103 protein-coding genes and 3 tRNA genes (2 of these 106 cut by a window edge) are annotated in these 114481 nt (G+C 70.3%); 60 read left to right on the top strand and 46 right to left on the bottom strand.

The window, feature by feature from the left end; translation table 11 throughout:
- The 4 genes in view from NUH29_RS10415 to NUH29_RS10400 are tightly spaced (at most 16 nt apart) and all read left to right on the top strand, a layout consistent with a single transcriptional unit that may run on beyond the window.
- Positions 1-545 carry the 3' portion of a heme ABC transporter ATP-binding protein gene (locus NUH29_RS10415; RefSeq protein WP_373317450.1) on the top strand. Its footprint begins 223 nt before the window's first position, so the window shows 545 of its 768 coding nt (coding positions 224-768); its start codon lies off the left edge, out of view; its stop codon occupies positions 543-545.
- Positions 542-1300, top strand: a complete 759-nt coding sequence (locus NUH29_RS10410; protein WP_258799048.1) for an SGNH/GDSL hydrolase family protein — start codon at positions 542-544, stop codon at positions 1298-1300. Before NUH29_RS10415 ends, NUH29_RS10410 begins: the two co-directional genes overlap by 4 nt.
- A 15-nt stretch (positions 1301-1315) precedes the next feature.
- The gene (locus tag NUH29_RS10405; RefSeq protein WP_258799047.1) at positions 1316-1591 is read left to right on the top strand and encodes a hypothetical protein; all 276 of its coding nucleotides are present in this window, start codon (positions 1316-1318) and stop codon (positions 1589-1591) included.
- Between the two features lie 16 nt (positions 1592-1607).
- The gene (locus NUH29_RS10400) at positions 1608-2570 is read left to right on the top strand and encodes a hypothetical protein (protein WP_258799046.1); all 963 of its coding nucleotides are present in this window, start codon (positions 1608-1610) and stop codon (positions 2568-2570) included.
- Here NUH29_RS10400 and NUH29_RS10395 read toward each other — a convergent pair.
- The 6 genes from NUH29_RS10395 to NUH29_RS10370 all read right to left on the bottom strand — a co-directional run bounded on the left by NUH29_RS10395 (position 2560) and on the right by NUH29_RS10370 (position 8841).
- On the bottom strand, positions 2560-2844 hold the full coding sequence (locus tag NUH29_RS10395) for a GNAT family N-acetyltransferase (RefSeq protein ID WP_258799045.1): 285 nt from the start codon (positions 2842-2844) through the stop codon (positions 2560-2562). The genes NUH29_RS10400 and NUH29_RS10395 overlap by 11 nt on opposite strands.
- Before the next feature lie 202 nt (positions 2845-3046).
- Positions 3047-4063, bottom strand: a complete 1017-nt coding sequence (locus NUH29_RS10390; RefSeq protein ID WP_258799043.1) for a LacI family DNA-binding transcriptional regulator — start codon at positions 4061-4063, stop codon at positions 3047-3049.
- Between the two features lie 36 nt (positions 4064-4099).
- Positions 4100-5521 carry a GH1 family beta-glucosidase gene (locus NUH29_RS10385; RefSeq protein ID WP_258799042.1) on the bottom strand — a complete coding sequence of 474 codons (1422 nt, stop codon included), beginning with the start codon at positions 5519-5521 and terminating at the stop codon, positions 4100-4102.
- Entirely contained in the window at positions 5521-6393 is an 873-nt protein-coding gene (locus NUH29_RS10380) for a carbohydrate ABC transporter permease (RefSeq protein WP_258799041.1), read from the bottom strand. The genes NUH29_RS10385 and NUH29_RS10380 overlap by 1 nt, the downstream gene beginning before the upstream one ends.
- Before the next feature lie 3 nt (positions 6394-6396).
- On the bottom strand, positions 6397-7437 hold the full coding sequence (locus NUH29_RS10375) for a carbohydrate ABC transporter permease (protein ID WP_258799040.1): 1041 nt from the start codon (positions 7435-7437) through the stop codon (positions 6397-6399).
- A gap of 90 nt (positions 7438-7527) precedes the next feature.
- Positions 7528-8841 carry an ABC transporter substrate-binding protein gene (locus NUH29_RS10370; protein ID WP_258799039.1) on the bottom strand — a complete coding sequence of 438 codons (1314 nt, stop codon included), beginning with the start codon at positions 8839-8841 and terminating at the stop codon, positions 7528-7530.
- A 260-nt stretch (positions 8842-9101) separates the two neighbouring features.
- On the opposite strand from NUH29_RS10370, the gene NUH29_RS10365 reads away from it, so the two are divergent.
- Entirely contained in the window at positions 9102-9914 is an 813-nt protein-coding gene (locus tag NUH29_RS10365; RefSeq protein ID WP_258799038.1) for a M15 family metallopeptidase, read from the top strand.
- On the opposite strand, the gene pgm is transcribed toward NUH29_RS10365, so the two are convergent.
- A complete protein-coding gene (gene pgm, locus NUH29_RS10360; protein ID WP_258799037.1) occupies positions 9911-11530 on the bottom strand; it encodes a phosphoglucomutase (alpha-D-glucose-1,6-bisphosphate-dependent) in 1620 nt (539 codons plus the stop codon). The genes NUH29_RS10365 and pgm overlap by 4 nt on opposite strands.
- Positions 11531-11569: 39 nt before the next feature.
- Here pgm and pheA point away from each other — a divergent pair, with 39 nt between their 5' ends.
- On the top strand, positions 11570-12499 hold the full coding sequence (gene pheA / locus NUH29_RS10355) for a prephenate dehydratase (protein ID WP_258799036.1): 930 nt from the start codon (positions 11570-11572) through the stop codon (positions 12497-12499).
- A gap of 27 nt (positions 12500-12526) precedes the next feature.
- On the opposite strand, the gene NUH29_RS10350 is transcribed toward pheA, so the two are convergent.
- On the bottom strand, positions 12527-13528 hold the full coding sequence (locus tag NUH29_RS10350; protein ID WP_258799035.1) for a diacylglycerol/lipid kinase family protein: 1002 nt from the start codon (positions 13526-13528) through the stop codon (positions 12527-12529).
- A gap of 53 nt (positions 13529-13581) precedes the next feature.
- Between NUH29_RS10350 and serS the strand changes: the two genes are divergently transcribed.
- The 5 genes from serS (at position 13582) to NUH29_RS10325 (ending at position 17248) form a co-directional block, all read left to right on the top strand.
- Complete coding sequence (gene serS / locus NUH29_RS10345; RefSeq protein WP_258799034.1) at positions 13582-14844, top strand: serine--tRNA ligase; 1263 nt, start codon at positions 13582-13584, stop codon at positions 14842-14844.
- Positions 14841-15665 carry an HAD family hydrolase gene (locus NUH29_RS10340; RefSeq protein WP_258799032.1) on the top strand — a complete coding sequence of 275 codons (825 nt, stop codon included), beginning with the start codon at positions 14841-14843 and terminating at the stop codon, positions 15663-15665. The genes serS and NUH29_RS10340 overlap by 4 nt, the downstream gene beginning before the upstream one ends.
- Positions 15666-15703: 38 nt before the next feature.
- Positions 15704-15788 (top strand) — tRNA-Ser (locus NUH29_RS10335).
- A gap of 51 nt (positions 15789-15839) precedes the next feature.
- On the top strand, positions 15840-17111 hold the full coding sequence (locus NUH29_RS10330) for an LCP family protein (RefSeq protein WP_258799030.1): 1272 nt from the start codon (positions 15840-15842) through the stop codon (positions 17109-17111).
- 48 nt (positions 17112-17159) lie between these two features.
- Positions 17160-17248: transfer RNA gene (locus NUH29_RS10325), tRNA-Ser, on the top strand.
- A gap of 298 nt (positions 17249-17546) precedes the next feature.
- Here the strand turns inward: NUH29_RS10325 and NUH29_RS10320 are convergent.
- Positions 17547-18575, bottom strand: a complete 1029-nt coding sequence (locus tag NUH29_RS10320; protein WP_258799029.1) for a CPBP family intramembrane glutamic endopeptidase — start codon at positions 18573-18575, stop codon at positions 17547-17549.
- A 155-nt stretch (positions 18576-18730) separates the two neighbouring features.
- Between NUH29_RS10320 and NUH29_RS10315 the strand changes: the two genes are divergently transcribed.
- The 3 genes from NUH29_RS10315 to NUH29_RS10305 all read left to right on the top strand — a co-directional run bounded on the left by NUH29_RS10315 (position 18731) and on the right by NUH29_RS10305 (position 22661).
- Positions 18731-20713, top strand: coding sequence for a sensor histidine kinase (locus NUH29_RS10315; protein WP_258799028.1), 1983 nt, complete (start codon positions 18731-18733; stop codon positions 20711-20713).
- Positions 20710-21372 (top strand): response regulator transcription factor, encoded by a 663-nt coding sequence (locus tag NUH29_RS10310; RefSeq protein WP_258799027.1) that lies wholly within the window; start codon positions 20710-20712, stop codon positions 21370-21372. Before NUH29_RS10315 ends, NUH29_RS10310 begins: the two co-directional genes overlap by 4 nt.
- Before the next feature lie 128 nt (positions 21373-21500).
- Positions 21501-22661, top strand: coding sequence for an InlB B-repeat-containing protein (locus NUH29_RS10305; RefSeq protein WP_258799261.1), 1161 nt, complete (start codon positions 21501-21503; stop codon positions 22659-22661).
- 21 nt (positions 22662-22682) lie between these two features.
- On the opposite strand, the gene NUH29_RS10300 is transcribed toward NUH29_RS10305, so the two are convergent.
- Both NUH29_RS10300 and NUH29_RS10295 read right to left on the bottom strand, forming a co-directional pair.
- Positions 22683-24113 (bottom strand): class I adenylate-forming enzyme family protein, encoded by a 1431-nt coding sequence (locus NUH29_RS10300; protein WP_258799026.1) that lies wholly within the window; start codon positions 24111-24113, stop codon positions 22683-22685.
- A gap of 24 nt (positions 24114-24137) precedes the next feature.
- Positions 24138-25505 (bottom strand): pyridoxal phosphate-dependent decarboxylase family protein, encoded by a 1368-nt coding sequence (locus tag NUH29_RS10295; RefSeq protein ID WP_258799025.1) that lies wholly within the window; start codon positions 25503-25505, stop codon positions 24138-24140.
- An 84-nt stretch (positions 25506-25589) separates the two neighbouring features.
- On the opposite strand from NUH29_RS10295, the gene NUH29_RS10290 reads away from it, so the two are divergent.
- The 4 genes from NUH29_RS10290 to NUH29_RS10275 all read left to right on the top strand — a co-directional run bounded on the left by NUH29_RS10290 (position 25590) and on the right by NUH29_RS10275 (position 29645).
- Positions 25590-26603, top strand: a complete 1014-nt coding sequence (locus NUH29_RS10290; protein ID WP_258799024.1) for an alpha/beta fold hydrolase — start codon at positions 25590-25592, stop codon at positions 26601-26603.
- 53 nt (positions 26604-26656) lie between these two features.
- Positions 26657-27343 (top strand): class I SAM-dependent methyltransferase, encoded by a 687-nt coding sequence (locus NUH29_RS10285; RefSeq protein ID WP_258799023.1) that lies wholly within the window; start codon positions 26657-26659, stop codon positions 27341-27343.
- Positions 27344-27453: 110 nt separating this feature from the next.
- Positions 27454-29145, top strand: a complete 1692-nt coding sequence (locus tag NUH29_RS10280) for an MDR family MFS transporter (protein WP_258799022.1) — start codon at positions 27454-27456, stop codon at positions 29143-29145.
- Positions 29142-29645, top strand: a complete 504-nt coding sequence (locus tag NUH29_RS10275; protein ID WP_258799021.1) for a MarR family winged helix-turn-helix transcriptional regulator — start codon at positions 29142-29144, stop codon at positions 29643-29645. The genes NUH29_RS10280 and NUH29_RS10275 overlap by 4 nt, the downstream gene beginning before the upstream one ends.
- A 30-nt stretch (positions 29646-29675) precedes the next feature.
- Here the strand turns inward: NUH29_RS10275 and NUH29_RS14575 are convergent, their stop codons facing one another.
- From NUH29_RS14575 to NUH29_RS10255, 3 genes are read right to left on the bottom strand one after another with little or no spacing between them, the layout of a single operon-like run.
- Complete coding sequence (locus tag NUH29_RS14575; RefSeq protein ID WP_308445767.1) at positions 29676-31298, bottom strand: acyltransferase; 1623 nt, start codon at positions 31296-31298, stop codon at positions 29676-29678.
- A gap of 1 nt (position 31299) precedes the next feature.
- Positions 31300-32409, bottom strand: coding sequence for a substrate-binding domain-containing protein (locus tag NUH29_RS10260; RefSeq protein WP_258799020.1), 1110 nt, complete (start codon positions 32407-32409; stop codon positions 31300-31302).
- Positions 32406-34352: a heparinase II/III domain-containing protein gene (locus tag NUH29_RS10255; RefSeq protein WP_258799019.1), complete on the bottom strand. Its 1947-nt coding sequence runs from the start codon at positions 34350-34352 to the stop codon at positions 32406-32408. The genes NUH29_RS10260 and NUH29_RS10255 overlap by 4 nt, the downstream gene beginning before the upstream one ends.
- Positions 34353-34527: 175 nt before the next feature.
- Between NUH29_RS10255 and NUH29_RS10250 the strand changes: the two genes are divergently transcribed.
- From NUH29_RS10250 to NUH29_RS10195, 12 genes are all read left to right on the top strand, one after another.
- Positions 34528-36498 carry a DUF2264 domain-containing protein gene (locus tag NUH29_RS10250; RefSeq protein WP_258799018.1) on the top strand — a complete coding sequence of 657 codons (1971 nt, stop codon included), beginning with the start codon at positions 34528-34530 and terminating at the stop codon, positions 36496-36498.
- A gap of 53 nt (positions 36499-36551) precedes the next feature.
- Positions 36552-37829, top strand: coding sequence for an ABC transporter substrate-binding protein (locus NUH29_RS10245; protein ID WP_258799016.1), 1278 nt, complete (start codon positions 36552-36554; stop codon positions 37827-37829).
- Positions 37830-37899: 70 nt separating this feature from the next.
- A complete protein-coding gene (locus tag NUH29_RS10240; protein ID WP_258799014.1) occupies positions 37900-38835 on the top strand; it encodes a carbohydrate ABC transporter permease in 936 nt (311 codons plus the stop codon).
- Positions 38835-39746 (top strand): carbohydrate ABC transporter permease, encoded by a 912-nt coding sequence (locus NUH29_RS10235; RefSeq protein WP_258799013.1) that lies wholly within the window; start codon positions 38835-38837, stop codon positions 39744-39746. The genes NUH29_RS10240 and NUH29_RS10235 overlap by 1 nt, the downstream gene beginning before the upstream one ends.
- Positions 39747-39748: 2 nt before the next feature.
- Positions 39749-40423 carry a DUF624 domain-containing protein gene (locus tag NUH29_RS10230; RefSeq protein ID WP_258799012.1) on the top strand — a complete coding sequence of 225 codons (675 nt, stop codon included), beginning with the start codon at positions 39749-39751 and terminating at the stop codon, positions 40421-40423.
- A 34-nt stretch (positions 40424-40457) separates the two neighbouring features.
- Positions 40458-41636 (top strand): glycoside hydrolase family 88 protein, encoded by a 1179-nt coding sequence (locus tag NUH29_RS10225; protein WP_258799011.1) that lies wholly within the window; start codon positions 40458-40460, stop codon positions 41634-41636.
- A complete protein-coding gene (locus NUH29_RS10220) occupies positions 41633-42502 on the top strand; it encodes a fumarylacetoacetate hydrolase family protein (protein ID WP_258799010.1) in 870 nt (289 codons plus the stop codon). The genes NUH29_RS10225 and NUH29_RS10220 overlap by 4 nt, the downstream gene beginning before the upstream one ends.
- The gene (kduD, locus tag NUH29_RS10215) at positions 42499-43263 is read left to right on the top strand and encodes a 2-dehydro-3-deoxy-D-gluconate 5-dehydrogenase KduD (RefSeq protein ID WP_308445766.1); all 765 of its coding nucleotides are present in this window, start codon (positions 42499-42501) and stop codon (positions 43261-43263) included. The genes NUH29_RS10220 and kduD overlap by 4 nt, the downstream gene beginning before the upstream one ends.
- 23 nt (positions 43264-43286) lie before the next feature.
- The gene (gene kduI / locus NUH29_RS10210) at positions 43287-44111 is read left to right on the top strand and encodes a 5-dehydro-4-deoxy-D-glucuronate isomerase (RefSeq protein WP_258799009.1); all 825 of its coding nucleotides are present in this window, start codon (positions 43287-43289) and stop codon (positions 44109-44111) included.
- Positions 44108-44998, top strand: coding sequence for a sugar kinase (locus NUH29_RS10205; RefSeq protein WP_258799008.1), 891 nt, complete (start codon positions 44108-44110; stop codon positions 44996-44998). Before kduI ends, NUH29_RS10205 begins: the two co-directional genes overlap by 4 nt.
- Entirely contained in the window at positions 44995-45597 is a 603-nt protein-coding gene (locus NUH29_RS10200) for a bifunctional 4-hydroxy-2-oxoglutarate aldolase/2-dehydro-3-deoxy-phosphogluconate aldolase (protein WP_258799007.1), read from the top strand. Before NUH29_RS10205 ends, NUH29_RS10200 begins: the two co-directional genes overlap by 4 nt.
- Positions 45598-45773: 176 nt before the next feature.
- Positions 45774-46820 carry a mandelate racemase/muconate lactonizing enzyme family protein gene (locus NUH29_RS10195; protein ID WP_258799006.1) on the top strand — a complete coding sequence of 349 codons (1047 nt, stop codon included), beginning with the start codon at positions 45774-45776 and terminating at the stop codon, positions 46818-46820.
- On the opposite strand, the gene NUH29_RS10190 is transcribed toward NUH29_RS10195, so the two are convergent.
- From NUH29_RS10190 to NUH29_RS10150, 9 genes are all read right to left on the bottom strand, one after another.
- The gene (locus NUH29_RS10190) at positions 46810-48288 is read right to left on the bottom strand and encodes an MGH1-like glycoside hydrolase domain-containing protein (protein WP_258799005.1); all 1479 of its coding nucleotides are present in this window, start codon (positions 48286-48288) and stop codon (positions 46810-46812) included. The genes NUH29_RS10195 and NUH29_RS10190 overlap by 11 nt on opposite strands.
- Positions 48289-48352: 64 nt before the next feature.
- Complete coding sequence (locus NUH29_RS10185; protein WP_258799004.1) at positions 48353-49831, bottom strand: ABC transporter substrate-binding protein; 1479 nt, start codon at positions 49829-49831, stop codon at positions 48353-48355.
- 38 nt (positions 49832-49869) lie between these two features.
- Positions 49870-50820: a dihydrodipicolinate synthase family protein gene (locus NUH29_RS10180; protein ID WP_258799003.1), complete on the bottom strand. Its 951-nt coding sequence runs from the start codon at positions 50818-50820 to the stop codon at positions 49870-49872.
- Entirely contained in the window at positions 50820-52460 is a 1641-nt protein-coding gene (locus NUH29_RS10175) for an FAD-dependent oxidoreductase (RefSeq protein WP_258799002.1), read from the bottom strand. Before NUH29_RS10175 ends, NUH29_RS10180 begins: the two co-directional genes overlap by 1 nt.
- The gene (locus NUH29_RS10170; RefSeq protein ID WP_258799001.1) at positions 52457-53263 is read right to left on the bottom strand and encodes an ATP-binding cassette domain-containing protein; all 807 of its coding nucleotides are present in this window, start codon (positions 53261-53263) and stop codon (positions 52457-52459) included. The genes NUH29_RS10175 and NUH29_RS10170 overlap by 4 nt, the downstream gene beginning before the upstream one ends.
- Positions 53256-54230 carry an ABC transporter ATP-binding protein gene (locus NUH29_RS10165; RefSeq protein WP_258799000.1) on the bottom strand — a complete coding sequence of 325 codons (975 nt, stop codon included), beginning with the start codon at positions 54228-54230 and terminating at the stop codon, positions 53256-53258. Before NUH29_RS10165 ends, NUH29_RS10170 begins: the two co-directional genes overlap by 8 nt.
- On the bottom strand, positions 54227-55123 hold the full coding sequence (locus NUH29_RS10160) for an ABC transporter permease (RefSeq protein WP_258798998.1): 897 nt from the start codon (positions 55121-55123) through the stop codon (positions 54227-54229). The genes NUH29_RS10165 and NUH29_RS10160 overlap by 4 nt, the downstream gene beginning before the upstream one ends.
- Positions 55120-56040 carry an ABC transporter permease gene (locus tag NUH29_RS10155; protein WP_258798997.1) on the bottom strand — a complete coding sequence of 307 codons (921 nt, stop codon included), beginning with the start codon at positions 56038-56040 and terminating at the stop codon, positions 55120-55122. Before NUH29_RS10155 ends, NUH29_RS10160 begins: the two co-directional genes overlap by 4 nt.
- 5 nt (positions 56041-56045) lie before the next feature.
- A complete protein-coding gene (locus NUH29_RS10150) occupies positions 56046-57119 on the bottom strand; it encodes a LacI family DNA-binding transcriptional regulator (RefSeq protein WP_258798996.1) in 1074 nt (357 codons plus the stop codon).
- Here NUH29_RS10150 and NUH29_RS10145 point away from each other — a divergent pair.
- The gene (locus NUH29_RS10145; protein WP_308445765.1) at positions 57118-58119 is read left to right on the top strand and encodes an alpha/beta fold hydrolase; all 1002 of its coding nucleotides are present in this window, start codon (positions 57118-57120) and stop codon (positions 58117-58119) included. The two genes, NUH29_RS10150 and NUH29_RS10145, sit on opposite strands and share 2 nt — an antisense overlap.
- Here NUH29_RS10145 and NUH29_RS10140 read toward each other — a convergent pair.
- Both NUH29_RS10140 and NUH29_RS10135 read right to left on the bottom strand, forming a co-directional pair.
- A complete protein-coding gene (locus NUH29_RS10140) occupies positions 58109-59458 on the bottom strand; it encodes an MFS transporter (protein ID WP_258798995.1) in 1350 nt (449 codons plus the stop codon). The two genes, NUH29_RS10145 and NUH29_RS10140, sit on opposite strands and share 11 nt — an antisense overlap.
- Entirely contained in the window at positions 59451-62408 is a 2958-nt protein-coding gene (locus tag NUH29_RS10135) for an alpha-mannosidase (protein WP_258798994.1), read from the bottom strand. The genes NUH29_RS10140 and NUH29_RS10135 overlap by 8 nt, the downstream gene beginning before the upstream one ends.
- 91 nt (positions 62409-62499) lie before the next feature.
- Here NUH29_RS10135 and NUH29_RS10130 point away from each other — a divergent pair, with 91 nt between their 5' ends.
- The 10 genes from NUH29_RS10130 to NUH29_RS10085 all read left to right on the top strand — a co-directional run bounded on the left by NUH29_RS10130 (position 62500) and on the right by NUH29_RS10085 (position 75268).
- Positions 62500-63666, top strand: a complete 1167-nt coding sequence (locus NUH29_RS10130) for an FAD-binding domain (RefSeq protein ID WP_258798993.1) — start codon at positions 62500-62502, stop codon at positions 63664-63666.
- Between the two features lie 44 nt (positions 63667-63710).
- Complete coding sequence (locus NUH29_RS10125) at positions 63711-65780, top strand: MDR family MFS transporter (RefSeq protein WP_258798992.1); 2070 nt, start codon at positions 63711-63713, stop codon at positions 65778-65780.
- Positions 65781-65802: 22 nt separating this feature from the next.
- The gene (locus tag NUH29_RS10120; protein WP_258798991.1) at positions 65803-66837 is read left to right on the top strand and encodes a LacI family DNA-binding transcriptional regulator; all 1035 of its coding nucleotides are present in this window, start codon (positions 65803-65805) and stop codon (positions 66835-66837) included.
- A gap of 114 nt (positions 66838-66951) precedes the next feature.
- Positions 66952-68274 (top strand): ABC transporter substrate-binding protein, encoded by a 1323-nt coding sequence (locus NUH29_RS10115; protein WP_258798990.1) that lies wholly within the window; start codon positions 66952-66954, stop codon positions 68272-68274.
- The gene (locus NUH29_RS10110) at positions 68274-69221 is read left to right on the top strand and encodes a carbohydrate ABC transporter permease (RefSeq protein ID WP_258798989.1); all 948 of its coding nucleotides are present in this window, start codon (positions 68274-68276) and stop codon (positions 69219-69221) included. The genes NUH29_RS10115 and NUH29_RS10110 overlap by 1 nt, the downstream gene beginning before the upstream one ends.
- Positions 69218-70063, top strand: a complete 846-nt coding sequence (locus tag NUH29_RS10105) for a carbohydrate ABC transporter permease (protein WP_258798988.1) — start codon at positions 69218-69220, stop codon at positions 70061-70063. Before NUH29_RS10110 ends, NUH29_RS10105 begins: the two co-directional genes overlap by 4 nt.
- Entirely contained in the window at positions 70060-72531 is a 2472-nt protein-coding gene (locus NUH29_RS10100) for a glycoside hydrolase family 2 protein (RefSeq protein ID WP_258798987.1), read from the top strand. The genes NUH29_RS10105 and NUH29_RS10100 overlap by 4 nt, the downstream gene beginning before the upstream one ends.
- Positions 72528-73487, top strand: coding sequence for a glycoside hydrolase family 113 (locus NUH29_RS10095; RefSeq protein WP_258798985.1), 960 nt, complete (start codon positions 72528-72530; stop codon positions 73485-73487). The genes NUH29_RS10100 and NUH29_RS10095 overlap by 4 nt, the downstream gene beginning before the upstream one ends.
- Positions 73484-74398, top strand: coding sequence for an N-acetylglucosamine kinase (locus NUH29_RS10090; protein WP_258798984.1), 915 nt, complete (start codon positions 73484-73486; stop codon positions 74396-74398). The genes NUH29_RS10095 and NUH29_RS10090 overlap by 4 nt, the downstream gene beginning before the upstream one ends.
- A gap of 30 nt (positions 74399-74428) precedes the next feature.
- Entirely contained in the window at positions 74429-75268 is an 840-nt protein-coding gene (locus NUH29_RS10085; RefSeq protein ID WP_258798983.1) for an NAD-dependent epimerase/dehydratase family protein, read from the top strand.
- 7 nt (positions 75269-75275) lie between these two features.
- Here NUH29_RS10085 and NUH29_RS10080 read toward each other — a convergent pair whose 3' ends face one another.
- The gene (locus tag NUH29_RS10080) at positions 75276-76202 is read right to left on the bottom strand and encodes an alpha/beta hydrolase (protein ID WP_258798982.1); all 927 of its coding nucleotides are present in this window, start codon (positions 76200-76202) and stop codon (positions 75276-75278) included.
- A 147-nt stretch (positions 76203-76349) separates the two neighbouring features.
- Positions 76350-77714 (bottom strand): HNH endonuclease signature motif containing protein, encoded by a 1365-nt coding sequence (locus NUH29_RS10075; protein ID WP_258798981.1) that lies wholly within the window; start codon positions 77712-77714, stop codon positions 76350-76352.
- 349 nt (positions 77715-78063) lie between these two features.
- Between NUH29_RS10075 and NUH29_RS10070 the strand changes: the two genes are divergently transcribed.
- The gene (locus NUH29_RS10070; RefSeq protein WP_258798980.1) at positions 78064-79653 is read left to right on the top strand and encodes an AMP-binding protein; all 1590 of its coding nucleotides are present in this window, start codon (positions 78064-78066) and stop codon (positions 79651-79653) included.
- Here NUH29_RS10070 and NUH29_RS10065 read toward each other — a convergent pair whose 3' ends face one another.
- Both NUH29_RS10065 and NUH29_RS10060 read right to left on the bottom strand, forming a co-directional pair.
- Positions 79654-80178: a hypothetical protein gene (locus NUH29_RS10065; protein WP_258798979.1), complete on the bottom strand. Its 525-nt coding sequence runs from the start codon at positions 80176-80178 to the stop codon at positions 79654-79656.
- A complete protein-coding gene (locus NUH29_RS10060) occupies positions 80175-81206 on the bottom strand; it encodes a zinc-binding metallopeptidase family protein (RefSeq protein ID WP_258798978.1) in 1032 nt (343 codons plus the stop codon). Before NUH29_RS10060 ends, NUH29_RS10065 begins: the two co-directional genes overlap by 4 nt.
- 99 nt (positions 81207-81305) lie before the next feature.
- Between NUH29_RS10060 and NUH29_RS10055 the strand changes: the two genes are divergently transcribed.
- The 3 genes from NUH29_RS10055 to NUH29_RS10045 all read left to right on the top strand — a co-directional run bounded on the left by NUH29_RS10055 (position 81306) and on the right by NUH29_RS10045 (position 82567).
- A complete protein-coding gene (locus tag NUH29_RS10055; RefSeq protein WP_258798977.1) occupies positions 81306-81437 on the top strand; it encodes a hypothetical protein in 132 nt (43 codons plus the stop codon).
- An 80-nt stretch (positions 81438-81517) separates the two neighbouring features.
- Positions 81518-81590: transfer RNA gene (locus NUH29_RS10050), tRNA-Arg, on the top strand.
- 374 nt (positions 81591-81964) lie between these two features.
- A complete protein-coding gene (locus NUH29_RS10045) occupies positions 81965-82567 on the top strand; it encodes a hypothetical protein (protein ID WP_258798976.1) in 603 nt (200 codons plus the stop codon).
- Between the two features lie 175 nt (positions 82568-82742).
- Here NUH29_RS10045 and NUH29_RS10040 read toward each other — a convergent pair whose 3' ends face one another.
- The 6 genes from NUH29_RS10040 to NUH29_RS10015 all read right to left on the bottom strand — a co-directional run bounded on the left by NUH29_RS10040 (position 82743) and on the right by NUH29_RS10015 (position 88851).
- Positions 82743-83792 carry a LacI family DNA-binding transcriptional regulator gene (locus NUH29_RS10040; protein WP_258798975.1) on the bottom strand — a complete coding sequence of 350 codons (1050 nt, stop codon included), beginning with the start codon at positions 83790-83792 and terminating at the stop codon, positions 82743-82745.
- A 45-nt stretch (positions 83793-83837) separates the two neighbouring features.
- A complete protein-coding gene (locus tag NUH29_RS10035; RefSeq protein ID WP_258798973.1) occupies positions 83838-84833 on the bottom strand; it encodes an acetylxylan esterase in 996 nt (331 codons plus the stop codon).
- Between the two features lies 1 nt (position 84834).
- A complete protein-coding gene (locus NUH29_RS10030; protein ID WP_258798971.1) occupies positions 84835-85638 on the bottom strand; it encodes a carbohydrate ABC transporter permease in 804 nt (267 codons plus the stop codon).
- Between the two features lie 53 nt (positions 85639-85691).
- Entirely contained in the window at positions 85692-86564 is an 873-nt protein-coding gene (locus NUH29_RS10025; RefSeq protein WP_258798969.1) for a carbohydrate ABC transporter permease, read from the bottom strand.
- A 61-nt stretch (positions 86565-86625) separates the two neighbouring features.
- Positions 86626-87879: an ABC transporter substrate-binding protein gene (locus tag NUH29_RS10020; RefSeq protein ID WP_258798968.1), complete on the bottom strand. Its 1254-nt coding sequence runs from the start codon at positions 87877-87879 to the stop codon at positions 86626-86628.
- A 33-nt stretch (positions 87880-87912) separates the two neighbouring features.
- Entirely contained in the window at positions 87913-88851 is a 939-nt protein-coding gene (locus NUH29_RS10015) for a glycoside hydrolase family 43 protein (protein WP_258798967.1), read from the bottom strand.
- 173 nt (positions 88852-89024) lie between these two features.
- Between NUH29_RS10015 and NUH29_RS10010 the strand changes: the two genes are divergently transcribed.
- From NUH29_RS10010 to NUH29_RS10000, 3 genes are all read left to right on the top strand, one after another.
- Positions 89025-90854, top strand: a complete 1830-nt coding sequence (locus tag NUH29_RS10010) for a glycoside hydrolase family 2 protein (protein ID WP_258798966.1) — start codon at positions 89025-89027, stop codon at positions 90852-90854.
- Between the two features lie 31 nt (positions 90855-90885).
- A complete protein-coding gene (locus NUH29_RS10005; protein ID WP_258798964.1) occupies positions 90886-92088 on the top strand; it encodes a Gfo/Idh/MocA family protein in 1203 nt (400 codons plus the stop codon).
- A 98-nt stretch (positions 92089-92186) separates the two neighbouring features.
- On the top strand, positions 92187-94310 hold the full coding sequence (locus tag NUH29_RS10000; RefSeq protein ID WP_258798963.1) for a hypothetical protein: 2124 nt from the start codon (positions 92187-92189) through the stop codon (positions 94308-94310).
- A gap of 64 nt (positions 94311-94374) precedes the next feature.
- On the opposite strand, the gene NUH29_RS09995 is transcribed toward NUH29_RS10000, so the two are convergent.
- The gene (locus NUH29_RS09995) at positions 94375-95616 is read right to left on the bottom strand and encodes an aminotransferase class V-fold PLP-dependent enzyme (protein ID WP_258798962.1); all 1242 of its coding nucleotides are present in this window, start codon (positions 95614-95616) and stop codon (positions 94375-94377) included.
- Positions 95617-95765: 149 nt separating this feature from the next.
- Between NUH29_RS09995 and NUH29_RS09990 the strand changes: the two genes are divergently transcribed.
- From NUH29_RS09990 to NUH29_RS09970, 5 genes are all read left to right on the top strand, one after another.
- Positions 95766-97517, top strand: coding sequence for a KAP family P-loop NTPase fold protein (locus NUH29_RS09990; RefSeq protein ID WP_258798961.1), 1752 nt, complete (start codon positions 95766-95768; stop codon positions 97515-97517).
- A 116-nt stretch (positions 97518-97633) separates the two neighbouring features.
- Positions 97634-98263, top strand: a complete 630-nt coding sequence (locus tag NUH29_RS09985; protein ID WP_258798960.1) for a hypothetical protein — start codon at positions 97634-97636, stop codon at positions 98261-98263.
- Positions 98260-99531, top strand: coding sequence for an adenine nucleotide alpha hydrolase family protein (locus tag NUH29_RS09980; protein ID WP_258798959.1), 1272 nt, complete (start codon positions 98260-98262; stop codon positions 99529-99531). The genes NUH29_RS09985 and NUH29_RS09980 overlap by 4 nt, the downstream gene beginning before the upstream one ends.
- Positions 99506-100264, top strand: a complete 759-nt coding sequence (locus tag NUH29_RS09975) for a TatD family hydrolase (protein WP_258798958.1) — start codon at positions 99506-99508, stop codon at positions 100262-100264. The genes NUH29_RS09980 and NUH29_RS09975 overlap by 26 nt, the downstream gene beginning before the upstream one ends.
- A 66-nt stretch (positions 100265-100330) precedes the next feature.
- Positions 100331-101104 carry a hypothetical protein gene (locus NUH29_RS09970; protein WP_258798957.1) on the top strand — a complete coding sequence of 258 codons (774 nt, stop codon included), beginning with the start codon at positions 100331-100333 and terminating at the stop codon, positions 101102-101104.
- Between the two features lie 205 nt (positions 101105-101309).
- Here the strand turns inward: NUH29_RS09970 and NUH29_RS09965 are convergent, their stop codons facing one another.
- Entirely contained in the window at positions 101310-101528 is a 219-nt protein-coding gene (locus tag NUH29_RS09965; RefSeq protein ID WP_258798956.1) for a dienelactone hydrolase family protein, read from the bottom strand.
- A gap of 1 nt (position 101529) precedes the next feature.
- Positions 101530-102390, bottom strand: coding sequence for a helix-turn-helix transcriptional regulator (locus NUH29_RS09960; protein WP_258798955.1), 861 nt, complete (start codon positions 102388-102390; stop codon positions 101530-101532).
- A 100-nt stretch (positions 102391-102490) separates the two neighbouring features.
- On the opposite strand from NUH29_RS09960, the gene NUH29_RS09955 reads away from it, so the two are divergent.
- Positions 102491-103255: an SDR family oxidoreductase gene (locus NUH29_RS09955; protein ID WP_258798954.1), complete on the top strand. Its 765-nt coding sequence runs from the start codon at positions 102491-102493 to the stop codon at positions 103253-103255.
- 37 nt (positions 103256-103292) lie between these two features.
- On the opposite strand, the gene NUH29_RS09950 is transcribed toward NUH29_RS09955, so the two are convergent.
- Positions 103293-104060: an ABC transporter permease gene (locus NUH29_RS09950; protein ID WP_258798953.1), complete on the bottom strand. Its 768-nt coding sequence runs from the start codon at positions 104058-104060 to the stop codon at positions 103293-103295.
- A gap of 60 nt (positions 104061-104120) precedes the next feature.
- Entirely contained in the window at positions 104121-104582 is a 462-nt protein-coding gene (locus tag NUH29_RS09945; RefSeq protein WP_258798952.1) for a DUF8821 family protein, read from the bottom strand.
- Between the two features lie 140 nt (positions 104583-104722).
- Between NUH29_RS09945 and NUH29_RS09940 the strand changes: the two genes are divergently transcribed.
- From NUH29_RS09940 to NUH29_RS09930, 3 genes are read left to right on the top strand one after another with little or no spacing between them, the layout of a single operon-like run.
- Complete coding sequence (locus tag NUH29_RS09940; RefSeq protein WP_258798951.1) at positions 104723-105241, top strand: PadR family transcriptional regulator; 519 nt, start codon at positions 104723-104725, stop codon at positions 105239-105241.
- A 4-nt stretch (positions 105242-105245) separates the two neighbouring features.
- On the top strand, positions 105246-106925 hold the full coding sequence (locus NUH29_RS09935) for an ABC1 kinase family protein (RefSeq protein WP_258798950.1): 1680 nt from the start codon (positions 105246-105248) through the stop codon (positions 106923-106925).
- A gap of 49 nt (positions 106926-106974) precedes the next feature.
- A complete protein-coding gene (locus NUH29_RS09930; RefSeq protein ID WP_258798949.1) occupies positions 106975-108006 on the top strand; it encodes a hypothetical protein in 1032 nt (343 codons plus the stop codon).
- Here the strand turns inward: NUH29_RS09930 and NUH29_RS09925 are convergent.
- From NUH29_RS09925 to NUH29_RS09915, 3 genes are read right to left on the bottom strand one after another with little or no spacing between them, the layout of a single operon-like run.
- Complete coding sequence (locus tag NUH29_RS09925; protein WP_258798948.1) at positions 107961-109136, bottom strand: low temperature requirement protein A; 1176 nt, start codon at positions 109134-109136, stop codon at positions 107961-107963. The genes NUH29_RS09930 and NUH29_RS09925 overlap by 46 nt on opposite strands.
- A 25-nt stretch (positions 109137-109161) precedes the next feature.
- On the bottom strand, positions 109162-109554 hold the full coding sequence (locus NUH29_RS09920) for a (R)-mandelonitrile lyase (protein WP_258798947.1): 393 nt from the start codon (positions 109552-109554) through the stop codon (positions 109162-109164).
- Positions 109551-110429 carry a helix-turn-helix transcriptional regulator gene (locus NUH29_RS09915; RefSeq protein WP_258798946.1) on the bottom strand — a complete coding sequence of 293 codons (879 nt, stop codon included), beginning with the start codon at positions 110427-110429 and terminating at the stop codon, positions 109551-109553. The genes NUH29_RS09920 and NUH29_RS09915 overlap by 4 nt, the downstream gene beginning before the upstream one ends.
- Positions 110430-110549: 120 nt before the next feature.
- Here NUH29_RS09915 and NUH29_RS09910 point away from each other — a divergent pair, with 120 nt between their 5' ends.
- The 3 genes from NUH29_RS09910 to NUH29_RS09900 are packed head-to-tail and all read left to right on the top strand — an operon-like array spanning position 110550 to position 112869.
- Positions 110550-111599, top strand: coding sequence for a zinc-binding dehydrogenase (locus NUH29_RS09910; RefSeq protein ID WP_258798945.1), 1050 nt, complete (start codon positions 110550-110552; stop codon positions 111597-111599).
- Positions 111599-112486 carry an aldo/keto reductase gene (locus tag NUH29_RS09905; protein ID WP_258798944.1) on the top strand — a complete coding sequence of 296 codons (888 nt, stop codon included), beginning with the start codon at positions 111599-111601 and terminating at the stop codon, positions 112484-112486. Before NUH29_RS09910 ends, NUH29_RS09905 begins: the two co-directional genes overlap by 1 nt.
- Before the next feature lie 8 nt (positions 112487-112494).
- Positions 112495-112869, top strand: a complete 375-nt coding sequence (locus NUH29_RS09900) for a DUF2255 family protein (RefSeq protein ID WP_258798943.1) — start codon at positions 112495-112497, stop codon at positions 112867-112869.
- A gap of 7 nt (positions 112870-112876) precedes the next feature.
- On the opposite strand, the gene NUH29_RS09895 is transcribed toward NUH29_RS09900, so the two are convergent.
- The 3 genes in view from NUH29_RS09895 to NUH29_RS09885 are tightly spaced (at most 23 nt apart) and all read right to left on the bottom strand, a layout consistent with a single transcriptional unit that may run on beyond the window.
- Positions 112877-113212: a DUF4185 domain-containing protein gene (locus NUH29_RS09895; protein WP_258798942.1), complete on the bottom strand. Its 336-nt coding sequence runs from the start codon at positions 113210-113212 to the stop codon at positions 112877-112879.
- A gap of 14 nt (positions 113213-113226) precedes the next feature.
- Entirely contained in the window at positions 113227-114009 is a 783-nt protein-coding gene (locus NUH29_RS09890; RefSeq protein WP_258798941.1) for a sulfite exporter TauE/SafE family protein, read from the bottom strand.
- A 23-nt stretch (positions 114010-114032) separates the two neighbouring features.
- A protein-coding gene (locus NUH29_RS09885) for an IclR family transcriptional regulator (protein ID WP_258798940.1) crosses the window boundary here: on the bottom strand, positions 114033-114481 show its 3' portion. It continues 370 nt past the right edge of the window; only the last 449 of its 819 coding nucleotides appear in the window; the start codon falls outside the window, past its right edge; its stop codon occupies positions 114033-114035.

Below are 114481 nucleotides of genomic sequence, written 5' to 3'. Positions count from 1 at the left end.
TGGCGCGCATCCGCTCGGTGCTCACCCAGGACAACGCGGTGAGCTTCCCGTTCCGGGTGGCCGAGGTCGTCGAGATGGGGCGCAGCCCCTGGGCGCGCACACCCGGACGCGACCGCGACGAGCAGGCGATCCGCTCGGCTCTCGAGCGGGCCGACGTCGTGCACCTCGCCGACCGGCGGTTCACCGAGCTCTCGGGCGGCGAACGCGCCCGCGTGTCGCTCGCCCGGGTGCTCGCCCAGGACACCCCGATCGTGCTGCTCGACGAGCCGACGGCCGCCCTCGACCTGCGCCACCAGGAGGACGTGCTGCGCATCGCGCGCGAGCTGGTGGGCGAGGGGCGCACCGTGGTCGTCGTGCTGCACGACCTCTCCCTCGCCGGCGCCTACGCGGACCGCGTCGCGCTCCTCGACGACGGCGCGTTGCGCGCCCTCGGCACGCCGGTCGAGGTGCTCACCGAGCCCCTCGTCTCCGCGGTCTACCGCCTCCCCGTCGAGGTGCTCGTCCGCGACTCCCGACCCCTCGTCATCCCCCGGAGGCACCCGTGACCGTCCGCTACGTCGTGATCGGCGACTCGTTCTCGGAGGGCATGGGCGACGAGCTGCCCGACGGCACCGTGCGCGGCTGGGCCGACCTCACCGCGCAGGGCTGGGCGGACGCCACCGGGCAGCCCGTCGAGTACGCGAACCTCGCGATCCGGGGCAAGCTCATCGGCCCCATCGTCGAGCAGCAGCTGGAGCCCGCGCTCGCGCTGAAGCCCACCCACCTCTCCTTCAACGGCGGCGGCAACGACATCCTGCGGCCCTCGGCGGATGTGGGGCGCATCGTCGAGCTGTTCGCGCACGTGCTGCGGCGCTGCGACGAGGAGGGCGTGCAGCTGATCCTGCTGTCGGGGGCCAACCCCACGCGGCAGCTGCCGCTCGGCGCGGTCATGCGTCGCCGGGGAGACCTGCTCTCCCGCGCCGTCGAGGCGCGGATCGCCGACCGCCCCGACATCGTGCGCGCGATGAACTGGTTCGACCCCGAGCTCACCCTGCCGACGTACTGGTCGGAGGATCGCCTGCACATGAACACCCGCGGGCACCACCGCGTGGCGGCGCGGCTGCTGGAGGCGCTCGGGCTCGCCCAGCCGGAGGGGTGGTGGTCGCTGCCCGAGCTCCCGGAGTCCGCGCGCCTGCGCGGGGCGGCGTACTACCGTGAGCACGTCGGCCCGTGGGTGAGACGGCGGCTGACCGGCACCTCATCGGGCGACGGGCGCGAACCGAAGTTCGGCGGCGGCTGGGTGACCGTCCAGCCGAGCTGACGTACCCTGGTGCCCATGCCGTGGTGGGGCTGGGCCGTGCTGGGTGCCGTGTTCGTCGGCGCCATCGCCGTCGCGCAGTGGCGCGGCTGGATCGAGCTGCGCGGCACCAACCAGGGCCGCGGATCGGGCAACGGCGCATTCGGGTTCGCCGACGAGGTCTTCCACCCCACCAAGCACGAGGCGCAGAAGATCGCGGCGGTCGAGACCGAGCTGCCGGCGCCCGCACCGGCACCCGGCGACGGACCGCTCGACCTCGACGCGGGGCGCGTGCGGATCGACCTCGACCGCTGACGGATACCGTGGAACGGTGAGCAGCACCGATCCCGTCGCCGTGCCCCCGACGAACCCGTGGCCCGAGACCGAGCCGCCCGTGCGGCGCCCGGCGCGCTGGGGAGGCGCACTCGCGAGCCTGGGCATCGGGGTCGCCGCGGCGCTGCTCGGGCTGCTCCCCTGGATCCTGACCGGGATGCGTCTGCCGCTGCAGAACCTGTGGGCGTTCGACGCACTGCCCGAGCAGATGCCCGTCGCCTGGCTGCCGCTCAGCCAGTACAGCGTGACCTTCGTGCTCGGCATCCTCGTGGTGGGCGCCGCATCCGCGGGGGTCGCGGCCCGCGCACTGCGCGGGCGTCTGCCCGGCGCCGCCCCCTTCACGGTGGCCGCCGGGTTGCTGTTCGTGCAGATCGTCGCGACGGCGCAGGCCGTCGACGTGCTGCGCACCGGCCTGCAGGACGGCCGGGAGGCCGCGTTCTACCTCGCCGCGTGCGTCGCGGTCGCCGGGTTCGGGATCCTCGGCGGGGTGCTCGTGTTCGGGCTGATCGCGCGCGGTCCCGTGCCGGGCGCGGTCGTCGCGCTCACCCTCGCGGCGATCGCGGTGGGCTCGTGGATCTCGGGTGCGCTCGCCGCGGTCGGTCCGACCTCCCAGCTGCCGTACACGCTGGCGCCCCTCGTGACCTGGACGCCCCCGGTGCTCGTCGGTGCCGCGATCGCGTGGGGCGGCGTGCGCACGCCGGGTCGGATCGTGGCGGCGGTCGCGAGTCTGCTGCTGCTCTGGGCGATCCCCGCGCTCGCGACCGCCGTGCAGTCGGCCGTCGGATCCCGGGCTCTGCTGCGCGACCCCGGCGAGCTGCTCGACTACGGCGCGGCCGTGTTCCGCGCCGCCGTGACGATGCCCGAGCTCGTGCTGCCCCGCATCGCGGTCGCCCTGGTGATCGCGGGGATCGGGATCGGGCTGCGGGCGCTGCTCGCGCGGCGCGCCGCGATCAGCGGCTGAGCAGCGGCGCGTACTCCGGATGCCGCTCGATGTAGGCGGCGATGAAGGGGCACTGCGCGACCACCCGGGTGCCCTCCTCGGCGGCGACCGTGTCGAGTGCCGTCTTCGCGAGCAGCGAGCCGAGCCCGCGCTCCTGGATCGCGGGGTCGACCTCCGTGTGCGTGAAGGTGATGACCCCCGGCTCGCGGCGGTAGTAGGCCTTGCCGATCACCTCCCCGTCGCGCTCGAGCACGAAGCGGCTGCGTTCGGGGAGGTCGACGACGCGATCGGTCATCCTCCGACGCTAGCTGTTCCCCCCGCGCCCCGCCGGGCACACCCCGACTCACCAGGTCGGGCAGCCCAAATCAAGGAGTCGAGCAACCGAAGTCAAGGACGCGACGGCGGAAGAGCAACGCAGGCGCAACGTCCGCAACATCCGTCACACGAGTTCCTTGATTCGGGATGCCGGACTCCTTGATTTGGGATGCCGAGCCGGGTCACTCGCTCCCGCGTTCGATGACGCGGGTCGGCATCATCGTGATCTGCGAGACGGTTCCGCCGTCGATGAGGTGCAGCAGCACGTCGACCATGCGACGTCCCTGCTCGACGGTCGGCTGCTCGATGGTCGTCAGCGGCGGGCTCGAGGACTGCGCGGCGTAGTCGTTGTCGAAGGTCACGAGCCCGAGGTCGTGCGGCACCGACCTGCCGTGGCTGCGCAGTACGTTGAGCGCACCCTGGGCCATGAGCGAGCTCGCGGCGAAGACGCCGTCGATCTCCTCGCCGCGTTCGAGCAGGCGGCGCATGGCAGCCTCGCCCCCCGCGGGGCTGAAGTCGCCGTGCTCGACGAGGTGGGTGGGGATGCCGGCCGCGTCGAGCGCCTGGCGCCAGCCCTCGAGGCGGTCGAGTCCGGCCGACATGTCGGCGGGTCCCGCGATCGTCGCGATCCGGCGGCGGCCGTTCTCGATGAGCCGGCGCGTGACGTTGCGGGCCGCCTCGACGTTGTCGACGTCGATGTAGTACGCCTCCGAGCCCTCCTGGCTCATCGGGCGCCCGCCGAACACCACCGGGATCGAGCGCGCGAGCTGGGTGTACGAGCGGTCGTCGGAGTGGTGCGACAGGATGAGCGCCCCGTCGACGTTGCCGGCCTGCAGGTAGCGCCGGGTCTTCTCGCCGTCCTTCTCGGCGGCGATCAGCAGGCTGAGCGTGTAGTCGGTGTCGGAGAGGTACATCGCGATGCCCTGCACGACGGTGGCGAAGTAGGGGTCGGCGAAGAACCGGGCCGTGTTCTCGGGGATCACCAGGGCGATCGACTGGGTGCGGCGGCTCGCCAGGATGCGGGCGGCGCGGTTGGGCACGTAGCCGAGCTCCTCGATGGCCTGCCGCACCGCCGCGAGCGCCTCCGGCGTCACCTTCGGGGAATCGTTGATGACCCGCGACACGGTGGACCGCGACACGCCGGCAGCCTTCGCGACCTGCTCGAGGGTCGGAGCGCTTCCTTGCTGTTCCGGGGTCATCGGGGGGTCCTCCTGGCCGGGATCGGCCCGTTCATCCTATGGGGCGAGGGTACGCGCGGCGGCGGCCACCTCGGCGAACCTCCGGCCCGAGTCCTTCACGATGCGCTCCTGGGTCTCGTAGTCGACGTAGACGACCCCGAAGCGCTTCTCGTACCCCCACGCCCACTCGAAGTTGTCCATGAGCGACCACGCGAAGTACCCGCGCACATCCGCCCCCTCGACGATCGCCTGCGCGACCGCGCGCAGGTGGTCCTCGAGGAACGCGACGCGCTCGACGTCGTGCACCGCTCCGTCGGGGGCGACCACGTCGTCCCAGGCCGACCCGTTCTCGGTGATGTAGAGGGGCGGGAGCTGCGGGTACTCCCGCCCCAGGCGCACCAGCAGGTGCCGCAGTCCGTCGGGGTTGATCTCCCAGCCCATCGCCGTCTGCGGCAGGTGCCGGCTCGGGGTGGTCAGGAACTCCGAGCCGACGAACCACGACGAGGTGGGCTTGTCGGTCGGGGCGAGCCCCCGGGGGTGGCCCGCGGGCAGCGGATGCCCGGACACGTTGTCGTCGTGGTAGTGGTTCACGCCGAGGAAGTCGATCGGCTGGTGGATGGTCTGCAGGTCGCCGTCGTGCACGAGCTCGTCGAAGCGGTGCGCCGAGACGTCCTCGAGGAAGTCGGCCGGGTAGGCCCCGAGCAGGATCGGCTCGAGGTAGGCCCGGTTCCAGAGCGCGTCGAGCCTGCGGGCGGCGTCGAGGTCGACCGGATCGCTCGGGTCGTTCGGCACCGCGTTGGTGAGGTTGAGCGTGATGCCGAGCTGCCCGGCCCCCCGCGCCCGCAGCTCCTGCACGGCGAGGCCGTGCGCGAGGTGCTGGTGGTGCAGCGCCGCGAGACCGGCCCGCGGCTCCTGGCGCCCGGGTGCGTGCTCGCCGCCCGCGTAGCCGATGAGCGAGGAGCAGAGCGGCTCGTTGAACGTCGTCCAGTGGTCGACGCGGTCGCCGAGGGCCTCGTGCACCGCGATCGTGTAGTCGAGGAAGCGGTGCGCCGTGTCGCGGTTCGCCCATCCGCCGGTCTCCTCGACCGCCTGGGGCAGGTCCCAGTGGTAGAGCGTGAGCCAGGGCAGGATGCCGTGCTCGAGCAGTTCGTCGACGAGCCGACTGTAGAAGTCGAGTCCCGCCCGGTTCACGGGTCCGTCGGCCGGCTTCACGCGCGCCCAGCTCACCGAGAAGCGGTACGAGTCGAGTCCGAGCTCGGTCATCAGCCGCACGTCCTGCGGCATCCGGTGGTAGTGGTCGACGGCCTTCTCGGGGGTGTCGCCGTGCGCGACGTTGCCCGGGATGCGGGCGAAGTGGTCCCAGATCGAGTCGAGCTTGCCGTCTTCGTGCGCGGCGCCCTCCACCTGGGCCGCCGCGGTCGCGGCACCCCACAGGAACCCGGACGGCCAGGTGAAGTCGTCCGGCAGGTCGAGGGCCATCAGCCCTTCACCGCCCCGGCCATGATGCCCGAGACGAGCAGTCGGCCGGCGAAGAAGAACAGGATCAGCAGGGGGATCGTCGCGAGCACGGCACCCGCGAGCACGATCGTGTAGTTCACGTACTTCGCCGACTGCAGTTGGCTGAGCGCCACCTGGAGCGTCGGATTCGAGCCGGCGACGATGAGGGGCCACAGGTAGTCGGTCCACGCCGTCATGAACGTGAACAGGCCGAGCACGGCCATCGCCGGTCGGGCAGCGGGGACGCCCACGTGCCAGAAGGTGCGGATCTGGTTGGCGCCGTCCATGCGCGCCGCCTCGATGAGCTCGTCGGGGATCACGTCGACCAGGTACTGGCGCATGAAGAACACGCCGAACGCGGTGACGAGCGTCGGCACGATGATCGCGCCGAGCGAGCCGGTCCACCCGAACTGCTTCATGAGGATGAACAGCGGGATGATGCCGAGCTGGGTCGGGATCGCGAGCGTCAGGATGACGAACAGCAGCAGGCCGTTGCGTCCCCGGAAGCGCAGCTTCGCGAAGGCGTAGCCGGCGAGCGTCGAGAAGAACAGCACCGAGACGGTGATGGCCCCCGCGACGATGACGCTGTTGCCGAGCGCCTTCCAGAAGTCGATGGTGGCGAACACCTCGGAGGCGTTCTCGAGGAACTTGCCGCCCGGGATGAGCGGCGGGAACTTCGAGGTGAGCACGGTCGTGTCGCTCGACCCGGCCACGAACGACCACCACAGCGGGTAGGCGCTGACGGTGAACCAGATGGCGAGGATCGTGTAGGTGAGCCATCCGGGTTTCTGGCCCCGGATGCCGTGGCGGCGCGGCACCGGGTTCGCGCGGCGGGGTGCGGTTGCGGTCGTCATGGCTCAGCGCTCCTGGCGGATCTGGACGGCGGACGGGGTGACGGCGCGCTCGGCGGTGCGGTAGCGCCCCAGGCGCTTCTTGGCCGACTTGGTCTCGCCCGTGGCGATGCTGCGCGTGATCGCGTAGTTCACGAGCCCGATCAGCACGATGATGATGAGCAGCATGAACGCGACGGCGGATGCGCGCCCGAAGTGGTCCTGGTTGAACGCCAGGTTCCAGATGTAGAGGGTCGTGGTCTCGTACTGGTGGTACGCGCCGCCCGGCACCGCGCTCGTCGCGTCGAACAGCTTCGGCTCGGTGAAGATCTGCAGCCCGCCGATGGTGGCGGTGATGATGACGAACACGAAGGTCGGGCGGATGCTCGGCAGCGTGATCGAGAAGAAGCGGCGCACGCGTCCGGCGCCGTCGAGGGAGGCCGACTCGTACAGCTCGGTCGGCACCGCCTGCATGGCCGCGAGCAGGATGAGGGCGTTGTAGCCGGTCCAGCGCCAGTTGACCATGGTCGCGATCGCGAACTGGCCGGCGAAGGTGTCGTGCTTCCACAGCACCGGGTCGATGCCGAAGTTCGCGAGCACGTTGTTGACGAGTCCGTACTGCTCCGAGAACAGGCTCGAGAAGATGAGGGCCACCGCGACGGGGGTGACGATGTAGGGCAGCAGCACGCTCAGGCGCCAGAACGACTGCGCGCGCAGGTTCTGGTCGAGCACGGCCGCGATGAAGGTGGCGCCGATGAGCTGCGGGATCGCCGACAGCAGGAAGATCCCGAAGGTGTTGCGCAGCGAGTTCCAGAAGCCCGGGCCGGTGAGCTCGGTGACGTAGTTCTGGAAGCCGATCCAGTCGCCCGAGCCGCGCAGCAGGTCCCAGTCGTTGAGCGAGACGACGAAGGTGTAGACGAGCGGGAAGAGGCCGATGAGGGCGAACAGCAGGAAGAACGGCGCGACGTAGAGGTACGGCGAGTACTTCTGGTCGGCGCGGTTCAGGCGCTGTCCGAAGGTCAGCGGCGCGCGGGCCGTCCGCCGCAGTCCAGTGGGTGACGTGGTCATCGGGTGCTTCTTCGTCTCGTTCGGTCAGAGGCGAGGCCCCCCGGAGGGGCGTGCCGCTCCAGGGGGCCTCGCTCGGATGGTGCGTTCGGGTCAGCCCACCAGCTGGTGGAGCGCGTCGATCGCCTGGTTCCAGGTGGTCTCGCCGTCGGCGGTGCCGGCGTCGAGCGCCGTCCGCGACGGACCGAAGACCTGCTCCTGGATCACGGCGTCATCCGGACCCTTGAACTGGGCGACCACACCCTCCGCGCGGGATCCGAGGATCTCGCCGACGGGCGCGTTGTTGAAGAACTTCGTCAGGTCGCTCTCACCGGTCACACCGGCGTCGGTCTGGGCGGCCTTCACGCTCGGGAAGGTTCCGGCAGCCTGGAAGGCGGCCACCTCCTGCTGCGTGTCGGTCAGCCAGGCGGCGAGCTCCGCGGCCTCCTTCGGGTGCTTCGACGTGGTGGGCACCGTCAGGAACGAGCCACCCCAGTTCGCAGCGCCGCCGGGGAAGACGTCGGCGAAGTCCCAGCCGGTGGAGGCGTCGCCGCCCGCCGACTCGGTGTTGCCCTTGACGACGCCGAGCATCCAGCCGGGGCAGACGAAGACGGCGAAGGTGCCGTCGACGAAGGCCTGACCCTTACCCCAGTCCCACTGGGCCTGGTTGGCGGAGAGGCCCGCCTGCTGCGCGTCGGCGAGCTGCATCCAGAAGTTCTTCAGCGTCGCGTTGTCCTCGACGTTGAGCGAGCCGTCCTTCTTGTAGTAGCCCTCGGCCTGCTCGTTCACGAACGCGTTCCAGATGAAGCCCGACTGGTCGTAGAAGGCCTTGCCGGTGGCGTCGTGGTACTGCTTGCCGACCTCGAAGAACTTGTCCCACGAGGCGTCGTCGCCACCGAACAGCTCGGCGACGGAGTCGCGGTCGCTCGGGAGGCCAGCGGCCTCGAAGAGCTTGCCGTTGTAGCAGAGGCCCTCCGGTCCGATGTCCGTGCCGTAGCCGATGATGCGGCCGTCGGGGTCGGTCGCCTGGCCGACCTTCCAGTCGACCCAGCGGTCCTTGATGTCGTCGGCACCGTAGTCGCGCAGGTCGGTGAAGGTGTCGGACACCTCCATGACCGAACCGAGCCAGCCCTCTTCGACGGCCTGGACGTCGGGCAGGCCACCGGAGGCCTGCTTCGTCTTCCAGTCGGTCAGCGCGTTGCCGCCCGTGTCGATGTTGGTGGCCTCGATCTTGATGTTCGGGTGATCGGCCTCGTACTGCGCGTACAGGTCGTCGAGACCCATGGTGCCGAACGTGGTGATCGTCAGCGTGATCTGCTCGTCGCCGGAGCCGCCGTCTCCGCCCGTGGAGCACCCGGAGAGAACCAGGGCCAGGGAGGCGGTACCGGCGATCGCAGCAACAGTGGCGGTGCGTCGTGAGAACTTCACGGTCACTCCTTTGTGTGCGTGGATGGGGATGATCTCTGTGAGAGCGCTCCCACGTTCAGGTCGTGGGAGCGCTCCCACGAAATCGGAGGCCACGATACGCACGCCCCGGGACGGCTGTCAACACGGATTTCGGCAACGAAATGGTAAAGCTGAAGAAGTCCCGGTCAGCGCAAGGTAGACCGCTCGTTCGACACGCGAGAGAGCGCTCCCACGGGGGCTCCGGGCGAGCGCACGGCGGGCACGTCGTAGGCTGATCCGCGATGTCCGAGACCGCCCCGCAGCCCCCCACGCGCGCCTCCCGACGGGTGTCCGAGCGGGTGCGTCGACGCCGCCGTTTCGTGCTCCTCATGGCGCTCGCGATCGTGGTGATCGCGGCGCTCGTCGTGGCGATCGTGATGCTGATGAGTCCGTCGACGCCGGCCCCGGTTCCGAGCGAGACGCCCACGGCATCCGAGACCCCCACCCCCACCCCGACGCCGACGCCCACCCCGACGTTCGACCGGGCGCAGTACTCGCTCACCGACCCCACCAGCCCCTGGGTGATCGTCAACAAGCTGAACCCTCTGCAGCCCGCCGACTACGCGCCCGAGCTGCGCGTCGTGAACGTGCCGTACGTCTACGAGCCCCGGATGCGGCCCGAGGCCGCCGACCACCTCGAGCAGATGTTCGCCGCGTTCACCGCCGAGACCGGGCTCGAGATGCAGTCGCAGTCCGCCTACCGCAGCTACCAGACGCAGCAGCAGATCTACACCGGCAACGACACCCTCACCGCGCGCCCCGGCTACAGCGAGCACCAGACCGGATGGGTCATGGACATCTCCGCGAAGCCCGCGAACTGCTCGCTGCAGATCTGCTTCGGCCAGACTCCGCAGGGCCAGTGGCTCGCGGCGCACTCCTGGGAGTACGGGTTCATCGTGCGCTACCCCGACGGCAAGACGGATGTGACCGGCTACCAGTACGAGCCGTGGCACGTGCGCTACGTCGGCGTCGCGCTCGCCACCGAGATGCACGACACGGGCGTGCAGACTCTGGAAGAGTTCTTCGGCTACCCGGCCGCCCCGAACTACCCCTAGGCGAGCGCCGCGTCGACGATGCGCTTCGCCTCCGCCTGCACGGCGGCGAGGTGCTCGGGTCCGCGGAACGACTCGGCGTAGATCTTGTAGACGTTCTCGGTGCCCGACGGCCGCGCCGCGAACCAGGCGTGCTCGCTCGTGACCTTCACGCCGCCGATCGCCGCGCCGTTGCCGGGCGCGTGCGACAGCTTCGCCGTGATCGGGTCGCCGGCGAGCTCGGTCGCCGTGATGTCGTCGCCCGACAGCTTGCCGAGGCGCGCCTTCTGCTCGGGGCCGGCGGCGGCGTCCACCCGCGCGTAGGCGGGGTCGCCGAACTGCTCCGTCAGCTCGCGGTACAGCTCGCTCGGGCTCTTGCCGGTCACCGCGCGGATCTCGGCCGCGAGCAGCGCGAGCAGGATGCCGTCCTTGTCGGTCGTCCACGCGGTGCCGTCGAGGGTGAGGAAGCTCGCGCCGGCGCTCTCCTCGCCGCCGAACCCGACGGAGCCGTCGACGAGCCCCGGCACGAACCACTTGAAACCGACCGGCACCTCCCACAGGCGCCGCCCGAGCGACGCCGCCACCCGGTCGATCATCGAGCTCGACACGAGCGTCTTGCCGATCGCCGCGTCGGGGCGCCATCCGGGCCGGTGCGAGTAGAGGTACTGGATGGCGACGGCGAGGTAGTGGTTGGGGTTCATGAGGCCGCCGTCGGGGGTGACGATGCCGTGCCGGTCGGCGTCGGCGTCGTTGCCGGTGAGGATCGCGTAGTCGCCCGCCCGTGCCACGACCGACGCCATCGCCGACGGGGAGGACGGATCCATCCGGATCTTCTCGTCCCAGTCGAGCGTCATGAACGACCACGTCGGGTCGACCGCCGGGTTCACGACCTCGAGGTCGAGGCCGTAGCGCTCGGCGATGAGCGCCCAGTAGCCGACGCTCGCCCCGCCGAGCGGGTCGGCGCCGAGCTTCAGCCCCGAGGAGGCGATCGCGTCCATGTCGAGCACGTTCTTCAGGTCGTCGACGTAGGCGCCGCGGAAGTCGTAGCTGTCGACGCCGCTCGGCTCCGAGAAGCGCACCTCGCGGTTGCCCCCCTCGATGATCTGGTTGGCGCGGTTCGCGATCCAGCCGGTCGCATCCGAGTCGGCGGGGCCCCCGTGCGGCGGGTTGTACTTGAAGCCGCCGTCGCGCGGCGGGTTGTGGCTCGGGGTGATCACGATGCCGTCGGCTTGCGGAGCGCCCGGGTGGTCGGTGTTGTAGCGGATGATCGCGCGGCTGAGCGACGGGGTCGGCACGTAGTCGTCGTACTCGTCGGCGATCGCGTGCACGCCGTTCGCCTCCAGCACCCCGAGCGCGGTCGTCTGGGCGGGGGCGGAGAGCCCGTGGGTGTCGGCGCCCACGAACAGCGGACCCGTCACCCCCTGCTCGGCGCGGTACTCGACGATCGCCTGCGTGATGGCGGCGATGTGCGTCTCGGTGAAGGCGCCGTCGAGGCTCGACCCGCGATGGCCGCTCGTGCCGAACACCACGCGCTGCGCCGGATCGGACATGTCCGGGGTGCGCTGGTAGTACGCATCGACGAGCTCGTGCACATCGATCAGGTCGGACGGCTGGGCGGGGGTACCGGCGCGTGTGCTCATGCGACCATCCTCCCGCTCAGGTGCCCTAGGGTCGAGGGCGTGTACAGCTACCTCGGGCCCGCGGGCACCTTCACCTGGGCGGCGCTCGCGCAGGTGCCGGAGGCCGCGGGGGTCGAGTGGCGCAGCGTCAACAACGTCGGCGAGGCGCTCGACGACGTCGTGTCGGGGCGCAGCGCGGCCGCGATGATCGCGATCGAGAACTCGGTCGAGGGCGGGGTGTCGGCGACCCAGGACGCGCTCGCCAACATCCCGGGCCTGCGCATCATCGGCGAGTACCTCGTCGCGGTGAACTTCCAGCTCGTCGCCCGCCCCGGCACCCGCCTCGAGGACGTGCGGGTCATCAACGCCCACCCGGTCGCCTACGCGCAGTGCCACCTGTGGCTCGACGCGACGTTGCCGAGCCACGGCCACATCCCCTCCACCTCGAACGTGGCCGCCCCGCGGGAGCTGCTCGAGACGACGACCGCGGATGCCGCCATCGCGCCGCCCGGCATCACCGAGCACCTGCCGCTCGTCGTGCTCGCGGAGGACATCGCCGACAACCCGGAGGCGGTCACCCGCTTCGTGCTCGTCTCGCGCTCGCGCACCATCCCCGCCCGCACGGGCGCCGACAAGACGAGCGTCATCGTCGAGCTGCCCACCGACCAGCCGGGCGCCCTCGTCGAGATGCTCGAGCAGTTCGCGACCCGCGGGGTGAACCTCAGCCTGCTCGAGTCGCGCCCCATCGGCGACGCCCTCGGCCGCTACCGCTTCATCGTCGACCTCGACGGGCACGTGCTCGACGAGCGGGTCGCGGATGCGCTGCTGGGCCTCAAGCGCTTCAGCCCGAGCGTGCAGTTCCTCGGCTCGTACCCGCGCGCCGACAAGCAGGCCGTCGAGGTGACGAGCCGCTACGACGACCAGGTGTTCATCGACGCCCGCGACTGGCTGCGCGACATCCTCACCGGCGCGCCCGACGACCCCAGCTGATTTCGATACGCGGCCTGCGGCCGCTGCTCAATCGGCGGAGGCCTGCGGCATCCGCACGAGCAGCGACGCCGGGTCGACCTCGGCGCGGAAGCCGATGATCATGCCGAACTCGTCGCCGTCGAGCTCGAACTCCTCCGGCCGGTCGAGGTCGACGTGCAGGCGCCGGCCGCGCAGGTAGCGCAGCGCGCGCACCGGACGCTGGCGCAGGTTGAGGAGCTTGCGCCCCATCGAACTGCGCCGCAGCACGCCGTTCTCCCACACGATGCCGACCCAGATGCGCGCCCATCCGCCGAAGCCTTCCGGGCGCAGCGTGACGATGTCGAAGAGCCCGTCGTCGACCTCGGCGTCGGGCAGCAGCAGGATGTTGCCGGGGAGCGAGCCGCAGTTGCCGACCAGGATCGTGTGCACGCGCGAGGCGCGCTCCTCGCCGCCGTCGAGGCGGTAGCGGATGCGCAGCACCTCCTTGTCGACGAGCACCTGGCCGATCGCACCGGCGTAGGCGAGCCAGCCCACCTTCTTCTTGAGCTCCGGGTCGGTCTTGGCGATCATCTTCGCGTCGAGGCCGAGGCCGGCCATCACGAGGAAGGCGTGCTCCTCGCTCGTGCCGTCCTCGCGGTCGATCTCGACGACGCCCATGTCGATCGCGTGGTCGTACCCGCCGAAGGCGGTGTCGACGGATGCCTCCAGATGCCCGGAGTTCACGTCGAGACCGAGGTTGCGGGCCAGCAGGTTGCCGGTTCCCGAGGGCAGCAGCCCGAGCGAGATGCCGGTGCCGCGCAACCCGGCCCCCACCGAGCGCACCGTGCCGTCGCCGCCGGCCGCGATCACCATGTCCACCCGCTCCGCGGCCGCCCGGCGTGCGAGGCCGTGCCCCGGCTCGTCCTCGGTGGTCTCGAGCCACATGCTCTTGGCCCAGCCGTGCTCGCTCTCGGCGAGCGCGACGGCGGCGCGCAGCCGTTCGAGGTCGACCTTGATCGGGTTGTAGACGATCGCCGCCCGCTTCGGCTTCGCGGGATCCGGGGGCGTCATGCTCTCACGGTAGGCCATGAACTCGGGCGGCGGCAGGCTCCTAGACTTGGGGCGTGATCGACCCCGTGCTGCTGCGTGAGACCCCGGACGTCGTGCGAGCCTCGCAGGAGCGTCGCGGCGCATCCGTCGAGCTCGTCGACGAGGCGATCGCGGCGGACGCGGCACGTCGCGCCGCCATCTCCGGTTTCGAGACGCTGCGGGCCGAGCAGAACGCGTTCGGCAAGCAGGTCGCGCAGGCGCCGAAGGACGAGAAGGCGGCGCTCGTCGCCCAGGCGCAGGAGCTCGCCGCCCGCGTCAAGAACGCGCAGAGCGTCGCCTCCGACGCCGAGGCGCGCTTCGCCGAGGTCGCCGGCGCGATCCCCAACATCGTGCTCGACGGGGTGCCCGCCGGCGGCGAGGACGACTTCGTCACGCTGCGCGAGGTCGGGGCGATCCCGGCGTTCGACTTCCCGGCCCGCGACCACCTGGAGCTCGGCGAGCTGCTCGACGCGATCGACATGGAGCGCGGCGCGAAGGTGTCGGGTGCGCGGTTCTACTTCCTGAAGGGCGTCGGTGCGCGGCTCGAGTTCGCGCTCGTGCAGCTCGGGCTGCAGCGGGCGCTCGAGGCGGGGTTCACCCCGCTCATCACCCCGACGCTGGTGCGGCCGGACATCATGGCGGGCACCGGCTTCCTCGGAGCGCACGCCGACGAGGTCTACTACCTCGAGCGCGACGAGCTGTTCCTCACCGGCACGAGCGAGGTCGCCCTCGCCGGGTACCACAAGGACGAGATCCTCGACTTGTCGGCGGGCCCCAAGCGCTACGCGGGCATCTCCACCTGCTACCGGCGCGAGGCGGGCTCGGGCGGCAAGGACACCCGCGGCATCATCCGCGTGCACCAGTTCCAGAAGCTCGAGATGTTCAGCTACATCGACCCCGCGGATGCCGAGGCCGAGCACGAGCGGCTGCTCGCCCTGCAGGAGGGGATGCTGCAGAGCCTCGGACTGTCGTACCGCGTGATCGACACCGCCGCGGGCGACCTCGGCACGAGCGCCGCGCGCAAGTTCGACGTCGAGGCCTGGGTGCCCACCCAGGACGCCTACCGCGAGCTCACCTCGACGAGCAACTGCACGACCTTCCAGGCGCGCCGCCTCGACATCCGCCAGCGCGGCGACGACGGCAAGACGGCACCCGTCGCCACCCTCAACGGCACCCTCGCGACGACCCGGTGGATCGTGGCGCTGCTCGAGACGCATCAGCGGGCCGACGGCTCGGTGGTGGTGCCGGAGGTGCTGCGACCGTTCCTCGGTCTCGACGTGCTGGAGCCTGTGGCGTGAAGGTCTCCTCGGACGAGCGCTGGCTGATCGGCCTGGACATCGACGGCACGGTGCTCACCGAGGACGGCGTGCTGCACGAGCGCGTCGCCTCCGAGATCCGGCGGGTGCGCGACCTCGGTCACGAGGTGATGCCGGCCACCGGCCGCTCGGTGTCGATGACCCTGCCGGTGATCGACCGCGTCGGCATCGCGCCCGCGTACTCGGTGAGCGCGAACGGCGCGATCGTGATGCGCCGCGACGCCGACGCCCCGATGGCGTACGTGCGCGACCGGGTGGCGACGTTCGATCCGCGCGAGGTGCTCACCACCATCCGGGGGCACCTGCGCGGGGCGAGCTACGCGGTCGAGGATGCCGAGGGCGTCTTCCGCTACACGGGCGACTTCCCGGAGGGCGCGCTCGCCGCCGGCCGCCTGCGCGTCGAGTTCGACGAGCTGCTCGAGTCGCCCGCGACGCGCGTCGTGGTGCTCTCGCCCGGCCACGCGATCGAGGACTTCCTGAAGGTCGTCGAGCGGATGGGCCTGCACAAGGTCAGCTACAACGTCGGCTGGACCGCGTGGCTCGACATCGCGCCCGACGGGGTCAACAAGGGCACCGGCCTCGAGTACGTGCGCGAGCGGCTCGACATCCCCCGCGAGCGCGTGATGGTGCTGGGCGACGGACGCAACGACATCGACATGTTCGAGTGGGCGGCATCCGGGGGCGGCGTCGCGGTCGCGATGGGGCAGTCGCCGGACGAGGTGCGCGCCGTCGCGACCGACGTCACGGGCACAGACCTCGAGCAGGGTGTGGCCAGCGCTCTCGCACGGTATTTCCAGGGTTGAGCGACCCTTCTCCTTTACACTCGGACTCGGTCAACCGAGGAGGGCTGTCCGAGCGGCCGATGGAGCCGGTCTTGAAAACCGGTGGGCAGTGATGTCTCGTGGGTTCGAATCCCACGCCCTCCGCTGCACGTCGTCCCCGAGCAAGTGAATCCGCAATCCCGAGAGAAGGTGTCCGTGTCCGAGCAGGAGCTGAAGCGCGATCGTTCGCAGCGCTCGCGCGCACCCCGCCCCACGGGCATCGCGCGACACGGCCGACTCCCGAAGTCGCGCGCCTGGAAGACGCTGCTCGCCTTCATCGGCGGTGCGCTCGCCGTCGTGCTCGTGTCGACGGCCGCGGTCGCCGGCATCGCGGTCTACCAGCTCTCGAGCGAGCTGAGCGCGAACGCGGTGGACATCAACGAGGGCACCGAGGCCCCGATCCCCGAGATCGGCGCCTACGAGGGCGGCTTCAACATGCTCGTCGTCGGGTCGGACGCCTACACCGACCGCACGAGCGTGCTCAACGACGTCAACATCCTCATCCACGTCTCGGCCGACCAGACGAGCGCCGTTGCGGTCAGCATCCCGCGCGACATGGTCGTGCCGTTCCCCGGATGCACCAACACCGACACCGGCAAGTGGGGCGGCGTCGGCTCGGGGCTTCCGATCAACAACGCCCTCTCCTACGGCGGCAAGGACGGCGGCCTCGCCTGCGTGGTCAACGTGGTCGAGAACTTCACCGGCCTCGACATCCAGTACGCGGGCATGATCGGCTTCGACGGCGTCGCCGCGATGGCGTCGGCGGTCGGCGGCGTGGACGTGTGCTTGGCGTCCGACATGAAGGACAAGTACGTCGGGCTCGACCTGAAGGCCGGCACGGTGCACCTCGACGGCTGGACCGCCCTGTCGTTCCTGCGTTCGCGCCACGGCGTCGGCGACGGTTCCGACCTCACCCGCATCAGCTCGCAGCAGGTGTTCCTCTCGGCGCTGCTGCGCAAGCTGAAGTCGAACGAGACCCTCACCAACGTCGGCACCCTGATGTCGCTCGCGAAGGCGGCGGTCGCGAACATGCAGCTCTCGACCGAGCTGACCCAGCCCGCGACGATCGTGGCGATGGCGAAGGCGCTCAACAACATCCCGATGGATCGCATCACCTTCATCCAGGCGCCGGGGTCGACGGGCGGCACCGGCATCTACTCGGGCAAGGTGCAGCCGAAGCAGGGGCTGATCAACCAGCTCTTCGCCGCGATCAAGGCCGACCAGGCGATCGGTGTGGCGCAGGCCGGCGACGGTCGCGGCTCGCAGGCCGACCCGAACGCGACCACCGCGCCGGAGCCGACGGCGACCGGCACGCCCGACCCGACCGCGTCGGCGACGCCCGAGCCCGTGCTCTCCGACAAGGTCGTGATCCCGGGTATCAACGGGCAGTCGGCGGCCGACCAGACCTGCACCATCGGCACCGACTAGCGGCGCGGGAGCCCATCCGCCTATGGGTATGATGGGCAGGCAATACCGGGAGACGTCGCATAGTCCGGTCGAGTGCACCACCCTGCTAAGGTGGAGTCCCCTCCGGGGGACCGAGGGTTCAAATCCCTCCGTCTCCGCGAACGAGTGAAGCCCCGCCGTGTGCGGGGCTTCACTCGTTTCCGGGAGTCAGAAGGACGCGAAGCCTTCACGCGAGGGTGGGCCCACGCCGCCGGAGGCTCCGCGCGCCGCGCAGCGGCGGGGGGAGGGGCGGTGGGGACAAATCCCTCCGTCTCCGCGAACGAGTGAAGCCCCGCCGTGTGCGGGGCTTCACTCGTTTCCGGGAGCGGGAGCGACGTGGTCGAGGATCTGCAGAGGCGGACGGGGGTTCGTGCGGGGCCGCGACGGACCGCGGCCCCCGCATCGAGGTGGCGCCGGTCAGGCGCCCTTCCGCGCCCGGCGCACCCGCGCGGGCGACGCGGCGGTGCCGGCGAGACCGGCGAGCACGGCGGCGCGCTCGGACCGGGGGCCGCGCCACAGGCGCATCGTCGCGAACGCCGCGATGACGGACGCCGCTGCGGTGAGCGCGCCGCCCTCGCCGACGAACCACTCGCTCGCCGGGGTCGGCTCGGTCGCGAGCTCGGCGACGAAGTAGATGCTCGCGTTGAGCGTCGCGTGCACGATGAGCACCGGCCAGATGCTGCGCGTGCGCACCCGCAGCCACACCATCGGGTAGGAGAACGCGACGCACTGGATGGTGAACATCGCGATCGCCCATCCGGCGGGGATCCCGTCGACGATGGCGCCGGGGATGAACAGCATCATCGGCACGTGGCACGACGCCCACGCCAGCCCGATGACGAGCGCGGTCACATCCGGCCCGCGCAGCGGCGCGAGACGCGCGACCGCGAACGAGCTCCAGCCGAGCTGCTCGCCGAGAGCCAGGGCCGCGAAGGGGAGCACGCCCGGCAGGAGGCCGACGAGGATCGCGAGCGGTGCCGGCATGCCGGATCCCGTTTCGAGTCGGCCGGCGTCGAAGGGCGCGATGCCGCTCACCCAGGCGGTGCCGTAGGCGATCCCGATCGCGGCGACGGCGAACAACCAGCCGACGGCGATCGTGCGCCAGGGGGTGCGACGGAAACCCCACTCGGGTGCGCGACGGCCGACCGCCCAGGCGACGAGCATCGCGAGGGTCGGGGCGAACCCGCCGCCGAAGAGGGCGAGCTGCCCGAGCACCGGGGCGTCGTCGAGGGTGCGCATGTCGACGCCCTGCGAGACGGCGACAGCGACCCCTCCCGGCACCAGCACGGCGAGCGAGAGCGCGTAGGCGGCGAACTGGGCGCGCGTCACGCGGTCGGCGCGTCGCGGGAATCGGGACAGCGGACGGGTGACGTCGATCTCGTCGGACGTCGGGACGGTGGTGGTGGCGGATGCAGCCGCGGCGGCATCCCTCGATTCGGTGGTCATGCAGCAAGCCCACCGCGCTCGCGGTCCCGCGCACCTGATGCCGTGGTCACGACGCCGTCCCGATCCGGAGGACGCCCGGGGGGTCCCGGGTCCCGTCTCCCGACCGGGACCCGAGGCACTTCCCGCGCCGCGCGCCGGTGGAGCATGATCGCTTCGTGTCCACCGCATCCGCCTCCCTGCGCCGGGTCGCGGTGTGGACGATCCCCGTCGCGTCGACGGTCGCCGTCGCGACCGGGGTGCTGCTCGCGGCCCGGGCGGGTGCGGCCGACCTCGGCTACCTGCTCGTCGACGTGGCCGTCGGTGCGACGTATCCCGTCGTCGGGGCGGCCATGGCCGTGCGACGGCCGCGCGATCCGGTGGGGTGGCTGTTCTGCGCCGGCGGTCTGGGGCTCTCCGCGCAAGCCCTCGCGGGCGGGATCGCGCTCGCGACCGGTGGCCCGACGGCCGAGGTCGCCGCCTGGGTCGTCAACTGGGTCTTCTTCGTCGGCCTCGGCCCGTTGCTGCTGCTGCCGACGTTGCTCCCCGACGGGCGGCTCCCCTCGCGGCGCTGGCGTCCGGCGGTCGCCGCGCTCGCCGTCGCCGTCGCCGTCGTGACGGTGCTCCTGATGCTCCGCGACGAGCTCTGGGTGTGGGGGCGGGTCTCGCTCAACCCGATCGGGGTGGTGTCCACGGATGTCGTCGCCCCGGCCTTCGCCGTCGTGCTCGTCGCCGCGGTGCTGACGGGTGTCGGGGCGCTCGTCGTGAGGCTGCGCGGGGGCGGCACGGAGGTGCGTCGACGGCTGCTCCCGGTGCTGGTCGCGACGGTCGTGCTCGCCGCCGCCGTGATCGTCGACGCGATCCTCCCGCCGGATCCCCCCATCGGCAGTTGGGCGCTCGCGGTCGCCCTGCCGTTGCTCCCGGTCGCCACCGCGGCCGCGGTGCTGCGGTACCGGCTGTTCGACGTCGAGTTGGCGATCCGGCGGGTGCTCGTGGTGGTCGCGACGGCCGCGATCCTGCTCGGCGCCTACCTCGGAACGGTCGCGATCGTCGGCACGCTGCTGGGCGCGGGTGCCGCGGATGCCGCCCCTCTGGTCGCGGCGGCCGTGGTCGCGGCGGCGGCGGCACCCCTCGGGCGCGTCGTCGGGCGCGTCGTCGCCCGGCTCCTGTTCGGCGATCGGAGCGAGCCGGGCACCGCGCTCGCCCGACTGGGGGAGCGCCTGGAGGCGTCGGGCGAGCAGGGCTCGCCCTTGCACGACAGTGCCGAGACGGTCGCGGTGACCCTGCGGCTCCCGGGGGTCGCGGTCGTCTCCTCCGATGGACGCGAGGTGTCGCGCTACGGCGATGCGGACGGCACGGACGCCACCTCCGTCCCGCTGCGCGCGGGGGGTGTCGTCGAGGGCGAGCTGCGCGTGGTGGGCCGCGCACCCGGCGAGGCGCTCTCGCGTTCCGATCTCGCGGTTCTCGACGACCTCGCCCGCCCCCTCGCCCTCGCCCTCGCCGCGGACCGGCTGGCGCGGGAGGTGCGGGCGTCACGGGAGCGGGCGGTCGTGGCGCGTGAGGACGAGCGTCGGCGGATCCGCCGCGAACTGCACGACGGACTCGGACCGGGTCTGGCCGCGATCGGCATCCAGCTCGACCTCGCCGTCGCCGCCCCGCAGGAGCGCGCCGAGCCGGCCGTCGGCAGAGCCCGGGGGATCGTGGACGAGCTGGTGGGCGAGGTGCGGCGGATCGTGCACGATCTGCGCCCCGCCGCGCTCGACGAGCTGGGTCTACTCGGTGCCGTCGAGGATCTCGCGCTCGCGGCCGGCGGTTCCGCGGCGTCGGTGGAGCTGGAGGCCGTCGAGCTGCCACCGCTTCCCGCCGCCACGGAGGTCGCCGCGTACCGCATCGTGCAGGAGGCGCTCGCCAACGCGCTCAAGCACGCTCAGGCCCGGCGTATCCGTCTCCGGATCGAGCCGCGCGGGGCCGTGCTGCACCTCGCCGTGGAGGACGACGGGCGCGGCATCGCCGCGACGGCGACGCCCGGCGTCGGCTCGTCGAGCATGCGCGACCGCGCGACCGAGATCGGCGGCGTTCTGCGGCGCGAGGAAGCCGTCGGCGGTGGCACGATCGTGATCGCCGAGCTGCCGCTCAGCACCGAGCAGAGGGGGACCGCATGACCGGCGACGCCATCCGGGTTGTGCTCGTGGACGACCATCCGATGTTGCGGCACGGGTTGCGCAGCCTGCTCGAGGAGCTCGGCGGTGCCGTCGTCGTCGGCGAGGCCGGGGATGGCGAGACGGCGCTGAGCCTCGCGCGCGAGACCGAGCCGGACGTCGTGGTGATGGATCTCGCGATGCCGGGGATCTCGGGCATCGAGGCGACGCGTCGCCTCGTCGACGAGCGCCCCGGACTCGGCGTGCTCGTGCTCACCATGAGCGACGACGACGCGTCGGTGTTCGCCGCCCTCCGGGCGGGCGCCCGGGGGTACGTGCTGAAGGGGCAGGTGGGCACCGAGTTCCTCGACGCGGTGCGCGCCGTGGCCCGCGGTGAGGCGGTGTACGGCCCCGGGGTGGCGGGACGCATCCGCCAGTTCCTGATCGCGGGACCGGACGCCGCGGGCCCGGCGGCCTCCCAGCCGTTCCCGGAGCTGACCGACCGCGAACGGGAGGTGCTCGACCTGCTCGCCGACGGATGCACGAACGCGCAGATCGCGAGCCGCCTCTTCCTGAGCCCCAAGACGGTGAAGAACCACCTCACGAACGTGTTCGCGAAGCTGCAGGTCGCCGATCGGGCGCAGGCCGCCGTCCGCGCGAGGCAGGCGGGGATGGGCAGCTGACGGCGCCGACACGCTTGCGTGCGCCCCCCTCCGCTCTGCCATACTGGCGCAAACCCGATGTCGTCGCCCGCGCATGGTGCCCTCCTGCGTCGGCGCCTGCGTCCCCGACCTATCCCGGAGTCGTCGTGATGCTCGCCACCCGCAAGACCTCTGCCGCGATCGCGGCCGCCACCACCGCGGGGGTGTCGACGCTGTTCGTCGGCGCGGCTCCCGCCTACGCCGCGCCCTCGGAGGCGTGCGGCGACGGAACGCTCGTCGCGCCCGGCGTGTGCGAGCAGACCTTCACCGGCGGCACCTCCACCTTCACCCCGACCGCCACCATGACGAAGCTCGAGGTGCTGCTGGTCGGCGCGGGCGGCAACGGGGCGGACCAGCCCGCCGACAACACCACCGGCTATGCGGCGGCGGGAGGCGGCGGCGAGGTGCGACTGGTCGACCTGAGCGGATCCACCGACCCGTTCACCGTCACCGTGGCGACCCACGATGTGGTGGGTTCGGTCGACGACGGGACCGTCCTCGAGACGGTGAACAACGGCGCCGACGCGGAATACGGCCACGAGACCGGCGGCGCGAGCGGCAGCGGCAACCCCGGCGCCAACGGCGCCAGCACCTCCGCGACGCCGTACGGCTCCGGTGGCGGCGCGGGCTCCGGCACGACCAACCACGCCGACGGCGGCGCGGGTGCGACGGTGTCGAACATCGCCCCGAGCGGATCGCTCTTCACGGGCGACACCCGCTGCTTCGGCGGTGGCGGCGCAGTCGGCGTCGTCGGGTTCACGGATGTCACCGACGCCCACGGCGTGCCCGGATGCGGCGGCGGCGGCCCCGCGGACGCCGCGGCCACGACGCTGACGATCCCGACCGCGAACAGCGGCGGTGGCGGTGGCGGACTCACGATCCCGCAGCCCGACGAGCAGCGTGCGGGAGCCGCCGGAGTCATCATCTTCCGCTGGACCGCGGCGCCGATCACCGTGAGCTTCGACGCTCAGGGCCACGGCACCGCACCGGCGTCGCAGACGCTCGTCGCCGGCACGGCGCCGACGGCGCCCGCTGCTCCCACCGCCGACGGCTACGACTTCGGCGGATGGTACCTCGACGCCGCGCTGACGACGCCCGCGGACTTCTCGGTCGCCGTGAGCGCGTCGACCACGTTCTACGCGAAGTGGGTTCCGGCCCTCGCGGCGACGGGCGCAGAGCTCAGCCCGGCGCTCGTCGGCACCGCGGTCCTCGCGCTGTTCGCCGGCGCGGGTGCACTCGCGGTCGCCCGTCGGCGTCGCGAGTCCGACTGACCGGTCGCGCCCGCTCCCGACTCAGCCGGCGCTGAGCCGGTCGCTCAGCACGCGGCGCAGGGGCTTTCCCGTCGCGGTGCGGGGGATCGCATCCATCCGCGCCACGACGGTCGGGGCGGCGTGTCCGAACTCCGCCCGCAGGCTCTCGAGCAGCGTCTCGGTGTCGAAGGCCCCGTCGACGACCACGGCGAGCGCGATCTCGCGCAGGCCGGAGGCCGTGCCGACGTCGAAGCTCGCCGCGTCGACGACGCCGGCCACCTGCTGCGCGACGTGATCGATCCGCGCCGCGTCGACCTTGATTCCGCCCGCGTTCAGCAGGTCGGTGGTGCGCGTGCGGAGGGTGAGACCCCCGTCGGCGCGCAGCACTCCGCGGTCGCCCGGATGGAACCATCCGTCCCGGAAGGCGCGCGCCGAAGCCTCCGGGTCCCCGAGGTAGCCGTGCGCCATGCCGGGACTGCGATAGCGGATCCACCCCTCGGTGCCCGGGTCGACCGGCTGGTCGCGGTCGTCGACGATCTCGAGCACCGTCCCCGGCACGGGGTGCCCGACGTCGGCCGGGTCGTCGGAGGCGTCCCGGCGACTGGTCGCGCCGCCCGCCTCGGTCGATCCGTAGTTGATGCGCACCGTGCACCCAGGCGCCGACCGGCGGAGGCGTTCCGCCGCCGCGGCGGGCATCGACGTGCCCGAGATCGCGACCGTCGTGAGGCTCGGAAGGGTGCCGCCCTCCGCCTCGAGCTCGTCGAGCAGCGCCAGGATCTTGTGCGGGGAGCCCTTCAGCGTCGCCACCTCCGCGGACCGGATGAGCCGGATGATCTCGGCGGGCGCCGCGCCGCCCGCGCACAGGTACGGCTGCCCGGCCGTGACCGCGAGGTAGAGCTCGCCGATGCCGGCCGCGGTGCCGAGGTCCATGAGGCTGAGCACCGGACCACCCGCGAACCACGACGGCAGCGCGGCGCCGAAGACCCGCTCCAGGTGCCGCCCCATCGCCATCGCCTTCGGGGTGCCGGTGGTGCCGCTCGAGAACACGATGCGCAGGGTGTCGACGGCGGCCTCGCTCGGGCGGATGCCGTACGGGTTCTCGGACACCAGCTGCAGGAAGCGCGCGTCCACGTGCACCGACCGCGCGTCGCCGTGCTGCGCCGACTCGTGGTTCGAGACCAGCCAGCGCACGGGAACCGCCGCGTCCGGCCGGGTGCCGGGGGGGAGCACCGTGCTGATGGCCGCCTCGTGGTAGACCGCCCACGTGAACAGCGCGCCGAGGCGATCGGGCAGGTCGATCGCCACGACGTCGCCCGCGGCCAGTCCGAGTCGGCGCAGCTCGAAGGCGATCTGCTTCGCCAGGATCACCGCGTCCGCGTTGGTGATGCTGTCGTCGGCGGTGCGCAGGAACAGCCCCCGCGGATCGTCTCGGGCGTTGCGTTCGAGCAGGAGGAACGGGTTCGGGTCGGGCATCCCGCCAGGTTAGTGGGAGCTCGCTCACCCCATCGTGTCGAGGATGCCGACCAGGTCGTCGAAGGTCGTGCGGGGGTTCAGGATCGCGAAGCGCGCGTTGGGACGGCCGGCGTGGCTCGACGGGGTGACGAAGGCGTACTGGTCGTCGAGCAGCCGGGCCGACCAGGCGTCGTAGTCGGCCTTCGTCCATCCGTCGCGCTCGAACACGACGACCGAGAGCTGCGGGCGCCGCACGAGGGTGAAGCCGGGACGGCGCTCGATCTCGTCGGCGATGCGGGCGGTCAGCTCGAGCGAGTCGGTGATCGCCTCGCGGTAGGCGGCGGCACCGTAGCTCGCGAGCGAGAACCACAGCGGCAGGCCGCGCGGGCGCCGGGTGAGGTGCGCGGCGAAGTCCGAGGGGCTCCACTCGGTGCGCTCGGTGAGGGTGTCGAGGTACTCGGCGTGCTGGGTGTGCGCCCGGCGGCCGAGCTCGGGGTCGCGGTAGATGAGCGCGCACGCGTCGAACGGTGCGAACAGCCACTTGTGCGGGTCGACGATCACCGAGTCGGCGCGCTCGACGCCGGAGAACAGCTCGCGGGCGACGGGGGAGAGGCGGGCGGCGAGCCCGTAGGCGCCGTCGATGTGCAGCCAGACCCCGCGCTCGGTGGTCACATCCGCGATCCCCGCGAGGTCGTCGACGATGCCGAAGTTCGTCGACCCCGCCGTGGCGACGACCGCGAACACGCTGTCGCCGTGACGGTCGAGGGCGTCGCGCACGGCGTCGCCGCGCAGCACCCCGTCGTCGGCGACCGGGACCGCGACGACCTCGACGTCCATGACCCGGGCCGCGGAGGCGATGGAGGAGTGCGCCTCGGCGCTGCAGACCACCCGCCAGCGATCCGGGTGGATGCCGCGGTCGCGCGCCGCCTCGCGCGCGGCGACGAGCGCCGACAGGTTGCCCAGCGTGCCGCCCTGCACGAAGACCCCGCCGGCCGCCGGTCCCAGCCCGAACTCGTCGGCGAGCCAGCGCAGCACCTCGTTCTCGGCGTGCACGGCGCCGGCGCCTTCGATCCACGATCCGCCGTAGAGGGCGCTCGCCGAGACGACCACGTCGAACGCGGCCGACGCCTTCGACGGCGCGGAGGGGATGAAGGAGAGGTAGCGCGGGTGGTCGGTCGTGATGCAGGCCGGGGCGAGCACGTGCTCGAACACGCCGAGCGCCTTGCGGGCGCCGACGCCCTCCTCCGTGATGGTGCGGCCCGCGAGCCGGGTGAGCTCGACATCGGTGAACGGCTTGTCGAGCGGGGTGTCGACGGCGAGCAGCCGCTGCCGGGAGTAGTCGAGCACGAGGTCGACGATCGCGCGGGTCTCGTCGGTGACGTCGTGCATGCGGGCGGGGTGGGGCGTGTCCATGGGGCTCCGGTCGTTCGCAGAGGTGCGTACCGATCTTCCCGCGACGGCGGGCGCAGCGCATCCGCCGACGCGCAGAATGGTCGGGTGCTGCAGCGGACGGGTCGCGTGACGACGGGCGACGGCGTCGAGCTGGCCTACGCCGAGTCGGGCACGGGACGCCCCCTCGTCTACGTGGCGGGCTGGCTCGGCCATCTCGACCTCAGCTGGGAGCTGCCCGAGGAGCGGGGCTACCTCGAGGCCCTCGCGCGCGGGCGGCGTCTCGTGCGCTACGACCGCGCGGGCACCGGGCTCTCCGCGGCCGCCTCGGGTGCGCCTTCGCTCGAGGCCGAGGTCGCGCAGCTCTCCGCCGTCGTCGAGCGCCTCGGTCCGGAGCCCGTCGACGTGATGGGGGTCTCGCTCGGTGCCCCGGTCGCCGCGGCCTGGGCCGCGGCGCATCCCGACCGGGTTCGCCGTCTCGTGCTCTACGGCGGGTGGGCGCTGGGCGCCGAGCTGTCGCCTCCGAGCGCCCGCGAGCACATGCTCGGCCTCGTCGGCGCCCACTGGGGTCTCGGATCCGACGTGCTCACCGCCGTCTTCGCGCCGGATCTCGCGAGCGCGGACCGCGCGCAGCTCGCCCGCTACCAGCGCGCGTGCGCGCCCGCCGAGACCGCCCGCGAACTGCTGGCGCTGGGCTACCGGATCGACGTGCGCGGGTTGCTGGGGCATGTCGCCTCGCCCACCCTCGTGGTGCATCGCACGGGCGACCGGGCGGTGCCGGTGAGCGAGGGGCGGGCGCTCGCCGCGGGGATCCCCGGTGCGCGGTTCGTGGAGCTGCCCGGGCGCTCGCACCTGCCCTACGCCGGCGACACCGCGGCGCTGCTGACCGCGGTGCGGCGCTTCCTCGGGCTGCGGGGCGCGCGGCGGCCGGCCGCCGTGCTCACCCCTCGCCAGCAGGAGGTGGCGGGCCTCGTCGCGGAGGGCCTCACGAACCGCGAGATCGCCGCACGCCTCGGGATCGAGGAGCGATCGGCCGAGGGGCACGTGGAGCGCATCCGCCTCCGGCTCGGGGTGCGCTCGCGCGCGCAGATCGCCGCGTGGCACGCGGGCCGCGGACGCTGAACTGGGGTATTCCTCCCCCTGCCCGCGGAGCCGGCGCCGCGCAGGCTGAGCTGATGCATCACGATCAGACCGCATCCGAGACCACCGACCACCCGATCCCCTTCGCGCACCACCGGCTGCGGGGTCCCTTCAACGCGACCTTCTTCCGGCTGATGGGGCCCGCCATCGAACGCAGCCTCCGCGCCCGGAAGCGGCGCGTGCTCGCGGGGCTGCCCGCCGAGGTGGTCGAGATCGGGCCCGGGGTGGGCGCCAACCTGCCGTACCTTCCGTCCGGCACCACGCTCGTCGCGCTCGAACCGAACCGGCAAATGCACGCCGGGCTGCGCTCCGCCGCCGATCGGCACGGCGTGCGGCTCGAGCTGCGCGAGCGACCGGCCGAGCGCACCGGGCTGCCGGACGACAGCGCCGACGTGGTCATCTCCTCGCTCGTGCTGTGCACGGTCCCCGACCCGGGCGCCGTGCTCGCGGAGATCCGTAGGATCCTCCGCCCCGGGGGGAGCTTCCGGTTCCTCGAGCACGTCGTGGCGGGGGAGCGCACCTTCACCCGGCGCGTCCAGCGCTGGACCCGTCGGCCGTGGACGTGGACCTTCGAGGGGTGCTCCTGCGAGCGCGACCTCGAGGCGGCCATCCGCGCGGCGGGGTTCGCCGAGGTGGAGGTCGAGCGCTATCGCATCCGCTCGCCGTTCGTTCCCTTCAACACCCACATCGCGGGCGTCGCCCGGGTCGCGACAGATAGTTGACAGCGGTCAACCATCGGCGTATGGTTGACGCAACTCAACGGTTGACGTCTGTCAACCTCTCGCGCCATCGTCGCCGCGCGTCCATCTCCACCTCAGTTCGAAGGACCCGTATGTCCAGCTCCACCGTCGCGTCGTCCGACGCACCCGCCGACCCCAAGCAGCACCGTCGCGTGCTGGAGGCCCTGTCGGGCCTGCTGCTCGGCATGTTCGTGTCGATGCTCGCCTCGACCGTCGTCTCCACCTCGCTGCCCACGATCATCCACGACCTCGACGGCAACCAGACCGCCTTCACCTGGGTCGTCACGGCGACGCTCCTCACCACGGCGATCTCGACCCCGGTCTGGGGCAAGCTCGCCGACCTGACCAACCGCAAGCTGCTGTTCCAGCTCGCGATCGCGATCTTCATCATCGCGACCGCGGCGGCCGGGTTCTCGCAGACGCCCGAGATGCTCATCACGTTCCGTGCCGTGCAGGGCATCGGAGCCGGCGGTCTCGCCGCCCTCAGCCAGGTGATCATGGCCGACATCATCAGCCCGCGTGAGCGGGGTCGCTACATGGGCCTGTTCGGCGCCGTCATGGCGGTCGCCACCATCGGCGGCCCGCTGCTCGGCGGGGTCATCGCCGACACCTGGGGATGGCGCTGGAACTTCTTCGTGGCGCTGCCGGTCGCGATCCTCGCGCTCATCATCGTGCAGTCCACCCTGCACCTGCCCAAGCGCACCCCCGGCAAGACCTCGATCGACTACCTGGGCATCGTGCTGCTGTCGATCGCCGTGTCGCTGCTGCTCATCTGGGTCTCGCTCGCCGGCGACTCGTTCGAGTGGTGGAGCCTGACGACCGTGCTCATGGTCGGCGGCGCTGTCGTCGCGACCGCGCTGTTCATCGTGGTCGAGCTGCGCTCGAAGGAGCCGCTCATCCCGCTGAACCTGTTCAAGAACCTCACCTTCACGCTCTCGGTCGTCGCCTCGATCGCCACCGGCATCGCGATGTTCGGCGCCTCGGTGTTCCTCAGCCAGTACATGCAGCTCGCCCGCGGCGCCACGCCGACCGAGGCCGGCCTCATGACGATCCCGATGATCGGCGGACTGCTCGTCGCCTCGATCGGCGTCGGCGCGCTCGTCACCCGCTTCGGCAGGTGGAAGCCGTACCTGATCGTCGGCGCGCTGCTGCTCATCGGCGGCTCGTACCTGCTGTCGACCATCCACTACGACACGAACTTCGTGCTGGTGTCGATCTACATGGCGATGCTCGGCGCGGGCGTCGGCATGACGATGCAGAACCTCGTGCTGGTCGTGCAGAACACCACCGAGCCGAGCCGCATCGGCGTCGCGAGCTCGGGGGTCACCTTCTTCCGCAGCCTCGGCGGCACCATCGGCGTCTCGGTCATGGGCGCGGCCCTCGCCGCACGCGTGACCGACCTCGTGGCCGAGCGGAAGGACGACATCGGCGTCGCGATCGCGAGCCTCGGCGCCGACGCCCCGAAGTGGGTCGAGGCCCTGCAGTCGGGCGCGCTCCCCAAGGTGGCGGAGATGCCCGATGCGCTGCGCACGGTGTTCGAGGGCATCTACGCCAACGGCATCTCGCACTCGTTCCTCATCGCGGTGCCGTTCGCGGTGATCAGCCTGCTGGCGATCGTGTTCCTCCCGAACAAGCCGCTCACCCGCATGACGACGAGCGAGCGCATCCAGGCCTCCGAGGCCGACCTCGCGACCGTCTCGGTGCCCGAGGGCATGGAGGTGCTGGCGGCCACCGGCAGCATCCCGACCGTCGGCGACGCCCGCGAGGACAGCGACCCGCGATGACCACCCCCGACTCCGTGGACGCGGCGGCCGCACCCGCCGCGTCCACGGGCACGCCCGACGCCCGACGCGAGGCGGTGCGCGGCCTCGAGGGCGCGTTCAGCGAGCTGATGGGCGAGTTTCGCCGGGTCTACGCGCAGGCGGCGGAGGCGGTCAGCCCGGGGATGCTGCCCGGCACCTTCAAGGTGCTCTCGCTCATCCAGCGCTCCGGCTCCATCACGGTGTCGGGTCTCGCCGAGCGGATGGCCGCCGACAAGGGCCAGGTGAGCCGCAGCGTGACCGAGCTCGAGGAGCTCGGGTTCGTCGAGCGGGTCGCCGACGCGGCGGACGGTCGGATCAAGCTCATCTCGGTGACGCCGCTCGGTCTCTCGCGCCTCGACGTCGCCCGGCTGCCGTACGAGGGCCGACTGCACGACGTGCTGCTGGACTGGCCCGTCGAGACGATCGAGCAGCTCACCGCGCTGCTGCACGCGCTCGCGGTGGGGGAGACGCCCGAGGCGTAGCGAGGCGACGGGGATCTCGAGACGCGTCCGCTACGCGGGCGCTCCTCGATCACCCGCCGGGCCGGGGGCGTGGACGCCCGCCGGGCGATAGCCGAGCTCGTCGGCGAGGCCCAGCAGCTCGGCCAGGTACCAGATGATCGCGAGCCACATCTCGGTGCCCTGCAGCCCCGGCTCGCCGCCCTCGGCGAAGGCGATGCCCTGCCCGGGCGTCCAGCCGTCGAGAGCGGCGTCGAGCAGCTCGCGGGCGAGCGCCCGCACCTCCGCGCCGCGCCGCGCGCTCGCCCGGGTGAGCCACAGCGGATGCGCGACATCGAGCACGTTGCAGGCGTCGCGACGACCGGGGGTGAAGAAGCGTTCGTCGCGGGCGTGCGCGAGCACCGTGTCGACGACGCGCTCCGGGTACGGCACGGGCAGGCCGGACTGCGCGAAGGTGCCGCGCGTGGTGCGGTAGAAGCCGTTGACGGGCTGCAGCATCCCGTCGGCCTCGCGGGGCGAACCCCACAACCCGGTCGCCGGGTCGGCGTGGGCGACGAGCCAGCCGACGAGGGCCTCCTCGGCCCCGGGCGGTACGGCGTCGCCGCGGCGCCGTGACCAGTGCAGCGCGGTGCCCCACGCGTCGACCCAGTGGCCGGCCGTCCAGGCCGCGGCCTCCCACGGCAGGGCCTCGAGCGACTCGACGAGCGCGGACGGGCTCGCCTCGGTCGCCATCGGCAGGGGCGCCGGGAACTCCGACCCCAGCAGGTCGAGCGCGTAGCCGACGCACAGCACGTGGTACGCGACGTCGGGGTCCGTGGTGTCGGCGGGGAGCGGCTGCCGACCGGCCCCGTCGATCGGGGCGACGAGTCCGGTCACCTGGTCCTGCCAGCCGTGCAGCCGGGCGAGCTGGTGCGCGCGGGGGAGCTGGGTCGGCGCATCGCCGGTCAGCAGCACCGCGAGCTCGATCGCGTCGCACTGAGCCCGCACGGTGGGCGCCGCCCCGGGACGGTCGACGAACAACCGCGCCTGCACGTCCCAGGAGCGGTCGAGCACGGCCGCGACCTCCGCCCGCGCGGTCTGGCTGAACTCCCGGAGGCGCGCGCGCAGCGGGTCGGCGGGCGACACCCGCCACTTGAGGTGCCGCGCCGGATTGCCGCCGACGACGGCGCCGGCGGGCACGTCCTTCGTGACGACGGCGCCCGCGGCGAGCACCGCCCGGTCGCCGACGGAGACCCCGTCGAGCACGATCACGTGCGACCCGATCCACACGTCGTCGCCGATGCGGATGCCGCGTGAGGTGAGCGGCTGCCGGAAGACCTCGACCTCCGGGTCGTCCATCGTGTGGTTGAAACCGAGGATCGAGGTGTGGGCGCCGATCCGCACGGCGTCGCCGATGGTCACGTCACCCCGCACGACGGCGTAGGGGTTGACGCTGCAGTCGCGGCCGAGACGCAGCTCGCCCGTCAGGTAGGCGCCAGCGGCGACGTAACTGCGGTCGCCGAGCACGAGCTGCTCGGCGTCGACGGAGGCCAGGGGCGACACGAAGCAGCGCTCCCCGAAGCTCGCGCCCGGCCGCGCGGTCCGCAGCGCCTCCTGGTGGGCGAGCTGGGATGCCGCATCCGCAGCGGATGCCGTCTGCCAGAACTCCCAGGGCGAGAACTCCCGCGGGTCGATCACCTCAGTCGTCCGCCCGCGGCGCGGCCGTCGACTCGCGCACCCGCAGCTCCGGGTTGATCGTCACCCGATGCACGGGGCGCGTGGGATCGGCGATCCGTCGCGCGAGCAGCTCGACCGCCGTCGCGCCGACCGCCTCGCGCGGCGGGCTGACGGCGGTGAGCGGCGGTGTGAACAACTGCGCCACCTCGTCGTCGTAGGCCATGATCGAGAGCTCACCCGGCACCGGGATGCCGCGCCCGAGGGCGAGATCGACGAACGCCATCGCCTCGTGGTCGGGGTGCACGAGCAGCGCGGTGATCCCCTTCGCCCGCACGGTGTCGAGCGCCGCATCGACCGACTTCGAGAACTCGGCGGTGCTGCGGTCCGGGATCATCGACTCGAAGTGCTGAGCCGGGGTCAGCCCGAGCTGCTCGCACGCCGCGCTCCAGCCCGCGGCGATCTTGCGCGAGGTGGGGGAGGTGCGCGACAGCACGAGTCCGACGCGCTTGTGGCCGAGGGAGGCGAGGTGCCGCGCCGCGAGCGCGCCGCCGAGCGCGTGATCGCTCGTCACCGACTCGAGGGGGGTGCCGTCGGGGTGCAGCGCGTCGCGCTCGGCGAGCACGCTCGGCACGCCGCAGTGCGCGAGCCACTCGACGACCTCCTGCGCGTGCGGCATGTCGGTGTTGGGGGCGACGATCAGGCCCCGCACGTTCTCGGTGCGCACCAGGCGCTCGAGCATGGGACGCTCGTCCTGCAGTTCGTAGGACGCGCCGCGCACGATGAGGCGGTAGCCGAGCCGGCGCGCCTCCTCCTCCGCGCCGCGCACGACGGTCGGCCAGTAGTAGCCCAGCGAGGGCACGAGCACCGCGATCGCGTCGTCGGTCGACGGGCGCGCGACCGTCTCGGCGGCGGGACTGCGCAGGCCGCCCTCCGGGGGCACGGCGCCGCCGTGCACGCGCACGAGCAGCCCCTCCTTCTCCATCTGCGCGAGGTCGCGACGCAGCGTCACCGACGCGACCCCGAGGTCGTCGATGAGCTGGGAGATGCGGACGATGCCGTCGCGCGAGAGTGCGCCGAGCACGTGGGCGCGGCGGGCGGCGGCCAGCGGCGCGTGCGGGTTGGGGTCGCTCATCGGTGGTGGTCCTCAGCTGTGGTCGTGTCCAGTTCTACCGTGACCCGGGCCTTCTCGCGCGCCGAGACGTCGAGTTCGAGCCGGGTGAGTCGTCCGCCCCACACGCTGGTGAGGAGCGGATCGGCGAGTTCGCGCACCGTTGTCGTCACGCGGACATCGTCGGGCCAGCGCAGGCGGACGGTGCGAGCGCCCTCGAGCGGCGTCACCCGGGCGCCCCCGTCGACGAGCTCCACCTCGCCGGCGAGCAGCAGGTGCAGCGTGGTCGGGGCCGCATCCGGGCGCTCCTCGAGCCGCCAGTCGTCGTCGACCTCGACGCGCGCACCCGCGCTGCGGGTGAGCGTCACGGTGCGCCGCCAGGACCGCACCCCCGCGTCGGGGTAGGCCGCCGCCAACTCCATGGAGAGGCCGGAGGCGTCGTCGCCGAGTTCGGGCGAGGTGCCGTGGGCGTGCGCCGCGGCACCGTGCGCCTGCGGCATCCCCCGCACCTCGGGGACGTTGTGCCAGCTGCTCTGCATCGTCCAGATGGTGTAGCGCTCCGGCCCGAAGGTGGCCGCCGTGTAGGTCGGACGCCCCGCGTCGACGAGCACCGGCACCCCGTCGACGGCAACGACGAACGAGCCGACGTCGTCGTGGTTGTGATGCTCGCCGTTGTGACCGCCCTTGGTCGCCACGGTCAACCCGGCCGCCGAGCCTCCGGTCTCGCGCGCCAGCAGCACCTCGACCGAGGGCAGCCAGACCTCGCGCGGCAGCGGCGAGGGCGCGCGCTCCGCGCCGACCCACACCGGATCGGTCGCCCCGCGCAGCATCCGTCCGAGCCCGTGGGCCTCGGACACCGCGGGCGCGGTGGGGATGCGGTGCGCGGCGGCGTGGGCGCGCGCCGCGTCGTCGCCGACGGTGCGCGCCGCCCGATGCAGTGCGTGCCACGGCTGCTCGCCGTCGGGGCGCGCCTGCCCGTCGGCGAGGTTGAGGTACCACTCGCCGCCGAGGTGCATGCGGTGCGGGAACGCGACCGTCGCGACGAGCGCCGGGATCTCGGCGATCACGTCGAGCGCCCCGCCGGTCGCCGCCGCGAGCACGTCGAGCGCCTCGAGCGCCCGGCAGGCGCCGTTCCACCAGTACGCGTAGCCCTCGTCGATCGCGCCGTCCGCCGGAAGGGAGGCGAGGTAGCGGTCGAGGCCCTCGAGGGCGAGCGCGACGACGAGCGAACGCTCGGGGCCGGGGTCGAGCAGCTGCAGGGCGGCCACCAGCACGTTGCCGTGGATCCAGGGGTTCCAGTTGTGCACGTCGCCGTCGAGGCCGATCCAGTGCCAGTCGCGGCGGCGCACGAAGGGCTCGACGACGCGGATGCGGGCCTCGCGCCGGATGCGGTCGCGGATGCCGGGGTAGCGCTCGTCGAGCGCGGCGCCGAGCAGGTGGTCGATCCAGGCGAGCTGCCCGACGACCTCGCCGGCGCCGAGGTCGAGGAACGGGTCGTCGACGGTCGCGAGCACCGATCCGTGTGATCGGAAGGTGTCGTCGTGCGCGGGCCAGCACCAGGAGCTCTGCTCGCACAGCAGCCACACGCCGTCGGCGACGGCGTCGAGGTGCTGCTCCGCGGCCGTCGCGGCCGCGGCGAACGCGGCCCGGCTGAGGCGATGCTGGCGCGCGAACGCGGGCGTCTCCCAGCGTTCGCGGTCACCGTCGCCCGGGCGGTGGAAGCGCGCGGCATCGCTCGCGAGGGGCATCGGCCACGGCTCGTCGGCGTCGCCCGCCACCCTGGCGAGCACCGCGTCGCAGGTGACCGGGTCGATCGCGTCCCACGCCGCGCGGTCCGCCGCGGGCGGGACGGGGAGGGCCGAACCGGGGTCGGCGAGCAGCTCGGCGATCGATCCGCCTGCTCGGAGCCGCGCCCGGATGGCGGCGTCGAGCGGGCCGCGGAATTGCTCTGCGGCGGCTTCGTGCACGGTTCGCGCCTCTCATCATCGAGAGCGATTCGCTCGCCCCGGGCGGTGGTTACGTCGTACAAATGATCATAAACGATCATTTCAATTCAGTAAAGCACTTGTCGTGAACGAATCCGATTGCTAATCTCCGAAAGCGGTCGACGGATGACCGTTCCAGATTCGAGGGAGAAACCGGATGCGCGAGCAGTCGAGCCGCCTCGTCGCGGCGCCCGCATCCGGTGCCGCGGATCGCGCCTTCTGGACAGGCTATGCGGACCGGCTGCTGACCGGCGCCCGCGCCTACGCCTCGCCGGGGCACGCCCGCATCACCCCGCCCGGTGCCGAGGGCGGCTACGGCAACGCCGTCGACGGCCTCGAGGGTTTCGCGCGCACCTTCCTGCTCGCGGGCTTCCGTCTCGTGGGAGAGCACGGCGAGGGCCTCGACGAGCTCGCCGACTTCTACGCCGCGGGCATCCGCGCCGGAGTCGACCCCGATGCCCCCGACCGCTGGGTCCGTCCCGACGAGCACCCTCAGGCGAAGGTCGAGGCGGCGTCGCTCGCCCTCATCCTCGACCAGACCCGCCCCTGGATCTGGGACCGGCTCGACGCCGTCACGCAGCAGCGCGTCGTCGACTACCTCGCCCCCGTCGTGGGCGACACGAGCTACCCGCGCAACAACTGGCTCTGGTTCCGCATCGTGGTGCAGACCTTCCTGCGGTCGGTCGGCGGTCCCTGGTCGGCCGACGACATCCGCGACGACCTGGCGCTGCACGACTCGTTCGTGCGCGCAGACGGCTGGCTCTCCGACGGCGACGAGCGCTCCTACGACCACTACGTCGGCTGGGCGCTGCACCTGTACCCGGTGCTCTGGTCGCGGATGCAGGGCGCGAGCGAGCTCGCGGCCGGGCGCACCGCGGGCGACGTGGCCGCGCTCGACCGCTTCCTGCAGGACGCCGTGGCGCTCGTCGGCGCGGACGGCTCGCCGCTGCTGCAGGGCCGCAGCCTCATCTACCGCTTCGCGGCCGCCGCCCCGTTCTGGGTCGGCGCGCTCGCCGAGGTGCCCTCGACCTCACCCGGTGCGCTGCGCCACGCCGCCGAGCTGATCGTGCGGCACTTCGCCGACCACGACGTGCCGGGATCCGACGCGCTGCTGAGCATGGGCTGGCACGCCGAGTGGCGCGCCCTCGCGCAGAGCTACTCCGGGCCGGCGTCGCCGTACTGGGCGTCGAAGGGCATGCTGGGCGTCGCGCTGCCCGCCGAGCACCCCGTGTGGTCGGCACCCGCCGAGCCCCTGCCCGTGGAGCGGGGCGAGGTGCTGCGCGCGATCGCCGCGCCCGGCTGGATCGTCTCGGGCACCCCCGACGACGGCATCGTGCGCGTCGTGAACCACGGCACCGACCACGCGCATCCGGGCGACGCCGTCGGCGACTCCCCGCTCTACGCACAGCTCGGCTACTCCACGGCCACGAGCCCGCTGCTCGACGAGCAGGCCTGGACCACACCGCTCGAGCAGGCCGTCGCGCTCGTCGCCGCCGACGGCCGCACCAGCCACCGCGCCGGCATGACCCTGCTCGGCGCCCGGATCGACGAGACGGACGGGCTGCGCGTCGGCGTCGCCGGGTCGCTCGCCGTCGCCCACCTGCTCGAACCCGCGCCGATCGAGCGCCGCCACGGATCGGGTCTCGCCGGCGCGGCGACGCCGCTCGGCACCCTCGAGGTGCAGTCGCTCGTGCGCGGCCCCTGGGAGGTGCGGCTCTCCCGTCTGGTCTCGATCGAGGACGGCGTCGATGTCGGCGCCCTCGGGATGCGGGTCGGCGGCTGGGCGGTCTCCGCCGACGCGATCGGCTCGGCCGAGGGGGCCCGCGTCACCGCGGGCGCTCTGACGAGCACCCTCGTGCCGCTCGGCGGCGAGGCGCGCGCCGACGTCGTCGTGCGCAGCGACGCGAGCCCGCTCGGAGGCGCGAGCGCGGTGCCCGTGCTCGACTACCGCGCCGAAGTCGGCACCTGGATCGCGACGCTCGTCGAGCTGCGCGGCGTGCCCGCGCCGGCGCCCACGGCATCCGTCGACATCGACGCCGACGGACAGGTCACCGTGAGGTGGCCGGACGGGGTGCGCACCGCATCCCGACTTCTCGACTCCGGCTCCGCCATGGCGGCGGACCGGTGAACCCCCGGGTCACCAACAGGCCCAGAGTGACAATGCAAAGGAGCAGCAACCTGATGAAGCGCAAGCTCGCCGTCGCGGTCGGCCTCGCCGCCGTGGCATCCCTCACGCTCGCCGCGTGCAGCGGCGACGACAGCCCCTCGGAGTCGTCGGGTCCCGTGACCCTGACCCTCTCGGGCTGGAGCCTCGAAACCACCCCCGAGTTCCAGACGCTCGCCGACGGGTTCCACGAGGAGAACCCCGACATCACGATCGAGCTCAAGGAGTACGACCCCTCGGAGTACAACACCCTCGTCACCGCGGACCTCGCGGCCGGCGTCGGGCCCGACATCATCACCCAGAAGGAGGTCAAGTACGTCACGACCTTCCAGGAGGGCGGCCAGCTCATGGACGTCTCCGACGTCGAGCTGCCCGACGGCATCGCCGGCGCCGACTCCTACAAGGTCGACGGCGTCTCCTACGCCGTGCCGTACCGCAACGACTCGTGGGTGCTGTTCTACAACAAGGCCATGTTCGACGCGGCCGGGGTCGACTACCCCGACGGCTCGTGGACGTGGGACGACTACGCGGATGCGGCTGCCGCGCTGAAGGCGGGCGGCGCCCCCTACGGTGCCTACACGCACCGCTGGCAGTCGGTCATCCAGGGCTTCGCGAACTCGCAGGAGACCCAGGGCGACGGCGTGCTGAGCGGCGACTACGGCTACATGAAGTCGTTCTACGAGCGCGCGCTGCAGATGCAGAACGACGGCTCGATGGTCGACTTCAACACCTCGAGCGCCAACCAGCTCACCTACCAGGGCGAGTTCGGCAAGCAGGACGCCGCCATGATGCCGATGGGCACCTGGTACGTCGCGACGCTGATCGCCCAGCAGGCCTCGGGCGACTCCGACACCTTCGACTGGGGCATCGCGCCGATCCCGCAGCTCGACTCGTCGACCACCGACGAGCCGGTCACCTTCGGCGACCCGACGGGCTTCGGCATCAACGCCAACATCGACTCCTCCAAGGTCGACGCGGCCAAGGCGTTCCTGGCGTACGCCGCCGGGGAGAAGGGCGCCAGCTCGCTGGCCGCCATCGGCATCACGCCGGCGCTGACCAACGACGCCGTCGTCGACACCTACTTCTCGGTGGAGGGCGCCCCGACCGACGAGCTCTCGAAGTTCGCCTGGTCGACCCACGTGGTCTACCCGGAGAACCCGACCTCGTCGAAGACGGCCGCCATCCAGGGCATCCTCGGCGACATGCACACGGCGATCATGTCCGGTTCGACCTCGGTCGACGACGCGATCAGCCAGGCGGAGGATCGTGTGAAGAACGAGGTCGGTCTCGACTGACCGACCGTGCCGGCCGGCCCGCGACCCGGGCCGGCCGGCATCCCGAACCATCCCCTCGAGGAGTCCCATCATGACGACAGCCGTCGCGCCCCAGACGGACGCGCCGCCGGTCACCCCCCGGCAGCGTCGCCGGTCGCGCATGAAGCTGCGCAACGCCCTCATCGGCTGGAGCTTCATCCTTCCGAACTTCGCCGGATTCGCCCTGCTCACGCTCGTGCCGGTGCTGATCCTCTTCTACATGTCGTTCACGAACTGGAACGTGTTCGGCAAGGCCGACTTCATCGGCATCGCCAACTTCCAGCGCCTCATCGGCGACGGCAGCTTCCGCACCGCGGTCGTCAACACCCTCTACTACTCGGTGATGCACATCCCGCTCACCCTCGTGGTGTCGCTCGGGCTCGCGCTGCTGCTCAACACCAAGTTGCGCGGGGTGCGCTTCTTCCGCACCGCGGCGTTCTTCCCCTACATCACCTCGATCGTCGCGATCGCCATGGTGTGGAACCTCATGTTCAGCCCCGACTACGGGCCGGTCAACGAGATCCTGCGGTTCATCGGCATCCAGGACCCGCCCGGGTGGCTCACCTCCACCGAGTGGGCCATGCCCGCCGTCGTGATCGTCAGCACCTGGCGCGACATGGGCTACTACATGATCCTGTTCCTCGCGGGCCTCCAGACGATCCCCCGCGAGCTGCACGAGGCGGCTCGCGTCGACGGCGCGAACGTCTGGCAGCGGTTCACGAACGTGACCCTGCCGGGCCTGCGGCCCACCACCTTCTTCGTGACCGTCATGCTCACGATCAACTCGTTCAAGATCTTCGACCTGATCCTCGTGATGACCGACGGCGGTCCCGGGCAGGCGACGCTCGTGCTCAGCCAGTTCATCTACCGCAAGGGCTTCGAGGAGAGCCAGTTCGGCTACGCCTCCGCGGCGTCCGTCGCCCTGTTCTTCCTGTGCCTCATCGTCACGCTCGTGCAGTTCCTGATCAACAAGAGGAGGAACGCCTGATGTCCGCGCTTCTCGCTCCCGAGACCGAGGCCGAGGGCCTCCGCAAGCTCGGCGACCCGCGCCCCCGCGACACCCGACCGGTGTCGACCGGCCGGCACGTCGCGCGCGTCATCGGCTACGTCGTGCTCGTGGTCGCCTCCGTCGGCGTGCTGATGCCGTTCTTCTGGATGGTGACCAGCTCGCTCAAGGAGCCGAACGACGTCTTCTCCATCCCGCTGCAGTGGCTCCCCGACGTGCCGCAGTGGTCGAACTACGCCGAGATCTGGTTCGAGTCGGGGATGCTGACCTGGCTGCGCAACACGCTCATCCTCTCCGTCGCCGTCACCTTCCTGCAGCTGCTCACCGGATCCTTCGCCGCCTACGGCTTCGCCCGGATGCGCTTCCCGGGACGCGACTGGCTGTTCCTCGTGTACATCGCGACCATCGCCGTGCCGTGGCAGTCGTACATGATCCCGCAGTTCATCCTGCTGTCGAACCTCAAGGTGTCGAACACGCTGTGGGCGATCATCCTGCTGCAGGCGTTCGGCGCCTTCGGGGTGTTCCTCATGAAGCAGTACTACGAGACGATCCCGGAGGAGCTCTCGGAGGCGGCGCGACTCGACGGGCTCTCCGAGTACGCGATCTGGCGGCGGATCATGCTGCCCCTGTCGGTGCCGGCGCTCGCGAGCCTCGGGCTGCTGACCTTCGTCAACACCTGGAACGACTACCTCGGACCGCTCATCTACCTGCGCGACCCGAGCCTGTGGACCGTGCAGCTCGGCCTCAAGAGCTTCGTCTCGAACCTGTTCGACACCAACTACGCGCTGCTGTTCGCGGGTCTGACGATCTCGGTCATCCCGATCGCGATCATCTTCACCCTCGGCCAGCGCTACTTCGTCGAGGGCATCGCGACCAGCGGACTGAAGGGCTGACCGTGTTCCGCCGCATCTCCCACGAGGGCTTCGCCTCGCTGTTCGGGGTCGTCTACCTCGGACTCATGACGAACGCGCTGCTGGTCGTCGCCGCGCTGCCGCTGGTCGTGCTGCTCATGACGACCGACCCCGCCGCGTCCTGGCCGGCGCTCGCGGTGGCCGCGCCGCTCGCGGCACCCGCGCTGACGGCCGCCTTCACCGTCTTCCGGCGGCACGCCGCAGGCGGCACCGAGGTGGCGCGGGCGTTCCTCGCCGGATGGCGCGCCACCTGGCGCCGGGCCATGGCGCTCGGCGCGATCGCGAGTGCGGCGGCGGTGGTGCTGGTGGTCGACCTGCACCTGCTCGGCTCCGGCGAGCTGGCGCCCGTCGTGGTGCCGGCCCTCGCGGTGCTGCTGGCGCTCGTCGCGGCGGGGACCGTCGTCGCGCTGGTGGCGATCGCCGAGGTGCCGCACGCGCGGCTCGGCGAGGTGCTGCGGGCGGCCGCGTACCTCGGCATGCGCCGGTGGTACCTGAGCGCGGTGTCCCTCATCGCGCTCGTCGTGCAGTTCGCGGTCTTCGCGAACCTGCCGGCGATCGGGCTCGGCCTCACCGCCGCACCCGTGCTCTACCTGAGCTGGGCGAACTCGCGCTACACGCTGCGCCCCGTGCTCGACATCGACGAGGTCGCCGCCGACTGACGGCGACCCCCGACCGAGGAATCCCACGAAACACATGACCACGACCCCGCCCGTCAGCCAGACCGCCCGCAGCCAGGCCGGCATCCCGGCCGCGCTCGCGACGATCCGACGCAACATCGACGCGCTCGGCGACCTCTATCCCGACGACACGACACGCGACGGTCGCTACCTGCCGCGCCCGGCCGGCGACGGCGTGGGGGTCGGCGGCAACCGCGGATGGACGACGAGCTTCTGGCCCGGGATGCAGTGGCTGGCCTGGGAGCTCACGGGCGACCCCGCCTACCGGGACGCCGCCGCGCGGCACACCCGCGACTTCGAGGACCGGGTGCGGGACGGGATCGACCTCGACACCCACGACCTGGGCTTCCTGTACACGCTCGCCTGCGTCTCCGCCTGGCGGCTGGAGGGCGACGAGGGCGCGCGGAACGCGGCACTCCTCGCGGCCGACCACCTCATGCACCGCTTCCTCGAGCCGGCCGGCATCATCCAGGCCTGGGGCGACCTCAGCGATCCCCGACAGGCGGGTCGCACCATCGTCGACAGCCTCATGAACATGCCGCTGCTCACCTGGGCCTCGGAGCAGACCGGCGACCCGCGCTACGCCGACGCGGTGCGACGCCACACGACGCAGCTGCGCGAGCACATCATCCGCCCCGACCACTCCACGTTCCACACCTTCTACTGGGACACCGTGACCGGGGAGCCGGTGCGCGGGGCGACGGAGCAGGGCGCCCACGACGACTCCTGCTGGTCGCGCGGTCAGGCCTGGGGCGTCTACGGCTTCGCGCTCAACCACCGGGCCACCGGCGACCCCGAGCTGCTCGAGGCCGCCTGGCGCTGCGCCGACTACTTCCTCGCGCACCTGCCCGCCGACGGGGTGCCGTACTGGGACCTGGTCTACGGCGACGACTCGGGCGCCCCGCGCGACAGCTCGTCGGCGGCCATCGTCGCGTGCGGCTTCCAGGAGCTCGCCTCGCTCGAGGCGGGAACCGAGCGGGGTGCGCGCGCCGCCGAGGCGGCCGACCGCATCCTCGACTCGCTCGTCGCCGGGTACGCGCCCGAGCCGGCGGAGTCCTCCGACGCCCTGCTGCTGCACGGCGTCTACGACCTCCCGAAGGGCAACGGCGTCGACGAGGGCACGCTGTGGGGCGACTACTTCTACCTGGAGGCGCTCACCCGCCGGGCGATGCCCGAGTGGAGGCCGTACTGGTGAGGCTCGTCACCTTCGCCACCGCCGCCGGATCACGTCCCGGGGCGGTCGTCGGCGAACCCGGCGCCGAGCGCGTGCTCGACCTGTCGGACGTCGCGCCCCGGACGGTCGACATCGTGGGCGACCCCGAGGCGCTCGGCGAGGCGCTCGCGGCGGTGGGCATGGCGGCCGACTCCGCCTGGACGCCGCTCGGAGATCTGCGGCTCGAGCCGCCCGTGACCCCCGGCAAGATCCTCTGCCTCGGCTACAACTACCGCGGACACGTGCCCGACGGCGTCGATCCGACGGCCGACGATCCCGAGTACCCCGACGTGTTCGTGAAGACGCCGAACACGCTCGGCGCCCCCGGCGACGAGGTCGTCATCCCGGATGCGGCGCTCGACGTCGACTACGAGGGCGAGATCGCGCTCGTCATCGGGAGACGGGCCAAGGAGGTGCCGCTCGGCGAGGCCCTCTCGTACATCGGCGGCTACACGATCCTCAACGACGTGTCCGATCGCGCGTGGCAGCGGCGCCAGAGCCAGTGGGCGCTCGGCAAGTGCTTCGACGGGTTCGCCCCGCTCGGGCCGTGGATCGTCACCCCCGACGAGATCGCCGACCCGCAGGACCTGCTCGTCGAGGTGGTGCGCGACGGCGTCGTCACGGTGTCGCAGTCGACGGCGACCACCATCTTCTCGGCCGCCTACGTCGTGCACTATCTCTCGCAGACCATGACACTGGAGGTGGGTGACGTGATCTCGACCGGCACCCCCCAGAAGCTGCCCGCCGCGCAGGCCGACCACCGACCGCTCGCCCCCGGCGACGCCGTCACCGTACGCGTCTCGGGGATCGGCGAGCTCACGACACGATTCACCGGAGGGACCGCATGATCCTCGACCGCTTCCGACTCGACGGCCGGGTGGCCGTCGTCACCGGCTCGTCGCGCGGCCTCGGGCAGGGCGCCGCCGTGGCGCTCGCCGAAGCCGGCGCGGATATTGCGCTCGTCGACCGCGGCGACGCCTCCGAGACCGCCGCGAAGATCGAGGCCCTCGGCCGGCGGGCGCACCGCATCCGGCGGGACTTCGGCGCGGCGACCCCCGAGGAGCTGCACGCCGCGATCGACGAGGTGGTCGAGACGCTCGGCCGTATCGACATCCTCGTGAACAACGCCGGCACGATCCGGCGCGCCCCCGCGACGGAGCACCCGGCCGCCGACTGGGACGAGGTGCTCGCCGTCAACCTCGACGCCGTGTTCCACCTCTCGCAGGCCGCGGGCCGCCACATGATCGCCCAGGGCGGCGGCCGCATCATCAACGTCGCGTCCATGCTGTCGTTCCAGGGCGGCATCCTGGTGCCCGGCTACGCGGCGTCGAAGCACGCCGTCGCCGGGCTCACCAAGGCGCTCGCGAACGAGTGGGCGGCCTCCGGCGTGACCGTGAACGCGGTCGCCCCCGGCTACATGGCCACCGACAACACCGCTCCCATCCGCGCCGACGAGGCCCGCGAGGCGTCCATCGTCGCGCGCATCCCCGCCGGACGGTGGGGCACCCCCGACGACCTGCAGGGAGCGTTCGTCTTCCTCGCCTCGGATGCGGCCGGCTACGTCACCGGCGCCATCGTGCCGGTCGACGGCGGCTGGCTGGTCCGCTGAACTTCGACACCCCAGGAGGAACCATGCAACAGCGCTACGCGACGAATCCCGCCCAGATCCCGGGCATGACGACCGAGGAGCTGCGCGAGCGCTACCTCGTCGAGGACGTCTTCGTTCCGGGGGAGGTGCGCCTGGTCTACACCCACCACGACCGCATCGTGCTGGGCGGTGCGGTGCCCGCGGGCGCCGAGCTCGCGCTGACCGGCTACCCGGAGATCCGCTCCGACTACTTCCTCGAGCACCGCGAGCTCGGCATCGTCAACGTCGGCGGCACCGGAACGGTCACCGCCGACGGCGAGGTGTTCACGCTCGTGAACGGCGCGTGTCTGTACCTGGGACGCGGCATCCAGCAGGTCACGTTCGCCGACGCGGACGGCGACGCCCAGTTCTACCTCTTCTCCGCCCCCGCGCACACCACGTACCCGGCGGCGCTCGTGTCGCCCGGCGAGGGGACCGTGCGCGAGCTCGGCGACCAGCTCACCTCGAACCGCCGCACCCTCAACCAGTACATCCACGAGAACGGCGTGCAGAGCTGCCAGATCGTGATGGGCGTCACCCAGCTGCACCCGGGCTCGATGTGGAACACCATGCCGGCGCACACCCACGACCGGCGCACCGAGTGCTACCTCTACTTCGACATCCCGGAGGACGCCCGCGTCATCCACCTGCTCGGGGAGCGCGACGAGACCCGGCACCTCGTGGTGGCCGACCGCCAGGCGATCATCTCGCCGAGCTGGTCGCTGCATTCCGGTGTCGGGACGGCGGCATACTCCTTCGTGTGGGCGATGGCGGGCGAGAACCAGACCTTCGACGACATGGATCCGGCTCCGGTCACCGGGCTGCGGTGACCGACGCACCGGAGCTGCTCGCCGTCGGCGAGACCATGGCGATGGTCGCGCCCCTCGACGGCGCGCCGCTCGACGAGGCGCGCGAGTTCCGGATGGAGGCCGGCGGCGCCGAGTCGAACGTCGCCGCGCACGTCGCGGCGCTCGGGCATCGCGCCGCCTGGTTCAGCCGGCTGGGCGACGATCCGCTCGGCGACCGGATCCTGCGCCAGCTGGCGTCGCGCGGCGTCGACGTGTCGCGCGTGGAGCGCGATGCGGCTCATCCGACCGGGCTCTACGTGAAGAACCCCGGCCGGGGCGTTCACTACTACCGTGCGGGCTCCGCAGCGGCGCAGCTGGCGGCGGCGGATGCGGCGGCGGTCGATCTCGACGGGGTGCGCATCCTGCACGTGTCGGGCATCACCGCCGCGATCTCGGCCACCGCCTCGGCGTTCCTCGACGCGCTCGTCGACGCCGCGCACGCGGCCGGGGTGACGGTGAGCTTCGACGTCAACCATCGGGCGGCGCTCTGGCCGGTCGAGACCGCGTCGAGGCGGCTCGCCGAGCTCGCCGCCCGTGCCGACCTCGTGTTCGTGGGACGCGACGAGGCGGAGACCCTGTGGGGCACCGCGACCGCGGACGAGATCCGGGAGCTCCTGCCGGGCCCCGCGGAGCTCGTCGTGAAGGACGGCGACGTCGGAGCGACCCTGTTCGACGCGGACGGCGTGCGCTTCGTGCCCGCGCTGCGCGTCGAGGTTCTCGAGGCGGTCGGCGCGGGCGACGCGTTCGCCGGCGGCTACCTGGCCGCACGGCTCGAGGGTGCCTCCGCCGACGAGCGCCTGCGCACCGGGCACGTGCGCGCGGCACTCGTGCTGCAGACCACGGACGACACGATCGAGGAGATCCGATGAGCGAGTTCGACGACATCTTCCGGGGCGCGCCCCTCATGGCGATCCTGCGCGGGATGGGGGTCGAGCGCACCCTGCGGCTCGCGACCACCGCGTGGGATCTCGGCATCGACGCCGTCGAGGTGCCGCTGCAGACGCCCGAGGACGACGAGGCGCTGCGCGAGCTCGCCCGGGTCGCCGAGCAGCGGGGCAGGATCGTGGGGGCGGGTACCATCGTGGCGCCGGAGCAGGTCGCGGCCGCGCGCGCCGCCGGGGCGCGCTATCTCGTGTCGCCGGGCATCGACCCGCGCGTAGTGGAGGCGTCGCGGGACGCCGGTCTGCCGATCCTCCCGGGTGTCGCGACGCCCAGCGAGGTGCAGCTGGGCGTCTCGCTCGGGCTGGACTGGATGAAGGCGTTCCCCGCGACCTGGCTCGGGCCGTCGTGGTTCCGGCACATCCGCGGGCCGTTCCCGCAGGTGACGTTCGTGGCGACGGGCGGCCTCGACGCGTCGAACGTGCAGGACTACCTCGACGCGGGCGTGAGGGTCGCGGCGGTCGGCTCGGCCCTCGAGGATCCGGCGCAGCTCGAGAAGCTCGCCGCGCTACTCGACGCGCGCCGCTGATCGTTGCGGGGCGCGAGGTCGGTGCCCGCTCGCTTGACACGTCGCCCCGTGTGCGGCCTAGACTTGGCGGACGAGGTGCTACTACGTATTAGCATCGAGATTCGAAGGCGAGTCGTATGGGCAACCTGGCGGACCATCGGGTCAGCGAGATCACTCCGGTCGTGCTCCGCTCGACGATGGTCCGAAACATCGGCAGGAATGCGCTCCGCGACACCAACGGTTCCGGCCGTGATCTCGTCGTTGTGGTCGTGCGGACCGACAGGGGAGCCGAGGGCTGGGGGCACGCGGGCGCGGGCGCATTGGGAGAGGTCGTCGGTGCCGAGAGGCTCGGCGAGGTCATCGGACGCTCCGTCGCCGAGCTCATCGACCCCGAACGAGGAGTGGTCCACCCCACGGCGAGGGCGCTCGACATCCCCCTGCACGACCTGGCGGGCCGCATCCTGGGTGTTCCGGTCTACGCCATGCTCGGTGCGAGGGGCCGACGCGAGGTGCCCTGCTACTCGGGTGGCATCTACTTCGACGACCTCGACCCGCAGGGCATGCCGGAGGGTCTCGCGGCCGTGCGACGCAACCTGGCCATGGACTGGGAGCTCGGCTACCGGGACTTCAAACTGAAGGTGGGGAGGGGTCGGAGGTGGATGCCGCCCGGTCCCGGGATGGCGCGCGACATCGAGGTGACCCGACTGGCGCGTGAGTCCTACCCCGAGTCCCGGCTGATGGTCGACGCCAACGACGGCTTCTCCCTGACCGACGTCGGCCGGTACCTCGACGCCGTCGCCGATTGCGGTCTGTACTGGCTCGAGGAGCCGTTCGTCGAGAGCGTGCCCGATTTCGTCCGGTTGCGGCGCATCCTCGTCGACGGCGACCACCCGACACTCATCGCGGACGGCGAGATGCGGCCGGACCAGTCGCTCATCGTCGAACTCGCGGGCGCCGGGCTTCTCGATATCGCCCTCATGGACGTATTCGGCTTCGGGTTCAGTCGATGGAGGTGGATCATGCCCCGTCTGCGCCTGGCCGGGGTGTTGGGATCGCCGCACACCTGGGGATCGCCGCTGAAGATGTACTACGCCGCCCACCTGGCGGCGGGGCTCGGCAACATCCCGACGATCGAGGGCATGCCGGGGAGTGTCGAGAAGGTCGACTCGGGCGGCCATCACTTCGAGAACGGGGTCCTGACGGTGTCGGACGAGCCGGGATTCGGCCTGCGGATCAGCTCGTGAGGGGGATGGCGAGCGGGCCGGGTTCGCGGCGTCGTGCGACCTCGCCATCGACGTTCAGCGCGAGCCCGCTGTCCGGATGCCAGTCGATCTCGACATCGTGACCCGCGAGGCGGAGGCCGCGCACCTCGAACCACCCCAGTTCCGTCGCGACGGCCAGCGGTGAGATTCGGACAGAGTCGCCGTCGACCTCGATGCCGAGGAGTCCGTCGAGCACGAGATCGGCGAAGGTCGAGTGCTGGTAGTCGCGGCCGATCTCCGCGCGGGCGACGTCGTGTGCGAGCCGCCAATCGCGCGCGCGCCAGCGGCCAGTGTCCGGATCCATGTCCTCGTCGAGCCAGTAGCTTCCGTCGGCCTGCAGATGTGAGGAGGCGTACTGGCGCAGGAGCGCGAGGAACAGCGATTCGCACTCCTCGGAGCGCGTCGACCGCGCGATCCGCCCCAGTGCGGTGAGCGTCTGACTGGTCGCGAACGGCCAGGTCGGCCCGTTCCATCGGCACAGGAACCGCGGCAGCGTCGATCGCACGCTGAACTCGTAGCGCTGATGTCGCCGCTCGGCGGTTCTCAGGCCGTATTCGGCGGCGAACCCGGCACGGTCCCCCAGCTGCCGAACGGCGGGCATGGGATCGATCGAACCGTCGGGCAGGCCGACGTACCAGGGCACGAAGCCGATGAGTTCACGCACCCGTCGGCGGGGGTCGATCTCGGTGCGCCGGGGAACCGGAGTCGAGCGGTACGGACCGGGAAGGCGGCGTTCCGGGTCGGCGGTGGCGACGTACGCGTCCTCGCCGTCGACCGACAGGGGCACGGTGGTGAAGTGCTCGAGCTCCTCGTCGTAGAGATTCTCGAGCACGAGGCGGCGAAGTCGGTCGCGGATCTGCTCGAAGCGTTCCGCGGTGGCGATGTCGCCCGCGTGGCGTGCGAACGCCGCGATGGCGGCCGCGTTCGCGTACTGATAGCTGTTGATGGTGGGCCGGAAGCCGTCGCCGCTGATGGAGAACTCCATGGCGTCCGCGAGGTCGTGGGCCCAGTACAGGCCGGACGGATGTCGGCTGTCGGCGGCCCAGGCGTCGAAGTTCGCCACCATTCCGGGAAGCAGCGCGACGACCTCATCCCACGTCCCCTGCGTGCGCGCGTAGTGCAGCGCGGCCCACGCGATCCACTCCGTGTAGCGGTGCGGTTCGGCCTCCGGTGCGGAGTACCAGAACCGGAGGTAGTCGGCGACGACGTCCGTGCGTCCGAGCCACCGACCCTCGAGGACGTGGTGCCCTGCCGCCGCGTTGACCGTGCCGTGAGCGCGCCCCGGCCCGGGTTGATGGAACTCCGTCACGAGCAGCCCGTGGTCCGTCGTGACCACGTTGCGCGCGAACGACTCCCACCGTCGGCGGTAGACCACGGTGAGAACCTCGTCGCCGCAACGGAAACGAGGGGCCGATCCGAGGATCGCCGCAATAGGCGCTGAGGCGGTCACTGGGTATCCTTCGATATTGCTCGGCGGGGAACGGTTCGCGCGTTCCCCGCCGAGCTTCCTACGGTCAGTACCCGACGTGCGAGAGATCCGGCTTGGTCAGCGGATCGGGCTCGAAGCCGTTCAGCCCCGTGCGCCACGCGTACGTCGTGTTGACGACCATCGGGAACATGCCGACAGCGTCACCCCAGATGATCGCGTTCGCCTGGTCGTACAGGTCGAGCCGCTCGTCCTCGTCGGTGATCGATCCGGCTTCAGCGAGGATCGCGTCCAGCTCCGGGTTGCAGTAACCGTTGCGGTTCGCGGCGCACGGGTACAGTCGGCCCAGGTTCTGAGCGGCGTCGTAGGTCGGGGTTCCGACCAGCTGGAAGTTGACGTCCCAGTTCAGCGACAGCAGGTCGTCGAGGAACACGGCCGCCTCCTTCTGTACCGGGACCGCCTTCACGCCGACCTTCGCGAGGTCGGACACGATCGCCGACATGAACTCGGTGTACTCGGCCTCCTTGTACTGGATCTGGATCTCCTGGCCGAAGTCGAAACCGGCCTTCTCGAGCGCGGCTCGGGCGGCGTCGGGGTCGTACTTCTTGGGGTCCTGCGGGGTCGATCCGAAGACGTTCGGCGCGAGCACCGAGTCGGACACCTTCCCCGAGTCGGGGAAGAGCGTGCTGATGATCGTGTCGAAGTCGACCGCCTCCCAGAGCGCGTTCCGCACCTCGCTCGTCGCGAAGGTGGGACGCGAGGAGTTGAACCACATCGTGACCACGAGCGTCGACGGCGAGGACTCGACCGTGACATCGGAGTTGGCCTTCAAAGCCGCGACCTGGTCGTCCGGGATTCCCCATGTCGCGTCGACCTCACCCGTCTGCAGGGCGGTGAGTCGCGTGGAGACCTCGGGGATCCAGCGGTACTCCAGTTCGCCGATCGTCGGCACGTCGCCGTAGTACTTCGTGTTCGGCGTCAACTTGAGCGACTCGCTCGGTGCGAACGATTCGACGACATACGGACCGCTGCCGATCGGTTCGGCGAAGTCCGCGTCCGTCACGTCGGCCTTGGTCACGAAGATCAGCGCGAGCTGGCCGGCGAGCATCGGCTTGGCCGAGGTGAAGGTGACCGTGACGTCGTCCGCCGCGTCGACGGAGACTCCCGTGAAGTTGCCGGCGAGAGGGCCGTTCAGCGTCATGATCCGATCGAACGACGCGACGACGTCGGCGGAGGTCAGCGGCGTATCGTCCGAGAACACCACACCATCACGCAGGTGGAAGGTCCACTCGCTGCCGTCGGTGTTCGTGTCCCAGCTCTCGGCGAGGTCGGGATGGAAGCTTCCTTCGGAATCCGGGGCGAGCAGGCGGCTGAAGATCGACATCGCGGCCTGACCCGTGCCGATGCCGGCGCCGTCGGCGCCATGGGGGTCCAGACTCTCCGTCGCGAACTGCGGTGCGACGACCACCGTGTCCTTGACCGGAGCCTCCGTCGGCGCGCACGCGGCCAGCGCGAGCGCCGCGGCCGCGAGAGCGGCGAAGGCGAGTGACGTCCTTGTCTTTCTCATGTTCTCTCCTTGTTGGGTTGCATTCGTCCGACGCGGGTTTACGTCGGACGCTCTTGGTGGGAGTCGAGGGGGGAGTCGACGGCCCGGATGAGCCACGGCTCGAATGGCGACAGGAAGTGCCGGAGGCGTTCGAGCTCGTCCACGTCCACGCTGCGCAACGGCGGCGCGCAGCGGTCGTTGGGCAGCACGCCGCGGTCATGAAGGATGGCCTTGACCGTCGGGACGCCCGGCCGGATCGCGTGAACACCGGTGAGCGACGTCACGCGTTCCTGCAAGGCGTCCGCCTCCTGGTGGCGTCCGGCAGCGGTCGCGTCGCGCAACGACACGATCAGCGACGGCACGATGTTCGCCAGCCCGGGCACGATTCCCTTCGCCCCGGATCGGAGACCTTCGGCGAGGTTGCGCTCATCGCCCTGCGAGAGTGCGAGATCGGGCCGCTCGGCGATCACCGCGACGAACGACCGGAGCAGGGTGAGATCGCCGGAACTGTCCTTGAGGCCGACCAGATGCGGGCAGTCCAGAACCGCGCCGAGCACCTCGGCCGTGAGAGCGGAGGCGTACTTGGGGACGTTGTAGATCGCCCAGGGATGTCCGAGCTGCTCGATCGCACGGAGATGCTGCTCGATCTCGTCCGCCCGGTGCGCGAAGTAGCTGGGGGGTGTGACGAGCAGCGCATCGGGGGCCCCCTCGAGAGCCGTCTCGGCGCGCCGCAGCGTCTCCGTCGTACCTGGAGCCGAGACGTTCACGACGACTGATCCCGCGGGGCGCAGCTCGTGCCAGAGCTCGACGCCCATGCGTACGAAACGCCGCGTGAGGTCGGGCGGCAGCAGCGCGCCCTCGCCGTTGCTGCCCAGCAGCAGGACCGAGTCGACCCCCGTGTCGGCGAGGCTCGTCAGCAGGGTGACGGTGGCGGCGTCGTCGGGGCGGCCGTCCGCTCCGAGGGGGGTCATCACCGGCACGGTGACCCCGGCGAGGATGTGATCGGTCATCAGAAGGCCCTCACTTCGGCAGAATCGGGCCACGCCAACTCGAATCCGTCGTCGACCAGCTCGCTCTGGAAGGCGGAGACCCGACCCGGGTCGGCGTGGACCTCGGACGGTGTGGTGCCGTTCTCGAGGCAGAAGGACGCCAGAGCCCCCGCTGCCTCGCCGACGTTCCACTCGACGGGGTGCAGGCGGTAGCACCCGTTGGTGATGTGGGTGGTGCCGAGATTCTTGCCGGCGGCGAGCAGGTTGCCCCCGCCGGCGGGTATCAGCGCACCCAGTGGGATCTGGAACGGGCTCGATGCGACGTCGATGTAGTTGTCTCCACCGCTCGAGGGATGCAGGTCGATGCGGTACATGCCGATCCCGACGGAATCCGGATAGCGGACAGCTCCGAGGTCGCCGCGGATCTCGAACGACAGGTCCTGCTCGGTGATCGTGTAGAGAGCGCGGATGCGGCGCGATTCCCGGATGTAGGGCGCTTTCGCGAAGCCGTCGGATGTGCCCAGCACGTCGCCGCGCAGATGGAGCCCTGGCCATCCCCGACCGCCGTCGGGTCGCGGCGCCTCCGTCTGGAGCCAGTAGAGCATCGCGAGGGAGAGGGCGCGTGCGCCGGCCAGGTGCCGATCCCGGGTCTCCTCGTCGACGTCGATGATGCTTCCGTCGAGGTAGTCGATCATCGGCCAGTTGACGATGGTGATGTCGCTCTCGAGGTACCCCGGCTCGAAGTTCGCGCGGGCGAGCACCCTGCGGAACGCCCACAGCTCGCGGTCGCCGGGGTCCCGGCTCTGGTCGGCGATCACTCCCGCATCGACCCTCGCGTTGGGGACGAACGTGCGCGTGAGCGGCTCCAGGGTGCGCGGGTCGGGCGCGACGAACCCGAGCATCGGTCCGTGCCAGAAGGGCGGTTCGTACGAGCGCCAGTAGTCGTAGTCGGCGGGGCGCTCGATCGTGTGGTCGCCGTGCTCGTCGTAGGCGAGCGCGAACACCCACGAGAACGCCTGCACGTTGTCGGGGCGAGCATCGAGGGGGGCTGAGGGCTCGCCCGTCTCCGTGCGACCCTCCGCTCCCGTGACGTAGGGGATTCCGGCCAGCGGGAGAAGATCGCCCAGCTCGGTCGCATCCAGCACGAATCGACCCGACAGCCGATGCCGACCTCCCTCAGGGTCCTCGACCGTGACGGTGCGGACGACACCGGCGACCGACTCGGCAGACACGGGGCGGGTCGTCCGGAGCACGGTGAGCCGACCGCTCGACACGTAGGGCGCGATCATCCCGTCCAGAACGGCGGCGGCGACGGTCGGCTCGTGGCACAGCTTGCTCACCCGGCCGAGCCCCGGGTTCAAATACTGGTCGGCCGCCGCGGCAGGCGTGAGCGGCGTCGTTCGGCGGTAGTGGTCGCGGATGCCGTCGCGGACCGCGCGGTACGACCGGGTCGCCCCGAACCGCTCGATCCACGGGTGCTCGTCGGGTGGCACGCCCTGAGAGGTGAGCTGCCCCCCCAGCCAATCCGTCTCCTCGGTGAGGATGACCGTGTGACCGCGCCGCAGTGCCGCCAGAGCGGCGGCTACTCCGCCGAGACCGCCCCCGATCACGACGATCTCCGCCGTCGACTGCTCATGACGGTCGGCCAGATGTGCGCTCACTCTTGTTCGTCTCCTGTTGTCGTCGTTCCGTGGTCGGCCACCAGATCGAGCGCGGCATCGAGCAGCTCGCGGGTGTAGGCATGCGCGGGGGAGGTGAACACCTGCTCGGTGGCGCCGATCTCGACGATCTCGCCGTGCTGCATGACGGCCACCGAGTCCGCGATCTGACGCACCACACCGAGGTCGTGGGTGATGAAGAGCATCGAGATGCCGAGATCCGTCTTGAGCTCGATGAGGAGCTGGAGGATCTGGGCCTGCACGGAGACGTCCAGCGCCGACACCGCTTCGTCGCAGACGAGCAGGCGCGGGCGCTGCGCGAGTGCGCGGGCGATCGACACCCGCTGGCACTGGCCGCCCGAGAGCTGGGCCGCACGGCGGTCCAGCACGTCCTCGTCGAGGCCGACGCGGCCGAGGAGCTCGGCGATCGCCGTGCGGCGATCACCCCCGGGCGCGATCTCCGGGTGCGTCGACCAGACCTCGCCGATGATCCCGCCGATGCTCATGCGCGGGTTGAGGGAGGACCGCGGATCCTGGAAGACGATCGGGATCTGTCGGCGGAGCTCCCTGCTCCTGCGGGGGGTCAACGGCACCCGGTCGTCGCCGAAGACCAGCTCCCCGTCGTACCTCACGAGCCCGACGACCGCTCGGGCGACCGTCGTCTTGCCCGACCCGGATTCGCCGACGAGCGCCAGTGTCTCGGCGGGGGCGATCGCGAAGGAGGCTTTCGAGACGACCCGTCGGGCCCGCCGCCCGCGTCCGTACGAGACGTCGAGGTCGTTGGCTTCGAGCAGCGGCTCAGTCATCGAGGAACTCCTCGGCGAAGTGGCAGGCGCTCACGCGACCCGGCACGACTTCCCGCGGCTGAGGCGTCTCACGTCGGCAGATCTCCCGGGCGAGCGGGCATCGCGGATGGAACGCGCAGCCCGAGGGGCGAGCGGCCGGGCTTGCCGCGGTGCCCGGGATCGGATCCGAGACCGCCGAGGCGGCCGACACGCTGGGCACGCTACGTGCCAGAGCACGCGTGTAGGGATGCAGGGGCTTCGACAGCACGCTCCGCGCCGGTCCGGACTCGGCCACGCGCCCCGCGTACAGCACCACCAGGTCGTCGGCGATGTGCGACACCACGCGGAGGTCGTGGCTGATGAACAGGATCGCGATCCCGTCGTCGCGCTGCATCTCCGCAAGGAGATCGAGGATGCGTTTCTGGACGGTGACATCCAATGCTGTCGTCGGCTCATCGGCGATCAGGAGTCGAGGCCCGCCGGAGAGCGCCATCGCGATGACCGCGCGCTGGCGCAGACCCCCTGAGAGCTGATGGGGGAAGGCATGGGCGCGTTCCTCCGGCCGGGGGACGCCCACCCGTGCGAGCAGCCGCACAACGCCCTCCTCGAGGGCCTTGCCGCGCAGGCCCCCACGCCGCAGCAGCTCCCCCACCTGGCGGCCGATGCGCTGGCTGGGGTTGAGCGCGGCGAGCGGGTCCTGGAAGATCATCGCCACCCATCGACCGCGCAGGGCGCGCCGTTGCCGCTCGGGGATGCCGAGCACCTGACGGTCGTCGAAGACGATCTCTCCCTGGGCGGACATCGTGTCGGGGAGCAGGCCCATGACGGCGCTTCCGAGGATCGACTTGCCGCTGCCGGACTCGCCGATGAGGGCGGTGGTGCGCCCGCTCCGCACGTCGAGGCTGACGCCGTCGAGGATCCGGACCGGAGCATCGGCATCGGTCGACACGACCAGGTCGCGCACGCTCAGAGCCAGCTTGTCGGTCATCTGACTCCTCCTCGTTGGAAGCGGCTGTTCAACTGGTCTCCGAGGAGTCCGGTCATCACGACGAGCAGCGCGAGCGCGATCCCGGGGAAGACGGAGATCCACCATGCGGTGCTCAGGTACGCCTTCCCGGCCGCGATCGTCTGACCCCACGAGACGATGTCGTGGGGGAGACCGATTCCGAGGAAGCTCAGCCCCGCTTCGCCGAGCACGATGAGCCCGAATTCGAGAGCGACGAGTGCCACCACCGGGGCGAACACGAACGGCAGCACGTGCCGCAGCATGATCCGCGGCGCGGGTACTCCCAGTACCCGTGCCGCGGACACCCACTCCCGTTCGCGCAGGGAGAGGGTGGCTCCTCGGGTGAGTCGGGCGAACGACACCCATCCCGCCAGCGACAGCGCCACCACGACCACGGCGACCCCGCGCTCGAAGAGACCGGCGACCACGATCGCCAGCACGATATTGGGGAAGGCGATCAGGATGTCGATGATGCGGCTCAGGAGGGTGTCCGCGATGCCCCCGAGGTATCCGGCGAGCAGTCCGACGACCACTCCGACGACGGTGCACACCGCCACCGTGAGAGTTCCGATGAGCATCGAGGTACGCGCGCCGTAGATCAATTGGCCGACCATGTCGCGCCCGGTGGAGTCGGTGCCGAGCACCGCGACACTGCCCGTCGACGTGGTGGCACCCGGAGGGAGCAGGCGGTCCACGATCTGCGTCGCGACGGGGTCGAACGGGACGATCATGGGCCCGAACACCGCGGCGAGCACGTAGATCGCGATGATCGCGATCGGCACGATCCTCATGATCGAGGCCGCGGCTCGCGCTGCGCGGCCGCGGGAGCGGCCACGGACGACGGCGGGCGCCCGGAGGATGACGTCGTCGGTCATGCGTTCGCCTCCACCCGGATCCGGGGATCGAGGAGGGCGTTGACGATGTCGGCGACCAGGTTGAGGGCGAGCACGAACAGCGCGATGACGAAGACCGCCGCCTGCACGACGGTGTAGTCGCGAGAGGCGACCGAGTCGACGATCAGTGTTCCGAGTCCCGGCCATGCGAAGACGTTCTCCACGACCACCGCGCCTCCGACGAGCGCGCCCACCTGCAGGCCGACGATGGTGACGACGGGGCCCATCGCATTGCGGAAGGCGTGGTTGCGCAGCGCCTCACCGCGGGAGAGACCCTTCGCCCGTGCCGTCTGCACGTACGGTTCGCGCATGGCTTCGGTGAGCGTGGCGCGGCTGATGCGGGCGATGATCGCGGTGAACGGCAGGGCGAGGGTGATCGCGGGGAGGATCAGATGTGCCGGCGTGCCGGCGCCCGAACTGGGCGTGACACGCAGGACGAGCGCGAAGATCAGGATGAGCATGATGCCCACCCAGAAGGTCGGCATCCCTTGGAACAGGATCGAGATCGTCGACACGACGCGGTCGATAGCGCCGTCGGGCCGGCGGGCGGCGAGCAGGCTCAGCGTGAGGCCGACCGCGGCGGCGATGACGGTCGCACCCAGGGTGAGTTGCAGCGTCTCCGGCAGGCGCGATGACACCAGTGCTATCGCAGGCTGTCCCGTTCGGAACGAATCCCCGAAGTCCAGCGTCGCGAGCTGTCGAAGGTAGGCGAGGTACTGCTCGACGATGTTGCCGCTCAAGCCGAGCCGTTCCGTGAGGGCTTCGATCTGTTCGGGGGTCGCATCGGGTCCGAGCAGGGTGGTCGCCGGATCTCCCGGGGCGACCCGGATGAGCACGAACATCAGGGTTGTGACACCCCAGATCACGAAGACGCCGACGGCGAGCCGACGGCCGATCATCGACATCATCGTTTCGGAGACCCCGTCCGCGGCGGGGCGATCGTCGATCCCTCGACGATCTCGGGCGCGACGACCCGCTGGCGAGGTCGATCCTCCTCGTCGAGGATGTCGATGAGCAGCTCGACGGCGGCCGCTCCGACGTCGTAGCGCGACAGCACGAAACGCGACCACTCGCGGGGCGCGGCGGTGAAGGGCGGATCGCCGAGCACCCCCACGGACAGGTCGGAGGGGATCCCGAGGCCCAGCGCGTCGGCGGCCTCGACGAGTCGGGCGATGTTCGAGTCGTCGTCACCGGGCTCGACGACCACGGCGGTGATGCCCCGCTCGGTGACCCAGCGTTCGAGTTCGGCGGGGGTGAGCGGTGCGCCGTGCTTGACCGAGCTGGCGCGGATCCCGGCCTCGTCGATGCCGCGCCAATAGCCTTCGAGACGGTCCTCGGTCTGCTCACCGCCCCCGGGCTCGCCGATGTAGCCGATGTTTCGATGTCCCGCGGTGGCGAGCCGCTCCACGATGCGGGCGGTGGCGCTGGCGTAGTCGAACGCGACGTACGGCACCTCGATGCCGGCGATTTCGCGACGCCCGATCAGCACGAAGGGATGGCCGTTCGCGTCGAGCTCCGCGAGGAGCGCGTTATCGACGTGGCGGCCGACGAGGATGCCCCCGTCCGCGACGAGCAGGCGTCGCGCCGTCGCGTTCGATCCGAATGCTCCGCGCGTGTTCTGCGACGCTGCCGTGGGGCTGAGCAGCATCAGGTCGTAGCCGCGGCGCGAGGCCTCTCGCTCGACACCGAGCAGGAAGTCGAAGTAGAAGTCGGTCTGATCCGCGGGGAAGATCTCCTCGAAGGTGTGGAATCCGAGGAGGAAGCTGCGACCGCCGACCAGTCTCTGCGCGGCGGCGTTGGGCGAGTAGCCGAGCTTCTCCGCCGCCGAGATGACCCGCTCGCGGGTCGCCTCGGGGATGCGGTTGACCGGTTTGCTCGGATCGCGCAGCACGCTCGACACGGTCGCCTGCGAGACGCCGGCCGCCCGCGCCACGTCGATCTGGGTGGGGCGTCGCTTGCGGGGGGTGATCCCGGACATGACGGTCTCCTCAGCTCTTCGTCGAACCTGCTGCTACGTAGTAGCATTGATACGTAACAGCAAGATGCCATATGCGCGGATGCCCGTCAAGCCGCGGTCAGGAACGCAAGGGAGCGACAGCATGGGGGAGATCAGCGCATTCGCAGGATGGACACCCCCACCCGGGGTCGACCTGGTGGCGGTCGACGCGGGAGCCGGGCGGCTCACGGCCCTCCGAAGTCCGGCACACGGGAGCCCACGCGGTCTCATCCTGCTGATGCCCGGCTACACCGCATCGAAGGAGGAGTTCTTCGCGATGGCCCCGGCGCTGGCGCAGATGGGCTGGGAGACGTGGGCCTACTCCCACCGGGGGCAGGCCGACTCGTCCGCGCCGCGCGGAGTGGAGGAATACCGGCTCGAGCGATTCGTCGCCGATGCCCTCGACGTGGTCACGGAGCTCCGCGAACGAGGGCGAGAGGCCGGGGTTCCCGGTCGTCCTCACCTCGTCGGCCACTCGTTCGGAGGGGTCGTGGCCATGGCGACTGCAGCCGAGTCCCCGCAGTCGCTCGGATCGTTGACGACGATGTGCACGGGCCCTGGCCCCGTGCGTGGTGCGTGGGTGATCGACGCGATGCTCGCCGCGGCGACCGTGGGCGGCATCGGCCGCTGGAACGCGATCAATCCCGAGCTCGCGCACCTCCCGCCCGAATCGATGCCCGAGAGCGACGCATTCCGGCGTGCGCGATTCGCCGCCAGCTCGAACGACCACCTCGTCGGCGCGGCGGCGATCCTGGCCACCGTCGCCGACCTCGTCCCCGCACTATCCGAGCGGGGGCTTCCCCTCCACGTGCTGCACGGTGAACATGACGATGTCTGGCCGGTGGACCAGCAGCGGGAGATGGCCGAAAGGCTCGGCGCCCGCTACACGGTGATCGCCGGTGCGGGGCACAGCGTCCAGCGCGACGCTCCCCGGGCGACCGTGTTGGCCATCGACGAGCACCTCGGCGGGCTCAGCGCGTGACCACCGACCGCACCAGCGCGAACGGGATCGCCGACACGAGGCAGCTGACGGCGGGCACGAGCGTGATCGACGCGAACACGGTCTGCTGCATCGCGGGCGTCACCGCGGCATCCGCCTGGTATCCGGATGCGGCGACGAAGATCCCGAAGACGAGCACGGCGAGCGCCGTCATGATCTTCGACACGAAGGTGAGCGTCGCGAACGAGATGCCCTCGTTGCGGATGCCCGTGCGCCGCTCCGCGTCGTCGACCGCGTCGGCGATCATCGTCGCCTGCACCACGAGGAACACCCCGAGGGTGAGCCCGGTGAGGAAGATGAACACCACGATCGGCACGATGCTCGCGAACCCGACGAGGTACATCGCGACGTAGAGGGCGGCCCCGATCAGCGACGAGCCGACGATGAGCGCACGCCCGCTCACGCGGCGCAGCAGCAGCGGGGCGGTGAAGCTCGACGCGACGAGCCCCACGATGATCGCGGCGCCGATCAGGGTGAACAGCCCCTCGTCGCCGTAGGCCACCACCACGAACACCGCGCCCCCCGCCTGCACGATGTAGCGACCGAACCCGAGCACCGAGCCCAGCAGCACGAGCAGCAGCGGGGTGTTGCGCACGAGCGTCCCGGCGATCTGCCGCAGCGTCGGGCGCTCGTGCGCCAGCGCCGACGGCCGCTCCCGCGGCACGAGGAAGGCGAGCAGGAACAGCCCCATCCCGATCACGGAGGTCGACAGCACCGCGAGCGTCCACCCGGACCCCGTGGTCGCATCGCCGCCCGACAGCGCCCGGGCGAGCCACGGCATCCCGAGGGTGGCGAGGCCGAGCGAGATCGCGCCGAACGCCCGCACGTTGCCGATCACGCGGGTGCGCCGTGCGGGGTCGGGGAACGCCGAGCCGATGAGCCCCCAGAACGGAACGTCGCACACCGTGTAGGCGAACCCCCACAACAGGTAGACGATCCCGAAGTAGACGAGCTGCGCCGTCTCGTCGACGTCGGGCACCGCGAACATGAGCGCCGTGAGCGCCGCCACCGGCGCGGCCGAGAACAGGATGTAGGGCCGGAGCTTCCCCCACCGGGTGCGCGTCAGGTCGATGACGACGCCCATGAGCGGGTCGGTCACCGCGTCGACGATCTTCGCGACCGTGATGATCGCCGTGACCACCGCGATGCCGGCGGAGGAGATGCCCGCGTACTGGATCAGGTAGGCGAGCACGAACGTCGTCACCGTCGTGAGCACCACGTTCTGGCCGAAGCCCGCCGTGACGATGGCGATCGACTGGGCGCGGGGGGAGGGGGTGCGGGGGGCGGTGGTCTCGACACGCCCGCTTCGCGGGCTACTCAACCGACGCGCTCTCGAGCAGGAGCGTCACGATCTCGAAGGGGCCGAGCTCGAGGGCCCCGAGGTCGGCCTCTCCCTGCGGCCGCTCGATCAGGTCGACGAGCGTCGCCCGGGTGTGCGGGATGCGCGTGCCGAGAGTCGTGGTGGTCGCGCGTCCGAGGCTCTCGTAGAGCCGCACGACGATCCCCTCGCCCGACTCGGCCCGCTTCACGGTCTCGATCACGACGCCCGGGTCCGAGCTCGTGACGATGCTGTCGAACTCGACGCCGCGTGCGATGCCCAGCGGGTTGTTCAGCCGGTAGCCCTCGCGCACGACGTCGTCGAGGCATCCGGGCGCGAAGGGCAGCACGGCGTAGCCGAACTCGTGCACCCCCCGGTCGGCCGTCCTGTCGGGGAAGGTCGGCGCCCGCAGCAGGTTGAGGCTCAGCAGGCCGTCCTTGGCGCGGTGCCCGTACTTCGCGTCGTTGAGTAGCGCGAAGCCGCCGCGCTCGTCCTCGACGGCGACCCACTTGTGGGCCACCACCTCGAACTGCGCCTTCTCGACCGAGTCGCGCTCGGTCGTCGGCCGACGGATGTGGCCGAACTGGATCTCGCACGCCACCTCGTCGGCCCAGCGCGACGGCCGGAACTCGGCCCGCAGCATCCGGTGACTCGCCCGCCAGTCGACGCGGGTCTCGAAGCGCACGAGCTCCGACCCGGCCTCCAGCACGATGCGCTGCTCGACCTCGACCCCCGGTCCGGTCAGCCGTTGCTCGCGCACGACGGTCGGCCCGTCGAGCCGGGTCGCGGCGTGGGCGAGCCGCAGCTGCCGCGGACGGCGTTCGGTGTAGCGCGGGTCGATGTCCCACGCGTCGAACGGCCAGCGGTACGGGTCGCGGTGCACGACGAGGCGGTTCAGGCCGCCCCCCGCGTGCTGGGCCCCCGCGGCATCCGTGAGGGAGGTGATGACGCCGTGGGCGTCGAAGCGCAGCTCGACCAGCCCGTTCGCGATCGAGTCGGGAAGCGCGGTCAGCCCGAACGGCCCCGGCGACGACTCCATGCGCGTGGCGGCATATGCCGGAACCGCCGCCCGGTGCCACACGCCGTCGACCCGCACGTGCTCGTCGCGGGGGAAGCTCGTGAGGTTGACGGCCGTCGGCACGTCCGAGTTCGACAGCTCGCCGAGCATCCCGTCGGTGAGCGAACCGAGCTCGCCCTCCAGCCGCACGTAGGTCTCGCGCGCCTCGCGGTTCACCCGTTCGATCGACGACCCCGGCAGGATGTCGTGGAACTGGTGCAGCAGCACCTGCCGCCAGATCGGCTCCAGCTCGGGCCGGGTGTCGCGCTCGGCGATCACCGAGAGCGCCTCGACCTCGTGCAGCATCCGCTCGACCGTGCGGTTGTGCCGCTTGATCGCGGCCTGCGTCGTGTAGGTGCCCTGGTGGGTCTCGAGGTACAGCTCGCCCGTGTGGCTGTGCAGCTCGTCGATCGCCTCGTGCGCCTCGAGACGTTCGAAGAACGCGCGAGCCGTCGAGAACTCGACACGGGGGAGGCCCCGGATGCCCTGCCCGTCGGATCCGATCTCGCGCTCGAGCAGCTCGAGGTGGATCTCGCCCGGGCCCCCGCCGCCGTCGCCCGAGCCGTAGACGAGCAGCGCCGTGCCGAGCGCCCGCTCGGGGTACTGCTTCAACGCGGTCAGCAGGTTGTCGGCCGCGGCGCGCGAGTTGTAGTCGCCCTCCGGCGGCATGTGCACGAGCACGCTCGAGCCGTCGATGCCGCGCCAGGTGAAGGTGCGGTGCGGGAAGACGTTGGTGGCGTTCCAGGCCAGCTTGATCGTCAGGAACCGGTCCATTCCGGCCCCGCGCAGGATCTGCGGCAGGTTGCCCGAGTAGCCGAAGGTGTCGGGCAGCCAGCACAGCCGCAGCTGCTCGTCGGTGAGCCCGAACTCCTGCTGCAGGAACCGTCGCCCGACGACGGCCTGGCGCACGAGCGCCTCGCCGGTCGGCAGGTTGGTGTCGGGCTCCACCCAGAACGACCCCTGCAGCTCGAGGCGCCCCGCCGCCGCGGCATCCCGGATGCGCGCGAACAGCGCGGGCTGCGCCTCCTTCACCCAGGCGAGCTGCTGGGGCTGGCTCGTGCCGTAGACGTAGCCCGGTCGCCGCTCGATCGTGTTCACGGCCCGGGTGTAGGTGCGCGCCGCCTTGCGCCGCGTCTCACGTAGCGGCCACAGCCATGCCATGTCGAGGTGGCCGTGCCCGACCGCCGAGAACAGGAAGTCGGATGCGGCGTGCCGCGCGAGCGGTTCGGCCAGCTCGGCGCGCGCCCCCGCCGCGTCGCCCGCGCGGAACCGCCGCCAGGCGGCGTCGAGCGCGGCGTGCAGACCCATCGCGAGCGGCGGGTCCTCGGTGGCGCCGGCGAGCACCACGAGGGTCAGGTAGTCGTAGTAGAGCCCGAAGACGGTGTCGTCGCGGACCGCGAGGTGGGCGCCGTGGAACACCCCCCGGCCGACCTCGTAGAGGATGAATCCGTTGTAGGCGACGTCGGCGTAGAGCTCGACTGGGGTCCCGGCCGCCAGGGGATCGCCCACCGGCCGGTAGCGCCCGCCCGCGTGCGGCAGGTCCCCCTGCTGGAACACCGTCGAGGTCGCGTCGACGAGTCCGCCCTCGGCGTCGTGGACGAGACCCTCGCCGCGCACGCCGAGCATCACGATCGCGCCGTCGGCATCCGCGGGCACCACGCCCGTCAGGCGCAGCCACGCGCACGCGTGCACCCCGCCGAACGCGTCGCCGTGACGGATCGGCGCGAACGCGCCCCGGTCGAGCTCGGCGAACGGGATCGGCTCGTCCGAGCGCACCACCTGCGCGTCGAGCTGCGCGACGGTGCGGTAGATGCCGCGGCGGATGCGGCTGAGCCGACGGAACTCGCCGGGCTGCTGCACCCGCAGACCGAAGAGGAAGGACAGGAAGCCCGCCATCGTCCCTCCCTCGTGACGTCTCCGAGTCTAGGCCGCCCCCGGTCGCGACGGCCGGGCGTACCGTGGGAGGCGAGTCGAGAGGACGATCGACATGCGCGTGCTCGTCGTCGGTGCCGGGATCGCCGGTCCGACCCTCGCCTACTGGCTTCATCGCGACGGCCACGAGGTGACCATCGTCGAGCACGCGCCCGGGCTCCGCGAGGGCGGCTATCTGCTCGACTTCTGGGGCGCCGGTTTCACCGTGGCCGAGCGGATGGGGATCGTGCCGACCCTCATGGAGCGCGGCTACCGTGTGCGGGAGGTGCGCGAGGTGAGCCGCTCGGGCCGCCGCATCGGGCGCTTCGATCCCCGTCGGGTCATGGACCGGATGGGCGGGCGCTACGTGAGCATCACGCGCTCGGATCTCGCCCGCGCCGTCTACGAGGCCCTCGACGGCGAGCTGCGCACCGTGTTCGGCGACACCGTCGCCGCGCTGCACGACGACGGCACGCGGGTCGCCGCGACCTTCGCGCGCGGCGGCGAGGAGGAGTTCGACCTCGTGGTCGGCGCCGACGGGCTGCACTCGCGGGTGCGCACGCTCGCCTTCGGCGACGACCGCGAGCACGAGCGCTATCTCGGCATGGTGCTCGCGGCCTTCGACGTCGACGACTACGCCCCGCGCGAGCAGCTCGTCGCCGCGACCCGCACCGTCGTCGGCGGCCAGGCGCTGCGCTTCACCCTGCGCGACGGCACCTCGATGCTGTTCTTCATGCTGCGTCACGACGGCGAGCTCCCGAGCGACCCCGGCGCACAGGACGAGCTGCTGCGCGGGCGCCTGGGCGACGCCGGCTGGGAGGTGCCCGCGATGCTCGACGCGCTGCCGCGGGCGCGCACCCGCTACGTCGACCGCGTCAGCCAGATCCGGATGCCGCACTGGAGCCGCGGCAGGATCGCCCTCCTCGGCGACGCGGGCGCCTGCCCGTCTCTGCTCGCGGGCCAGGGGTCGGCGCTCGCGATGATCTCGGCCCACGAGCTCGCGGCGGCGCTCCGCGCCGAGCCGATCGAGCAGGCGCTCGCGAGCTGGGAGGGTCGTCTCGCGGGCTTCGTGCGCGAGAAGCAGGACGCCGCGATCGGCCTCGGCTCGGCCTTCGCCCCGAAGACCCGGGCGGGGCTCGTCGTGCGCGACGCCGTGCTCGGGCTCATGGGGATCCCGTTCGTCGTCGATCTCGCCATGAGCCGCAGCCTGCGGGACGCGATCGAGCTGACGCCGAGGCCCTGAGGTCACCGCGCCGGAGTAGGCTCACCCGGTCGGGGAGGAGCCACATGACGACGACCACCGCAGAGGCCGCGGGCGCGAAGCCGGTGATGACGCACCGCCAGATCCTGTTCGTGATCTTCGGGCTCATGGCGGGCATGTTCCTGTCGGCCCTCGACCAGACGATCGTCGGCACCGCGATCCGCACCATCGGCGACGACCTGCACGGCCTCAGCCAGCAGGCCTGGGTCACCACCGCCTACCTCATCGTCTCGACCATCGCGACGCCCATCTACGGCAAGCTGTCCGACATCTTCGGGCGGCGTCCGCTGTTCATCATCGCGATCGTCGTGTTCGTGGTCGGCTCGATCCTCGCGAGCTTCTCGACCTCGATGCTCGAGCTCGCGGCCTTCCGCGCCATCCAGGGCCTCGGCGCCGGCGGTCTCATGTCGATGCCGCTCGCGATCATGGGCGACATCCTCGCGCCGCGCGAGCGCGCCAAGTACCAGGGCTACTTCCTCGCCGTGTTCGGCATCTCGTCGATCCTCGGGCCGCTCATCGGCGGCCTGTTCGCGGGCGCCGACGAGATCCTCTGGATCGCCGGATGGCGCTGGGTGTTCCTGATCAACGTGCCGATCGGCCTGCTCGCCTTCGGCATCGTGCTGCGCTTCCTGCACATCCCGCGCGGTCAGCACCGCTCGGTGCGCATCGACTGGTGGGGCGCGACCACTGTGATCCTCGCGCTCGTGCCGCTCCTGCTGGTGGCCGAGCAGGGGCGCGAGTGGGGCTGGGATTCGGCGATCGCCATCACCTGCTACATCGTCGGCGGCGTCGGCGTCATCGCCTTCGTGATCGCCGAGTCGCTCATGAAGGACGACGCGCTCATCCCGCTGAAGCTGTTCCGCTCGTCGACCTTCTCGATGGCGACCGTCATCGGCGTGCTCGTCGGCTTCGGCATGTTCGGCGCGATGCTGACGCTGCCCCTCTACCTGCAGCTCGTGCTCGGCGCGACCCCGACCGAGTCGGGCCTGCAGCTGCTGCCGATGATCCTCGGCATGATGATCGCCTCGATCGGCAGCGGCCAGATCATCGCGCGCACGGGCCGCTACCGCATCTTCCCGATCCTCGGCACCGCGAGCCTCGCGGGCGGCTTCTTCTGGCTCACCCACATCACCTACGACGGCTCGTACTGGTTCATGGCGGGCGGCATGCTGCTGATCGGCCTCGGCCTCGGCCAGCTCATGCAGACGCTCACGATCGCGAGCCAGAACTCGGTGGGCCTGCGCGACATGGGCGTCGCGACGAGCGCGTCGACGTTCTTCCGTCAGATCGGTGGAACGCTCGGCACGGCGGTGCTGCTGTCGCTGCTGTTCACGCTCATGCCGACGAACATCATCCACGCCTTCGCCGACGAGGACACCCTCACCCAGGCGCTCGACGCGGCACTCGACCCGGAGGTCGCGGGAGCCGACGAGAACGCGGCGATCATGGAGCAGATCTACACCCCGATCGTGTCCGAGGTGACGGCTGCGACCACCGAGAAGCTGCAGGAGGCCGTCGACCAGGCGACCGCCGCCGCCACGCAGGCGGTCGCGGATGCGGTGGCGGCCGGGCAGCTCCCCGCGTCGCAGCAGGAGGCGGCGACCCAGGCTGCGGTCGCGCAGGCGATCGCCGCGGCAACCCCGAAGCTGCAGGAGTCGGTGCCGGTCGCGCGCGTCGCCGACGACGGCACCGTCTCGCTCGACTTCTCGGACCCGGATGAGCGGGCCGCCTTCGTCGCCGAGCTCGTGCCGACGCTGCAGGAGCAGTTCGACGGCTCGCAGGACACGGCGGCCTCCGACAGCTCGACGCTCAACGACACCTCGTATCTGCACGACGCCGACCCGCGCCTCTCGAAGCCGATCCTGGTGGCGTTCAACTCCTCGGCCGTGACCGTGTACTGGGTCGCCCTCGGCGTGGTGCTGCTGGCGTTCGTGCTGTCGCTGTTCTTCCGCACGCCGCCGCTGCGCGCGAAGTCGGCGCTGCAGGAGGCGGCCGACGACGACGCGGCGGTGATGGCCCAGCGGGCCGCCGCCGAGGCGGGGTCGATGGTGGGACCCGACACGGGCTCGATCCGCGTGCCCGAACCGACGCGCTGACCCGAGCACTATCGTTCCCCCCGTGGGCACATCGCGGCGACCGTCGACGGGACGGGTGACGATCGCCGACATCGCCGAGCGCGCCGGCGTGTCGATCGGCGCGGTGTCGTTCGCGCTCAACGGGCGCAAGGGCGTCTCCGAGGAGACGCGGGCGCGGATCCTGCGCGTGGCCGACGAGCTCGGCTGGGCCCCGTCGACCGCCGCCCGCTCGCTCGCCGAGGCGAAGACCGAGACCTTCGGGCTCGTGCTCGCCCGCGACCCGCACAACCTCGGCGTCGAGTCGTTCTACATGGAGTTCTTCGCGGGTCTCGAGGTCGAGCTGTCGAAGCGCGGCTTCAGCCTGCTGCTGCAGGTCGTCGGCTCGACGGGTGAGGCGCTCGAGACGCTGCGCAAGTGGCACCGCACCCGCCGGGTCGACGGCGTCGTGCTGACCGACCTCACGAGCGACGACCCGCGGGCGGCTTTCGCGGCGCAGGTCGGGCTGCCCGCCGTCGTGGTCGGCGACCCGAGCGTCTCGGGGGGACTGACGAGCGTATGGACCGACGACGCCACCTCGATGCGCGAGGTGGTGCGGCACCTGGCGGCGCTCGGCCACCGCCGCATCGCGCGCGTGTCGGGCCTCGGCACGCTCGTGCACACCCGCATCCGCGACGACGCCTTCGCCGACGAGGCGCGGGCGCTCGGGGTGGAGGCCGTGCTGCTCAGCACCGACTACACGCCGGTGCAGGGCGAGCGGGTCACGCGCGAGGCCCTCACCGGGCGGGATGCCCCGACCGCGTTCATCTACGACAACGACGTGATGGCGGTCGCCGGCCTCACCGTGGCGATGGAGCTCGGCCTCGGCGTGCCCTCGGAGGTGTCGATCATCGCCTGGGACGACTCGGTGCTCTGCGAGCACACCCTGCCGAAGCTCACCGCGCTCAGTCACGACGTCGTCGCCTTCGGCGCGCACGTCGCCCGTCGCCTGTTCGACGTGGTGGCCGGGGCCGACCCCGAGGCCTTCCTCGACTCGTCGCCCTCCCTCGTCATCCGAGGCTCGACCGGCCCGATTCGATAAAGCGCTTTACTTAAAGCGCTTTAGTTCATACGCTCCCTGACATCCCCCATCGGCGCGGGACGGATGCCCGCGCCCATGCACCACGGGGTCCACAGATACAAGGGAGTATTCGCAATGGCATCACGCAAGGCGTTCATCGGCCTTGTCGCGGGGGCGGCGACGGCGGCACTGCTGCTCACGTCGTGCTCCGGCGGCGGAGGCGACGACGCGTCCAACACGATCGACGGCACGGTTCAGGGCGAGGTGACGTTCGTCACCTGGCGCACCGACCTCATCCAGGACGGCACCTTCGACCAGTACGCCACCGCGTTCCACGAGAAGTACCCGGACGCGACCGTCACCTTCGAGGGCATCACCGACTACGAGGGCGAGCTGAAGACCCGCCTCTCCACCACCAACTACGGCGACGTGCTCGGCATCCCGAACAGCGTCTTCCCCGACCAGTTCGCCGACTTCTTCGAGCCGCTCGGCCAGACCTCCGACCTCGAGGCCGACTACCGGTTCCTCGCGCCGAAGAGCTACGACGGCGTGCAGTACGGCATCGCGCTCGGCGGCAACGCCAACGGGCTCATCTACAACAAGGACGTCTTCGCGGCCGCCGGGGTGACCGAGGTGCCGAAGACACCCGAGGAGTTCCTCGCGGCGATGAAGGCGATCAGGAGCTCCACCGACGCCATCCCGTACTACACCAACTACAAGGACGGATGGCCGCTCAGCCAGTGGTCGAGCAACGTCGGGGCCATCTCGGGCGACCCGGATGCGCAGAACGCCATGACGAAGGAGGACTCGCCCTGGACCGAGGGCTCCGACATCTACACGATCGACAAGCTGATCTACGACCTCGTCGCCGACGGCGACACCGAGGCCGACCCGCTCACCACCAACTGGGAGCAGTCGAAGGTCGACTTCGCCACCGGCAAGATCGCCACCATGGCGCTCGGATCGTGGTCGATCTCGCAGATGCAGGCCGCCGCATCGGACAACGGCATCGACCCGTCGGTCGTCGGCTACATGACCTTCCCGGCCACGGCGCCCGACGGCACCCAGTACGCGGTCGTCGGCGGCGACTACAGCCTCGGCATCAACAAGCACTCGTCGGTGAAGGCGGCCGCGAAGGCGTGGATCGACTTCCTCATCGAGGACTCCGGCTTCACCGACACCCAGGGCATGGTGTCGCCGCTGCTCTCGAAAGACCTGCCCGACAACCTCGGCGGCCTCGCCGAGGAGGGCGTGCAGCTCATCGAGCTCACCCCGGCCCCGTCGGGTGAGGAGGCGCTGTTCAACAACATCGCCGACGGCGCCCAGATCGACATCTGGGGCAGCATCTACCGGCAGAAGCTGGTCGACATCGCGCGAGGCGCGGCGGACGGGGACTTCGACTCCTACGTCGCCGACCTCAACTCGCGGTGGGCCGCGTCCCGAGCCGAACAGGGCTGATGGTCGCCGTCACCTCCGCAGTCCCGCGCACGCCCCGGCGTCGCGGCCGGCGGGGATCCCAGTCCGGGGTCCCCGCCGGGCGCGGGGCGCTCGCGAAGCTCACCCCGTACCTGTTCCTGCTGGCGGCGGTCGGACTGCTGCTGCTGCTCACCTACCTGCCCGCGGCGAACATGCTGTGGTACTCGCTGACCGACTGGGACGGGCTCGACCTCGACAAGGACTTCGTCGGCGTCGACAACTACGTCGAGGTGTTCACGAACCCGCAGATCTTCAGCGTCTTCGGCGTCAGCCTCTACTACTTCGTCGGCTCGTTCGCGCAGATGGCGATCGCCCTCTACTTCGCGGCGCTGCTCAGCTACAAGACGCGCTTCTCGAACTTCTTCCGCGGGGTGCTGTTCTTCCCGTACCTCATCAACGGTGTCGCCATCGGCTTCGTGTTCCTCTACCTCTTCCAGCCGGGCGGCACCCTCGACACGGTGCTCAGCTGGGTGGGGCTCTCCGACCCGCCGCTGTGGCTCGGCGATCCGGATGTCGCCAACTACTCGCTCGCGGCGACGAGCGTCTGGCGCTACACCGGTCTCAACTTCGTGCTCTTCCTGGGGGCGATCCAGTCGATCCCGGGCGAGCTCTACGAGGCGGCCGAGATCGACGGCGCCAACCGCTGGCAGCAGTTCTGGGCGCTCACCTTCCCCGGCATCCGGCGCATCATCGGGCTGAGCTTCATCCTCGCGATCGCCGGCAGCCTCTCGGTGTTCGAGATCCCGTTCATCATGACGGGCGGCGCCAACGGCACCTCCACCTTCGTGATCCAGACGCTGCAGACCGCGTTCTCGTTCCGGCAGGTGGGACTCGCCTCGGCGATGGCGATCGTGCTGCTCGCGATCGTGCTGATCGTCACCTTCGTGCAACGCAAGCTGTTCCCCGACGAGAAGGTCGACCTCACATGAGCGCGCCCGACACCCGCCTCCGGATCACCGGCGCGGCGGCCACCTCCGCCAAGTACCTCTCGCTCGTGATCGGTGTGCTGGTCACGATCATCCCGCTGTCGGTGCTGTTCATCGCGAGCTTCAAGACCTCGGGCGAATTCGGGCAGAGCGGTCCGTTCGACCTGCCCGCGAACTGGTTCAACTTCGCCAACTACGTGGAGGCGTTCCAGAAGGGCGGCATGGTCGAGGGGTTCGTCAACACCACCCTCATCCTGGCGTTCTCGCTCGTCGGCACGATCCTCATCGGCACGATGGCCGCCTACGCGATCGACCGGTTCCGCTTCCGCGGCAAGAAGCTCGTCGTCGGCCTCTTCCTGGTGGCGACGCTCATCCCGGGCGTGACCAGCCAGGTCGCGACCTTCCAGATCATCAACGGTCTCGGGCTCTACAACTCGATGGCGGCGCTCGTGCTGCTGTTCATGGGCACCGACATCATCTCGATCTACATCTTCATCCAGTTCATGCAGTCGATCCCGACCTCCATCGACGAGGCCGCCATGCTCGACGGCGCCAACCGCTGGACCATCTACTGGCGCGTGATCCTGCCGCTGCTGCGGCCGGCGATCGCGACGGTCGTCATCGTGAAGGGCATCGCGATCTACAACGAGTTCTACCTCCCGTTCCTGTACTGGCCGTCGCACGGCACCATCTCCACCTCGCTGTTCCGGTTCAAGGGGCCGTTCGGCGCGCACTGGGAGATCATCGCGGCCGGCACGATCCTCGTGATCATCCCGACGCTCATCGCGTTCGTGTTCCTGCAGCGGTTCATCTACCGCGGTCTCGCCTCGGGGTCGGTCAAGTGAGGGCGCGCGAACTGCACAGCGGGTGGACGGCGCGACCGGCCGGCGGCCCGACCCCCGCAGCCCTGCTCGATCGGCTGGGTCCCGATGCCGCGGTCGCCGCCCCCGTTCCGGGCGTCGTGCACCAGGCGCTGCTCGGCGCCGGGCTCATCCCCGACCCGTACCTCGACGACAACGAGTCGGCCCTCGCCTGGATCGGGCTCGTCGACTGGCAGTACGCGGTGCGCGTCGTGCCGACCCCCGAGGAGCTCGCGGCGGACCGTCTCGAGCTCGCGTTCGACGGTCTCGACACGGTCGCGTCCGTGCTGCTCGACGGCGAGGTGCTGGCGGAGGTCGCGAACCAGCACCGGCGCTACCGGCTCGACGTGACGGGGCGCATCCGGGAGGGCGGCAGCGAGCTCGTCGTCGCCTTCCGCAGCCCGGTGCGGTACGCGAACGCGCAGAGCCTCGCGCTCGGCCCGCGACCGCGGCCGTATCCGATGCCGTTCGAGGCGATCCGCAAGTCGGCCTGCAGCTTCGGCTGGGACTGGGGCATCGCCACGTCGACGAGCGGTGTCTGGCGCCCGGTGCGGCTCGAGGCATGGTCGACAGCGCGCCTCGCGGAGGTGCGGGTGGTGGCGGCGGCGGTCGAGGACGGCGGAGTGGTGACGGCCGACATCGAGGTGGCGCGGGCGGCGGATGCGGCGCTCGCGGTCGAACTCGAGGTCGCCGGTGCCGTCGCCTCCGTCGAACTCGCGGCGGGCGAGACGACCGCCCGCCTGCGGGTCGAGCTCGACGCCGTCGAACGGTGGTGGCCGATCGGCTACGGCGCGCAGCCGCTGTCCGATGTCGTGGTGCGCCTGCGCGCCGACGGCGAGCCGCTCGACCGGGCCACCCGGCGGGTCGGGTTCCGCACGCTGCGCTGGGACACCGATCCGGACGCGGACGGCCGGCCGTTCCAGCTGATCGTCAACGAGCAGCCGGTGTGGGTGAAGGGGGTCAACTGGATCCCCGACGACGCCCTCTTCCCGCGCGTCGACCGCGCCCGCTACGAGCGGAGGCTGCGGCAGGCCGCGTCGGCCGGGGTGAACCTGGTGCGCGTCTGGGGCGGCGGCATGTACGAGGACGACGCGTTCTACGACCTCGCCGACGAGCTCGGGCTGCTCACCTGGCAGGACTTCCTGTTCGCGTGCTCGGCCTACCCCGAGGAGGAGCCGCTGCGCACCGAGGTCGAGGCGGAGGCCCGCGACAACGTGAGCCGCATCGCCCACCACGCCTCGCTCGCGCTGCTCAACGGCAACAACGAGAACCTCTGGGGCCACGAGGACTGGGGCTGGAAGACCCGGCTCGACGGCGCCAGCTGGGGCGAGCTGTACTACTACGAGCTGCTGCCCTCGGTGGTCGCCGAGCTCGCGTCGCACGTGCCGTACACGCCGGGCAGCCCGTTCAGCCCCGACCTCGCGTCGCATCCGAACGACGAGTCGACCGGCTCGACCCACCTCTGGGAGCAGTGGAACCGGCAGGGCTGGGAGAGCTACCGCGAGCACTCGCCGCGATTCGTGGCCGAGTTCGGATGGCAGGGTCCGCCCGCCTGGGCGACCCTCACCCGGTCCCTCTCCGACGATCCGCTCACCCCCGAGTCGCCGGGCATGCTCGTGCATCAGAAGGCGCTCGAGGGCAACCAGAAGCTGAGCGACGGGCTGCTGCCGCACTACCGGGTGCCGCGCGACATGGAGACCTGGCACTGGGCCATGCAGCTGAACCAGGCGAACGCGGTGACCGCCGCGCTCGACCACTTCCGGGCGAGCGCTCCGCGCACCTCGGGCGCCGTCGTGTGGCAGCTCAACGACTGCTGGCCGGTCACCTCGTGGGCGGCGATCGACGGCGACGGACGCGAGAAGCCGCTGTACTTCGCGCTCGCGAACGCCTTCGCGCCGAGGGTGATCACGATCCAACCGCGTCGGGGTGCCGACGGCACGGGGGCGTTCGTGGCGGTGCTCGGCAACGACACCGGCGACGGGTGGGAGGGCGAGCTCGTGCTCGAGCGGCGCGACTACGCGGGCGCCGAGCTGGCGGCGAGCCGGATGCCGGTGGTGGTCCCGGCGCGCGGGAGCGTCACGGTCCCGATCCCGGATGCGGTGGCCGCGCCGGGCGACGCCGCCTCGGAGCTGCTCGTGGCGCGCGTGGGTGCCGTGCGGGGGCTGTGGTTCCTCGCCGAGCCGCGCGACTCGGCACTGCCGCCGCCGCGGTTCGAGGTGGCCGCGGCATCCGTCGACGGTGCGCTCGAGGTGACGGTGACCGCCGAGACCCTGCTGCGCGACACGACCCTGCTCGTCGACAAGCTCGACCACGACGCGACGGTCGACAGCGGCCTCGTCACCCTGCTGCCGGGGGAGGCGCACACCTTCCGGGTGCGGGGTGCCGGTGACGCCGACGCGCACGCCGTCGCCGACCCGCGGGTGCTGCGCACCGGCAACCAGCTGGTGTCATGACGGCGCGCATCCCGGGCGACCCGGTCTGCGGCATGACGTGGGGGTGGGTCGGCACCCGCGGCACCTGGAGCACCCCGGAGGCGGGGGAGTCGATGCGGCTGATGTCCGAGCACGACGTCACCTGGACGGCGCTCGCCTACGCCGCCGAGCAGGAGCACGTGTACTCCACCGAGATCCCGCTCGACGGCGTGCAGGTGACCGACGACGAGATCGTCGGCGCCATCCGGCAGGCGCACGCGCACGGGCTGACCGTGTGCCTGAAGCCGGTCGTGAACGTGGCCGACGGGTCGTGGCGGGCGCACATCGGCTTCTTCGACCAGGAGGTGCCGGGCGAGCCGAGCTGGGCCGAGTGGTTCGCGTCGTACGAGCGCTTCATCCTGCACGCCGCGCGCATCGCCGAGGCGGAGGGCTGCGCGATGCTGTGCGTCGGGTGCGAGATGGTGCGGGCCGACGCGCAGGAGCAGCACTGGCGCGCGCTGATCGCCCGGGTGCGCGAGGTGTATTCGGGGCTCGTCACCTACAACTGCGACAAGTACCAGGAGGACCGCGTCACCTGGTGGGACGCCGTCGACGTGATCAGCTCGAGCGGGTACTACCCGATCGACGCGTGGGAGCGGCAGCTCGACCGGATCGAACCCGCCGTGCTCGCATCCGGCAAGCCGTTCTTCTTCATGGAGGCCGGCTGCCCGTCGCGCGAGGGTTCGCCGGCTCTGCCCAACGACTGGGCGCTGCCGGGGGAGCCCTCGGGGCGGGCGCAGCTCGACTACTACACCGAGATGTTCCGGGCGGTGCGCGCGCGTAGGTGGGTGCGCGGACTCATGCTCTGGGACTGGCCGGCCCGGTTGTACCCTGAGCAGGCCGCCGCGGCGGACGACGACTACTGTCCGTACGGCAAGCCGGCGGGTGAGTTCATGGCCGCGCAGTACCGCGACTGGGGCAGGGAGAGACTCCGATGACCGACACCGCATCCACCGTGCTCGCGTTGGATGCGGGTCAGACGGGCATCAAGGTGCGGATGGTGCGCCCGGCCGCGGAGCCGGTCGAGCGGGTGTTCCCCGGGGTGCGCACCGACCAGCCGCTGCTGCCGCAGCTCGCCGCGGTGGCGCACGAGCTCGCGGCGGGTGCCCCGGTCGGGGTGATCGCGGCCGGGGTCTCGGGGCTGACGAGCGCGGAGTCGGATGCGGGGGAGCTGCGTGTGCTCGTCCGCGACCTCGCGCCCGGGCGCGTGCTGCTCGCCCACGACTCGGTCACCTCGTACCTCGGCACGCTCGGCGACGGGAACGGCGCGGTCGTGGCCTCCGGCACCGGTGTGGTGACGCTCGCCGTCGGAGCCGCGGGGGTGGCGCGCATCGACGGCTGGGGCTACCTGATGGGCGATGCGGGCAGCGGCTTCTGGATCGGGCGCGCGGCGCTCGACGCGGTCATGCGCGCGCACGACGGGCGGGGCCCGTCGACGTCGCTGACGTCGGTGGTGCGCTCGCGGTGGCCCGAGCTCGAGGACGCCTACGTGCAGCTGCAGTCCGACCCGGCGCGGGTGAGCGTCGTGGCGTGGTTCGCCGAGGCCGTCGCGGCGCACGCGACGACGGATGCGGTGGCCGAGCGGATCTGCCGCGACGCCGCCGAGGAGCTCGCGCTGTCGGTGGTCACGGGGCTCCGCCGGGTGGGTGCGGAGCCGGCGCCCGTGGTGAGCGCGATCGGCGGGGTGTTCCGCGGCGAGGCGGTGCGCGCCGCCTTCGAGGACGCGGTGCGCGCCGTGCACCCCGGCGTGCGCTTCGAGGCGCCGCACGGCACCGGCCTCGACGGGGCCGAGGCGCTCGCCGCCCTCGCCCCCGCCCATCCGCTGCACGCGATGGTGTCCGCCTCCTGACCTCCGACACCACGTAGCAGACTGGACTTCATGCGCATCGCCCTCACCGGAGCCAACGGCAAACTCGGATCGGTCGTCGAGCGCGAGCTGCGGGCTCGCGGTCACGACGTGGTCGCCCTCGATATCGTCGGTCCGCGCCGCGACGGTTTCACCCGGCTCGACCTCACCGACTACGGCGCCGTCGTCGACGCGCTGAGCGCGATCGACGAGCGCCACCACGGGCTCGACGGGGTCGTGCACCTCGGCGCGGTGCCGGCGCCGGGGCTCGAGACCGACATCGCGACCTTCCAGAACAACATGCTCGCCACCTTCCACGTGGTGCAGGCGGCGCGGCGGGCCGGCATCCGCCGCATCGTCACCGCGTCGAGCGAGACCCTGCTGGGCCTGCCATTCGAGACGCCGCCGCCGTACGTGCCGGTCGACGAGGAGTACGACTCGCGGCCCGAGAGCGTCTACTCGCTCACCAAGCACCTCGAGGAGGAGCTCGCGCGGAAGGTGGTGCGCTGGGATCCGGAGCTGTCGATCACGGCGCTGCGCTTCTCGAATGTGATGGTGCCGGATGACTACCCGCGCTTCGCGGCGTTCCAGTCCGACCCGGCGTCGCGGAGGTGGAACCTGTGGGGCTACATCGACGCCCGCGACGCCGCCCAGGCGATCGATCTGGCCCTGGAGCACGCGGCGCCCGGCTTCGACCGCTTCATCATCGCGGCCGCCGACACGGTGCTGGAGCGCGACAACGCGTCGCTGCTCGACGAGTTCTTCCCGGGTGTGGAGCGTCGCGGCGAGATCGGGGAGCGCACCACGCTGCTCTCGATCGACCGCGCGCGACGCGTGCTCGGCTACGCGCCCCGGCACAGCTGGCGCGACTGACGGCCGCTCAGGCGCGCGCCTCGATGCCGATCCGGTCGGCGAGCCAGGTGCGCGCCCGGGCGAGGAGGGCGCGCGCCGGTGCGCTGTCTCGGGCCCAGTTCTCGAAGCCGTGCGGGGTGCCCGTCGTCACGTCGAGGGTCACCTGTACTCCGGCCGACTCGAGGCGCCGGGCGTAGTCCACGTCTTCGTCGTGGAACAGTTCGATGTCTCCGACGCAGATCCAGGCGGGCGGCAGGCCGGCGAGGTCGATGCGGCGGGCGGGCACGGCGTACGGCGGCACCTCGCCTCCGGGCGCCTGCCCGAGATACGAGGTCCAGCCGAAGCGGTTCGAGACGTTGTTCCACACGAGGTGGTCGACGGCGTCGAGCGTCGTGTCGGCGGCGGTGCGGTCGTCGAGCATGGGGCAGAACAGCCATTGGGCGAGCGGATGCGCACCCGCGTCGTGCAGGCGGTGCACGAGGCTCGCGGCGAGCCCGCCACCGGCGCTCTCGCCCCCGACGACGATGCGGCCCGGGTCGACGCCGAGTTCGGCGGCGTGCCGCTGCAGCCACTCCCACGCGGCGAGGGTGTCGTCGAGGCCCGCGGGGAACGGATGCTCGGGGGCGAGCCGGTAGTGCGCCGAGACCACGACCATGCCGAGCTCCGCAGCGGTGCCGCTCACGAGGGCCTCGTCCTGGCGCGGGTCGCCGATCACGAGGCCGCCGCCGTGGATCCACAGCAGCGCGGCATCGGTGCGCTTCTCGGCGGGCTCGTAGACGCGCACCTTGGCGCCGCCGTCTCTGCGGGTGCTCACCCGGACGCCCGCCGCGCGCGCCGCCGGCATGATCGCGAGGGCGAGTGCGGCGATGCGCCGGTTGATCGTCTTCGAGGCGTCGAGCGAGGGCATGCGGGCGACCGTGTCGCGGAGGTCGACGTCGACCTGCTCGATGTCCATGTGCTCACTCTGCGGGTGCGCGGGCCGGGTGTCAACAGTGTTGATCACGCGCCGCCCCGCGCGTGGTCGAGGTGGCGAGGTGGTCGAGGAGCGCATCGCGTAGCGGCACGCGTCTCGAGACCCCTCGAGCCCCTGCTCCGCGGTCGGTTACCCGGCGAGGAGTCGCGAGAGTGGGGGACTGCGGGAGGGCAGCGGTGTGTGCCGCAGGACCCCGTTGGGGTCGGGTTTCTCGAGCAGGTAATCACCGCCGTCACGTCGGATGCGCCACCGGTTGTTGTGCACGGTGAGGTGGCAGAACCGACACAGCAGCACCCCACTGTCGATGTCGGTGCGGCCTGCGTGTTCGTCCCAGTGGTCGATGTGGTGCGCTTCGCACCAGGACGGCGGTCGCCCGCACATCAGGCACCCGCCATCCCGGGCGGCCATCGCGACCCGTTGCTTCTCGGTGAACAGTCGGTGCTCCCGCCCCAGGTTGAGGGCGCGTCCGTCGTCGTCGAACAGAATCGGGATGGCGCCGGTGCTGCAGATGAACCGCTCCGCCGTGTCGATCGACACCGCTTCGGTCTGCCCTTCGAAGAACGCCGCACCCACCCGGGTGTCGAGGTCGGTCTTCGTGACCAGGATCCGCACGGCGGGCTTCCGGTCCCCGAGCAGCCGGTTCGGGTCGACCTGAGCACCGGCACGGACCAGGTCGACCAAGGTGTCGAGGGCGAGCTGCTCGGTCGTGCGCGCATCCCGCATGATGTCCTCCGCACGCTCGATGGCGTTCGGGTTCACGAACCGGGGTCCGCCGCGCCGGGGGGAGGTGGCGGCATCGAGGATCGGCACCACGATCGCCGCGGACTCCGGATCCAGCAACCCCGTCACCCGCGTCATCCCATCCAACTGCGGGCTCACCCGCAGGAACCGCTTCGCCCGGAGTTCCTGCTCCCGGGCGGCGACACCGGCCAGATCCAGTTCGTCACGCACACGGCCCGCCCGGATCGCGAGTTGCTCGATGGTGAGACCCGCCGCCTCCGCCAGCAGCCGTTCGGCTGCGTTCGCGAGGGCGTCCTCGTCGACCCCGTCGGCTGCCGCGGTCAGGCGGGTGCGGATCAGTTCCGCCGCCTCCACCGAGATCGTCGCGACCGCGACCGCGTCACCGATCAGCCGCTGCCACCGCGGCACCGGCGCCGCATCCGGTGCCGGTGGCCGCTCGACCGGCAGCAACTCCGCTGCCTTCACCAGCGTCCGCGCCTCCCGGGTCGAGGTGCCGGACACCTTCGCGATCAACACTTCCGCGGTCCGCACGCCCTCCGACTGCGCCAGCCCCGCATGCCCGAGCTCGCGGCGGGAACGGTGGGCGATCTCACCCGCCACCGTCGCCGCGACCGCATCCAAGCGACGCCGCACCTCGGCGATCCGACCCTGCGACGCAAGCAACTCCGCATCACCCAAACCGGTCACCGACACGGGTGTGAACGGCACCGACAGGTCACCCAGACGGGTGAGGGAGTCGGTGATCGAAGCCATACCCGATCTTCCCACGACTCGAACGAATGTTCGAGACTCGGAAGCGTATTGGTGGAGAAGTCACCACCCCACCCGAGGGGGAGGGGGCGAGGCTCGGGTCGGCGAGCGTGCGGAGGGTCTCGACACGCGCGCCGTCGCTTCGCGGCGGCCCGCTACTCGACCGCCGAAAGGGCGCGGCGGCGCGCTACTCGACCGACGAGAGAGGCGGCTGCGGCGCGCCTCGACCGCCGAGCGGGGGAGGCAGGCGCCGCCGACCAGGGTGCGGGGCGCCTGGTGTCCGCGACCCCGAGGGCGCATGATGGGGGACACGTGCACCGTCGCACGTCCGACACGCGATCGAAGGAGCTCCGTGTTCACCAGCCCGTACCCCGACGTCGAGATCCCCGATCTCTCCATCTTCGACTACCTGTTCGGCACCCTCGACGACGCGGACACCGGGCGCGTCGCACTCATCGACCCGGCATCCGGCGCCGAGACCGCCTACGGCGCCCTGCGCGCCCAGGTGCTGGCGTTCGCCGGCGCCCTCGCCGCCCGCGGCGTCGGGGTGGGGGATGTGCTGGGCGTGCTGTGCCCGAACGTGCCCGCCTTCGCGACCGTGTTCCACGGCATCCTGCGCGCCGGGGCGACGGTCACCACCATCAACTCGCTCTACACCGCGCGCGAGATCGAGACGCAGCTGCGGGATGCCGGCGCGAGCTGGCTGATCACCGTCAGCCCGCTGCTGCCCCAGGCCGCGGCGGCGGCGGCCGCGCTCGGCATCCCCGACGAACGGCTCGTGGTGCTGGACGGCGCCGAGGGGCACCCGAACCTGCGCGAGCTGCTGACGGAGCAGGCGCCGGCGCCCGAGGTGAGCTTCGACCCGGCGAGCCATGTCGCGGTGCTGCCGTACTCCTCGGGCACCACCGGGGTTCCGAAGGGCGTCATGCTCAGCCACGCGAACCTCGTGGCGAACGTGGAGCAGTGCCGCTACGCGATCGACCTCGGCACCGAGGATCGCGTGCTCGCCGTGCTGCCCTTCTTCCACATCTACGGCATGACCGTGCTGCTGAATCTCGCCCTGCGCCAGCGGGCGACCCTCGTGACGATGCCGAAGTTCGATCTGGTCGAGTTCCTGACGAACATCCAGACGCATCGCTGCAGCTACCTCTTCATCGCCCCGCCGATCGCGGTGGCGCTCGCGAAGCATCCGATCGTCGACCAGTTCGACATCTCGAGCGTGCGCACCGTGTTCTCGGGTGCGGCGCCGCTCGACGCCGAGACGGCGATCGCCGCCGGTCAGCGCATCCACGCGATCGTCAAGCAGGGCTACGGCATGAGCGAGCTGAGCCCGGTGTCGCACGCCGCCCCCGCGGACCCGGATGCGGTGCCCAAGAACTCGGTGGGCGTGCTGCTGCCGAACGTGGTGTGCCGGCTCGTCGACCCCGAGACCGGTATCGACATCGAGCCGCCGGCGGAGGGCATTTCGCGGGCCGGGGAGCTGTGGGTGCAGGGTCCGAACGTGATGCTCGGCTACCTGAACAACGCGCAGGCGACGGCCGAGACGCTCGACGCCGACGGCTTCCTGCACACCGGCGACATCGCCCAGGTGCACGCCGACGGCTGGTTCACGATCGTCGACCGCGTGAAGGAGCTCATCAAGTACAAGGGCTACCAGATCGCCCCGGCCGAGCTGGAGGCGCTGCTGCTGTCGCATCCGAAGGTCATGGATGCGGCGGTGATCGGGGTGCTCGACGACGACAGGCAGGAGATCCCGAAGGCGTTCGTCGTGGCCGCTCCCGACTCGGGCCTCACCGAGGACGAGGTGATGGAGTTCGTGGCGGCGGAGGTCGCCCCGCACAAGCGGGTGCGTCGCGTCGAGTTCATCGAGGTGATCCCGAAGTCGACCGCGGGGAAGATCCTGCGGAAGGATCTGCGCGCCCGGGAGGTCGTTCCCACCTGATCAGCCGTGGGCGAGCACCTGCAAGCCCACGACGGCGGCGCCGACCGCGGCCTCCGCGGTGATCGCGAACAGCCGCTGCCACCACCGCAGCTGCAGTTTGCGGATGGCGATCCACCCGATGCCGGCGAGTGCGGCGATGAGTGCGATCTCGGATGCGCGCAGCGCCGCATCCGTGCTCCACACGCCGAGCGCCGCGAGGCCGAGGAACACGAACGGCAGCGCGAGCGACCCGACCGCGCCGAAGCTGGTGCGCAGCGCGACCCGCCACTCGCGCCGGGTGAGGGGGCGCTCGTGCACGACGACGAGCGAGATGACGTCGGCGACGAACACGGCCACGAGCAGTCCGAGGATGGTGACGCCGAGCGTGCGCATCGCCTGCCCGGGCTCCAGGTGGTGGTCGAGCATGCCCATGATGATGGCGAGCGCCGCGAAGGTGACGTAGATGCGCTCCTTGAGGTGGGCGGCGCGCTCCTCGCGCTCGTGCAGCGTCGAGCCGTCGGCGCTGACGTCGGGGATGTCGGTCATGCGGTGCTCCCTCGGCGGATGAGGCGGTCGATGAACCCGAGCTTCTCGTGCACGGGCGGCGACAGCTCGAACGGGTAGAGGTCGTGCTGGCCCATGGCCCGGTTGACGCGGTTGAAGAACAGCGACACCCATTGCCAGTCGTCGAGCATCAGCTCGGCGTCGGGGTACTCGCTGCGGGGCACGACGTCGTGGTCGACGATGCGCGCCGCCCGCTCCGAGTCGAGCACCATGCCGGCGGCGGATGCGGTGTCGAGCGTCGCGCGGATGTGCAGGTAGTGCGCGAAGCACTCCGCGAAGTCCTCCCAGGGGTGCATCGTGGCGTACTCGGAGATGAACGAGGTGCGCCATCCCTCCGGTGCACCGTAGGTGTAGTGCCGGTCGAGCGCGTCCTGGTAGCTCGCCCGCTCGTCGCCGAAGAGCGCCCGGCACTCCTCCCAGCCGGCTTCGTCGGTGATGAGCACGCCCTGGTAGTAGTGCCCGACCTCGTGGCGGAAGTGCCCGAGCATCGTGCGGTACGGCTCGCCGAGCGACACCCGCAGGGCCTCCCGGCGCGCGTCGAGCGTCTCGGCGAGGTCGATCGTGATGATGCCGTTCGCGTGCCCGATCATCACCGGATGCCCCTCGGCGAGGCTCGACAGCAGGTCGAAGCCGAGCCCGCCCTCGCGTTCGTAGTACGGCACGATCGGCAGGCCGAGCTGCAGCAGCTGCACCATGAGCCGACGTTTGGCGACTCCCGCGGCGGCGAGCTTCTCCCACGCGACGGGGTCGCTCTGCGGAGGCAGGCGCCTGCTCAGGCTGCACGAGAAGCAGCGCCCGGCGCCCGCGTCCTCGGCGACCAGCCAGTTGCATCCCCACGGGCGGTTGCCGCACGGGAACCACCGCATCCCGTCGATCTCGACGCCCGCCGGGTCGGCCAGGTGGTAGCGCAGGCTCGGGTGGTGGAAGCCGAGGTCGGCGCCGCAGCTGCGGCAGACCAGGTCGTCGAGGAAGACGAACCGATCGCATCGTGGGCAGCGCGGCGCGGGCACGCTCGGAGTCTAGGACGGCGATGCACGCGCCGGCGTCCGAGTCAATCCCCTCCCGCGGATCGCGGCGCTGCCCGACGATTCCCCCAGGGGGTGAGGAACATGGGAGATGACGAGATGCCGGCGGGCGAGGAGTTCACGGATGGCGCCGATGTGCGCAGCGTCGCCGGCGCGCAGTGGGACGAGTACGAGGTGCCGTTCGACGCGGCTGCCGCAGCCGACGGCGACGGCTGACCGCCGGGCGCCCGCCTCGGCCGCGTGCTCGACGTCATCAGAGCCCTGATATAGTCGTCAGGTTGACTTCGCGTCGACGCGCGCCCGTAGCTCAATGGATAGAGCATCTGACTACGGATCAGAAGGTTGGGGGTTCGAGTCCCTCCGGGCGCACACTGGTTGAGACAGTAGAAAGACCCGGTCAGACGGTTGTTCTGGCCGGGTCTTTCGTTTGCTCACGCATCGCGACCGCGACGGCCCGTGCAATCCCCGTGCAATCGGGATTCGATCTCCTGAGACTCCAGTCCTGCCTGGTCGGGTGGCTTCAGTGCCCCTTGAGGTTCAGTTCGCGTTGTTCATGACCCGCGAGACGAGCGAACGTCTCCGCCGCAGCGGCGCCCTCCGGATTCGCGGAAAGACCTCGGATGCGATGACGGGGCGGGCCAAATAATCGCTGGGGCGGGGGTGCGCGCGAGAACGACCGAGTGCGGGGCAACTGCCCCTCTTGCCCCGCGCGCGCCGAGAGCTGGCACCGGCACAATGTCAGGGTGAACGACTCCGGACGGCCGTTGCCGCTGCAGACCTTCGATGGCGAGGGCGACGACCTGCCCTTGATGCTGGCCCGTGGTTGGGCGGAAGCATCGATGCGATTGCTCCAGGAAGCGTCCGCAATGCGGAAAGAGTACCGAGCGCTTGACCGAGCCTACGAGCGCATGGATATCGAGGGGCTGTCTGAGTCGGACCTTTTGGACAAGATTCGACGGATTTGGATAGCGGAATCCATGCTTGTTCATGCGGCATCTAGCTTGGAGATCTGGATGGCGAAGCTCTATCGAACGCGACGACGCAAGCCGCGGCCACAGGTCGCCTATCTCCGCCAATTGCGCAACGCCCTTGAGCATCTAGAAGAGGCCGACTTCGATGACGAAGGCTGGATTGCAACCGCACGGACCGCACAAGGCGCTCGGAGAGGGATAGGTGCTCTTCCCGAAGCGAAGCTCGAGGTGGGTCTTGGGCCTGACGGGCTATTGTTCGGCGTCATCGCCCCGGCCGAACTGCATTTGCTCGTCGACGACCTAGTGCGGGAACTTGATCGTGAACTCGACGAGTACGCCCAGGATTGGTTCGACTTCATCAGTGAGGACCGGTAGCGCGCCCGAACGCTCACCCTCAGAGGTCGCGGCTCCGCCCGTTCGAGCCCCCTCCTTGAGTTGAGAAGAGCTGTCCATCGTGTCCATGACGGCCACAGTCTCTGACAGGGGCTCCAGGATGCTCGGCCTCGCATGGAGCCGAGCGAGCGGCCGAGAGCGCCGTCCCGGCGCCCCACTACTCGGAGAACGACACCGCTGCATCGAGGGCGGTCGAGTCGCCGCCGCGGGGTGCCGCTGTGGATCCGCGCACGATAAGAGTCGTGTTGAAGAGCATCCGCTCCATAAGTGGCCCGGTGCCGTTGAGCTGGGATGCGACCGAGCGCGCCGCGAGTTGCCCCATGTCGTGAAGAGGTTGCCGCACCGTGGTCAGGCCTGGGTAGGAATGGCTCGCCTGCGGCAGGTCGTCGAAGCCGACCACTGAAACATCCTGAGGCACCGACATCCCCAACGACCGCACCGCGTCGATCGCGCCCATCGCGAGCGTGTCTGCGCCACAGACGATCGCCGTCGGATGCGAGGCGCTGATCATCTTCTGCGCGTTCTGGAAACCACTGGCGTAGTTGAACTCGCAGATCGCCTTGAGCTCGGGGGGAACGGTGAGTCCCGCCAACCGCATCGCATCCTCGAACCCGGAGAACCGTTCCCGGGAGCTCTCGAATTCCCAGACGCCGCTGAGATACCCGATCTCGGTGTGGCCGAGATCGAGCAGGTGCTGGGTCGCCTGGCGCATACCTCCGTAGTTGTCGACGACGATTCGAGGGAGGTCGATGTCGAAACGTCGAGGGTCGACGATGACGACCGGCCGCCGACGCTCTACGAGCAGGTCGATGGTCGGCTGCTCGAGTGCCGGCACCATCAGCACGAGGGCGTCGACGAAACCGCGGGTGAGGAAGTCGACCCGCTCGTACTCCCGGCCGCGGTCGTTGTGGTTCGAACTGATCAGCAGCTCGAGGTCCGACGATTCGAGTTCATCCATCACGCCGCGGACGATCTCGAGACCGTAGGGGTTGGTGACGTCGGCGATGATGCCGACCAGCCCGGTTCGTCCGCCCTTGAGGTTCCGAGCTGCGCTGCTTGGAATGTAGCCGAGCTGTGCGGCCGCTTTGGCGACCTTCTTGCGCGTGCTGTCAGAGGCGCCAGGGCGATCGTTGAGCACGTTCGAGACCGTCATCACCGAGAATCCGGTGGCCTCGGCGATCTGCGCAAGCGTCACTCGTTCGGTCATCGCCGGTCGGGTCGCCTTTCTGCGAGCGGGGTGGTTGCGCTCACTCTAGGACGAAGTCACGCCCGGCGACGGTCGGGACAGCACTCGCCCCAGCCATTCCAGTTGGCGAACTCGGTGGAACTCGCCACCGCCTTCGTGGTCATTGAACGGGTAGACCGCGATCTCCTTCGGGCCGGCATGCGCGTTGTAGGCCGCGTAGACCGTCGAGGGCGGGCAGGTGGTGTCCATCAGGGCGACCGAGTAGAGCGCTTCGGTGGTGATTCTCGGGGCGAAATTGGCGCCGTCGAAGTACGACAGCGTTCTGAGCGCCACGCCTTCACGGTCGCGGTAGCGGGCGAGATAGTCGACGACCTCTCGATAGGGCAGGCGGTCGGTGATCCGTACCGCTCGATCGACATGGCACAGGAAGGGAATGTCGATCATCGCCGCGAACACCGCCGGGTGGAGAGCGGCGGCAGCGAGCGCGATCGCACCACCCTGGCTGGCGCCGGCGACCATGATCCTCGAAGCATCGACGTTCGCCAGAGTCGCCACGGCATCGACGGCGCGTACGGCGTCGGTGAACAGGCGACGGTAGTAGTGGTCGCCGGGTGCCGTGATGCCACGGGTGAGGTAGCCGCCGATGGGACCGGTTCCGGATGCCGGCGAGGGGTCGGGTGTGTCGCCGACCGTCCACTGCCCCTGCCCCCGGTTGTCCGTCACGAGATGGGCGTAGCCGGCCTGCGCGTAGATGGTGTTCTGGTGGGCGAGACCCCGGCCGCTGCCGTAGCCGGCGAACTCGACGATGACGGGGAGGCGTCCGGATGCGCCCCGCGGCAGGTGAAGCCATGCGCGCACCCGGTCGCCCGCGAAACCCGCAAACGACACGTCGAAGGTGTCGATGACCGCGAGTCCGTTGTCGACCGGTTCGAGGGCGACCGCGAGGTCGTGAAGCCTCGCCTCGGCCAGCGTCGACGACCAGAACTCGTCGAAGTCCGGCTGCACGGGCACCCGGGGCGCGTAGTGCTCCAGTTCATCCAGCGGGAGATCGAACAGCGCCACGTCAGCTCTTTCCGATTCCGGCGGTGATGCCGCCGATGATCTGCCGCTGGAAGATGATGAACAGCACGATCAGCGGTGCCGCGGCGAGCACCACGGCGGGGAAGAGCTGCGCGGCCGCGATCGAGTTCTGCGTTCCCACGAACTGGAAGACCGACAGGGTCACGGTGCGCACGCCACCTGAGGTGAGGAACAGAAGCGGCACAACCACATCGTTCCAGATGCTCAGCGTGACGAAGATGGCGATCGTGGCCGTAGCCGGCCGCAGCAGCGGGAACACCACGTGCCAGAACGTTTTCAGCGGCCCGCATCCGTCGATGGCCGCCGCGTCCTCGAGCTCCTGCGGAATGCTGCGCAGGAAGCTGACATAGAAAAGGATCGCGAACGGCAGGTTGAACGACGCGTAGACGAGGATCGCCGCGAGGTACGTGTCGAGCAGGTGCAGTGTGTGCATCAGCAGGTACAGCGGCGTCGTCAGCACGAAGACGGGGATCGTGAGGCCCGCGATGAAGAGCCGGTATGTGGCCTTCGTCCAACCACGGATGTGGCGCGCGATCGCCCAGCCCGCAGCGGAGCCGGTCACGACGACGAGCGCGACCGAGCTGAGCGCCACGAGCGCGGTGTTGAAGATCGCCCGGCCATAGTCGAGGCTCGCGAACACGTCTCCGTAGTTGCCCCAGGCGATCGGATCGGGGAAGCCGAGCGGATTCTCGCCGAGGTCCGCCGTCGTACGCACCGAGCTGACGAGCATGTAGAACACCGGCAGCAGGATGATCAGGGTCACGATCACGAGAAGGATGCCGCTCACGAGTCGCAGCGGGCGTACTCGGGGCCGCCGGCGCAGGCCCGACGCTGACGTCGTCACCACTCCACCTCCCTGCGTCGGAGAACCGTCGTCAGGATGAACGAGACGATGACGGTCAGGATCAGCAGGATGACAGCGAGCGAGCTGCCGTAGCCGTAGTTCAACTTTCCGAAGCTTTCGTTGAAGATGACGTAGCTGATCGACTCGGTCGAGAACCCCGGTCCACCTTTCGTCATCAGGAGGATGAGGTCGAACACGCGCAGCGCGCCGATCGTCGAGAGCGTGAGGTTCACCGTGAAGGCGGGGGCGAGAAGGGGCCATTCCACGGATCGGAACAGCTTCCATCCGCGCGCGCCGTCGATCGCGGCCGCCTCGAAGATCGTCGACGGGATCGACAGGAAACCCGACAGGTAGATGGTGGCCGCGTACCCGGTGAACATCCACACGTTGACGACCGCGATCGCCGCGAGGGCGGTCGTCGGATCGCCGAGCCAGATCTTGGCCGCGCCGTCCAGTCCCACCGCGCGAAGCAGGGTGTTCAGCGGTCCGGTGATCGGCGAGTAGATGTACGACCAGATGTACGCCACCGCGACAGTGGCCATCATCGCGGGCACCAGGGTGCCGACGCGGGCGAAGCCCTGAAGCCGGGTGTGGCTGTACATCCACCGCGCGAGCGCGAGGGCGAGTGCGTTCTGGAGAACGACGCTGATGACGGTGAACACGATCGTGTTCTGCAGGGCTGCCGCTGCTTTCGGGTCGGTGAAGGCCTTCACATAGTTCTCGATGCCGATGAAGTCGCCGGCGAGAGCTCCGCGCGCGTCGGTGAAGCTCAGCCAGAGGCCGCTGACCGCCGGATACACGGTGAAGAGGATGAACAGGATCAGGGCGGGTGCGATGAAGAGAAGTGCGGTTGGCCGCGTGAGACGCACGAGGCTTCCTTTCAGGGAGAGAGGCGGGGCCCGGCCCAGGCAGCCGGACCCCGCCGTTCGACTACTTGAGCTGTGTCGGCTCGACCAGCGAGTTGAGCAGGCTGGTCGTGTCGGAGGCTGGAGCAGTCGGATTGAGGAAGATGTTCTCGACGCCCTTGATGAGGTCGAACTCCGCATCCGGATCGTTGAGCATCTGCGCCACGGACGGCGTCACGTTGCCCGCCGCGAAGCTGTCCTCGATGGGCTTCGACGCCTCGTTCGACGGCGAGGGCACATCCTTCAGTGTCGAGAAGCCCGCCTCGGCCTCCAGGAAGATCGTCGCGATCTCAGGAGACGCGAGGAAGTCCAGATACGTCCGTGCCGCATCCGGGTTCTTCGCTGCTGCGTTGATGCCCCAGCCGCTCCCGACGAAGTTGAACGCCTTCGGCTCGCTTCCCGCCGGGCCGCCCGGGAACGCGTTCAGCGTCACCTCGAACTGGGCGTTCTCGAGGATGTTCGTCAGCGACCATGCGCCTTGCACCATGAACGCCCACTTGCCGGCCTGGAACTCGGGCATGGCGTCGACGTTCGGGTCGAGGCCGAGCGAGAGCGCCGGGTCGACGAGGTCCTTCGCGAAGAGCTCCTTGAAGGCGTCGACGACCGGATCCCACGTCCCCGTGAACGATGCGTCGCCGGCGTCGTAGTCTTCGACCCATCCGGCAGGCACATGGGTTGCGGCCAGCTCGAGGGCGATCTGCTCGCCCATCCATCCGCCCTTGTTGGGAACCGAGAAGCCGGGGATGCCGGCCGCCTTCAGCGTCTCGAGCGCGTCGATGAACTCGGGCCAGGTCTGCGGCACCTCGTCGATCCCCGCCTGAGCCAGAAGGTCCATGTTCGCGTAGAGGCCGAGCGGGATGTTCTCGGCGTTGAACTGGTACGTCTTGCCGTCGTACTGGTTGAACGGCGTCAGGTCGTCCATCTGGCGGTCAACCCACGGCTGGTCCGAGAGGTCGGCGAGGAAGCCCTGGCTGGCAAAGGCGATCATCTTGACGCGGTCGAGCATGAGCACATCCGCGGCCGTGCCTGCGGCGAACCGCGGGTTGTTGTAGGTGAGCCAGTCGGGGTTGTCGACCCAGGTGTACTCGAGCTTGATCTCCGGGTGCTCCTTGCGGAACAGATCGTTGATCGTCTTCATATCGGCGTCGTTGGTGTCTTCGCTCTTCCACGACACCACGGTGAGGACGTTCTCGTCCCCGCCGTCGCCCGTGGACGCACAGCCGGATGCTGTGACGGCGATGCCGGCCGCGAGCACCGCGGCCAATGCGATTCGTCGCATGTTCACTCCTTTGTGTCTCATCAGTGTGGTGCCTCAGCCTCGGGTAGGCGACTGAGCTGGGGTGCCGGCCGCGTGGGCTGCGATCGGCAGGTTCAGGGGGTGGCTCGGGGAGAAGACCGATGCGTGGCGCATGCCGGCGGGTACTTGCAGGGGAGCGGGCGACCAGCGGAGGCAATCCCGGCTGGTGGCGGCGGCGTAGGCGTCTTCGAGGAAGCGGTCGAAGATGACCACCCACTCGCCATCGCGTCGGAACAGGGAAGGGCCTTCGACGGGAGAGAAGGGCACGGCGCTGTCGAGCAGGTGGAACGGCGCACCGGGGTGAGGGAATCGGGCGAAGCGGATCGTCTTGTTGTCGGTGGCGAGGTCGTTGCGCCCGCGCTCGTCCTTGAACGCCATGAGGAATCCATCCGAGTCGACTGCGACGGTCGCATCGATCACGGTGTAGCCGGGATCGAAGAAGACCTCGGCAGGCGTGAAGTCGACGAAGTCGGTGGTGCGTGAGGTCCAGATCCGCTGGCGCATCACGGGATCGACCCACGCTCCGGTCGGCGGGGTGGATGCGGGGTCGACGATCGACGACCAGAGCAGGTGGTGGATTCCGGTTGCCGGATCGGTGAAGAATTCCGGGGCCCACGCGTTGTAGGTGCCGGCGATCTCTGCCATCACGGGGATCAGTTCCGGGGTGCTCCACTGCAGCAGGTCATCGGAGACGCTGTGGACGACGCTGTTGCTGCGCCACCCGTCGGTCCCCAGGAGGTGGAAGCGACCGTCGACTCCTTCTCCGATGAAGGGATCCCGGATCGAGTGGGCGCCCTGCTCTGAACGCAACAGCGGGGTGCCACCGAGAAGCGGTTCGAAGTGAACCCCGTCGTCGCTGACGGCAAGGTGCAGCGCCTCGTCGGCGAGCGTGAAGTACGACATCACGAACGCAGGCGACCCGCCTCGGCGGTTGTCGTGTGCGCTGATCTCCATCGATCCGTCCACTTCGTCGGGCCGGGTTGCACCGGCGTATGTAACGTCAAAGTAGAACTACAGCTCGGTGATGTCAACAAATTTATGAAACAAGTGCGGACAATGGATCAGAACTTGACGAGGCTCTATGTAACGCTACAGTTAGCGACAAATCCCGACGCCGAGAGGACACCATGACCGACCAGCCCCGCCCGGAGTACCCGCGCCCGCAGTTCGTTCGCGATCGCTGGCGGAACCTCAACGGGGAGTGGGAGTTCGAGTTCGACGGGGGCGACAGCGGATTCGAGCGCGGGCTGGTGCAGCGGCGTCTGCAGCATCAGATCACCGTTCCTTTCGCGCCGGAGTCCCAGCTCTCTGGAATCGGGGACACCGACTTCCACGCGGCCGTCTGGTATCGCCGCGCCATCCAGATCCCCGCGGAATGGTCGGGCCTCAATGTCGTCCTGCACTTCGGGGCCGTCGATCACGACGCGACGATCTGGATCGACGGCATCGAGGTCGGTCGTCATCGCGGAGGGTTCACGCCATTCGCGATCGACATCTCAACGTTCGTGCGCGCAGGTCGCACGTCGACCCTCGTCGTGCGCGCACGCGACAGCAAAGACGCATCGCAGGCCCGTGGCAAGCAGTCGACCGAGTATCACAACCACCATTGCGACTACACCCGCACGACCGGCATCTGGCAGACGGTCTGGCTCGAGGCGGTGCCGCCCATCTCGCTGAAGCGGCCGCGGATCACTCCGGACGTGGGAGCATCCGCCCTCCATGTCGAGCTCCCGCTGACCTCGAATGTGCCGGGCGGCTCGGTTGCCGTCACGCTGCGAGATGCCGAGGGCATCGTCGTCAGCGGAACTGCACGCGCCGACATCGACCTCGCGCCGCGAGTGACGTTGTCGATCCCTGCCTCACGATCGCGGCTCTGGTCGCCCGAGGATCCGCACCTCTACGATCTCGACCTCGAACTCCTGGATCCCTCGGGCGCCGTCATCGACGGTGCGCGGAGCTACGCGGGGCTGCGTAGTGTCGCGATCGTCGGCAAGTCGGTGCTGCTGAACGGCCGACCGGTCTTCCAGCGGTTGGTACTCGACCAGGGCTACTACCCCGACGGCATCATGACTGCGCCGAGCGACGAGCACCTCATCCGCGACATCAAGCTCGCCCAGGAGGTCGGCTTCAACGGAGCGCGCCTGCATCAGAAGGTATTCGAGGAGCGATACCTCTACCACGCCGACCGGCTCGGCTACCTCGTGTGGGGAGAGTTCGGCGACTGGGGCTGCAAGGTGGACTGGAAGCCCGACGACCGGCAGAAGCCGACGGCCAGCTACATCACCCAGTGGCTCGAAGCGTTGGAGCGCGACTACTCGCACCCGAGCATCATCGGCTGGTGCCCGCTTAACGAGACCCGGCAGTACATCGGTGACGGGATCACTGTCCTCGACGACGTCACCCGCGGCATGTTCCTCGCCACCAAGGCGGCGGACCGTACCCGCCCCGTGATCGACGCATCCGGCTATTCGCATCGCGTGGCCGAGACCGACATCTACGATTCGCACAACTATGAGCAGGACCCCGAGCTCTTCGCCGGGGTGATGGACATGATCCGCACCGGAGTCCCCTACATCAACACCGAAGACGACGAGAACCGTTCGATCCCGGAGACGGCACCGTGGTCGATCGCCTATCGCGGGCAGCCGTACTTCTGCAGCGAGTTCGGCGGCATCTGGTGGAACCCGACGCCCGCCGACGGCGAGGCGAGCTGGGGCTACGGTCAGCGTCCGGAATCCCTCGAGGCCTTCTATCAGCGGTTCACCGGACTCGTGGATGTGCTGCTCGACAACCCCGAGATGTTCGGCTATTGCTACACCCAGCTCACCGATGTCTTCCAGGAGCAAAACGGCTTGTTCTTCTTCGATCGCACCCCGAAGTTCGACGCCGAACGTCTTCGCGCCGTGCAGTCGCGGACTGCGGCCATCGAGGCGCAGGCGCTCGCGCCCTCGTCGTAGTCCACCCGCCACCCCTCCGAGAGGAAACCCCATGCCCTTCAACCTCGGCATCGTCGGCGCCGGCCAGTTCTCAGGACAGTTCGCCGCGCTCTTCCAGCTGCACCCGGGTGTCGCGCGCATCGCGACCACCGACGTGATCCCCGAGCGCGCTGCGACGCAGGTGCAGCGACTCGGACTCGACCGCACGATCGCCGGCTTCGACGAGATGCTCGCCGACCCGACGATCGATGCCGTCGCCATCTTCACGCAGCGGTGGACGCACGGGCCGCTCGTCGTGCGCGCTCTCGAGGCGGGCAAGCATGTCTACTCGGCCGTGCCGATGGCGATCACGGAAGAGGAGATCGCCTCGATCATCGACGCGGTGAAGCGCACCGGTCTGACCTACATGATGGGGGAGACCAGCTACTACAACCCCGCCACCGTCTTCGCGCGGCAGCAGCTGCAGGAGGGGCGTTTCGGTCGCGTCTTCTACAGCGAAGGCGACTACGTGCATGACATGGATCTCGGCTTCTACGACGCGTACCGCTTCAGCGGAGGCGCGGAATGGAAGAGCACGGCGAGCTACCCGCCCATGCTCTATCCGACGCACTCGATCGGAGGGGTCTTGGGGGCCCTTCCGACGCACGCGGTGAGCGTGAGCTGCATCGGCGTGAAAGACGATCGTGGTGATGGGGTCTTCGACCGCGATGTCAGCATGTTCCAGAACGACTTCTCGAACGCCACGGCCCTGTTCGAGCTCGCCGACGGCGGCGCCATGCGCATCAACGAGATGCGTCGCGTCGGCTACCCCTCGCGCATCCGTGAGAGCCGCTTCCGGTTCTTCGGAACCGAGGGCAGCTTCGAGCAACTGGCTACGACGTCCGTCTGGCAGGACAAGGAGGAGGTCGACGACGTCACCGAGTTGCTGGCGACCACCGACACCATGGACCCGAACGACCCGTCCCTCGCGGACATCGCGCCGGCGCTGCGCGACTCGTTCATCTCGGGCCATGCACGCATCCACGACACCTCGCGACTTCCCATCGAGTTGAACGGCGCCCACAACGGTCACGAAGGTGCCCATCACTTCTTGGTCGACGACTTCGTGCGGGCCGTCGAGAACGGCACCCTCCCCCCGGTGAACGCCTGGACGGCCGCCCGCTTCACCCTGCCCGGCATCATCGCGCATCGGTCCGCGCTGCAGTCGGGCGCGCGCCTCGCTGTTCCCGATTTCGGTGAACCCGTGTATCGCTAAAGGTCTTGCGCTGAAGAGGTCTGCAAGGGTAGAACGTGCGTACCACCTTTAACGTTAAAGATGGATTGCACGCGATACCGACCTCGAAGGAGAGATCTGTGAAGTGGAACCGCGAAGGCGGGCGATTGCGCCGTCGGATAGCCTCAGCAGCCGCCGTCGCTGCGCTGATCGCCGGGGCTGCAGTCGCAGCCGGCCCGGCCTCGGCACTGCCGTCCCCATCCGAAACACTCGGCCCCGCGAACTTCACCGGTTCGTCGTGGCTCAACCTCACCGATGCGCCGGCGAACATCGTCAAAGTGGGCAGCACGCTCTACGCGATGACGAGCGAGGGCGGATCGCAGCGCTGGGACCGCTGGCAGGGCACGACCGTCGACAACATGGGCTCCAACCAACTCGCGACGAGATCGGGATTCCCCACCAACCTGAACTACGCCTGGTGGTTGACGAACGTGTGGATCCAGCCCGGCACCGGCACCTGGTACGGCATCGTGCACAGTGAGTTCAACTTGCCCAACGGCAATTACGCGCGGCAGGTCGGTCTCGCCACATCGTCCAATCTCGGCCTGACATGGAATTGGGCGGGGTGGATTCTCACGCAGGACGCCAGTTTCGTCGCGCCCGCGGGAGCTCCGGCCGGCTCGTACACCTTCGGTGTGGGCGACCAACGACTTGTCGTCGACACGGCGGGCGGCTACTTCTACCTCTTCTACGCGACCGGTTACCGGGACCCGGTCAACCATTCCTCGCAGCAGTCGAAGTACATGCACTACAACGCTGCACGCTGCCCGATCGCCAACATCGCCACCACGACCTGCTGGACGAAGTGGTACGGGAGTTCCTTCAGCGAGGCGGGCATCGGTGGACATGACGGCACGGTCATGCCGTTCACCGGCATCATCCACTACGGCGACCCGGCCGGGCAGTTCAGCTACGAAGACACCCCGGCCTTCACCTACAGCACCGCACTCAACAAGTTCATCGCCATGGGTCACGACTGGATCAGCACCACCACCGACCTGACAAATCAGGCATGGTCGAGCCCGGTCACCCTGACGGGCGGGACGGCAACTGACAACTGCTGGTACCTCTGGCCCGTCGACCCCGCCACAGGAAGCACCTACTCGGTGGGTTCTTCATTCCGGCTCTACGGAAACGCGACCGGACTCAGCGGATGTGCCGTGCGTGCGCGCTACGCCACCGTCGACACCTCGGGCAATCCGGCGGCGACGACAAGCTGGTCCGCTTCCAACGGGTACACCCACAACCAATGGCGCTCCGAATACGCGACCTCTCGCGGCGGGACCACGTTCCTGCCGATGGAGTACGTCACCGCGGCCGGCGGCAACCAGTACCAGTGGAAGGGCAGCGAGACCTACTGCACGGTGTTCTCGGGCACACAGCAGCATCCGGGCTACGCCTGCGACTCGAGCCGCACCTGGCAGGCGCCGATCTCGGCCACCGTCACGCTGGGCTCGGATGGGTCGATCCAGGTTCCCGGCTCGTGCGGCAACACGGCGGGCGTCACGGTGCGCATCCTGAAGAACACCACTCAGATCTGGGCGGGTGCTGCAGCGATCACCAACGGCGGCGCGGGTCTGACCTTCCCCGGGGGCGTCACGACCACCGTGGCTCCGGGCGACCTGCTTCGGTTCGTCGTCTCGGGTGTGGGCGGTTCGATCGCCTGCGATGCGACGACGTGGAATGCGACGATCACCGCGAACACCGGCCTTCAGAACATCGTCTGGAAGGCATCCGACGGATTCACGCAAGGGTGGGATCAGTGGCGCGCCGAGTACACCACGGTCGGCGGCACGAGCATGTCGGCGATGGCGTACAGCCGACTGTCTCGCGAGTGGGAAAGCGGGCAGCCCTACTGCACCGTGTTCTCGCCCACCGAGCAGCACCCCGGGTTGAACTGCGACTCGGTGCGCACCTGGGTGGCGCCCTCGGCGGGAACCGTGACGATCGGCGCGAACGGGCCGATCACCGTCGGTGGGCCGTGTGGCAACACCGCAGGGGTGAACCTCAGAATCCTGAAGAACGGCACGCAGATCTGGCCCGGATCGGGCTACCAGAACGTGACGAACGGAGGGTCGTATACCTTCCCATCGGGAATCACGTCCTCCGTAGCCGTAGGTGATCGGCTGTCGTTCGTGGTTCAGCACGCCGGCAGCTCGATCGCCTGCGACGCCACCGACTGGGACGTGAAGGTCAACTTCTAGAAGCCGCAGCGATGGGGCGTCCGGCGCATCGATCCGCCGGACGCCCTTTTCGCGGAGTCGTCGTTCACCTCTTCGAGGCGCTTCGCGACCATTGCACGAGAGCGGGCACCACCGTCTCGGCGAAACGATCGAAATCCTGCGACGTCGAATAGGCGTGCGCCGACAGCCGAAGCCGCGCCACACCGCCCCAGTCGGCGATTTGCGTCTCGAAGCCGAGCTCATCGGCGATCCGTTGGCGCAGCGCTGCAGCACTCTCTGGTTGCGCTGCAAGCCCCGACGGCAAAGCCACGAGCGCCATCGATGGAGCTGGCATACCCACCTCCACACGATGGTCCTCGCCCGTCGCATATGCGAATGCTGCGGCGATTATGTCGCGCCCGTAGGACACGAGCTCACCTTGATACAGCCGGATACGATCCCAACCGATCGCCTCCTCCAGCGCGGTGATTCCGGCGGCCGATGCCAGGTATCCCGTCGAGTCCGCGGTGCCCTGCTCGTCGAACGATTCCGGGTACGCCGCGTCGCTGGACCACGACTCGATCGGCGGCCGCACTCGCTCGGCTGTCGCCGCATTCAGCACGGTCACCGCGGAACCCCGCACGCCGCATGCCCACTTGTGCAGGTTGCCGACCCACGCATCCGCCGTCGTCGCCGCCGGAGCCTCGAGCATTCCGGGGGCGTGGGCCGCATCGACGAGCACAGCCACGCCACGAGCACGCGCCGCCTCTGACACCTGCTCCACCGGCATCAGGCGAGCCGTCGCTGACGTGACATGGTCGAGCACCACCAAGCGCGTTTCGGGGCCGATGGCGTCGAGGACCGCGGCAGTGGCCTCGGCAGCTGTCGCCGACAGTGGCACACGCGCGGTCACGACGCGCGCGCCCACTCGCGCCGCTTGGAGCGCCACGTGCTTCGCAAGCGCACCATAGGCGTGATCGGTGACCACCACCTCGCCGCCCGAAAGCTCGCGAAGCACTGCCGTCGTGCCCGCGCTCGCGCTCGGGACGAAAGCCAGGGATCGCGGATCAGAACCCAGGAACCGAGCGACGACCAGCCGCGCTTCCTCTCGGCGCGGTTGCACGCTGAGGTGCCATCGAAGAGGATTCGCATCGACCTCGGCCAACAGCACTGACCTCAGCTCGACCGTTGAACGCGGCGCGGCGCCGAAGGAGCCGTGGTTGAGGTGGACGACCTGAGGATCGAGTGCCCAGAGCGCAGCGGCAGGGACGCCCGACCGCGTGAGGAGAGGTGGTGGGGCATCAGCGGGCGTGGACGTGCGGGCCTCCGGAGAACGGGCGATGCTCACGGTCCCAGCCTATGAGGGCGCCGGGCTCGCGGGGGAGGCGTGGCCTTTCGGTCCCGGACCCAGTTGAGCGACAGTTTCGTCCCTGCGATTGGGTACTTGCGTTGGAGTGAAGACCTGTGGGTGGATTAGCCGACCATTTCGGAGTTGAAATGCCACCCCACGGTTTTTCCCTTTTCGACGACAATCCTGCGTCGATCGATCTACTCGGTCTCGAACCAATAGCGGTCGCCATCGCGGATGCGGCCTTGGACGATCGTCTTGACCCAGTGACGGTGGGAATCAACTCGCCCTGGGGTGGCGGTAAAAGTACGGCGCTTCGCCTCGTCGAGTTGGAGTTGCGGCGACGAGACGGTGTTCTTGTTGTGAAGGTCGACCCCTGGGAGTTCGTCGACACGGGAGACCCGCGGGGCACCCTGATCACGCGAGTCCTGGAGGGAGTTCAGGACGAGTACGAGCGTCGCCAGTCTCTTCTCGCCGAAGGGGAGGTGAAGGAACGAGCGGCGGCGGCGCTTGGAACCTTGAAGGAGAAGGTCGTCGAGCTCAGTCGCCGGATCTCATGGACCAAGGTCGCTCAGGTCGCAGCGAAGTCACTCGTCACTCTCACTCCCGACATTCCAGGCTTCGTCGACGCGCTGACGCCGAAGGATCCGACGCCTGAACAGGCGAGCATGCGCGTTGGCATGCGCGAGTTCCGGAAGCAGTTCGGCAAACTGATTTCCGAGCTCCCCACCGTCGATCGAGTGGTAGTGCTCGTGGACGATCTCGACCGGTGTCTGCCGGGTGACGTTCTCGGAGCATTGGAGGCAATAAAGCTGTTTCTGAGTGTCGAGGGGATGGCCTTCGTCATCGCGGCCGACGACAGCTTCATTCGAGAGAGTCTCCGAGACGCCTTGGATAGGCAAGCGCGAGGTCGCTTCGCAGACAGCTACACCGAGAAAGTCATCCAATTGCCCTTCACCCTCCCGCAGATGACGCTGGCTGGTGCGGAGGCGTACCTCACTCTCCTTCTCGCGTGCGCGGACGCTGAGAAGGCGGTCCAAGCGCGTCTGGCTCAGGCGAGCCTCGCTCGTCGGACGGAAGGCGTTTCCCCTTACGCATACGAGGGAATGGTTGACGAGCTGCCCACCCGTGAGATGGTGGAACAGGCTGCGTCGATGGTCTATGGCATGGCACCTTCGCAGTCATCGACGCCCCGTCAGCTCAAGCGATTTCTCAACAACCTGGCGATCAGGGCACGAGTACTTGGAGCGACCAGCGGAGCGATCGACTTGGGGTCGGTGATGAAGCTATGGGTCCTGGAGCAGAACTTCCCCACGAAGTTCGCGGAACTCGGCGCTCAGGCGCTCGACGCGCGGAGCGAGACGCTCCGGGGTTGGGAGAACGCGGACGACTCTGGGCCTGATGCGGCCCTAGTCACTTGGGCGCGGAATGGTGTGCAGCTCAGCGAGAAGCCGGAAGATGTGACCGCGTACCTTTCGCTCGCTGCGACCGTCGTGGCGAACGTCAGCGTGGGTCCGGATCTCAACGACGAAGAAACTCGCTTGCTTCGGAGGCTCCTCTCCGAGAGCGAGCTCGTCCGGCAAGGCGCCCAAGACGATCTCGCGGAGGAGCCTCAGACCGGAGATGCGGCGGTTGCTCAACAACTCGCGGCCGCGTTGCTCGGGGGGCGTAGAGATCAGGCGCTTGACTCGTTGCAGAGTATTTCCCTCAGGAGAGTCGACCTCATAGAGCCAGTCTCCAGCGTGCTCAATCGCGCTGACCTGCTTTCTTCGATCACCCGCACCGAGCTGCCGTACTTCGCAAACTACCCCGCGACACTGGAGGCGCTCCTAGAACTCCGAGCGGCCGAGCCGATGTTTGCAGATGCAATCCGCGACGAGATGAGGGGTGAAGTCGTCTAGTGGGTACATCTAACGCTTTCGGCGGTTCGAGCGCCTGGAACGCGGCCGCCTCCAATGCATCGACCGAGATTGGCAGTCCGGCGGGGAACTCATTGTCTACGGCATTCGGTGCGGCTTTGGGCAAGGCTCTGTCGCGAGGTGACACATCCGGACGGTCGTACCGCGTCGCCGACCTCCTTGCCTCCAGCCGCTCAGGCGGGGGCTCGAGCGCTTCAGGTGATGGTCGCGAGGGACGGACGCAGCCAGCCTTTACGCGGCAGGCGGCGCGAGGCGCACTTGTCCTCGCGGCGGTTGAGGCAGTCGAAGCCGGCGACGATGCCGAACTCGCTGAGCTTGGCATTGACCTCAGCCAGCTCGACGGATTGTCGGGCATGGCCCTCTATCTCGAGCTCTCTGCACTCATTCTTGGCCCATCGTCCCATCCTGATGATCAGGCGGTTGCGGAAGCTGTCCTTGCCACGCTCGCCTCTGGACAGACTGGATCCACTCTGGCCGCGCGCATCGGGCAGTTCGTGTCTGCTCTTGCCTGGCAGCTCGCCAAAGTCCAGTTGTCGGCACGCAAGGACATTCGCGCTCGTGCTGACGGAGCCGTGAAGGCATTCGAGACCAAAGTCAAGAACTGGATCCGCGCGCGCGTGAATCAGGTTGCCGATGTGCTGACCTCGAAGTCGCCCCAGAACGTGGCGGACTACGCCTCTGGACTTGCAGCTCGAGCGTGCAAGGAGTTCGTGGAGGGGACCTCATGACGCATGTGTTCGAAGTGCTTCCGTCTGGAACACCGTCCGAGGTTGGTGGCGCCGGGCAGATTGTGTGGCCCGTCTCTCCGGGGACAGCCGGATCAATCACAACCACTTTGCAGTGGGGCCTCGCGGAATTCTCGGCAGCCTCGGGCTCAACTCGAGATCTATTCCGGATCGTCGCCGCGCTCTATCTCGCCGACAGCCTGGTCGAAAAGCCAGCCGTCTCCCTCCACCGAGACTTGGAGGTCCATGTACATGTTGCAGATTCTGCGCGGTGGACCGAGGACGTGCTCAATGCGCTAGTCGACCTGGCTCGGTGGCTCACGGGCGATCGATGGACTGTTGTGATCCACCAGTCGGCTCACGCGTCGGACGCCACTCAGGTGACTTCGCTGGGCCTCGATCGGATTCAACTTCTCTCGGGTGGACTTGACTCGCTGGCCGGTGCCGTCATCGGAATGAAAGACGGTGCCGCGGTCGGCTTTGTAGGAGCCCGCGACTACTCCACAGCGGTGCGTCATGCACAGAACCTGATCGCCGGCGCGCTGGGAGCCGACGCGACCTATCGACTCGAAGAGCTGCTCCTGGCGGATGCTTCTGACCGAAAGAACCACGGGCCGCGTATGCGTTCCCTCCTCTTCATGGTCATGGCCGTCCTTCATGCGGAGAATGACGGGGCGCCGGAGGTGTGGGTTCCGGAGAACGGCTTCACGAGCATCAATGCCCCTCTCGACGCCGGGCGCGGTGGCACCCTGACAACACGATCGACGCATCCGTACACGTTCGCCCTTGTGAATGCGCTGCTCGATTCGCTGTCGATTGAAGTCGCCGTGGTTAACCCCTTCTCTGCCCTCACCAAGGGCGAGCTCGTAGGGCAGGCGAAAACGGAGTTGAGGTCCAAGAGGTGGGCGCCAGTCACCGCCGCGTCATATTCGTGCGGTCGGGGAAACACGCAGCGATTTCACGCGGACCCCAATCTGAACTGCGGGCTCTGCGTGGCGTGTGTGGTTCGGCGGGGGAGTTTCATCGCTGCGGGCATGCGCGACCCCTCGACGTACGCGTGTGACGCGCTGAGTGGCGGTCATCGGAAGGATCTCGTCGAGGCGCGGAGCCGCGACATCTATTCAATCCGCGAAGCTCTCGCCGGCGGCATTCCGGATGTAGCGATTCTGGCCTCGGGTCGATGGCCGGGCGGGACAGACTTTGACGCTGTGATCGACCTGGTTCATCGCGGGTTGGAGGAGCTTCGTGCCGTTCGACTTCCCCGCCCTTGATTGCCACGCCCATATCGATCCCACGGTCACGCGGCGCCAGGTCGCGACCTTGGAGGGTGCCCAAGTCTTCGCGATGACGAGGACACTAGACGACGCTGAGGTTGCGATTTCGAACACTCAGGATGGGATCTACTGGGCGATCGGTGCGCATCCGGGCGTCCGCGGCGCAGTGGACTCGTGGGACTTGAAGAGGTTCGAGTCATTGGCGCAGACGAACTTTCTCGTGGGTGAAGTAGGTCTGGATCGGCGTGGAAGTTCCGCGCCGCATCGGGCAATGCTGGTCGAGGCGCTAGCCGCAGCACAGGGGCGCATAGTCTCCCTCCACAGCGCTGGACGAGTCCGGGAGGTTCTCGACGCGGTCGAGCAGTCCGGCAACCGCGGTGTGGTGCTTCATTGGTTTCTCGGCGATGTGACCGACATCCGCCGCGCGATCGAACTTGGTTGCTACTTTTCGGTGAATGCGGCGATGCCCGATGACGCGCTGAAGGCCTTGCCGTACGAACGAGTGCTTCCCGAGACAGATTTTCCTGCGTCTCGTGGCAAGACCGGTGCCGCTCGACCAGGAGACATCAGTGCGCTGGAAGCGACAGTGGCGCGATTGACTCGGCTGCGCCCGGAGAGAGTTCGCCGGAATTGGTACATCACCCTCGGGAGCCTGATCCGAGATGCCTCGGTGGTCGGGATTCCAAAGCGCCTCGTCGTGCTCTGCGACGAAGCAGGGAGTTCGCGCTGATCGATGGCCCCAGCACCCCCACCAAGGGGTGTGGCAGGAGTGACGGCTTCGCGGCACGATTCAGCAGTGAGATCCGCTCTGAAGCGTCGCGCGAAGCGAGAGCCCGCCCCCCGACCGGAGGTGGACAGCCACCCGGGCATTGGGCTCGACACGGCTCTGCTGATTGCAATTGTTCCGTTAGCAGCGGCCGCGGTGCGGATCTGGATGTATTCGGGTGGCGATACCTCGCTGTTCCTGGTGCTGCTGCGCACACTCGATATCCCGGCGGTGCTGGTGGGCACGATGGTTTCGTTGGTGCCCGCTCTCGTCGGCGTTGCGGTGGTGGTTCTGGTCACTGACAGCAAGGCGCGTGTGAGAGCCCTCCGAACGATCGCACGGCACCCGGGGGCGACTTCGATTGCTGTCCCGATTGCGGCCTTGGTGCTCCTGTACACGACGAGCTGGACCCTCCTCTTGGGACTTCTCGCGCTCGCGGCTGCTCTTCTCGGTCTCGCTTTCGGGTGGCGCGCCGCAAAGCGTCGATGGCCCCGCATTGCTGAGGGAAGGGCAGGGCCCGACTCCATGGCCACCGTCATGGCTGTGGTGATTGGGGTGCTCATCTCGCCCAAGAACATGTGGCTACCTATCGAACAGATCGAGCTCGCTGATTCACCCTCGGTGGTCGCCTACGTGCTGCAGGCGGACTCAGATTGGACCACGCTGCTGACAGACGAGCGGGCCGTGGCGATTGTTCCCTCGAGCCTGGTGCTATCTCGAACCATCTGCAGCTCGGATAGCCCCGGCACGTTCGCTACGTGGACTCAACAAAGTCAACTCAAGGACGCGGCGGACTGCGACTAGCGCCGTGGATCGAGCTCGCTACCCGTGTTCAGCTTCTCGAGCAGATCAGCGAGCTGTTGAATCTCGGCGCCAGTGAGGCTACCGCTCATCGCGTCAGCAATCGTTGCGCGATGGGCCGGAGCTGCCTTCTCAAGCTGCGCGCGACCCACCTTGCTAATGCTCGCGAAGGAACTGCGTCCGTCGTCTGGGTTCGCCTCGCGATCGACTAGTCCCGCAGTTCGCTCGCGGCCGCGTCGGCCCGCGCATCCGTGTCGACGTCGTCGCGTCGGGCGTAGGCGAAGCCCTCGTCCATCGACGTGAAGACGTGACCGTCGAACAGGTCGGGCGTGTGCACGACGTGACCGCCCTCACGAAGCCAGTCGGCCACCGCCACGACCCCGTCCGTGAGCCCGTACACGTGGTGGAACATCAGGATCGTCGCCATCTCAGCTGCTCCGCCCTGGCGTGCTCGCGAACTCCTGTCTCCCCAGCACCGCCAGCAGCCGCAGCTTCTCCTCCGCCTCGCTGCGCGGCTCCGCGGTCAGCACGAGCAGCGCCTGCGAGCGGTCCTCGGTGAACAGGGTCTGGCAGTCGAGCTCGATCGGCCCGACCTCAGGGTGCACGAGGATCTTGTGGTCGGCGAAGCGCTGCGCCACCTCCTGCCGCTCCCACAGCTCGGCGAACTCGGCGCTGCGGGGCAGCAGCACCTCGACGAGTTCGGCCGCCCGCGAGCGCGGGCCGAGAGCCCCGGACGCGGCGCGCAGTCCGGAGGCGAGGGCGCGGCTGTGGCGGGCGTGGTCGGCCTCCGGATACCGCGCGCGATCGGTGTCGGGGCGCATGAACCAGCGGTACGCCTCGACGCGCTCCCAACCGCGGGCGCCGCTGTGGTCGCCGAGCAGGGCGGCGGCGAGCTCGTTCTGCACGAGCGTCTCGCCGAGCAGCGAGATCACGAGCGCCGGGGTGTCGGAGAGCCGGTCGAACACGCGCTGCAGTGCGGGGGCGACGTGGTCGGCGGCGGACAGCCGATCGGGCACCGTGTGCCCCGCCATCCGGAACAGGTAGTCGCGCTCGTCGGCGGTGAGCCGCAGCGCGCGGGCGAGCGAGGCGAGCATCTGCGTGCTCGGCTGCGGGCCGCGCTGCTGCTCGAGGCGGGTGTAGTAGTCGGTCGACATCAGCGCGAGCTGCGCGACCTCCTCGCGGCGAAGGCCCGGTGCACGGCGCCGCGCGCCGGGCGGCAGGCCCACGTCCTCCGGCCGGAGCGTCTCGCGGCGGCGCCGCAGGAATGCGGCGAGCGAGGAACGGTCCATCCCCCCATCATGCGCGCTGCCCGGGCCGGGAACCAGGGATCGCCGATCCCCCGACAAGCGCTCTCTGCCCGGCGCCCCGGATGCGGCGAACACTCGAGGCATGCGAATCGACTCGAACACGATCTTCATCCCCGGTGCCACGAGCGGCATCGGTCTCGCCCTCGCGCTGCGCCTGCAGGAGGCCGGCAACACCGTCATCGTCGGCGGTCGCCGCACCGAGCTCCTCGCCGACATCGCCGGGCGGCACCCCGGCATCGACACCGTGCGGATCGACACGACGGATGCCGACAGCATCGCGGAGGCGTCGCGCGAGGTCATCGCGCGGCATCCGTCGCTCAACGTCGTCGTGGCGATGGCCGGCATCATGCGTGCGGAGGACTGGACGACCCCGGCGGGATTCGTCGAGACCGCCGAGGCGACGGTGACGACCAACCTGCTCGGACCCATCCGCCTGATCGGCGCCCTCATCGAGCACCTGCGCGCGCAGCCCGCGGCGACCATCATGACGGTGTCGTCCGGTCTGGCGTTCGCGCCGCTGCGCGTCACGCCCAGCTACAACGCCACCAAGGCGGCGATCCACATGCTGAGCGAGAGCTTGCGCCTGCAGCTGGCCGGCACCTCGGTCGAGGTGCTCGAGCTGGAGCCGCCGGCGGTGCAGACCGACCTCATGCCCGGTCACGCCGAGAACCCGTTCGCGATGCCTCTCGACGAGTTCGCCGACGAGGTCATGTCGATCCTCGCGGCGGGGGAGGCGACCGAGATCCAGGTGGAGCGCGTCAAGTTCCTGCGCTACGGCGAGGCGCGCGGCGACTACGCACAGGTCGTGGCGACGCTGAACCGCACCGACCCGCACGCGGCCGCCTGAGCGGGAGCGGGGTGAGGTGTCTGCGGGACGCGTGCGGTCAGCCGCCTCGCCCCGCCCCCGCGCCCTCGGGGGCGGGCGGTTTCTGTCGGACGCCGCCCCCCAGTCGCAGCAGCAACGTCGCGCTGACAGCGCCCGCCGCCAGGATGCCGGCGAGCACGACGAGCTGGAACCGTCCCGCCTCGAGGGGCGACGCGCCCGCGAAGATCGCGCCGACGAACGCACCCGGCAGCACGACGATGCCGGTGGTGCGGGTCTGATCGATCGACGGCAGGAGAGCGCTGCGGATCGCCCCGCGGGCGAGTTCGCGCGTCGACTGCCAGGGGGTCGCGCCGAGCGCGAGCCACCCCTCGACCTCGTCCCAGCGCTGATGCGCCGCCTCGCGGAACAGTCGTCGCGTCAGGATGGCGATGGTCATCGTGTTGCCGATGATGATCCCGCCGATCGCGAGGGTGTAGCGCGGGGACAGCTCGACCGCGCCTGTCGCGAACACCACGCCGATCACCACGACCGGCCCCGCCACCATGGCCACGGCGAGCGGGATCAGATCCGGGCCGGTCGCCCTCGAGCGCCGGGCGGCGGTGCCGAACGCCGCCGCCAGCATCACGACGAGTCCGATCGCGACCCAGAGCGGGTCGGAGATGATGCCCGTCAGGATGAGGCTGAGAGCGGCGAGCTGGAGGGCGGCCCGCACGAGCGCGACGAGCGGCTCCCACGACGCCGGCACGCGCATCACCGACAGCGTGCCCGCGGCGGTGCCGGCGAGCAGCACGAGGGCGATCGCCGTGCCGACCCAGGGCGACTCCATGCACCGAGGCTAGATCACGGCGGCGACGTGCGATCGTCGGCGGGCGACCCGTCTGTCGCCTCAGTACTCGCCCTTGATGGCGAAGTACGAGCCGCGGATGGTGCCGGCGAGCTTCGAGCGCTGGCGGGCGAACTTGAACTTGTCGGCGAGCTCGGCGGGCACCGCCATGCCGTCGGTGAGCTTGAACCCGACGGCGCGCTTGCCGGCGTGGTCGAGCGTGTAGAGCACGTTGATCGACAGCCCGCTCTCGTAGAACACGTACGACCAGCGGATGCCGTCGACCTCGAACTCGGTCGCCTCGAGCGCCGGCGAGGCGATCACGATGTCGCGTTCGGCCAGGATGCGGTTCACCCACTCGACGATGTCGGGGCGTTCGCTCGCGGGCTCCACGGTGAACACGTGCTCGTACTTGTTGCGGAAGTAGCGCGCCTCGTTGGCGCGGAGCCCCGCGAGAGCCTCGGCGACGGGCGAGCTCTCGAGCCCGACGGGCGAGACATCGACGAAATCGACGACGTACGACATGGCGACCTCCTGGGGGTTCCGGCGCCCGATCGCGCCTCACCCGTCACGCTAGCGAGCGACGGCGCCGGCCGGCTTCTCCGATCCTGACCGGCGCCCAGGCGTCGGGCGTATCGTGGCCTGATCGCCGAGAGGATTCCGACATGCGCGCATCAGCACCGAACGGGTTCGACTTCTGGGAGGCCCTCGACGGTCTCCGCGAGACCTTCGCCTCGGCGGTGGGTCGCCGGGGCGGCCCGGGCGACATCCGCACCGCGATCCTCGTCGAGCTGCTCGCCGGGCCGATGAACGGCTACGAGGTGATCCGGGCGATCGAGGCCCGCACCTCGGGTGCCTGGTCGCCGGGCGCCGGCACCGTCTATCCCACCCTGCAGCTGCTCGCCGACGAGAAGCTCGTCACCGCGAAGCAGACCGGCGAGCGCAAGGTGTACTCCCTCACCGACTCCGGCCGTGAGGCGGCGGAGGCGGCCGACGCCCCCGAAGCCGCCGAGTCGGCGCGCGCCCGCGCCGAGCGCGGCATGGCGCTGCCGAAGGCCGGGGTGAAGCTCGCGCAGGCGGCGTCGCAGGTGGTGCAGCACGGCACCGCCGAGCAGAACGAGCGCGCCGTCGCGATCGTCGACGAGGCCCGGCGCAGGCTGTACGCGATCCTCGCCGAGGACTGACCGGATGCCGCAGTCGGGCGACGCCGCGCAGCTGCGCGCCCGCTACCGCCGCATCATGCGGTTCGCGACGCGTGCGTTCGTGCAGGCGTGGTGGTTCGAGCTCGTGCTGCCGCGCATCGGGTTCGGCGGCCTCGCCGAACGCGGTCGCGCGGCGCGGCTGCAGCGGCTGGCGCGACGCTTCCACGGTCTCGCGGTCGAACTCGGCGGGCTCATGATCAAGGTCGGGCAGTTCCTCTCCTCCCGGCTCGACGTGCTGCCGCCCGAGATCACGAGCGAGCTGGAGGGCCTGCAGGACGAGGTGGCGGCCGAGTCGTTCGAGCGCATCCGCGCCCAGACCGAGGCCGAGCTCGGCATCCCCCTGGAGGTCGCCTTCACCGCGTTCGACCCGGTGCCGATCGCCGCCGCCTCACTCGGGCAGGCGCACCGCGCGCGGCTGTCTCCGGGCGTCGCAGCCGACGTCGGCTTCGAGGACGTCGTCGTGAAGGTGCAGCGTCCGGGCATCGAGCAGGTCGTCGAGGTCGACCTCGCGGCGCTGCGCCGGGTGGGTCGCTGGCTCATGCGGGTGCGGCTCGTCTCGTCGCGGGTGGACGCACCCGGGCTCGTCGAGGAGTTCGCCACCACGAGCCTCGCCGAGATCGACTACCTGAACGAGGCGGGCAACGCCGAGCGCTTCGCCGCCGACTTCGCGGGCGACGCCCGCATCCGCACCCCCGCCGTCGTCTGGGACCGCACCTCGCTGCGGGTGCTGACCCTGTCGGATGTCACGGCCATCAAGATCACGGACGTCGCGGCCCTCGAGGCGGTCGGCATCGACCCGGCCGCGGTGGCGCAGGAGCTCGCGCGCGCGACGTTCCAGCAGATCTTCGTGGCCGGCTTCTTCCACGCCGACCCGCATCCGGGCAACATCTTCGTCACCCCGGGGCCGCGCGGCTCGACGGATGCGTGGCGGCTCACCTTCGTCGACTTCGGGATGATGGGCGAGATCTCGGATGCGCTGCGGGCGGGTCTGCGCGACTTCATCCTGGCGGTCGTCGCGCGCGACGGGCGGGCGCTCGTCGCCTCGCTGGAGCGCCTCGGCGTGCTGCTGCCGGGCGCCGACACCGAGGAGCTGGAGCGCGCCATGGCGGCGTCGTTCGACCGCTTCGGCGGCATGGGGGTGGCCGAGCTTCGCGACCTCGACCCCCGCGAGCTGGAGGCGTTCGCGCGCCAGTTCGGCGACACCATCCGGTCGCTGCCGTTCCAGCTGCCCGAGAACTTCCTGCTGCTGATCCGCACCATCTCACTCATCTCGGGCGTCACGAGCGCCCTCAACCGCGACTTCAACATGTGGGATGCGGTCGACCCGTTCGCGCGCTCGGTGCTCAGCAACTCGGTGGGCGACGTGCGCGAGCTCGGCCGCCGGGCGGTCGGCTACGCGACGACGATCGGCCGTCTGCCGCAGCGCGTCGACGAGCTCGTCACCCGCATCGACCGGGGCCAGCTGGCCGTTCGTGCGCCCGGCGTCGAGAATCGGCTCTCCTCGCTCGAGCGGCTGCTCAGCCGCCTCATCTCGGCGATCGTGTTCGCGGCGATGCTGTTCAGCGGGGTGCTGCTCGTGCGTGCAGACGAACCCTGGGGGTGGGCGCTGATGGCGGCATCCGCGGTGCCGCTCATCCACGTCGCCCTCACGATGCGGCGGCGCTGAGGGATCCCTAGCATCGACCCATGACGCACATGGGTCCGGGGCCCGGCCGATGATCGACACCGCCGCCCGTCAACAGGCGCAGCGGCCCACGCGCGCCGGTGCGGGCCGGATGCTCGCCGGGCTGGGCCTCGCCCTGGTCGTAGATGCGATCATCATGCTGTCGGCGCCCGCCGTGCTCGCCGCGGTGCTGTTCGTACCGCCGGTCGGCCTCGCCTTCGCGCTCGTCTTCGCCGCAGCGATCGGTGGGGCCACCGCCGGTGCGCTCTGGGTGGTCACCCGGAAGCGCCAGGTCGTCGCCGGCGTCGCGGCGGCTCTCGCCGGCACGGTTGGGGCGGTGGCGCTGCTGGTGAGCGCCGGGGAGATACCCGTCCACTGGATTCCCGCCCTCGGCGTCGATGTCGGCGTCGTGCCCGCCGCCGTCTTCGCCGTGGGAGCGGCGGCGGTTGCACTGCCTCGATGGTGGGCGCGCCTGGGCGGTTCGCTCGTCGTGATCCTCTCGGTCGCCGCATTCGCGGGTCCTTCCGTGGTCGCAGAGAACGAGCGCCGAGCCGCGGAGGCCGAGGCGCAGCGGATCGCCGCGGAGCAGCAGCTCGAACGGACCCTCGACGAGGCGGTACGACCGGTCGTCACCGACTGGGACCGGGCCACGCGCGTGATCGTCTCCAGCTCGTTCGATCAGGCGACCGCGTTCTACCGCACCGACGACGCCGGGGCGCTTCGCATCGACACCCGCGCCGCGACGGCGGATCTCGACGATGACGCCTACCTCTGCTGGCTCATGGACCCGATCTCCGGCGCGTTCGACGACGAGGTCACCATGGCGGACTACGACGGGATCTGCGCCGTGGATGACGCGGTCACCGTGCGCCTGGTCGACGGCAGCGCGATCGCACAGCGGGATGATGCATGGGTCGCCATCGTGCAGTCGCTCACCGAGAGCTACTGGCCGGATCTCGACGCCGACCGTGGCGCGAGCGCCGCGGAGATCGAATCGGTCGCGCACGCGCTGCGCCCGCTCGATCGGGACGAGTTCCGTCAGGCGCTCCTCGAATGGGATGCATTCGCCGCCGAGGCGGGCTGACGCCGCGCGCCCCACCAGCTGAGCGCCGTGAGCGTCGCGAGCACCAGGAAGGTGACCGCGAGGAACCAGATCGCCGGCGCGGCGACGGTGACCGCGAGCGGCAGCCAGGGCAGCACCAGTCCGGGGACCGTCCACACGGCCACCGTGCGCAGGGGACGCCCGTAGCGCAGCGCCTCGGCCGCACTCGACAGGTAGAACAGCGTCACCCCGCCTGCGATGCAGAGCGCGGCGCCGAGGGGGAGGGGCTCATCCGGATGCGCCACCGCCGTGCCGAGGCCGGCGGCGAAGAGCGTGACGCCTGCGACGAGCAGGAACGGCAGGTACATGACGACGTCGCGCAGGGCGCCGAGCCGTCCCTGGCTGCGCAGCGCGTGCCACCCGCGCTCGGCGGAGGCCGCGGCATGCCGGAAGAACACCCACGCGAGCAGCGAGACGGAGGCGAAGGCGAGCACCGCAGCGCCGGTCGAGAGCGGCTCCCAATGCGCGTCCAGTTCGCCGACGATGGTGAGCACCGACTCGCCGAACACGATCACCACGAGCAGGGTGACCCGCTCGGCGAGGTGCTCGACGTCGACGGTGCGGCTCAGCCACACGGAGCGTCCGGTGGTCGCGGTGAGCAGCACGATCTCGGCGCCGATCGCGACGACCCAGCCGACGTAGATCCACGGCTCGGGGAGCAGCACGGACGCCAGCCACAGAGCGGCGGGGGTCCCGTTGTAGAGGATGGGCCGCCACCACGGCACGCCGATCGTGCGGTGCTTCAGCAGCCACGGCAGCATCCAGACCAGCCGGATGATCGCGTTCGCGATCGCGAACGCCCACGCCCGCTCCCCGACCGCCTCGGGCACGGCGGCGGCCATGACCCCCACCGCGACCATCACGACCGTGACGCTGATCCACGTCGACGCCGTCGTCGACCCGAAGAGGTTGAGGGTGAGGGTGACGTTGATCCACACCCACCAGGCGGCCGCGAGCAGCAGCGTGAAGACGAGCAGCTCGGGCCAGCCGGGCTCGCCGTGCATGCCGTGCGCCACCTGGCCGACGTAGACGACCATCACGAGGTCGAAGAACAGCTCGAGCCAGTGCACCCGGCGGCCTGACCCGGGCTGCGCCGGGATGCCGTCGCTCACGCCGCCAGCATAGAGAGCAAGGGGCTCAGCGCCTCGCGTAGTCGGCATCCGACACGTGCTCGGCCCAGACGGCGCCGTTCCCCGGCTGGTCCTCCCACATGGCGAGGTGCTCCATGAAGTCGTCGGGCGTCGCGCCGTGCCAGTGCTCCTCGCCGGGCGGGGTGTAGACCGTCTCGCCCGGGTGCACGACGAGCACCGTGCCGTCGCGGGTGCCCATGAGCGCGACGCCCTGGGTCACGTGCAGTGTCTGCCCGCCCGGATGCGCGTGCCAGGCCGTGCGGGCGCCGGGGGCGAACCGCACCCGGTTCACGCGCATCGCGGATTCCGGGTGGGCGCCGCAGAGCACGTCGAACCAGACGCGGCCGGTGAAGGTCTGCTCAGGCCCGGCGACGGTCGCGGGCTTCGGCTCGAGGTTCATGTGGTCTCCTTCGCGGGTTCGGCCGCATCGGCGAGCTCGGTGGCCGCCCAGCTCGCGAGCAGCCGCAGGCCGTCGGCGGAGGGCGAGCCGGCGGGTGCGGTGTAGACGTTGAGCACGAGGCCGGGCTCGCTCGGCAGCTCCATCGACTCGTAGTCGAGGTCCAGGTCGCCGACCACCGGGTGGTGCAGGCGCTTGCGCCCCGAGCGATGGAACATCACATCCCGCGACGCCCAGCGCTCGCGGAACAGCTCGCTCCGTGTCGACAGCTCCCCGATGAGGCGGATCAGCTCGGGGTCGTGCGGATTGCGACCCGCCTCCAGCCGCAGCATCGCGGCGGCGTCACGGGCGATCCGGTCGTAGTCGCGCCAGAACTCGCGCGCCGCCGGGTTCAGGTAGGCGAAGCGCGTGGTGTTCACCGGGCGTGCCGGGTCATCGAAGACGGGGGAGTAGAGCGCCCGCCCCATGCGGTTCGCGGCCAGGATGTCGTGGCGTCCGTTGCGCACCCACGCCGGGCTCTCGATGGCGTCGAGCACCTGCTGCACGGTGGCGCGCACCGTCGGGGCGGCGGTCTTCGCGCGGCGCGGTGCGGGACCGGATGCCTTCGCCAGGTCGAACAGGTACTGCCGCTCCGCCTCGTCGAGCTGCAGGGTGCGCGCGAGGGCGTCGAGCACCGCATCCGACGCTCCCGCCAGGTTGCCGCGCTCGAGCCTCACGTAGTAGTCGACCGAGACGCCGGCGAGCATCGCGACCTCCTCGCGGCGCAGCCCCGCGACCCGGCGGTTGCCGCCGTAGGCGGGCAGACCCGCCCGCTCGGGGGTGATGCGCGCGCGCCGCGAGCTCAGGAACTCGCGGATCTCGGCCTGCACGTCGGACATGCCTCGACGCTACGCCCGCTCGGCGGCGCGAGGGAGGTTCCGTCGGTACCCGGTACGGCAGCACCTGCCGCGGATGCGATCGGAGGCGTTCACTGGAGACCGACCCCGAGGAGGACACCAGTGCGTGCCACATTCATGTACGGCGCGGGAGACGTGCGCGTCGAGACCGTGCCGGATCCCGTGATCCAGCAGCCGACCGACGCGATCGTGCGCACCGTGCGGAGCTGCATCTGCGGCTCCGACCTGCACCCCTTTCACTCGGCCCCCGCGTCGGAGGTGGGCCGCCCGGTCGGCCACGAACTGATCGCCGTCGTCGAGGAGGTCGGCGCGGCCGTCACGACCGTGCGGCCGGGTGACTTCGTGGTGGTGCCGTTCGCGTACCAGGACAACAGCTGCGTCTTCTGCCGCGAGGGCATGCAGACCGCGTGCATCCACGGCGGCTTCTACGGCACAGCCGAGGTCGGCGGACTGCAGGCGGAGCTCGCCCGCATCCCGCTCGCCGACGGCAGCCTCGTGAGGGTGCCCGACCTCGACCCGGCCTCCGCCGACGGGGGCCTCCTCGCCTCGCTGCTGACCCTCTCGGACGTGTACCTCACGGGACACCACGCCGCCTTCATGGGGCGGGTCGAACCGGGGAAGACCGTCACCGTGATCGGCGACGGCGCCGTCGGGCTCTCCGCCGTGCTCGCCTCGCGGCAACTCGGAGCAGAGCGCATCATCCTGATGGGGCGTCACCGCGTGCGCACGGATCTCGGCGTCGAGTTCGGTGCCACCGATGTCGTGGCCGAGCGTGGCGGCGAGGGCATCACGCGCGTGCTCGACCTCACGGACGGCGAGGGCTCCCACGTGGTGCTCGAGGCCGTCGGCCACCTGCCCGCCTACGAGCAGGCGTACGGTGTCGTACGTCCCGGCGGCATCATCAGCCGGGTCGGCGTTCCGCAGTACGAGGAGGCTCCCATCGGGTTCGGGTCGCTGTTCGGCAAGAATGCCCGCCTCGCCGGAGGGCCGGCGCCCGTGCGCGCCTACCTCGAGGCGGCGATCCCGCAGGTGCTCTCGGGAGCGATCGAGCCCGGCCGGGTCTTCGACCGCACCGTGGCGCTCGACGACGTGCCGACCGGGTACGCCGAGATGGATGCGCGTACCGCGCTGAAGGTGATGGTGACGGTCTGATGATCGACGTGACACTGAACAACGGGGTGACGATGCCCGCCCTCGGGCTCGGGGTGTTCCAGAGCCCGCCCGAGGAGACGACGGATGCGGTCGCGACCGCGCTGGAGCTCGGGTACCGGCACATCGACACGGCCGCCGCCTACGGCAACGAGCGCGAGGTGGGGGAGGGCATCCGCCGTGCAGGCCTCGACCGCGAGGAGGTCTTCATCGAGACCAAGGTGTGGGTGAGCGACTACGGCTACGACGAGACGCTGCACGCTTTCGCGAAGGCGACCGGCAAGCTCGGGGTCGAGCGGCTCGACCTGCTGATCCTGCACCAGCCGGCCCCCGCGCGGTTCGAGCGGGTGATCGGCGCCTACCGGGCGCTCGAGGCGCTGCTCGGCGACGGACGGGTGCGGGCGATCGGCGTCAGCAACTTCATGCCCGACCACCTCGAGCGGCTGCTCGCCGAGACCGAGGTGGTGCCGGCGGTGAACCAGGTCGAGCTGCACCCGTACTTCACGCAGCCGGCGGTGCAGGCGGCGGATGCCGCCCACGGCATCCTGACCCAGGCGTGGTCGCCGATCGGCGGCATCACCTTCTATCCGGGGCCGTGGGGAGACGAGCGCCGCAACGTCATGCAGGATCCGGTGATCGCCGGGATCGCGGCGGCGCACGGCAAGACGCCCGCGCAGGTGATGTTGCGTTGGCACCTGCAGCAGGGTCGTTCCGCCATCCCGAAGTCGGTGAACCCGGTGCGCATCGCCGAGAACTTCGACGTGTTCGACGTCGAGTTGAGCGCCGAGGAGCTCGCCCGCATCGACGCCCTCGACACGGGCGTGCGCGGCGGACCCGACCCGGATGCGGCCCGAGACGACTTCTTCGACCGCGTCATCCCGGAAGCCTGAGGAGCATCATGACCAGCTGGACCCCGCAGCAGCTCGCCGACCTCGGCCGGCACGACGAGATCCGCGTGGCGCCCGACCGAAGGGACGGCGCACCCGGCCCGCTCGTCACCATCTGGGCGGTCGCCGTCGAGGGCGCGCTCGTCGCGCGCTCCGCCCGCGGCCCCGAGGGCGGCTGGTACCGCCGCGCCCTCGCCACCGGGCGCGGCCGCATCCGCGTGGGCGGCGAGGAGTTCGCGGTCGTCTTCGTTCCTGCGCCGGATGCCGACCACGTCGCGATCGACGCGGCGATGCACGCGAAGTACGACCGCTACGGGCCGGGGCCGGTCGGGGCGATCACCGGCGCGTCGGCCGCGCCGACGACGGTGCGGATCCTGCCCGCCTGATCGCGGGCTATTCGTCCGAGGAGGCCCACTTCTCGCGGGGCACGACGTACCAGTTCGCGCCGCCGTCGGTCGACCGCACGACGCGCGAGGTCTCCTCGGGGTCGAGGGCCGCGAAGCCGACCGCGAACGACCGCCCCATCCGCTGCACCGGGGTGCCGGGCACGTGCAGCCCCCACAGCACCTCGGGTTCGGCGGGCCGCGCGGGGTCGGCGGCCGCCGCGCGCCGGCGCCGCGACCGCGAGACGAGGATGCCCGCGACCGCGATCACGCCGAGCAGCGCGATGACGATGAATGGCACGATCGCCGAACCGGAGGCGGGCTCCGCGGCGGCGGCGAGGGACATGCAGCGAGCGTACGTCAGCCGCGGCGGGGGCGACCCCGCAGCACCACCACGACGCTCACCGCCACGAGGAACGCCGCGAACAGGATCGAGCCGACGACCGCGTCGAGCAGGTGCGCCACGAGCGAGCCGAGCGGGGTCACGACGACGGCCGCGCCGCCGAGGATGAACCCGGAGCGCAGGTCGACGTCGAGGTGCTTGCGGTGCGAGAGGATGCCGACGACCGTCGTCGGGATCATCATCGCGAGCGAGGTGCCGCGCGCGAGCAGGTCGCCCGCACCCACGACGACCTCGAGCCCGGGCACGGCGACGACGCCCCCGCCGACCCCGACGAGTCCGGAGAGGATGCCGGCGAGCAGTCCGATGCCGACGAGCGCCGCCCCCGACAGCCAGGTGATCTCGATCGCGCCCTCGCGGCTCGGCGGCGACAGCAGCAGCGAGACGATCACGACGCCGATGAAGCCGACGAAGATCCACGGCAGCACCCGATCCGGGATGCGGTGCAGCAGCCGCACGCCGATCGGCGAGCCGATGACGCTGCCGGCCGCGAGCAGCAGTGCCGCGAGCAGGTGCACCTGACCGCTGAGGGCGTAGGTGACGGTGCCCGCGATCGAGATCGGCAGCAGGGCGATGAGCGAGGTGGCCGCCGCGCGGCGCTGATCCATCCGGAATGCGGTGACCAGCGCGGGCACGATCACGATGCCGCCGCCGACGCCGAAAAGCCCCGACACGAAGCCGGTCAGCACGCCGATCCCGATGAGCAGCAGGATGCGGGGGCGTGCGGCGGGGGTCGAGGTCACACCTCCATCCTGCCGTGTCGCGCTCAGCGCCAGGCGCCGCGCCCGCCCGCCGCGATGCGCGCGGTCAGCTGGTGGGCGTGGGAGAGCAGGATGCGCCCGAGCTTCTCGACGCGCTCGGGCGTGAAGCGGAACTGCACGCCCGTGAGGCTCAGCGCCCACTGCGGGTGTCCGCCGCGGGTGAACACGGCCGCCCCGAGCCCGAAGCTGCCCTCGACGATGAGCCCCGGGTTGAGGGCGTAACCCTGCTTGCGGGTTTCATCCAGGCGCGCGCGCAGGCGGCGCCCGCCGTGCTGCTCGCCCCAGCGCGCGGGGAGCTCCGGATGGCGCGCCAGGTAGGCGTCGATCTCGTCGGGCGGCAGAAAGGAGAGGATCGCGAGCCCCGCGGACGCGACGCCGAGCGGGAAGCGCACGCCCTCCGAGAGCACGAACGAGCGGATGGGGAAGCTCCCGTCCTCGCGCACCAGGCACACGG

The organism is Protaetiibacter mangrovi (genome assembly GCF_024752305.1).
GTDB lineage: Bacteria > Actinomycetota > Actinomycetes > Actinomycetales > Microbacteriaceae > Homoserinibacter > Homoserinibacter mangrovi.
Note: the sequence above shows the minus strand (reverse complement) of the source record. Positions and strands in the feature narration are given on the sequence as shown.

Bases quoted from the DNA above. Each gene is read 5' to 3' on its own strand.
- NUH29_RS10380 (WP_258799041.1), bottom strand. From the start codon at position 6,393: ATGACGACCGCAACCGCACCCCGCCGCGCGAACCCGGTGCCGCGCCGC.
- NUH29_RS10365 (WP_258799038.1), top strand. From the start codon at position 9,102: ATGTCCGAGACCGCCCCGCAGCCCCCCACGCGCGCCTCCCGACGGGTG.
- NUH29_RS09905 (WP_258798944.1), top strand. From the start codon at position 111,599: ATGATCGACGTGACACTGAACAACGGGGTGACGATGCCCGCCCTCGGG.
- NUH29_RS10395 (WP_258799045.1), bottom strand. From the start codon at position 2,844: ATGACCGATCGCGTCGTCGACCTCCCCGAACGCAGCCGCTTCGTGCTC.
- NUH29_RS09960 (WP_258798955.1), bottom strand. From the start codon at position 102,390: ATGGACCGTTCCTCGCTCGCCGCATTCCTGCGGCGCCGCCGCGAGACG.
- NUH29_RS10195 (WP_258799006.1), top strand. From the start codon at position 45,774: ATGGTCCGAAACATCGGCAGGAATGCGCTCCGCGACACCAACGGTTCC.
- NUH29_RS09900 (WP_258798943.1), top strand. From the start codon at position 112,495: ATGACCAGCTGGACCCCGCAGCAGCTCGCCGACCTCGGCCGGCACGAC.
- NUH29_RS10065 (WP_258798979.1), bottom strand. From the start codon at position 80,178: ATGACCGACATCCCCGACGTCAGCGCCGACGGCTCGACGCTGCACGAG.
- NUH29_RS10405 (WP_258799047.1), top strand. From the start codon at position 1,316: ATGCCGTGGTGGGGCTGGGCCGTGCTGGGTGCCGTGTTCGTCGGCGCC.
- NUH29_RS10005 (WP_258798964.1), top strand. From the start codon at position 90,886: ATGCCCTTCAACCTCGGCATCGTCGGCGCCGGCCAGTTCTCAGGACAG.
- NUH29_RS09965 (WP_258798956.1), bottom strand. From the start codon at position 101,528: ATGGCGACGATCCTGATGTTCCACCACGTGTACGGGCTCACGGACGGG.
- NUH29_RS10115 (WP_258798990.1), top strand. From the start codon at position 66,952: ATGGCATCACGCAAGGCGTTCATCGGCCTTGTCGCGGGGGCGGCGACG.
- NUH29_RS10240 (WP_258799014.1), top strand. From the start codon at position 37,900: ATGACGACAGCCGTCGCGCCCCAGACGGACGCGCCGCCGGTCACCCCC.
- NUH29_RS10095 (WP_258798985.1), top strand. From the start codon at position 72,528: ATGACGGCGCGCATCCCGGGCGACCCGGTCTGCGGCATGACGTGGGGG.
- NUH29_RS10350 (WP_258799035.1), bottom strand. From the start codon at position 13,528: ATGACGCCCCCGGATCCCGCGAAGCCGAAGCGGGCGGCGATCGTCTAC.
- pgm (WP_258799037.1), bottom strand. From the start codon at position 11,530: ATGAGCACACGCGCCGGTACCCCCGCCCAGCCGTCCGACCTGATCGAT.
- NUH29_RS10080 (WP_258798982.1), bottom strand. From the start codon at position 76,202: ATGGACATCGAGCAGGTCGACGTCGACCTCCGCGACACGGTCGCCCGC.
- NUH29_RS10130 (WP_258798993.1), top strand. From the start codon at position 62,500: ATGCGCGTGCTCGTCGTCGGTGCCGGGATCGCCGGTCCGACCCTCGCC.
- NUH29_RS09915 (WP_258798946.1), bottom strand. From the start codon at position 110,429: ATGTCCGACGTGCAGGCCGAGATCCGCGAGTTCCTGAGCTCGCGGCGC.
- NUH29_RS09895 (WP_258798942.1), bottom strand. From the start codon at position 113,212: ATGTCCCTCGCCGCCGCCGCGGAGCCCGCCTCCGGTTCGGCGATCGTG.
- NUH29_RS10055 (WP_258798977.1), top strand. From the start codon at position 81,306: ATGGGAGATGACGAGATGCCGGCGGGCGAGGAGTTCACGGATGGCGCC.
- NUH29_RS09930 (WP_258798949.1), top strand. From the start codon at position 106,975: ATGATCGACACCGCCGCCCGTCAACAGGCGCAGCGGCCCACGCGCGCC.
- NUH29_RS10020 (WP_258798968.1), bottom strand. From the start codon at position 87,879: ATGCGACGAATCGCATTGGCCGCGGTGCTCGCGGCCGGCATCGCCGTC.
- NUH29_RS10180 (WP_258799003.1), bottom strand. From the start codon at position 50,820: ATGACCGATCACATCCTCGCCGGGGTCACCGTGCCGGTGATGACCCCC.
- NUH29_RS10090 (WP_258798984.1), top strand. From the start codon at position 73,484: ATGACCGACACCGCATCCACCGTGCTCGCGTTGGATGCGGGTCAGACG.
- NUH29_RS09990 (WP_258798961.1), top strand. From the start codon at position 95,766: ATGCCACCCCACGGTTTTTCCCTTTTCGACGACAATCCTGCGTCGATC.
- NUH29_RS10200 (WP_258799007.1), top strand. From the start codon at position 44,995: ATGAGCGAGTTCGACGACATCTTCCGGGGCGCGCCCCTCATGGCGATC.
- kduI (WP_258799009.1), top strand. From the start codon at position 43,287: ATGCAACAGCGCTACGCGACGAATCCCGCCCAGATCCCGGGCATGACG.
- NUH29_RS10085 (WP_258798983.1), top strand. From the start codon at position 74,429: ATGCGCATCGCCCTCACCGGAGCCAACGGCAAACTCGGATCGGTCGTC.
- NUH29_RS10015 (WP_258798967.1), bottom strand. From the start codon at position 88,851: ATGGAGATCAGCGCACACGACAACCGCCGAGGCGGGTCGCCTGCGTTC.
- NUH29_RS10235 (WP_258799013.1), top strand. From the start codon at position 38,835: ATGTCCGCGCTTCTCGCTCCCGAGACCGAGGCCGAGGGCCTCCGCAAG.
- NUH29_RS10010 (WP_258798966.1), top strand. From the start codon at position 89,025: ATGACCGACCAGCCCCGCCCGGAGTACCCGCGCCCGCAGTTCGTTCGC.
- NUH29_RS10160 (WP_258798998.1), bottom strand. From the start codon at position 55,123: ATGACCGACGACGTCATCCTCCGGGCGCCCGCCGTCGTCCGTGGCCGC.
- NUH29_RS10280 (WP_258799022.1), top strand. From the start codon at position 27,454: ATGTCCAGCTCCACCGTCGCGTCGTCCGACGCACCCGCCGACCCCAAG.
- NUH29_RS09935 (WP_258798950.1), top strand. From the start codon at position 105,246: ATGCCGCAGTCGGGCGACGCCGCGCAGCTGCGCGCCCGCTACCGCCGC.
- NUH29_RS10260 (WP_258799020.1), bottom strand. From the start codon at position 32,409: ATGAGCGACCCCAACCCGCACGCGCCGCTGGCCGCCGCCCGCCGCGCC.
- NUH29_RS10320 (WP_258799029.1), bottom strand. From the start codon at position 18,575: ATGACCACCGAATCGAGGGATGCCGCCGCGGCTGCATCCGCCACCACC.
- NUH29_RS10285 (WP_258799023.1), top strand. From the start codon at position 26,657: ATGCATCACGATCAGACCGCATCCGAGACCACCGACCACCCGATCCCC.
- NUH29_RS10165 (WP_258799000.1), bottom strand. From the start codon at position 54,230: ATGACCGACAAGCTGGCTCTGAGCGTGCGCGACCTGGTCGTGTCGACC.
- NUH29_RS10105 (WP_258798988.1), top strand. From the start codon at position 69,218: ATGAGCGCGCCCGACACCCGCCTCCGGATCACCGGCGCGGCGGCCACC.
- NUH29_RS09950 (WP_258798953.1), bottom strand. From the start codon at position 104,060: ATGGAGTCGCCCTGGGTCGGCACGGCGATCGCCCTCGTGCTGCTCGCC.
- NUH29_RS10155 (WP_258798997.1), bottom strand. From the start codon at position 56,040: ATGATCGGCCGTCGGCTCGCCGTCGGCGTCTTCGTGATCTGGGGTGTC.
- NUH29_RS10300 (WP_258799026.1), bottom strand. From the start codon at position 24,113: ATGCCCGACCCGAACCCGTTCCTCCTGCTCGAACGCAACGCCCGAGAC.
- NUH29_RS10250 (WP_258799018.1), top strand. From the start codon at position 34,528: ATGCGCGAGCAGTCGAGCCGCCTCGTCGCGGCGCCCGCATCCGGTGCC.
- NUH29_RS09920 (WP_258798947.1), bottom strand. From the start codon at position 109,554: ATGAACCTCGAGCCGAAGCCCGCGACCGTCGCCGGGCCTGAGCAGACC.
- NUH29_RS10075 (WP_258798981.1), bottom strand. From the start codon at position 77,714: ATGGCTTCGATCACCGACTCCCTCACCCGTCTGGGTGACCTGTCGGTG.
- NUH29_RS10135 (WP_258798994.1), bottom strand. From the start codon at position 62,408: ATGGCGGGCTTCCTGTCCTTCCTCTTCGGTCTGCGGGTGCAGCAGCCC.
- NUH29_RS10305 (WP_258799261.1), top strand. From the start codon at position 21,501: ATGCTCGCCACCCGCAAGACCTCTGCCGCGATCGCGGCCGCCACCACC.
- NUH29_RS09955 (WP_258798954.1), top strand. From the start codon at position 102,491: ATGCGAATCGACTCGAACACGATCTTCATCCCCGGTGCCACGAGCGGC.
- NUH29_RS10225 (WP_258799011.1), top strand. From the start codon at position 40,458: ATGACCACGACCCCGCCCGTCAGCCAGACCGCCCGCAGCCAGGCCGGC.
- NUH29_RS10245 (WP_258799016.1), top strand. From the start codon at position 36,552: ATGAAGCGCAAGCTCGCCGTCGCGGTCGGCCTCGCCGCCGTGGCATCC.
- NUH29_RS10185 (WP_258799004.1), bottom strand. From the start codon at position 49,831: ATGAGAAAGACAAGGACGTCACTCGCCTTCGCCGCTCTCGCGGCCGCG.
- kduD (WP_308445766.1), top strand. From the start codon at position 42,499: ATGATCCTCGACCGCTTCCGACTCGACGGCCGGGTGGCCGTCGTCACC.
- NUH29_RS09945 (WP_258798952.1), bottom strand. From the start codon at position 104,582: ATGTCGTACGTCGTCGATTTCGTCGATGTCTCGCCCGTCGGGCTCGAG.
- NUH29_RS10110 (WP_258798989.1), top strand. From the start codon at position 68,274: ATGGTCGCCGTCACCTCCGCAGTCCCGCGCACGCCCCGGCGTCGCGGC.
- NUH29_RS10145 (WP_308445765.1), top strand. From the start codon at position 57,118: ATGACGGTCTCCTCAGCTCTTCGTCGAACCTGCTGCTACGTAGTAGCA.
- NUH29_RS09940 (WP_258798951.1), top strand. From the start codon at position 104,723: ATGCGCGCATCAGCACCGAACGGGTTCGACTTCTGGGAGGCCCTCGAC.
- NUH29_RS10310 (WP_258799027.1), top strand. From the start codon at position 20,710: ATGACCGGCGACGCCATCCGGGTTGTGCTCGTGGACGACCATCCGATG.
- NUH29_RS10040 (WP_258798975.1), bottom strand. From the start codon at position 83,792: ATGACCGAACGAGTGACGCTTGCGCAGATCGCCGAGGCCACCGGATTC.
- NUH29_RS10170 (WP_258799001.1), bottom strand. From the start codon at position 53,263: ATGACTGAGCCGCTGCTCGAAGCCAACGACCTCGACGTCTCGTACGGA.
- NUH29_RS10295 (WP_258799025.1), bottom strand. From the start codon at position 25,505: ATGGACACGCCCCACCCCGCCCGCATGCACGACGTCACCGACGAGACC.
- NUH29_RS09980 (WP_258798959.1), top strand. From the start codon at position 98,260: ATGACGCATGTGTTCGAAGTGCTTCCGTCTGGAACACCGTCCGAGGTT.
- NUH29_RS10275 (WP_258799021.1), top strand. From the start codon at position 29,142: ATGACCACCCCCGACTCCGTGGACGCGGCGGCCGCACCCGCCGCGTCC.
- NUH29_RS10390 (WP_258799043.1), bottom strand. From the start codon at position 4,063: ATGACCCCGGAACAGCAAGGAAGCGCTCCGACCCTCGAGCAGGTCGCG.
- NUH29_RS10125 (WP_258798992.1), top strand. From the start codon at position 63,711: ATGACGACGACCACCGCAGAGGCCGCGGGCGCGAAGCCGGTGATGACG.
- NUH29_RS10150 (WP_258798996.1), bottom strand. From the start codon at position 57,119: ATGTCCGGGATCACCCCCCGCAAGCGACGCCCCACCCAGATCGACGTG.
- NUH29_RS10385 (WP_258799042.1), bottom strand. From the start codon at position 5,521: ATGGCCCTCGACCTGCCGGACGACTTCACCTGGCCGTCCGGGTTCCTG.
- NUH29_RS10375 (WP_258799040.1), bottom strand. From the start codon at position 7,437: ATGACCACGTCACCCACTGGACTGCGGCGGACGGCCCGCGCGCCGCTG.